Annotated in this window: 113 protein-coding genes and 1 tRNA gene (1 of these 114 cut by a window edge); 58 read left to right on the top strand and 56 right to left on the bottom strand. The window is 57.7% G+C overall.

From position 1 onward, the window contains the following. The 3 genes in view from QQG91_RS00570 to QQG91_RS00560 are tightly spaced (each overlapping or abutting the next) and all read left to right on the top strand, a layout consistent with a single transcriptional unit that may run on beyond the window. A protein-coding gene (locus tag QQG91_RS00570; RefSeq protein ID WP_285771041.1) for an NAD(P)/FAD-dependent oxidoreductase crosses the window boundary here: on the top strand, positions 1-234 show its 3' portion. Its footprint begins 978 nt before the window's first position; 234 of the gene's 1,212 nt are visible here — the last part of the coding sequence; the start codon falls outside the window, past its left edge; its stop codon occupies positions 232-234. Beyond that, on the top strand, positions 234-791 hold the full coding sequence (gene rsmD / locus QQG91_RS00565) for a 16S rRNA (guanine(966)-N(2))-methyltransferase RsmD (RefSeq protein WP_285771040.1): 558 nt from the start codon (positions 234-236) through the stop codon (positions 789-791). Before QQG91_RS00570 ends, rsmD begins: the two co-directional genes overlap by 1 nt. Continuing rightward, a complete protein-coding gene (locus QQG91_RS00560; protein ID WP_285771039.1) occupies positions 788-1,438 on the top strand; it encodes an HAD family hydrolase in 651 nt (216 codons plus the stop codon). The genes rsmD and QQG91_RS00560 overlap by 4 nt, the downstream gene beginning before the upstream one ends. Here QQG91_RS00560 and map read toward each other — a convergent pair whose 3' ends face one another. Both map and sfsA read right to left on the bottom strand, forming a co-directional pair. After that, the gene (gene map / locus QQG91_RS00555; protein ID WP_285771038.1) at positions 1,439-2,248 is read right to left on the bottom strand and encodes a type I methionyl aminopeptidase; all 810 of its coding nucleotides are present in this window, start codon (positions 2,246-2,248) and stop codon (positions 1,439-1,441) included. Between the two features lie 53 nt (positions 2,249-2,301). Next, on the bottom strand, positions 2,302-3,006 hold the full coding sequence (sfsA, locus tag QQG91_RS00550; RefSeq protein ID WP_285771037.1) for a DNA/RNA nuclease SfsA: 705 nt from the start codon (positions 3,004-3,006) through the stop codon (positions 2,302-2,304). 41 nt (positions 3,007-3,047) lie between these two features. On the opposite strand from sfsA, the gene QQG91_RS00545 reads away from it, so the two are divergent. Genes QQG91_RS00545 through QQG91_RS00535 form a run of 3 tightly spaced genes read left to right on the top strand, consistent with a single transcriptional unit; the run spans position 3,048 to position 5,417 of the window. Further along, the gene (locus tag QQG91_RS00545; protein ID WP_285771036.1) at positions 3,048-3,770 is read left to right on the top strand and encodes a competence/damage-inducible protein A; all 723 of its coding nucleotides are present in this window, start codon (positions 3,048-3,050) and stop codon (positions 3,768-3,770) included. Next, a complete protein-coding gene (locus QQG91_RS00540) occupies positions 3,767-4,483 on the top strand; it encodes a GNAT family N-acetyltransferase (RefSeq protein WP_285771035.1) in 717 nt (238 codons plus the stop codon). The genes QQG91_RS00545 and QQG91_RS00540 overlap by 4 nt, the downstream gene beginning before the upstream one ends. A 19-nt stretch (positions 4,484-4,502) precedes the next feature. Continuing rightward, positions 4,503-5,417: an OmpA family protein gene (locus QQG91_RS00535; RefSeq protein WP_285771034.1), complete on the top strand. Its 915-nt coding sequence runs from the start codon at positions 4,503-4,505 to the stop codon at positions 5,415-5,417. A gap of 88 nt (positions 5,418-5,505) precedes the next feature. Here the strand turns inward: QQG91_RS00535 and QQG91_RS00530 are convergent, their stop codons facing one another. From QQG91_RS00530 to QQG91_RS00510, 5 genes are all read right to left on the bottom strand, one after another. Next, entirely contained in the window at positions 5,506-6,411 is a 906-nt protein-coding gene (locus QQG91_RS00530) for a LysR family transcriptional regulator (protein ID WP_285771033.1), read from the bottom strand. A gap of 119 nt (positions 6,412-6,530) precedes the next feature. Beyond that, positions 6,531-8,546: an NADPH-dependent 2,4-dienoyl-CoA reductase gene (locus tag QQG91_RS00525; RefSeq protein ID WP_285771032.1), complete on the bottom strand. Its 2,016-nt coding sequence runs from the start codon at positions 8,544-8,546 to the stop codon at positions 6,531-6,533. A 68-nt stretch (positions 8,547-8,614) separates the two neighbouring features. After that, positions 8,615-8,992, bottom strand: coding sequence for a hypothetical protein (locus tag QQG91_RS00520; RefSeq protein ID WP_285771031.1), 378 nt, complete (start codon positions 8,990-8,992; stop codon positions 8,615-8,617). Between the two features lie 10 nt (positions 8,993-9,002). Then, positions 9,003-9,776, bottom strand: a complete 774-nt coding sequence (locus tag QQG91_RS00515; RefSeq protein WP_285771030.1) for a DUF6478 family protein — start codon at positions 9,774-9,776, stop codon at positions 9,003-9,005. 119 nt (positions 9,777-9,895) lie between these two features. Beyond that, entirely contained in the window at positions 9,896-10,468 is a 573-nt protein-coding gene (locus tag QQG91_RS00510) for a hypothetical protein (protein ID WP_285771029.1), read from the bottom strand. Between the two features lie 150 nt (positions 10,469-10,618). Here QQG91_RS00510 and accD point away from each other — a divergent pair, with 150 nt between their 5' ends. From accD to QQG91_RS00490, 4 genes are all read left to right on the top strand, one after another. Then, positions 10,619-11,572, top strand: a complete 954-nt coding sequence (gene accD / locus QQG91_RS00505; protein WP_285771028.1) for an acetyl-CoA carboxylase, carboxyltransferase subunit beta — start codon at positions 10,619-10,621, stop codon at positions 11,570-11,572. 35 nt (positions 11,573-11,607) lie between these two features. Beyond that, positions 11,608-12,846, top strand: coding sequence for a bifunctional folylpolyglutamate synthase/dihydrofolate synthase (locus QQG91_RS00500; protein WP_285772370.1), 1,239 nt, complete (start codon positions 11,608-11,610; stop codon positions 12,844-12,846). A gap of 322 nt (positions 12,847-13,168) precedes the next feature. After that, entirely contained in the window at positions 13,169-13,804 is a 636-nt protein-coding gene (locus tag QQG91_RS00495; protein ID WP_285771027.1) for a rhodanese-like domain-containing protein, read from the top strand. Between the two features lie 15 nt (positions 13,805-13,819). Further along, complete coding sequence (locus QQG91_RS00490; protein ID WP_285771026.1) at positions 13,820-14,704, top strand: LysM peptidoglycan-binding domain-containing protein; 885 nt, start codon at positions 13,820-13,822, stop codon at positions 14,702-14,704. A 26-nt stretch (positions 14,705-14,730) separates the two neighbouring features. On the opposite strand, the gene zapE is transcribed toward QQG91_RS00490, so the two are convergent. Genes zapE through rsfS form a run of 3 tightly spaced genes read right to left on the bottom strand, consistent with a single transcriptional unit; the run spans position 14,731 to position 16,658 of the window. Next, positions 14,731-15,789, bottom strand: coding sequence for a cell division protein ZapE (gene zapE / locus QQG91_RS00485; RefSeq protein ID WP_285771025.1), 1,059 nt, complete (start codon positions 15,787-15,789; stop codon positions 14,731-14,733). Between the two features lie 36 nt (positions 15,790-15,825). Beyond that, complete coding sequence (rlmH, locus tag QQG91_RS00480; RefSeq protein WP_285771024.1) at positions 15,826-16,296, bottom strand: 23S rRNA (pseudouridine(1915)-N(3))-methyltransferase RlmH; 471 nt, start codon at positions 16,294-16,296, stop codon at positions 15,826-15,828. After that, complete coding sequence (rsfS, locus tag QQG91_RS00475) at positions 16,296-16,658, bottom strand: ribosome silencing factor (RefSeq protein WP_285771023.1); 363 nt, start codon at positions 16,656-16,658, stop codon at positions 16,296-16,298. The genes rlmH and rsfS overlap by 1 nt, the downstream gene beginning before the upstream one ends. Positions 16,659-17,041: 383 nt before the next feature. On the opposite strand from rsfS, the gene QQG91_RS00470 reads away from it, so the two are divergent. The 8 genes from QQG91_RS00470 (at position 17,042) to QQG91_RS00435 (ending at position 24,886) form a co-directional block, all read left to right on the top strand. After that, a complete protein-coding gene (locus tag QQG91_RS00470; protein WP_285771022.1) occupies positions 17,042-18,076 on the top strand; it encodes a calcium-binding protein in 1,035 nt (344 codons plus the stop codon). 195 nt (positions 18,077-18,271) lie between these two features. After that, complete coding sequence (gene leuC, locus QQG91_RS00465) at positions 18,272-19,678, top strand: 3-isopropylmalate dehydratase large subunit (RefSeq protein ID WP_285771021.1); 1,407 nt, start codon at positions 18,272-18,274, stop codon at positions 19,676-19,678. Next, positions 19,678-20,283 carry a 3-isopropylmalate dehydratase small subunit gene (gene leuD / locus QQG91_RS00460; RefSeq protein WP_285771020.1) on the top strand — a complete coding sequence of 202 codons (606 nt, stop codon included), beginning with the start codon at positions 19,678-19,680 and terminating at the stop codon, positions 20,281-20,283. Before leuC ends, leuD begins: the two co-directional genes overlap by 1 nt. A gap of 360 nt (positions 20,284-20,643) precedes the next feature. Further along, on the top strand, positions 20,644-21,456 hold the full coding sequence (locus QQG91_RS00455; RefSeq protein ID WP_285771019.1) for a hypothetical protein: 813 nt from the start codon (positions 20,644-20,646) through the stop codon (positions 21,454-21,456). Next, on the top strand, positions 21,456-22,433 hold the full coding sequence (locus QQG91_RS00450) for an endonuclease/exonuclease/phosphatase family protein (RefSeq protein ID WP_285772369.1): 978 nt from the start codon (positions 21,456-21,458) through the stop codon (positions 22,431-22,433). Before QQG91_RS00455 ends, QQG91_RS00450 begins: the two co-directional genes overlap by 1 nt. Positions 22,434-22,498: 65 nt before the next feature. Further along, positions 22,499-23,608, top strand: coding sequence for a 3-isopropylmalate dehydrogenase (gene leuB, locus QQG91_RS00445; protein ID WP_285771018.1), 1,110 nt, complete (start codon positions 22,499-22,501; stop codon positions 23,606-23,608). A 160-nt stretch (positions 23,609-23,768) separates the two neighbouring features. Continuing rightward, entirely contained in the window at positions 23,769-24,737 is a 969-nt protein-coding gene (locus QQG91_RS00440; RefSeq protein ID WP_502881605.1) for a DMT family transporter, read from the top strand. A gap of 72 nt (positions 24,738-24,809) precedes the next feature. Further along, positions 24,810-24,886 (top strand) — tRNA-Pro (locus QQG91_RS00435). A gap of 72 nt (positions 24,887-24,958) precedes the next feature. Here the strand turns inward: QQG91_RS00435 and ccoS are convergent. From ccoS to ccoN, 8 genes are all read right to left on the bottom strand, one after another. Then, entirely contained in the window at positions 24,959-25,123 is a 165-nt protein-coding gene (ccoS, locus tag QQG91_RS00430) for a cbb3-type cytochrome oxidase assembly protein CcoS (protein WP_285771016.1), read from the bottom strand. Between the two features lie 2 nt (positions 25,124-25,125). Then, entirely contained in the window at positions 25,126-27,315 is a 2,190-nt protein-coding gene (locus QQG91_RS00425) for a heavy metal translocating P-type ATPase (RefSeq protein WP_285771015.1), read from the bottom strand. Between the two features lie 4 nt (positions 27,316-27,319). After that, on the bottom strand, positions 27,320-27,787 hold the full coding sequence (locus tag QQG91_RS00420; protein WP_285771014.1) for a FixH family protein: 468 nt from the start codon (positions 27,785-27,787) through the stop codon (positions 27,320-27,322). A gap of 1 nt (position 27,788) precedes the next feature. Beyond that, on the bottom strand, positions 27,789-29,216 hold the full coding sequence (gene ccoG, locus QQG91_RS00415) for a cytochrome c oxidase accessory protein CcoG (protein ID WP_285771013.1): 1,428 nt from the start codon (positions 29,214-29,216) through the stop codon (positions 27,789-27,791). A gap of 265 nt (positions 29,217-29,481) precedes the next feature. Then, positions 29,482-30,360: a cytochrome-c oxidase, cbb3-type subunit III gene (gene ccoP, locus QQG91_RS00410; RefSeq protein ID WP_285771012.1), complete on the bottom strand. Its 879-nt coding sequence runs from the start codon at positions 30,358-30,360 to the stop codon at positions 29,482-29,484. After that, positions 30,357-30,554 carry a cbb3-type cytochrome oxidase subunit 3 gene (locus tag QQG91_RS00405; protein WP_285771011.1) on the bottom strand — a complete coding sequence of 66 codons (198 nt, stop codon included), beginning with the start codon at positions 30,552-30,554 and terminating at the stop codon, positions 30,357-30,359. The genes ccoP and QQG91_RS00405 overlap by 4 nt, the downstream gene beginning before the upstream one ends. A gap of 11 nt (positions 30,555-30,565) precedes the next feature. Further along, positions 30,566-31,291 carry a cytochrome-c oxidase, cbb3-type subunit II gene (ccoO, locus tag QQG91_RS00400; protein WP_285771010.1) on the bottom strand — a complete coding sequence of 242 codons (726 nt, stop codon included), beginning with the start codon at positions 31,289-31,291 and terminating at the stop codon, positions 30,566-30,568. Between the two features lie 12 nt (positions 31,292-31,303). Further along, on the bottom strand, positions 31,304-32,896 hold the full coding sequence (gene ccoN, locus QQG91_RS00395) for a cytochrome-c oxidase, cbb3-type subunit I (protein ID WP_285771009.1): 1,593 nt from the start codon (positions 32,894-32,896) through the stop codon (positions 31,304-31,306). 191 nt (positions 32,897-33,087) lie between these two features. Between ccoN and QQG91_RS00390 the strand changes: the two genes are divergently transcribed. Next, positions 33,088-33,930, top strand: a complete 843-nt coding sequence (locus QQG91_RS00390) for a universal stress protein (RefSeq protein WP_285771008.1) — start codon at positions 33,088-33,090, stop codon at positions 33,928-33,930. Positions 33,931-33,956: 26 nt separating this feature from the next. Here the strand turns inward: QQG91_RS00390 and fnrL are convergent, their stop codons facing one another. Continuing rightward, positions 33,957-34,697 (bottom strand): transcriptional regulator FnrL, encoded by a 741-nt coding sequence (gene fnrL, locus QQG91_RS00385; RefSeq protein ID WP_285771007.1) that lies wholly within the window; start codon positions 34,695-34,697, stop codon positions 33,957-33,959. A gap of 64 nt (positions 34,698-34,761) precedes the next feature. On the opposite strand from fnrL, the gene hemN reads away from it, so the two are divergent. The 5 genes from hemN to QQG91_RS00360 all read left to right on the top strand — a co-directional run bounded on the left by hemN (position 34,762) and on the right by QQG91_RS00360 (position 40,569). Then, entirely contained in the window at positions 34,762-36,117 is a 1,356-nt protein-coding gene (gene hemN, locus QQG91_RS00380) for an oxygen-independent coproporphyrinogen III oxidase (RefSeq protein ID WP_285771006.1), read from the top strand. A gap of 75 nt (positions 36,118-36,192) precedes the next feature. Then, positions 36,193-37,701, top strand: a complete 1,509-nt coding sequence (locus QQG91_RS00375; protein ID WP_285771005.1) for a malonate--CoA ligase — start codon at positions 36,193-36,195, stop codon at positions 37,699-37,701. Further along, complete coding sequence (locus QQG91_RS00370; protein WP_285771004.1) at positions 37,698-38,249, top strand: GNAT family N-acetyltransferase; 552 nt, start codon at positions 37,698-37,700, stop codon at positions 38,247-38,249. The genes QQG91_RS00375 and QQG91_RS00370 overlap by 4 nt, the downstream gene beginning before the upstream one ends. A gap of 52 nt (positions 38,250-38,301) precedes the next feature. Then, complete coding sequence (locus tag QQG91_RS00365; protein ID WP_285771003.1) at positions 38,302-39,480, top strand: MFS transporter; 1,179 nt, start codon at positions 38,302-38,304, stop codon at positions 39,478-39,480. A 66-nt stretch (positions 39,481-39,546) separates the two neighbouring features. Continuing rightward, positions 39,547-40,569, top strand: coding sequence for an aspartate-semialdehyde dehydrogenase (locus tag QQG91_RS00360; protein ID WP_285771002.1), 1,023 nt, complete (start codon positions 39,547-39,549; stop codon positions 40,567-40,569). 491 nt (positions 40,570-41,060) lie between these two features. On the opposite strand, the gene QQG91_RS00355 is transcribed toward QQG91_RS00360, so the two are convergent. Continuing rightward, positions 41,061-41,708, bottom strand: coding sequence for a carbonic anhydrase (locus QQG91_RS00355; RefSeq protein WP_285771001.1), 648 nt, complete (start codon positions 41,706-41,708; stop codon positions 41,061-41,063). Between the two features lie 115 nt (positions 41,709-41,823). On the opposite strand from QQG91_RS00355, the gene QQG91_RS00350 reads away from it, so the two are divergent. From QQG91_RS00350 to QQG91_RS00340, 3 genes are read left to right on the top strand one after another with little or no spacing between them, the layout of a single operon-like run. Next, positions 41,824-42,246, top strand: a complete 423-nt coding sequence (locus QQG91_RS00350) for a hypothetical protein (protein ID WP_285771000.1) — start codon at positions 41,824-41,826, stop codon at positions 42,244-42,246. 47 nt (positions 42,247-42,293) lie between these two features. Further along, positions 42,294-43,676 (top strand): leucyl aminopeptidase family protein, encoded by a 1,383-nt coding sequence (locus QQG91_RS00345; RefSeq protein WP_285772368.1) that lies wholly within the window; start codon positions 42,294-42,296, stop codon positions 43,674-43,676. Beyond that, entirely contained in the window at positions 43,676-44,488 is an 813-nt protein-coding gene (locus QQG91_RS00340) for a C40 family peptidase (protein WP_285770999.1), read from the top strand. The genes QQG91_RS00345 and QQG91_RS00340 overlap by 1 nt, the downstream gene beginning before the upstream one ends. On the opposite strand, the gene QQG91_RS00335 is transcribed toward QQG91_RS00340, so the two are convergent. Further along, positions 44,489-44,827 (bottom strand): DUF2794 domain-containing protein, encoded by a 339-nt coding sequence (locus QQG91_RS00335; RefSeq protein ID WP_285770998.1) that lies wholly within the window; start codon positions 44,825-44,827, stop codon positions 44,489-44,491. It abuts the gene before it with no gap. 222 nt (positions 44,828-45,049) lie between these two features. After that, complete coding sequence (locus tag QQG91_RS00330; RefSeq protein WP_285770997.1) at positions 45,050-45,343, bottom strand: I78 family peptidase inhibitor; 294 nt, start codon at positions 45,341-45,343, stop codon at positions 45,050-45,052. A gap of 125 nt (positions 45,344-45,468) precedes the next feature. Between QQG91_RS00330 and QQG91_RS00325 the strand changes: the two genes are divergently transcribed. From QQG91_RS00325 to QQG91_RS00295, 7 genes are all read left to right on the top strand, one after another. Continuing rightward, on the top strand, positions 45,469-46,581 hold the full coding sequence (locus tag QQG91_RS00325) for an S-(hydroxymethyl)glutathione dehydrogenase/class III alcohol dehydrogenase (protein WP_285770996.1): 1,113 nt from the start codon (positions 45,469-45,471) through the stop codon (positions 46,579-46,581). A gap of 92 nt (positions 46,582-46,673) precedes the next feature. Continuing rightward, positions 46,674-47,651 carry an iron exporter MbfA gene (gene mbfA, locus QQG91_RS00320; protein ID WP_285770995.1) on the top strand — a complete coding sequence of 326 codons (978 nt, stop codon included), beginning with the start codon at positions 46,674-46,676 and terminating at the stop codon, positions 47,649-47,651. An 87-nt stretch (positions 47,652-47,738) separates the two neighbouring features. Beyond that, the gene (gene gpmI, locus QQG91_RS00315; RefSeq protein WP_285770994.1) at positions 47,739-49,259 is read left to right on the top strand and encodes a 2,3-bisphosphoglycerate-independent phosphoglycerate mutase; all 1,521 of its coding nucleotides are present in this window, start codon (positions 47,739-47,741) and stop codon (positions 49,257-49,259) included. Continuing rightward, complete coding sequence (locus tag QQG91_RS00310; protein WP_285770993.1) at positions 49,256-50,368, top strand: murein hydrolase activator EnvC family protein; 1,113 nt, start codon at positions 49,256-49,258, stop codon at positions 50,366-50,368. The genes gpmI and QQG91_RS00310 overlap by 4 nt, the downstream gene beginning before the upstream one ends. Positions 50,369-50,377: 9 nt before the next feature. Next, positions 50,378-51,709 carry a S41 family peptidase gene (locus tag QQG91_RS00305; protein WP_285770992.1) on the top strand — a complete coding sequence of 444 codons (1,332 nt, stop codon included), beginning with the start codon at positions 50,378-50,380 and terminating at the stop codon, positions 51,707-51,709. A 3-nt stretch (positions 51,710-51,712) separates the two neighbouring features. Next, positions 51,713-52,195 (top strand): RNA pyrophosphohydrolase, encoded by a 483-nt coding sequence (locus tag QQG91_RS00300; protein WP_285770991.1) that lies wholly within the window; start codon positions 51,713-51,715, stop codon positions 52,193-52,195. 32 nt (positions 52,196-52,227) lie between these two features. Further along, positions 52,228-52,653, top strand: a complete 426-nt coding sequence (locus tag QQG91_RS00295; RefSeq protein WP_285770990.1) for a hypothetical protein — start codon at positions 52,228-52,230, stop codon at positions 52,651-52,653. Here QQG91_RS00295 and rnr read toward each other — a convergent pair. The 3 genes from rnr to serB are packed head-to-tail and all read right to left on the bottom strand — an operon-like array spanning position 52,650 to position 56,617. Next, positions 52,650-54,929, bottom strand: a complete 2,280-nt coding sequence (gene rnr / locus QQG91_RS00290; protein WP_285770989.1) for a ribonuclease R — start codon at positions 54,927-54,929, stop codon at positions 52,650-52,652. The genes QQG91_RS00295 and rnr overlap by 4 nt on opposite strands. A 51-nt stretch (positions 54,930-54,980) precedes the next feature. Further along, positions 54,981-55,739: a TSUP family transporter gene (locus QQG91_RS00285; RefSeq protein WP_285770988.1), complete on the bottom strand. Its 759-nt coding sequence runs from the start codon at positions 55,737-55,739 to the stop codon at positions 54,981-54,983. Positions 55,740-55,741: 2 nt separating this feature from the next. Then, complete coding sequence (serB, locus tag QQG91_RS00280) at positions 55,742-56,617, bottom strand: phosphoserine phosphatase SerB (RefSeq protein ID WP_285770987.1); 876 nt, start codon at positions 56,615-56,617, stop codon at positions 55,742-55,744. Positions 56,618-56,718: 101 nt separating this feature from the next. On the opposite strand from serB, the gene QQG91_RS00275 reads away from it, so the two are divergent. From QQG91_RS00275 to mnmH, 5 genes are all read left to right on the top strand, one after another. Next, positions 56,719-57,222 (top strand): hypothetical protein, encoded by a 504-nt coding sequence (locus tag QQG91_RS00275; protein WP_285770986.1) that lies wholly within the window; start codon positions 56,719-56,721, stop codon positions 57,220-57,222. Between the two features lie 165 nt (positions 57,223-57,387). Next, positions 57,388-58,530 carry a phosphoserine transaminase gene (locus QQG91_RS00270; protein ID WP_285770985.1) on the top strand — a complete coding sequence of 381 codons (1,143 nt, stop codon included), beginning with the start codon at positions 57,388-57,390 and terminating at the stop codon, positions 58,528-58,530. 83 nt (positions 58,531-58,613) lie between these two features. Continuing rightward, a complete protein-coding gene (gene serA / locus QQG91_RS00265) occupies positions 58,614-60,209 on the top strand; it encodes a phosphoglycerate dehydrogenase (RefSeq protein ID WP_285770984.1) in 1,596 nt (531 codons plus the stop codon). 94 nt (positions 60,210-60,303) lie between these two features. Further along, positions 60,304-61,053, top strand: a complete 750-nt coding sequence (locus QQG91_RS00260; protein WP_285770983.1) for a metallophosphoesterase family protein — start codon at positions 60,304-60,306, stop codon at positions 61,051-61,053. A gap of 9 nt (positions 61,054-61,062) precedes the next feature. Then, positions 61,063-62,115 (top strand): tRNA 2-selenouridine(34) synthase MnmH, encoded by a 1,053-nt coding sequence (mnmH, locus tag QQG91_RS00255; protein WP_285770982.1) that lies wholly within the window; start codon positions 61,063-61,065, stop codon positions 62,113-62,115. On the opposite strand, the gene selD is transcribed toward mnmH, so the two are convergent. The 5 genes from selD to yaaA are packed head-to-tail and all read right to left on the bottom strand — an operon-like array spanning position 62,102 to position 69,109. Further along, positions 62,102-64,267, bottom strand: coding sequence for a selenide, water dikinase SelD (selD, locus tag QQG91_RS00250; protein ID WP_285770981.1), 2,166 nt, complete (start codon positions 64,265-64,267; stop codon positions 62,102-62,104). The two genes, mnmH and selD, sit on opposite strands and share 14 nt — an antisense overlap. Before the next feature lie 45 nt (positions 64,268-64,312). After that, the gene (locus QQG91_RS00245; protein ID WP_285770980.1) at positions 64,313-65,332 is read right to left on the bottom strand and encodes a lipocalin-like domain-containing protein; all 1,020 of its coding nucleotides are present in this window, start codon (positions 65,330-65,332) and stop codon (positions 64,313-64,315) included. Then, the gene (locus QQG91_RS00240; protein WP_285770979.1) at positions 65,322-67,619 is read right to left on the bottom strand and encodes an ABC transporter permease; all 2,298 of its coding nucleotides are present in this window, start codon (positions 67,617-67,619) and stop codon (positions 65,322-65,324) included. The genes QQG91_RS00245 and QQG91_RS00240 overlap by 11 nt, the downstream gene beginning before the upstream one ends. Positions 67,620-67,666: 47 nt before the next feature. After that, positions 67,667-68,323: an ABC transporter ATP-binding protein gene (locus QQG91_RS00235; protein ID WP_285770978.1), complete on the bottom strand. Its 657-nt coding sequence runs from the start codon at positions 68,321-68,323 to the stop codon at positions 67,667-67,669. 9 nt (positions 68,324-68,332) lie between these two features. Then, positions 68,333-69,109 (bottom strand): peroxide stress protein YaaA, encoded by a 777-nt coding sequence (yaaA, locus tag QQG91_RS00230; RefSeq protein WP_285770977.1) that lies wholly within the window; start codon positions 69,107-69,109, stop codon positions 68,333-68,335. Between the two features lie 258 nt (positions 69,110-69,367). Between yaaA and QQG91_RS00225 the strand changes: the two genes are divergently transcribed. After that, positions 69,368-69,892, top strand: coding sequence for an invasion associated locus B family protein (locus QQG91_RS00225; RefSeq protein ID WP_285770976.1), 525 nt, complete (start codon positions 69,368-69,370; stop codon positions 69,890-69,892). A 117-nt stretch (positions 69,893-70,009) separates the two neighbouring features. Further along, the gene (gene rlmN / locus QQG91_RS00220) at positions 70,010-71,191 is read left to right on the top strand and encodes a dual-specificity RNA methyltransferase RlmN (protein WP_285770975.1); all 1,182 of its coding nucleotides are present in this window, start codon (positions 70,010-70,012) and stop codon (positions 71,189-71,191) included. 53 nt (positions 71,192-71,244) lie between these two features. On the opposite strand, the gene QQG91_RS00215 is transcribed toward rlmN, so the two are convergent. The 6 genes from QQG91_RS00215 to QQG91_RS00190 form a co-directional block, all read right to left on the bottom strand. Continuing rightward, positions 71,245-72,378, bottom strand: a complete 1,134-nt coding sequence (locus QQG91_RS00215; protein WP_285770974.1) for a Gfo/Idh/MocA family protein — start codon at positions 72,376-72,378, stop codon at positions 71,245-71,247. A gap of 12 nt (positions 72,379-72,390) precedes the next feature. Next, positions 72,391-73,134: a sugar phosphate isomerase/epimerase family protein gene (locus QQG91_RS00210; RefSeq protein ID WP_285770973.1), complete on the bottom strand. Its 744-nt coding sequence runs from the start codon at positions 73,132-73,134 to the stop codon at positions 72,391-72,393. Between the two features lie 23 nt (positions 73,135-73,157). After that, positions 73,158-74,246: an ABC transporter ATP-binding protein gene (locus QQG91_RS00205; RefSeq protein ID WP_285770972.1), complete on the bottom strand. Its 1,089-nt coding sequence runs from the start codon at positions 74,244-74,246 to the stop codon at positions 73,158-73,160. 6 nt (positions 74,247-74,252) lie between these two features. Beyond that, on the bottom strand, positions 74,253-75,158 hold the full coding sequence (locus QQG91_RS00200; RefSeq protein ID WP_285770971.1) for a carbohydrate ABC transporter permease: 906 nt from the start codon (positions 75,156-75,158) through the stop codon (positions 74,253-74,255). After that, positions 75,151-76,044 carry a carbohydrate ABC transporter permease gene (locus QQG91_RS00195; RefSeq protein ID WP_285770970.1) on the bottom strand — a complete coding sequence of 298 codons (894 nt, stop codon included), beginning with the start codon at positions 76,042-76,044 and terminating at the stop codon, positions 75,151-75,153. Before QQG91_RS00195 ends, QQG91_RS00200 begins: the two co-directional genes overlap by 8 nt. Positions 76,045-76,126: 82 nt before the next feature. Next, positions 76,127-77,350, bottom strand: a complete 1,224-nt coding sequence (locus tag QQG91_RS00190) for an ABC transporter substrate-binding protein (RefSeq protein ID WP_285770969.1) — start codon at positions 77,348-77,350, stop codon at positions 76,127-76,129. Between the two features lie 208 nt (positions 77,351-77,558). On the opposite strand from QQG91_RS00190, the gene QQG91_RS00185 reads away from it, so the two are divergent. The 3 genes from QQG91_RS00185 to QQG91_RS00175 are packed head-to-tail and all read left to right on the top strand — an operon-like array spanning position 77,559 to position 80,801. Continuing rightward, positions 77,559-78,608 (top strand): LacI family transcriptional regulator, encoded by a 1,050-nt coding sequence (locus QQG91_RS00185; RefSeq protein WP_285770968.1) that lies wholly within the window; start codon positions 77,559-77,561, stop codon positions 78,606-78,608. A gap of 22 nt (positions 78,609-78,630) precedes the next feature. Further along, the gene (locus tag QQG91_RS00180; RefSeq protein WP_285770967.1) at positions 78,631-79,686 is read left to right on the top strand and encodes a sugar phosphate isomerase/epimerase family protein; all 1,056 of its coding nucleotides are present in this window, start codon (positions 78,631-78,633) and stop codon (positions 79,684-79,686) included. Then, on the top strand, positions 79,683-80,801 hold the full coding sequence (locus QQG91_RS00175) for a Gfo/Idh/MocA family protein (protein WP_285770966.1): 1,119 nt from the start codon (positions 79,683-79,685) through the stop codon (positions 80,799-80,801). Before QQG91_RS00180 ends, QQG91_RS00175 begins: the two co-directional genes overlap by 4 nt. On the opposite strand, the gene QQG91_RS00170 is transcribed toward QQG91_RS00175, so the two are convergent. Both QQG91_RS00170 and QQG91_RS00165 read right to left on the bottom strand, forming a co-directional pair. After that, the gene (locus tag QQG91_RS00170; protein ID WP_285770965.1) at positions 80,788-81,294 is read right to left on the bottom strand and encodes a gluconokinase; all 507 of its coding nucleotides are present in this window, start codon (positions 81,292-81,294) and stop codon (positions 80,788-80,790) included. The genes QQG91_RS00175 and QQG91_RS00170 overlap by 14 nt on opposite strands. Continuing rightward, positions 81,294-82,142 (bottom strand): LOG family protein, encoded by an 849-nt coding sequence (locus QQG91_RS00165; protein WP_285770964.1) that lies wholly within the window; start codon positions 82,140-82,142, stop codon positions 81,294-81,296. Before QQG91_RS00165 ends, QQG91_RS00170 begins: the two co-directional genes overlap by 1 nt. A gap of 85 nt (positions 82,143-82,227) precedes the next feature. On the opposite strand from QQG91_RS00165, the gene dapD reads away from it, so the two are divergent. Continuing rightward, entirely contained in the window at positions 82,228-83,055 is an 828-nt protein-coding gene (dapD, locus tag QQG91_RS00160) for a 2,3,4,5-tetrahydropyridine-2,6-dicarboxylate N-succinyltransferase (protein WP_285770963.1), read from the top strand. Between the two features lie 300 nt (positions 83,056-83,355). Here the strand turns inward: dapD and QQG91_RS00155 are convergent, their stop codons facing one another. Further along, entirely contained in the window at positions 83,356-83,934 is a 579-nt protein-coding gene (locus tag QQG91_RS00155) for a Hint domain-containing protein (RefSeq protein ID WP_285770962.1), read from the bottom strand. 119 nt (positions 83,935-84,053) lie between these two features. Between QQG91_RS00155 and QQG91_RS00150 the strand changes: the two genes are divergently transcribed. Then, complete coding sequence (locus QQG91_RS00150; RefSeq protein ID WP_285770961.1) at positions 84,054-84,383, top strand: DUF8846 family protein; 330 nt, start codon at positions 84,054-84,056, stop codon at positions 84,381-84,383. On the opposite strand, the gene QQG91_RS00145 is transcribed toward QQG91_RS00150, so the two are convergent. Both QQG91_RS00145 and QQG91_RS00140 read right to left on the bottom strand, forming a co-directional pair. Next, the gene (locus QQG91_RS00145; protein ID WP_285770960.1) at positions 84,384-85,460 is read right to left on the bottom strand and encodes a Hint domain-containing protein; all 1,077 of its coding nucleotides are present in this window, start codon (positions 85,458-85,460) and stop codon (positions 84,384-84,386) included. 9 nt (positions 85,461-85,469) lie between these two features. Then, complete coding sequence (locus QQG91_RS00140; protein WP_285770959.1) at positions 85,470-87,056, bottom strand: Hint domain-containing protein; 1,587 nt, start codon at positions 87,054-87,056, stop codon at positions 85,470-85,472. A gap of 295 nt (positions 87,057-87,351) precedes the next feature. Between QQG91_RS00140 and dapE the strand changes: the two genes are divergently transcribed. After that, positions 87,352-88,494 carry a succinyl-diaminopimelate desuccinylase gene (gene dapE, locus QQG91_RS00135; RefSeq protein ID WP_285772367.1) on the top strand — a complete coding sequence of 381 codons (1,143 nt, stop codon included), beginning with the start codon at positions 87,352-87,354 and terminating at the stop codon, positions 88,492-88,494. Here the strand turns inward: dapE and recQ are convergent, their stop codons facing one another. Continuing rightward, positions 88,495-90,531 (bottom strand): DNA helicase RecQ, encoded by a 2,037-nt coding sequence (gene recQ / locus QQG91_RS00130; RefSeq protein WP_285770958.1) that lies wholly within the window; start codon positions 90,529-90,531, stop codon positions 88,495-88,497. A 78-nt stretch (positions 90,532-90,609) separates the two neighbouring features. After that, positions 90,610-90,897: a YggT family protein gene (locus QQG91_RS00125; RefSeq protein ID WP_285770957.1), complete on the bottom strand. Its 288-nt coding sequence runs from the start codon at positions 90,895-90,897 to the stop codon at positions 90,610-90,612. A gap of 128 nt (positions 90,898-91,025) precedes the next feature. Between QQG91_RS00125 and QQG91_RS00120 the strand changes: the two genes are divergently transcribed. The 7 genes from QQG91_RS00120 to QQG91_RS00090 all read left to right on the top strand — a co-directional run bounded on the left by QQG91_RS00120 (position 91,026) and on the right by QQG91_RS00090 (position 96,662). Beyond that, on the top strand, positions 91,026-91,562 hold the full coding sequence (locus QQG91_RS00120; protein WP_285770956.1) for an acyl-CoA thioesterase: 537 nt from the start codon (positions 91,026-91,028) through the stop codon (positions 91,560-91,562). 63 nt (positions 91,563-91,625) lie between these two features. Then, positions 91,626-93,050 carry an MFS transporter gene (locus tag QQG91_RS00115; protein ID WP_285770955.1) on the top strand — a complete coding sequence of 475 codons (1,425 nt, stop codon included), beginning with the start codon at positions 91,626-91,628 and terminating at the stop codon, positions 93,048-93,050. Beyond that, on the top strand, positions 93,029-93,928 hold the full coding sequence (gene mepA, locus QQG91_RS00110; protein WP_285770954.1) for a penicillin-insensitive murein endopeptidase: 900 nt from the start codon (positions 93,029-93,031) through the stop codon (positions 93,926-93,928). The genes QQG91_RS00115 and mepA overlap by 22 nt, the downstream gene beginning before the upstream one ends. Before the next feature lie 3 nt (positions 93,929-93,931). Beyond that, positions 93,932-94,774 (top strand): esterase-like activity of phytase family protein, encoded by an 843-nt coding sequence (locus QQG91_RS00105; protein WP_285770953.1) that lies wholly within the window; start codon positions 93,932-93,934, stop codon positions 94,772-94,774. 83 nt (positions 94,775-94,857) lie between these two features. Further along, a complete protein-coding gene (locus tag QQG91_RS00100) occupies positions 94,858-95,502 on the top strand; it encodes a queuosine precursor transporter (RefSeq protein ID WP_285770952.1) in 645 nt (214 codons plus the stop codon). 267 nt (positions 95,503-95,769) lie between these two features. Beyond that, complete coding sequence (gene arfB, locus QQG91_RS00095) at positions 95,770-96,189, top strand: alternative ribosome rescue aminoacyl-tRNA hydrolase ArfB (RefSeq protein ID WP_285770951.1); 420 nt, start codon at positions 95,770-95,772, stop codon at positions 96,187-96,189. A 50-nt stretch (positions 96,190-96,239) separates the two neighbouring features. Next, complete coding sequence (locus QQG91_RS00090) at positions 96,240-96,662, top strand: type II toxin-antitoxin system PemK/MazF family toxin (RefSeq protein ID WP_285770950.1); 423 nt, start codon at positions 96,240-96,242, stop codon at positions 96,660-96,662. A gap of 155 nt (positions 96,663-96,817) precedes the next feature. On the opposite strand, the gene pncB is transcribed toward QQG91_RS00090, so the two are convergent. From pncB to pncA, 3 genes are read right to left on the bottom strand one after another with little or no spacing between them, the layout of a single operon-like run. Beyond that, positions 96,818-98,110: a nicotinate phosphoribosyltransferase gene (gene pncB, locus QQG91_RS00085; RefSeq protein ID WP_285770949.1), complete on the bottom strand. Its 1,293-nt coding sequence runs from the start codon at positions 98,108-98,110 to the stop codon at positions 96,818-96,820. Positions 98,111-98,158: 48 nt separating this feature from the next. Next, complete coding sequence (locus tag QQG91_RS00080; protein ID WP_285770948.1) at positions 98,159-99,196, bottom strand: Gfo/Idh/MocA family protein; 1,038 nt, start codon at positions 99,194-99,196, stop codon at positions 98,159-98,161. A 14-nt stretch (positions 99,197-99,210) separates the two neighbouring features. Continuing rightward, entirely contained in the window at positions 99,211-99,804 is a 594-nt protein-coding gene (gene pncA / locus QQG91_RS00075) for a bifunctional nicotinamidase/pyrazinamidase (RefSeq protein WP_285772366.1), read from the bottom strand. A 111-nt stretch (positions 99,805-99,915) separates the two neighbouring features. Here pncA and trhO point away from each other — a divergent pair, with 111 nt between their 5' ends. Further along, positions 99,916-100,821, top strand: coding sequence for an oxygen-dependent tRNA uridine(34) hydroxylase TrhO (trhO, locus tag QQG91_RS00070; protein ID WP_285770947.1), 906 nt, complete (start codon positions 99,916-99,918; stop codon positions 100,819-100,821). Positions 100,822-100,823: 2 nt separating this feature from the next. Further along, positions 100,824-101,867, top strand: a complete 1,044-nt coding sequence (locus QQG91_RS00065) for an AbrB family transcriptional regulator (protein ID WP_285770946.1) — start codon at positions 100,824-100,826, stop codon at positions 101,865-101,867. Here QQG91_RS00065 and QQG91_RS00060 read toward each other — a convergent pair. The 4 genes from QQG91_RS00060 to QQG91_RS00045 form a co-directional block, all read right to left on the bottom strand. Beyond that, positions 101,859-102,329, bottom strand: a complete 471-nt coding sequence (locus QQG91_RS00060; RefSeq protein ID WP_285770945.1) for a lytic transglycosylase domain-containing protein — start codon at positions 102,327-102,329, stop codon at positions 101,859-101,861. The two genes, QQG91_RS00065 and QQG91_RS00060, sit on opposite strands and share 9 nt — an antisense overlap. 62 nt (positions 102,330-102,391) lie before the next feature. Continuing rightward, positions 102,392-104,128 carry a sensor histidine kinase gene (locus QQG91_RS00055; protein ID WP_285770944.1) on the bottom strand — a complete coding sequence of 579 codons (1,737 nt, stop codon included), beginning with the start codon at positions 104,126-104,128 and terminating at the stop codon, positions 102,392-102,394. Beyond that, entirely contained in the window at positions 104,125-104,700 is a 576-nt protein-coding gene (locus QQG91_RS00050; protein ID WP_285770943.1) for an RNA polymerase sigma factor, read from the bottom strand. The genes QQG91_RS00055 and QQG91_RS00050 overlap by 4 nt, the downstream gene beginning before the upstream one ends. Further along, entirely contained in the window at positions 104,690-104,842 is a 153-nt protein-coding gene (locus QQG91_RS00045; RefSeq protein WP_285770942.1) for a NepR family anti-sigma factor, read from the bottom strand. Before QQG91_RS00045 ends, QQG91_RS00050 begins: the two co-directional genes overlap by 11 nt. A gap of 104 nt (positions 104,843-104,946) precedes the next feature. On the opposite strand from QQG91_RS00045, the gene QQG91_RS00040 reads away from it, so the two are divergent. Continuing rightward, positions 104,947-105,759 carry a response regulator gene (locus QQG91_RS00040; protein WP_285770941.1) on the top strand — a complete coding sequence of 271 codons (813 nt, stop codon included), beginning with the start codon at positions 104,947-104,949 and terminating at the stop codon, positions 105,757-105,759. Between the two features lie 158 nt (positions 105,760-105,917). Continuing rightward, positions 105,918-106,778 carry an urea carboxylase-associated family protein gene (locus tag QQG91_RS00035; RefSeq protein WP_285770940.1) on the top strand — a complete coding sequence of 287 codons (861 nt, stop codon included), beginning with the start codon at positions 105,918-105,920 and terminating at the stop codon, positions 106,776-106,778. Positions 106,779-106,814: 36 nt separating this feature from the next. Here QQG91_RS00035 and gyrB read toward each other — a convergent pair whose 3' ends face one another. From gyrB to dnaA, 6 genes are all read right to left on the bottom strand, one after another. Beyond that, a complete protein-coding gene (gyrB, locus tag QQG91_RS00030) occupies positions 106,815-109,232 on the bottom strand; it encodes a DNA topoisomerase (ATP-hydrolyzing) subunit B (RefSeq protein ID WP_285770939.1) in 2,418 nt (805 codons plus the stop codon). A 79-nt stretch (positions 109,233-109,311) separates the two neighbouring features. Then, complete coding sequence (locus tag QQG91_RS00025; protein WP_285770938.1) at positions 109,312-109,932, bottom strand: LysE family translocator; 621 nt, start codon at positions 109,930-109,932, stop codon at positions 109,312-109,314. Next, complete coding sequence (locus QQG91_RS00020; protein ID WP_285770937.1) at positions 109,929-110,360, bottom strand: VOC family protein; 432 nt, start codon at positions 110,358-110,360, stop codon at positions 109,929-109,931. Before QQG91_RS00020 ends, QQG91_RS00025 begins: the two co-directional genes overlap by 4 nt. Then, positions 110,361-111,461, bottom strand: coding sequence for a DNA replication/repair protein RecF (gene recF, locus QQG91_RS00015; protein ID WP_285770936.1), 1,101 nt, complete (start codon positions 111,459-111,461; stop codon positions 110,361-110,363). Between the two features lie 70 nt (positions 111,462-111,531). Further along, positions 111,532-112,650 (bottom strand): DNA polymerase III subunit beta, encoded by a 1,119-nt coding sequence (gene dnaN / locus QQG91_RS00010; protein ID WP_285770935.1) that lies wholly within the window; start codon positions 112,648-112,650, stop codon positions 111,532-111,534. Between the two features lie 132 nt (positions 112,651-112,782). Continuing rightward, positions 112,783-114,132 (bottom strand): chromosomal replication initiator protein DnaA, encoded by a 1,350-nt coding sequence (dnaA, locus tag QQG91_RS00005; protein WP_285770934.1) that lies wholly within the window; start codon positions 114,130-114,132, stop codon positions 112,783-112,785. Positions 114,133-114,232: the final 100 nt, after the last annotated feature.

Genomic DNA, 114,232 nt, shown 5'->3' with positions numbered 1-114,232 from the left:
AAGCTCCAGATTGCGGGGCTCAATATCGGCTATGACAAGGTCTATGTAAAAACCACAGATGACCCCATGGTCCGCGTGCATTGGTATTTCAAAGGGGACGAGCTTATCGCGGTTGATGCGATGAACAGCGCCAAGGATTACATGGTCGGCAAGCGCCTGATCGAAGCGGGAAAGTCTCCTGCGCCCGAAGTGCTTTGTGACCCCGAAACCAACATGAAGGCTCTGCTGCGCTAGTGCGGATCATCGGGGGCACGCATCGGGGCACAGCCCTTGCCGCTGTCGGCAAAGGGGACATGGGCGCACATCTGCGCCCGACCACCGACCGCACACGCGAAAGTCTCTTCAATGTCTTGAATGGTGGCCGCTTCGGCGATCCGATCCAAGACGCCAAGGTTCTCGATCTCTTTGCGGGCACGGGCGCGCTCGGCCTCGAGGCATTATCGCGCGGCGCTGCCTCGGTCACTTTTGTCGATGACGGCCGCGTTGCGACCAAGCTCATCCGCGAGAATATTGCCAAGCTCCGCCGTCAGGAGGACTGCACCCTTGTGACGCGCGATGCGACCAAACTCGGAGGAGGCGAGCCGCATTCACTTGTGTTTCTCGACCCGCCCTATGGGCGTGACTTGGGCGCCAAGGCGTTGGCCGCGGCGCTGGCAGGCAACTGGATTGCGAAGGATGCCTTAATCGTTTGGGAGGAAAACGCGCCCCAGACCGCGCCGTCGGGCTTTGCGCTTCTGGAGCATCGCCGATATGGAGACACGCACATTTCGTTTATGGAGTTCACAGGATGAAAACCGTCGATCTTGTTATTTTCGACTGCGACGGCGTGATCGTGGACAGCGAAGGTCTTTTGAACGAGATCGTGGCCAAGAGCCTTACGGATCACGGCCTGCCGATTTCTGCTGAAGAGTGTCACGAACGGTTTGTCGGCGGCACGATGTATATCCTTCGGGATCGCGCGATCGAAGCGGGCGCGAAACTTCCCGAGAACTGGGTAAACGAGATCTACGCCGAGATCTTTGAACGCTTGAGACAAGGCGTCGACGTGAGCAAAGGCTTTGTCGAGCTGATCGACACCCTTGAGGAACACGGCGTCAAGATTGCTGTGGCCTCCAATGGCCCGATGGACAAGATGCGGGCCTCTCTCGGCCCTTCGGGTTTGTTCGACCGTCTGGACGGGCGGATCTTCTCGGCCCATGACCATAACACCGCGAAACCCGAACCAAAGCTTCTTGAACTTGCGGCTCAGGCCGCAGGCGTTGCAATCGAGCGCGCGGTGATGGTCGACGATAGCCCCGCCGGTGTCGGCGCGGCGCGCGCGGCGGGAATGCGGTTCATCGGTTATGCCGAACACGGCAACAAGGACAAACTCACCGAAGAAGGTGCCGACATCGTCTATTCGATGCAGGAATTGAAAGAGCGCCTCTCGGCGCTCTGATCATCCATAGGTCGGGTGGAATTTACCCGCAGGCGAAAGCGTGAAAATCTCTGCCCCGTCTGCCCGTATCCCGATCGAATGCTCGAACTGCGCCGAAAGTGATTTGTCACGCGTGACCGCAGTCCAATCATCGGCAAGAACTTTTGTCTCAGGTCGGCCGAGGTTCACCATGGGCTCGATGGTAAAGAACATGCCTTCTTCGAGCACTGGCCCGGTCCCGGGGCGCCCGTAGTGCAGAACATTGGGCGGCGCGTGGAAAACCGTGCCAAGACCGTGGCCGCAGAAATCACGCACGACGCTCATGCGGTTCGCCTCGACATAGGTCTGGATCGCATTGCCGATATCGCCAAAGGTGTTTCCGGGCTTTGCCGCTTCGATCCCGAGCATAAGAGCGTCATGCGTCACCTGAATGAGACGCTCGGATTTACGGCTGAGATTGCCCGCCACATACATGCGGCTTGTATCGCCATACCATCCGTCAAGGATTACGGTCACGTCGATATTGAGGATGTCGCCGTCCTTGAGTGTCTTGGGACCGGGAATTCCATGACACACCACATGGTTCACACTGATGCAGGAGGCATGCTGATAGCCGCGATAACCGATGGTCGCAGAGGTCGTTCCCGAGGCCGTGACCATATCGGTGATGATACGGTCGATTTCGGCCGTGCTTTGACCTGGGAAAACATGCGGCGCGATATCGTCAAGGATTTGAGCCGCTACTTTTCCAGCAGCGTGCATTCCCGCAAAATCGGCATCCTCGTGAATGCGGATACCATCTTTGGTCAAGCGGCCATTGTGTTTCGTCAAAGTCTCGGTCCTTCTAGCTTCTTGCTCCACATAGGGTATCTCAACCCAAGGCGCTAGACCTCGATCACCAAGGAGCGACCCAAAGCCACCCCAAGAGGCGATATGGCAGTGTCGTAGCAGATCACCTCGACACCCGCCTCGCGCGCTTTAAGAAACGCAGCGTGATAGGCAGGATCAATATCCGAGGCGAGCGTAAAACGGTCGCAATCGGTGCGTTGAACCAGATAGAACATCACTGCGCGGTTTCCTTGTTGCACCATCTGCGCAAGCTCGCTCAGGTGCTTCGTGCCACGCGCAGTCACGCTATCGGGAAACTCAGCCAAGCCGCTCTGTCGGGACAAGGTGACGCTCTTGACCTCGACATAGCAGTCGGGGCGACCTTCACCGCTCAGAAGGAAATCGATCCGGCTGTTCTCGCCATATTTCACCTCGGGCCGCACAAGGTCATAACCGCCGAGTTCGCGAACCTCGCCGACACTCAAAGCAGCCTTGAGCGCCTTGTTGGGAACTGCGGTATCGACGCCAGTGAAATGCCCGTTTTCATGATCGACCAAGCGCCAGCCGTATTTCAGCTTTTTCTTGGGATCATCATTGGGTTCGAGCCATACCTTTGTCCCCGCAACCGCAAGCCCCATCATGGACCCCGGATTGGCACAATGGGCTGTCGTTTCGGTCCCGTCCTCAAATCGCACATCGGCAAGGAAGCGTTTGTAGCGACGAATGAGCCTAGCGGGAACAAGAGGTGTGGAAAACTTCATGGCCCAGTCCTATACCCAAAGAAGTTCCAATGGAGAAGAAAATGTCGAACCCCACCGCAGCTATGATCGTGATCGGCGACGAGATCCTGTCAGGGCGCACCCGCGACAGCAACATGCACTTTCTCGCAGGCAAGCTGACCGAAGCGGGCATCAACCTTGTCGAAGCCCGCGTGGTCAGCGACGATCGCGCCGCGATCATTGCAGCCGTCTCAGAGCTGAAAGAGCGGGTCGACTACGTCTTTACCTCGGGCGGGATTGGCCCCACGCATGACGACATCACGGCGGACTGTATCGCCGCCGCCTTCGGGGTTTCGATCGACGTGCGCGACGATGCACGCGCGCTTCTTCAAGCGCATTATGACCGTTCGGGTCAGGAATTGAACGAAGCGCGACTGCGTATGGCGCGCATTCCCGACACTGCGATCCTGATCGAAAATCCCGTAAGCACCGCGCCCGGCTTCAGGATCGGGAATGTCCATGTGATGGCAGGTGTCCCGAGCGTCTTTGAAGCGATGGTCGCCTCTGTGCTGCCGACCTTGACGGGGGGCAAGCCCCTGCTCTCGCAAACACTTCGGATCGATCGGGGCGAGGGCGACATCGCGGGGCCGCTTACCACGCTTGCACAGGAGTTCTCGGATCTTTCCATCGGGTCCTATCCTTTCCAGCGCAACGGCATTTACGGTGCCAACATCGTCATTCGCGGCACCGATGGTGCCCGTGTCGAAAGCGCTATGATCAAGCTCCAGAATTTGTTCGCAGAATGACTCCCGATATCTTTGACCTCTATGACGTGATCGATGCGACCTGGCCCGCAGCGTCCTATCAAACGTTGGGCCATTGGACGATCCGAGAGGGTCAAGGCGGCGGAAGCCGTGTAAGCGCGGCAACCCATGACCGCAGCCAGGACTATGATCCTGATCCGGCGATCCACGCCATGCGCGCGCTAGAGCAAACCCCGATCTTCATGATCCGCAAAGACCAAGAAGCGCTGGACCATATGCTGGAAGAGCGCGGGTTTGTGATCAAGGACCCCGTGAACCTCTATGTGGCTCCGATCGAGCTCATCGCGACCGAACGCCCCAAAGCGGCAACCCAGTTCGTCGCCTTTCCCCCTGTGGCGGTCCAGCGCGAGATCTGGTCCGAGGGGGGCATCGGGCAAGCTCGGCTCGACATTATGGATCGCGCACAATGCCCAAAAGCAACTTTTCTGGGCCGTATCGACGAAAGGGCAGCAGGCACGGCTTATGTCGGCGTGTCGAACGGTGTCGCGATGTTGCATGCCTTGGAGACACGGCAACAGTTCCGCAGACAGGGGCTCGCCCGCAACATGATGCGATCCATGGGGTTCTGGGCGCGCGACAATGGCGCCGAGCATTTCGCGCTTTTGGTCACGCAGGCGAATATTGGCGCAAATGCGCTCTATTCTTCACTAGGAATGGAGATCGTCGGGCAATACCATTATCGCGTGGTTTCCTGATACGAATTGCTCGCATTTGATGTTTCGCTTTGCCCCTTTGTTGTTGATGTTACCGCTTCAGGCCGGAGCGTTGACGCTTGATCTGCCTGCAAACGCCGTTCAATCCGTTGAACCACTTACCGAATTGCGGAGTTACGAACTCCCGCTCGGACCTTGGAGCGACGAAGGATTTCCGACCGAACGGCTCGAGGGGAGCGTAACGCGCCAGATATTCCGCATACCGTCCAACGGCCTCACACCGTTCCAGATCATGACCCCGATCAAAGAACAGCTCTCGTCCCAAGGCTGGGAGATTTTGCTCGACTGCGAAACCGAGGACTGTGGCGGGTATGATTTCCGATTTGCCACCGAAGTCGCGCGTGCACCCGAAATGCAGGTGGCCATCGGCAATTTCCGCTTTCTCTCTGCGCGGCGAGACATTGAAGCTGTCTCGCTTTTTGTGAGCCGCACCGCCCGAGAGGTGTTCGTTCAGTTCACCCATCTTGGCCATGATGACTTCGATGTCGCCACGACGATCCCCGCGCCACAAGCGACGTTCGGTCCCGAGATCGTATCGGGAAGCCTCGCGGATCAATTGGAAAGCCGAGGACATGTCGTGCTTGATGATCTTAGTTTCGAGACAGGCTCGGCCCAACTCGGCCACGGCGACTTTCTCTCCTTGACCGAAATCGCCGCATATCTTGCTGAAAATCCCGGCCGGCGGATTGCTCTGGTCGGTCATACGGACGCGTCCGGATCACTTGAGGGCAATATTTCCCTATCCAAGCGGCGGGCAGGTTCCGTTCTGGAACGTCTCGTCACCGATCACGGAGCCAACCGTGCACAGCTCGATGCGGAAGGAATGGGATATCTCGCGCCACTGACAACCAATCTTACCGAAGACGGACGAACCGCGAACCGCCGCGTCGAAGCGATTTTGCTGAGCACAGAATAAAAAAACGCGGCCCGAAGGCCGCGTAAAGTCGGTGGGGATGAGAGCCCCAGAGGCATAATCAGTAGGCGGATACGGACTGATTATTCTGTCACCAATTGTCCGGTCCTTTGTCGGCAAAGGAATGAACAAGGAAATCTATAAAGGCGCGGACCTTGGGCTGTGTAAAACGCCCGGGAGGATAAACCGCGTATATCCCTTGGGTGTCGATCGGCAGATCGGGGATTGCCTCTTCCACAAGACCCTTTTCCATCGCATCAGCATAAAGGAACGACGGAAGGTAAGCGATCCCGAGGCCGCTGATACAGGCATTCAAAAGCGATTGGCCGTCGTTTACCGTAAGCCAGCCCGCCGTGCGGACCTGACGTTTTTCGCCCGAAGGCGCGGTGATCTTCCAAACGGCAGAATTGGCCTGATTGGAATAATGGAGCAGCTTGTGTTCGTTCAAATCGTCGATCTTCATCGGTCGACCGTGTTTCTGGAAATAGGACGGCGACGCGATCATCCGCCTGTTGGTTTCCGTCAACTTGCGGGCGCGTAGAGTGCTGTCTTCCAGCTCGCCGATCCGTATGGCCATATCAAAGCCTTCGGAGATGAGTTCGACATAGCGGTTATTCAAAACCATGTTCACCGTGATATCGGGGAACTCCTGAAGGAACTCACCCAAGACGGGAGAAAGATGATTGACGCCGAAGTCGGTGGCAACGCTGATCCTCAAAAGTCCCGAAGGCGCAGATTGCATCGAGGTCACCAAAGCATCCGCCTCGCCCGCGTCATTGAGCACGCGGCGCGCACGATCATAATACGCAAGACCGATTTCCGTCGGGCTGACACGCCGTGTGGTTCTGTTGAGCAGACGCGCACCAAGTCGCGCTTCGAGCGCGGACACATGTTTGGAAACGGCGGATTTCGAGATCCCCATTTTCTTTGCTGCGTCGGTAAACCCGCCCTGATCTACGACCGTGGCGAAGGCCTCCATTTCCGTGAGCCGATCCATAATCGTCCCTTCAAAATGACTTCATTGAGGACGGTTATCGGGATCAAATCGGGCGAGACTTGGGCCTCGCCCTGACAATATCGGGGTTTTCTGGGGATTTGATCAGGGCACGGAAACAACTAGAGCGCGTTCGCCACACGAGTGCCTTGATCAATGGCGCGCTTGGCATCGAGCTCGGAAGCAAGGTCTGCGCCGCCGATCACGTGAACCGATTTTCCCTTGTCCAAGAGCGCATCTGCAAGGCTACGCTCGGACACCTGTCCCGAACAAAGGACAATCGTATCGCATGCGATCAACTCGGGACTTCCGTCTCGCGTGATCCAGAGACCCTCGTCGGTGATTTCGTCGTAACTCACGCCGCCGAGCATCCGCACGTTTTTCATTTGAAGCGAAGCGCGGTGAATCCAACCTGTCGTCTTGCCCAAACCACGGCCTGGTTTTTGGGCCTTGCGCTGCAAAAGCGTAACTTCGCGGACCGCCGGCTCCGGTTTTGGCCCCTCGGCAAGAAGGCCGCCACGTTCTTTTTCGGGATCACCGACGCCCCATTCCAAAAGCCATTCGGGCAAGTTCAAAGTCGGACTTTCGCCCGTCACCAGCTTTTCGGCGACATCAAACCCGATGCCGCCCGCGCCAACGATTGCAACCCGATTTCCAACCGGAGCATTATGGCGCAGCACGTCGATATAGGAGAGGACATTCGGCCGATCCTGCCCTTTGATCTCCGGATCGCGCGGAAGGACACCCGTCGCGATAATCACCTCGTCGAAACCGTCCAGATCTTGCTCTCCGACCTCGGTATTCAACTTGATGGAAATGTCGGCTGCGGCCAGAGCGGCTTCGAAATAGGCAACTAGCCCGTGGAACTCTTCCTTACCCGGCACCATTTTGGCCATGTTAAGTTGGCCGCCGATTTGGTGGGCTTTGTCGAACAGCGTGACGGTATGGCCGCGCTCGGCCGCCGTCAAAGCAGCCGCAATGCCCGACGGTCCCGCACCGACCACGGCAACTTTCTTGGCCAAAGCGGCCTTGGCCGTCGCCAGTTCGGTCTCGTGACAAGCGCGCGGATTTACCAGACAGGAGGCCATCTTCAAACTGAACGTATGATCAAGACAGGCTTGGTTGCAGGCGATGCAAGGGGCGATCAGATGGGCCTTTCCGTCCGCTGCCTTTGCAACAAAGTCGGGGTCGGCCAGAAACGGTCTCGCCATGCTGACCATATCTGCACACCCATCAGCGAGCACCTCTTCGGCGACTTCGGGCGTATTGATGCGGTTAGAGGTGATCACCGGGATCGAGACTTTACCCATGATCTTTTGGGTGACCCACGCCCAAGCCTTTCGCGGAACGCTCGTCGCGATTGTCGGGATGCGCGCTTCGTGCCAACCGATCCCCGTATTCAGAATAGTCGCCCCTGCCTCTTCGATCCTTTGGGCGAGCTGGACGACTTCGTCATGGGTTGAGCCGTCGGGGATAAGATCGATCATGGAAAGACGATAGATCACGATGAAATCTTGCCCCACCGCGGCCCGCACCCGCTTTACCGCTTCGATCGCAAAACGCATGCGGTTTTCATAGCTCCCGCCCCAGTCGTCGGTTCTGCGATTGGTATGCGTCACCAGAAACTGATTGATAAGATACCCTTCGGACCCCATCACTTCGACACCGTCATACCCTGCCTCACGGGCGCGGGCCGCCGCTGTGGCAATGTCGTTCAGTTGCTTTTCGATGCCTGCGGCGTCGAGTTCGTGCGGCACAAATGGGCTTATGGGGGATTTCACGGCCGAAGGCGCGACACATGTCTTGCCATAGGCGTATCGTCCCGCATGTAGGATCTGCATCGCGATCTTGCCACCTGCGTCATGGACGCGGTCGGTGACGACCTTGTGGTTGGCGATATCCGCTTGTGTGAAGAGTCCCGACGCACCAGGAAAAACTGCGCCTTCGGCGTTTGGCGCCATGCCCCCCGTCACGATGAGAGCAACACCCCCGCGGGCGCGCGCGGCATAGAACTCGGCGACACGGTTCCAGTCCTTGGTTTCCTCAAGACCTGTATGCATCGAACCCATCAAGACGCGGTTCTTCAGAACCGTGAACCCGAGATCGAGCGGAGCAAAAAGATGCGGATATGCGGTCATGAAAGCCTCCCTTTGCTAGGGAGATAGCGCGATGTTTACGCGCACGTCACCTTGAACGCCACGTCAGGTCACATCGTTTCGACACAATGGCGGCGGAAGGCCCGCTTCAACAGATCGAGTTCGGCCCGCAAAAGACCCACTTCGGTCCGAAGATCGTCGTCGAACACCTCACCAGCCAACAGGGTAAAGTTACCAAGCACCAAATTCGTGACCGGATCGGAAATCAGCACGGTCTGGACCCCGTCCGAGATCGCCGCAAGCGGCACAGGGATGGTCACACGCCATCCGTCGTTTTCAGGATCGGCTTGGACTTTGATACCCTCGACCACAAGATTGTTATGTGTGACCCGCAGATCGGGAACGTCCCCCCCGAGCGCAGGTCCTTTCAAGATGCCGCTCCAAACGCCTTCGATCAGCTGGAGTTTCGTGAGTTGAATGTCTGACATCGGATCCCCCTTAGAGGTCGGCACGCGGGAAGCGGCTAAAGGTCATATCGCGAATTGTGACCTGATTCATTTCGGGTCCCTCGAAGATCAAGTCGAGCCACATGCGTTCCACTCTCTTTTCATTGAGCTTGGTATAGGCAAGGTCGAATTCAACAGCCAGATCGTCCTGATGAAGCGGCAGCTCGCGGACAATCTGTTCGGTGTTCGGCCCGTGACGGATATTGAGACGGGCAAAAATCTCGAGAGGTTTTTCAAGCTCGATAATCGTATCGAGACGGATGAGATGGCGCTTTTTCAATCCCGCGCAGGCATCATCGGGAATATCGACGGCAAGAGACAGGAACGATCCGTCGAAACGGAACACATCCATGCTGAGCCCGAACGGCGCGAGATCCTGTTCACGCTGATTGCGGAGCTGACGCAGATTCAATTCGGAAATGCGGCAATCGTGAAAGAGCGTAACCTCGTCCCCGATCATGGTTTTACTCTGGATGCTAACTACGCCGCGTTCACGCAGCGAACCGCGCCAGATTTGCGGCCGCCAAGACCAGTCGGTACCTTTGGGACGGGTGAACGTATTCGAGCCGATCCGAGGGAGGGCCAGTCGATTGTCGGCAATCTCTACAAGTTGGTCGAGTTCATCACGAAGCTGACGCGCCCGAAACCGGTTTTTCCGAAGCAAATCGAGTTCATCGAACCGAGCGCTGGATCTGGCTTTTTTCCAACGGCGAAGCGCAAAACGATAGGACAATGCGTCCCAAAGACCGAACCCTCTGCGCTTCATGCCTTGCCTGCCATTCCGAATTTCATTGTTTCCAAATTATACCCGCTAAGGCGGTATCTTGGTGATTATTTACAAGAAAGGAAACAGTGAAGGGTTAATATTTTTGCCGTTGGACGCGATCACCCCTCGATCCCCTGCGCGATAGAGGTCAGGATCGCATACCCGCGGTCAGCCCCCACAGGATTGAGATAGGAGCTTCTCAGGCGGATTGTGACAAGTCTGTCGCCTTTGTCTACGAAAACGCGCCATTCGCTGTCCTGAAGACCGACGACCCGAAAATCACCGCCATCCGCGAAATGCGCGCCGACGATGCCGTCATTGCCCCACACTTCATCAGGTGTCGCGCCCATCAGTTTGGCGCCGCCCTCGCTGCTGAGATAGGTCACAAGATCGCTTTCCTGATCTCCGACAATCGCGCTTCCTTTTTCGCCGATCTGCACGGTCGCAATCCCGGGCGGGTTCTTGCGCGACACATCGGCAATCACCGAACCACAGCCTGCAAGAACGGCAAAGCCTTTGGAGGGTTCGCTTGTCTCCAGATCGATGCAATAGCCGCTCGGCGCACTGAGCGTCACGGCATCCTCTAAAAGAGCCAGTGACTGCACGGGTTTCTGTCCACCGGTCTGGACACAGGCGCAAAGCCCCAAAACTCCGACAGCCGCGAAAATGCGCGTCCTGTGCTCAAAGCCCATTGTTCATTCCTCATCCCAACTGGTTTTGGGGGATATTCGGTGCAACTTCGCGGTGCAACCCTGCTTTCGTTTTATCGAATGAAGCTAGGGTTGATTGCATTTCTTCGTGCTGCGGCTTATTTCGGTTCTCGTAACGTCAGAGGCTACGGCATGAACTGGATCACGAACTACGTCCGCCCAAAGATCAACTCGCTCTTCTCGCGCCGTGAGGTGCCCGAGAATCTTTGGACAAAATGCTCTGAATGCGGGACGATGCTCTTTCACCGTGAATTGAGCGAAAACCTCAATGTCTGCACAAATTGCGGACACCACATGCCCATCAGCCCGCGTGCGCGGTTCGAAGCACTCTTCGACGGCGGTGTCTTCAAGGAAATCGCGGTCCCCGAACCCATCGAGGACCCGCTGAAATTCCGCGATCAGAAGAAATACACCGATCGCCACCGCGCGGCCCAGAAAACAACGGGCGAAAAAGAAGCCATGCTTGTTGCCGAGGGCGAGATGGGTCGCACTCCGATCGTCGCTGCGGCTCAGGACTTTTCGTTCATGGGCGGTTCGATGTCGATGTATGTCGGCAACGCGATTATCGCTGCGGCAGAACGCGCCGTCGAAACCAAGCGCCCGCTCGTTCTGTTCTCGGCTGCGGGCGGCGCTCGTATGCAAGAGGGCATTCTCTCGCTCATGCAGATGCCGCGCACGACCATCGCGGTCGACATGCTCAAGGAAGCAGGCTTGCCCTATATCGTCGTTCTGACCCATCCGACCACGGGCGGTGTGACGGCTTCTTATGCCATGCTGGGCGACATCCAGATCGCCGAGCCGAATGCGCTCATCTGTTTTGCGGGCCCCCGCGTGATCGAGCAAACGATCCGCGAAAAGCTCCCCGAAGGCTTTCAGCGGGCCGAATATCTTTTGGACCACGGTATGCTGGATCGCGTGACCCCACGCGGCCAGTTGAAAGACGAGCTTGTCACGATCCTGCGCATGATGCTGGGCCTTGAACCTGCGGTCAAAGGCGATTTGCCCGCCCCCGCACTCGTTCCCACCCAAGAGGACAAGGTTCCCGCTCCTGACGCGAAGGCCAAGGAAGAGGCACCCAAGAAGTGACGAAACCCCAAGCGTCCGACGTAATTCTTGCGCGGATGATGTCGATGCACCCCAAGGTGATCGACCTCACACTCGATCGTATGCTCGGGCTTTTGCCTGCGCTCGGCAATCCGCAAGACCTGCTTCCGCCCATCATCCATCTTGCGGGCACGAACGGGAAAGGCTCGACCCAAGCCATGATCCGTGCGGGCCTCGAAGCCGCAGGGAAAAAGGTGCACGCTTATACTTCGCCGCACCTTGCGCGGTTTCACGAACGCATCAGGCTTGCGGGCGAACTGATCTCAGAAGAGCATCTCACAGAAATACTGGATGAGTGCGAGCGCTCGAACAACGGTGCGAACATCACCTACTTCGAGATCACCACTGCCGCCGCTCTTCTGGCGTTCAGCAGAACCAAAGCGGATTATACACTTCTCGAGGTCGGTCTCGGGGGTGAATTCGACGCGACCAATGTGTTCGAAAAACCTGCCCTGACCGTCATAACGCCTGTCTCGATCGACCATCAGCAATACCTTGGCGAAACGCTTCGCGAGATCGCTGCCGCGAAGGCAGGCATTATCAAGCGCGGTGTGCCTTGTGTCGTCGGCCCCCAGCTTGATGACGCAATGGATGTGATCGAAGCCAAGGCCGCACGGATGGGCGCGCCGCTCATCGCTTTCGGCCAGCACTGGCATGTCGGCGAAGAGCGCGGACGCATGATCTATCAGGACGAGCGTGGTCTGTTGGACCTGCCGCTTCCCAATCTCCCTGGCCCGCACCAGATCCAGAATGCGGGCGCGGCGCTTGCCGCATTACGCCACCTCGGAATGGACGATGCCTCTTGCGAGGCGGGCGTCACCAAGGCCGAGTGGCCCGCACGGATGCAGCGGCTCAAACATGGCCCGCTGGTCGATGCGGCAGGGCGCGCCGAGCTTTGGCTAGATGGTGGGCATAACGCAGCAGGAGGCGAAGCCATCGCCGCAACACTTGCCCGAATGCCCGAAAAGCCGACCCACATGATCTGTGGTATGCTGAACACCAAGGACATTGCGGGCTATCTTCGCCCCCTTGCCAAAGTGACCCAGAGCCTTCACGCCGTTTCGATCCCGGGCGAGATGAACACCCTCCCCGCTCAAGAAACCTGTGACGCGGCACTGGCCGTCGGGATGACGGCAACGACCGCCGATAGCGTTCTGGAGGCGATCAACGACATCACCGCGAAAGATGCGAATTGTCGAATTTTGATCTGCGGTTCCCTTTATCTTGCCGGCGGAGTCCTGCGCGAAAACGGCTAGTTCTTAGGCTATCCGCCATTTCGATACGAAAGAGATCGTCTGATTCGCATTTTGCGAATCGAAGTCTCTTGACCGCGAATCACCCCTATCCTTATGTTTGGATCAAGTTTGCGGTGGCAAATCAGCCTCCGACACCTCTTTGGCAGGGCGGCGGGGCGAGCGAATAAAAATAGTGGCTCGCCTCACTGTCATTTCCCTCAGACGCAGGATTGGGAAATTGACTTGCCGATTCGTTCCATACTACAACCTGTATAAGAAAACCAAAGCACCACTGCCGCCAGCGTTGCAGTCAATATGTGGTGCAATTTGCTTGGGGGAGCAGATGATGGTGCGTATTGGCGCGTTGATCGCAGCCGTGGTGACTTTTGCTTTTGCAACGGGAACGTCGGCCCAGACAGTGAAAATTACAGAGGACAAGGCCAGCGTGAGCTTTGTGCTCAACGGTCAGTCATACACGATCGAACGAAACCAGGATGAAAACGCGACGCTCGAAGCCGAGTTCACAAAAACGTCGCGCAGCTGTCCGCCGTTTTGCGTTCAACCCATTTCCATAGCAGAAGGCGTGGAAACCTATGGCGAACTCGAGATCCTCGGTTTTCTTGAAAACGAGGTCGCAGGCGGCACAGGGCTTCTCGTCGATGCGCGCCTGCCCGAATTTTACGTCAAAGGCACCATTCCGGGAGCGTTGAACATTCCCTTCTCGGCCCTCTCTGCAGATAACCCCTATCTGACCGACATTCTCAAGGCACTTGGCGCCAAGGATGCGGGTGGGTCACTTGATTTCAGCTCTGCCCTACAACTCGCGCTTTTCTGCAATGGTCCGTGGTGTGGGCAATCGCCACGCGCAATCACCGAATTGCTTGATGCGGGCTATCCTGCAGAGCGGATCAAATATTATCGCGGCGGAATGCAAGACTGGCTCGGTCTTGGGCTTTCGACCATTATTCCCAATCAATAAAGCGAGGGATTTGTCATGATCCGTTTAGTCCTTGCCTTTGTCTCCCTCGCCATTGCTGTTTGTGGCTTCATCGTCTTCATGCCGTTCGGCTCTGAGGAAACCCCGACCGACGCTCAGGTCACGCGCGCAGCAACAGATGCGACGATCTCCTCGCTGATGCAGGACGCCAACCCGACAGCGCTCGCGGTGGCGGCGGCACCCGCACCGATGGGCAACAGCACAGCGGCCAAAATTCTGGCCGCTACGGGCGGCGGCGTCCAGCCGGAGCAAAAGATCAAGACCGACAACTCGACATTGGCTGAGACCTCCGCCGCAGTGCTTGCCGCGCTCGGGGTGCAGAATGCCGATACGACCGTCACGGACGGCGGCGAATTCCAGGAGGTCACCGCCTCGATCCTTGCAGGGATCAATGGCGTCACGGGCAAGCCCCAAGAGGTCGCCCGCCCTGCAACGGGTCTTCAATCGCTCGTCGCGCAAGCCCTCAAAGAAGGCCAATCGGATTCCTACATCGACGCTCTTTTGAATGAAGCCGCGGTAGCGGGCGAAGTTGCGGTTCCCGCGATCCTCGTCACCTCGGACGGCAAAGTGGATACGGCAACTCTACTCGCCTCGATCGTCGCGGATGCTCAGACCCTTGCGGGAGGCGCAGCACCAGAGGTCCCCAACGTCCCGATCGGTGATGGCACAGGCGTCGAAGTTCGCGTTGTTCAAACCGCGACCGACACGAAACAGTATCGCTTCTATACTGTCGGCACGGGCGACAGTCTCGGGTCGATCGCCATCAAGTTTTATGGCTCGGTAGCGCATTATCCCCGCATCTTCGAGGCAAATCGCCAGATTCTTTCGAGCCCTGATCGCATCCAGACGGGCCAGCGTCTGATCATCCCCGATATCTCGTGAAATAAAGGCGACCAAAAGGTCGCCTTTTATTCCTCGCGGCCCCAGTCGGCGCCCTGCATCTCGCGCAGTCGGCTGGCTGTGCGCTCGAACTCGAACGCGCCCTCGCCCTCGACATAAAGCCGTTCGGGAATATCCGCAGCAGAACAGATCAACCGAACCTTGGCCTCATAGAGCGCGTCGATCAACGTGACAAACCGCTTGGCCTCGTTGAAGTTGTGACGGCTCAGGCGGGGAATATCTTCCAAAATGAGCACCCGAGCGGCTTCGGCGATTGCGATATAATCAGCGGGCCCAAGCATCTTGCCGCACAAGTCAAAGAACGACGCACGGGCCACGCCGTTATAGAAGCCGGGAAGCTCCACATCGCGGGCTTTGATCCGAAGCACCAAAGGCTTTGCCTTGCCTTGGGTGAAATCGTCCCAAATAGACGCGATCGCGGCGCGCGCTTCGGGTGAGATCGGCGCGAAATAGGTCTTTTCCCCGGCAAGCCGCCCTTGACGGTGGTCGGTTCTACTCGCGAGCTCGCGCACCTCGAGCTTTTCTTTGATCAGCTCGATAAAGGGCAAGAAGAGATTGCGATTCAGTCCATTCTTGTAAAGGTCATCAGGCACACGGTTCGATGTCGTCACAACGGTGACGCCTGCTTCGAAAAGCTTTTCGAACAGACGCCCGACGATCATCGCGTCGGTGATGTCGGTAATCTGCATCTCGTCAAATGCAAGGAAACGGACACGGGCGGCAAGATCGTCCGCGACAGGTTTGATCGCGTCATCGACGCCTCGCTTGCGCGCGAGGTTCATTTCCGAATGGACCCACTGCATAAAGGCGTGGAAATGGCTGCGTTCCTTTGGAACGTCGACGATATTGAACAAAAGGTCCATGAGCATGGACTTGCCACGCCCTACGCCACCCCAAAGATAGAGCCCCTTTACAGGTTCGGGTTTCTTGCGGAAGAGCCCCCTTTTGATCGGGCGAGACAACTCCTCGCGGACACGTTCAAGATCATCGAGCACCGAAAGCTGAGCGGGATCGGACTTGATCGTCCCCGCCGCAACAGCGGCATGATAGGCCTCGTGAATTGTCATCTTTGGGCAATCCCTATCCAAACAGCCATTAGAACATCACTCTCTGTGATAGGGCGATCCCGAGAGGATCGACGCCGCGCGATAAAGTTGCTCGCTCAGCATGACCCGAACAAGCATATGCGGCCAGACCATTTTACCAAAGGAAAGCGCAGCATCTGCTTTGGCACGGAATGCAGGATCGATGCCATCTGCACCGCCGATGACAAAGGCGACATCCTGACGGCCTTGGTCACGCCAGCCGCCAAGCTGCTCGGCAAAGGCGGGGGACGTCATGACTTTGCCGCGTTCATCGAGGATACAAATCAAAGAGCCGCTAGGGATGGCGCGCTCGATCAAGCTCGCCTCGGCAGGCATGCCGCCGCCTTTCTTATCCTCGACCTCGATGATATTCGCTGGCCCGAGCGCAAGCGCCCGACCGGTGCGGTCAAATCGCGTCAGGTAGTCGTTGATCAGGTCGAACTCGGGGCTCGCCCGAAGGCGGCCCACCGCAACGATATGGACGCGCATCAGCCTGCGGTATGCGCTCCGGACGGGAGCCACATCTTCTCGAGCTGATAGAACTCGCGCACTTCGGGACGGAACACGTGAACAATCACGTCACCCGCATCGATCAGCACCCAGTCACCGATTTCGGCGCCTTCGACTTTGCACAGAATACCGAACTCGGCCTTGAGCTTTTCGGCAAGCTTTTGCGAGATCGAGGCAACCTGACGGGTCGAACGACCAGAGGCGATCACCATATGATCGGCGATGGAGGTCTTGCCGCGCAGATCGATCTGCACGATGTCTTCGGCTTTATCATCATCGAGAGATGCAAGGACAGAGGCGAGCGTATTATCGCTTGTCGTCATGGTAGCGTTCGCCGTCATTTACGGCCTCGCAGTTGCGGCGCGTGCCGCAGTATATTCGAGAGACAGGTCATTGTCCTCCGGGGGTTGCGCGTCGCCTCAACTCCCCGACGCTGGGACTATTTTAAAAGTAGCAGTGAAAGCTCCCGTTTTCAACAAAACGCGTCCTTTCACTTAAGCAGAGCGGCATTTGGCGCAGATTGCGGCAAAGCTCAACAGCTAAAAGTCATAAACGCTGTGCCGTAGTTCAATCAACTCGGCATTTTCCGGGTGGTTATCGCATGAATTGATTTTGGCACGGTCTTTGCAAGGAAACATCATAATATTTCAATGATACCCTAAAATGCTTTCAACCAAAGTCGTTACTACGCTCAACACGCGCGTAGTGTGGAGTGGATATTGTCATGTTGGCTTTTATTTTTTTCTTACCCCTGTTTGCTCTGGCCGGCCTTGTGACCGGACAGCCGACCGAGGACTCGGATGAAGACCAGCTCCCTCAAGCCGATGATTCCCTTGATACCGATGGGCTGTTGAATAACGACATCATCAACGCCCCCGACACCGTAAGCGCAGACGACAACCTGATCAGGGTCGCCACAAACCAAAGATTTTGGGGCTCCGACGATGGCGAAGAAATCACCGGCCACGAAGGCAACGACATCATCGGCGGTATGGGCGGCAACGATTTCATTGACGCAGGCCGCGGCGAAGACCTCGTTTATGGCGGCAACGGCAATGACGTGATCAACGGCGGAGCAGATGACGACCGACTTCTCGGCGGGGATGGCGACGATCAGATCTTCGGTGGCCTCGGAAACGATATGCTTTACGGCGGCAGAGGCACCGACACCTTGTTCGGTGATCTTGGCGATGACGTCCTCTCGGGCGATGCAGATGACCTTCTCTATGGCGAGGACGGTTCGGATGTGCTGCGCTTCAACGAAGGCGGCACAGGCGGTGTTGCATATGGCGGCTCGGGTGACGATGTTCTCTTCTCTGGCGGCGGCGGCGTCATCCTGTCGGGCGGCGCAGGAAGTGATCTTTTCTGGTCCTCGTCCCAAGACGATCCCATTTCCGCGAACGGCGATCTGAACGATGTGATCGTGTCGGACTATGATCCGAACGAAGACATCCTTGTTCTTCAACTCACCAATGGTCCGGATGACAATCCCGCACATCTGGAGCAGATCACCCCCGATATGTTCAGCTTCACCGTCACCAATGTGACGACGGAGCTTGGAACCGCTGCGCGCGTCGATCTCTATTTCAATGACGGCGGTCTCGATCTTTCGAGCGTAACCAAAGGCGGGAGCCTCACTCTCGTGGGGATCGACGCCTCGGAAGTGAACACCGACGAGATCTACGTTGTCATTCGCGACGAAAATGCCGCACTCGAAGCGCAGGTGACCGCGCCGATAATCAGAGCCGCGCACGCCTGACACTTGCGAGACTCAGGCGCAGGGTGTATCTGGCCCCTATGAATATGGTATTCGACATGGCCGATCGGTCGCGCCTGCCCTGGAGGTTCTTCGGCGCAACCCACACCATTCTCGCCCGACTTTGATCGCGGCGTGCGCTTTTGCGCGACCAATTCCTACTGTCAAAATCCACGATACATTGAACGGGAGAGGACCATGTCCCCCAAGACCCTCTATGATAAAATCTGGGACGCACACGTCGCCCACGAAGCAGAAGACGGCACCTGCCTTCTCTACATCGACCGCCACCTCGTCCACGAAGTGACCTCGCCGCAGGCCTTCGAAGGTCTGCGTATGGCTGGCCGCAAGGTGCGCGCACCTGAAAAAACCATTGCCGTGCCGGACCACAACGTTCCGACCACGCTCGACCGTGCCAACGCGTCGACGATGACCGAAGAGTCCCGCATCCAGGTCGAGGCCCTCGACAAGAACGCCAAGGACTTCGGCATCAACTACTATCCCGTCTCCGACGTCCGTCAGGGCATCGTGCACATCGTCGGACCCGAGCAGGGCTGGACCCTTCCGGGCATGACCGTTGTCTGTGGCGACAGCCACACCGCGACCCACGGCGCATTCGGCGCATTGGCCCATGGTATCGGCACTTCGGAAGTGGAACACGTTCTGGCCACCCAGACCCTGATCCAGAAGAAGTCCAAGAACATGAAGGTCGAGATCACCGGCAAGCTCAAGCCGGGCGTAACCGCCAAGGACATCACCCTTGCCGTGATCGGCGCAACCGGCACCGCCGGCGGCACCGGCTATGTCATCGAATACTGCGGTGAAGCCATCCGCGACCTTTCGATGGAAGGCCGTATGACCGTCTGCAACATGGCCATCGAAGGTGGCGCACGTGCAGGTCTCATTGCTCCCGATGAAAAGACCTTTGCCTACTGCAAAGGCCGTCCCCACGCCCCCAAAGGCGCCGATTGGGACAAGGCCGTAGAATACTGGAAAACTCTCTTCACCGACGAAGGCGCGCACTTCGACAAGGTCGTCACGCTCAAAGGCGAAGAGATCGAGCCCGTTGTAACCTGGGGCACCTCGCCCGAGGACGTTCTGCCGATCTCGGCCGTCGTTCCCGCGCCCGAGTCCTTCAAAGGCGGCAAGGTCGAAGCCGCCAAGCGCGCCCTTGACTACATGGGTCTGACCGCAGGTCAGAAGCTCACCGATATCAAGATCGACACCGTGTTCATCGGCTCCTGCACCAACGGTCGTATCGAAGACCTTCGCGCTGCTGCCGAGATCCTCAAAGGCAAAAAGATCAAGGACGGCCTGCGTGCTATGGTCGTTCCGGGTTCGGGCCTCGTCCGCGCTCAAGCCGAAGAAGAAGGCATCGCCCAGATCTTTATCGATGCGGGTTTCGAATGGCGTATGGCCGGTTGCTCGATGTGCCTTGCGATGAACCCCGACCAGCTGGCCGAGGGTGAGCGCTGCGCTTCGACGTCGAACCGCAACTTCGAGGGCCGTCAGGGCTACAAGGGTCGCACCCACCTCGTTTCGCCCGCAATGGCTGCTGCCGCTGCAATCACTGGCCACCTGACCGACGTTCGGGAGATGATGTAATGGAAAAGTATCAGAAACTCACTGGCATTGCGGCCCCGATGCCGCTCGTCAACATCGACACCGACATGATCATCCCCAAGATCTTTCTCAAGACGATCAAGCGGTCCGGTCTCGGTGTGAACCTCTTTGACGAGATGCGCTATGACCGTCAGGGCAACGAGATCCCCGATTTCGTCCTGAACAAGCCCCAGTATCGCGATGCAGAAATCCTGATCGCAGGCGACAACTTCGGCTGTGGCTCGTCGCGTGAACACGCGCCTTGGGCGATCGCTGACTTCGGGATCAAGGCCATCGTTTCGACCTCGTTCGCAGACATCTTCTTCAACAACTGCTTCAAGAACGGCATTCTGCCGATCGTTCTTCCGCAGGACGTTGTGGATGTTCTGATGAAGGACGCCGAAAAGGGCTCGAACGCCCGTATGACCGTCGATCTTGAAAACCAGACCATCACCACTTCGGACGGTCAGGAATTCAAGTTCGAAGTCGACGCGTTCAAGAAGCACTGCCTTCTCAACGGTCTCGACGACATCGGCCTGACGATGGAGCATGTTTCCGCCATCGACGCCTTTGAAGCCAAGAATAAAGAGGCGTTCCCCTGGGCCTAAGCCCTTGGCGATATAACCGACACAAAGGCCCGCTCTTTCGAGCGGGCCTTTTGCGTTAGGGCTCCGTAGTCGTCTCGGACTCCACACCTACTAAATACGGTATTTCAATAGATTATCGCCGAACAGAGGCCGCCAAATGGTTGCATTCTCGCACCACCTTTGCCCCAAAACCGCCCAATAGATTTCGTCCTGTTAACCCACGAGTTGCGAAGGTTGGGAAAAATGGGCAACATTATGACAAATATGAGGCAGTCCGTCACAATTGGGCGGAATCAAACTGGGAAAAGGTCACGGCAACGTATCGCGACCGACCGGATTGAGGAAAAGAGAGCAGTGATCAAGCGAATTGCAGGAGCAATTGTGCGTACTATTCTTGTGGTGTTGCTGGTTGCAACGCCCTCGATTGTCCTGCCCGAAACGCATTCTGACACAGCACTTCTTATTGCGCTCATCGCAGTTGTCGCAGCGATATTCACCTTTGCCGAATACAATTCCGAGTATCCGAGCCTTGTCGAATTCCGCGATGCCCCGCCCTTTAACCGCATCCGCTTTGTCGCATTGGGGATCACGGTTTTTGCCCTTTCGCTCATCTGCCTTGGAACCGAGAACCCGACGACCCTCACCCAACTTCTCGGCTCGACGGGCGCACGACTTGGCGAGCTGATCGACTTCCCCTATTCGCCCGTGCGTCTCGTGCTTCTGGTTCTGCCGACCGATGCCCCCGCCGAATCCGTTACGACGCTGCGCACGGCTGCGGGCGTGGCCTATTTCTTCTCGATTGTCTCGCTTGCCTTCTTCGTTCTGATGGTGCGGTTCAACGGATGGCCCACCAAACCCGGCGGCTTCAATGTCTGGACCAATCTTCCGACCTTCGACCCCACAGCAGGGGGCGATATCGTCGAACGACTGAACCGTGACGGTCAGATTAACATTATCTTAGGCTTCCTTCTGCCATTCATCATTCCGGCTCTGGTCAAATTCGCGTCTGACACCTTCAGCCCGATCAGCCTTGAGAGCCAGCACACGATGATTTGGACCGTTACGGCATGGGCTTTCCTTCCTTCCTCTTTGATCATGCGCGGCACCGCGATGGGCCGTATCGCACAGATGGTCGAAGAAAAGCGCAAACGCTCGCACGAAGCCGAAGAAGCCGAGAACTACTTGCCTGCTTAATCTCGGTCTGGCTGGGCTCCCCCCTCGCGTCCGAGAGCATCAAAGTCGCAACCTTCGCCGCCCCTCTAAGCCGCGAAGGTCCCGGACTTCTGCTTCGCGATCTAGTCGAAGCGTCGGATGACCAGATCACCGCCATCGAACTTGTGATTGCCCAAGCCGACGCTGATGTCCTCGTCCTGACCGACTTCGACTTTGATACGAACAGCCACGCTGCCGATGCGTTGATCGCCAATCTGGAACATCACGGCGCGTCCTATCCACATTCTTTCGCGCTCGAACCCAATGCAGGACAGGCAACGGGTCTCGACCTTGATGCAAACGGCAAAAAGGGGGAGCCACGCGATGCCCAAGGCTATGGCCGATTTCTTGGGGATGGGGGGCTCCTTGTTCTTTCGCGCTGCCCTCTTGCTCTTGCCGAGGACCACTCTGCACGTCTCTGGCAGGACCTACCGCAAACCCGAATGCCGCCCGAGACGCCCGATGCGATCAAAGCGGTTCAACGCTTGCCCTCTTCTGGGCATTGGGTCTTGGATGTCGACTGCGGTCCCACCTTCCAACTCGCCGTTTTTGCTGCGACTCCACCCGTTTTCGATGGCGAAGAAGAACGCAACGACAGACGCAATGCCGACGAGATCACACTTTGGACCACTTGGGCATCACTCAGGCCCACGCCCTTTGTCATCGCAGGAAACGCCAACCTCGACCCTCAAAAGGGCGAGGGTTATCATGAGGCGATTATCTCGCTACTCGAGCTGCCGACACTCCAAGATCCCCTGCCCGACCTCGACACCGCCTTTTGGCCTCCCGAAAAAGGCGGAAACCTGAGGGTGTCTTATGTGCTCCCCTCAAAGCATTTCGATATCTTCGACGCGGGAATAATACATAACGCGCAAATCGGAGCGCACGCACTGGTCTGGATCGAAATCTCGGCAGAGACGTCAGAAAACAAGAGAGCCGAGACGACTCTTTCACCTTGATTTCTTGACCATTCGAGACGTTCGGTTTAGGCGAGTGCAACCTCGTTCAGACAAGGAAAGACCAGATGTCCAACCCCTCGATCCTGATCCTCGCCGGCGACGGCATCGGCCCCGAAGTTATGGCCGAGGTCAAGAAGATCATTAACTGGTACGGCGACAAGCGCTCTATCAAATTCGACGTTTCCGAAGACCTCGTCGGTGGCTGCGCCTATGACAAGCACGGCACCCCGCTTCACGACGATACCATGGCCAAGGCTCAGGAAGTCGACGCTGTTCTTCTCGGTGCCGTTGGTGGCCCGAAGTACGACGATCTCGACTTCTCGGTGAAACCCGAGCGCGGTCTTCTCCGTCTTCGCAAAGAAATGGACCTCTACTCCAACCTCCGTCCGGCACAGTGCTTTGATGCTCTTGCCGACTTCTCGTCGCTCAAGCGTGACGTGGTTGCAGGTCTTGATATCGTTATCGTCCGCGAACTGACCTCGGGCATCTACTTCGGTGAGCCGCGCGGCATCATCACCGAAGGCAACGAGCGCGTCGGTATCAACACCCAGCGCTACACCGAGTCGGAAATCGCGCGCGTTGCCCGTTCGGCCTTTGAACTCGCTCGCCGCCGCAACAACAAGGTCTGCTCGATGGAGAAGGCCAACGTTATGGAATCGGGTATCTTGTGGCGTCAGGTCGTGACCGAGATCCACCAGAAAGAATATTCGGACGTCGAGCTGTCGCACATGTATGCAGACGCAGGCGCTATGCAGCTTTGCCGCTGGCCCAAGCAGTTCGACGTGATCGTCACCGACAACCTCTTCGGTGACCTCCTTTCGGACGCTGCTGCCATGCTCACCGGTTCGCTCGGCATGCTGCCTTCGGCTTCGCTCGGCGCTCCCATGGCCAATGGTCGCCCCAAAGCGCTCTACGAGCCCGTACACGGCTCGGCTCCCGATATCGCAGGTCAGGGCAAAGCGAATCCGATTGCGTGTGTTCTCTCCTTTGCAATGGCGCTCCGCTATTCGTTCGATCTCGGCGACGAAGCCGACCGTCTGGAAAAGGCCGTGGAAAAGGTTCTCGCCGATGGCGTGCGCACTGCCGACCTCCTCGGAGAAGAGGGCGTCACGCCCGTCAGCACCTCCGAGATGGGCGACAAGATCGTCGAGGCATTGGACGCATCGCTCGCGTAACTCTTGCGACAAAACATGGGAAAAGGGCGCTCTCGGGCGCCCTTTTTTTGCGGGCATGCAACTTTTGGCAAGTCATAGCGTTGACCAATTTCAAACAAGCGCCCAAGGTGCATTTGCACGAATATGTTTGCGCTACCAGAGGACCCAAATGGTTGAAGTCGTGAAAAACAACGTCGTAGGCGCGCTTTATGCACTCTTGGCGATGGGGATATATGCGACCCATGACGTGGTCGTAAAGCTGCTTGGCGGGACCTACTCTGCGGTGCAAATCGTATTCTTCGCTGCGCTCTTCAGCTTTCCCATCGTGACGGTCATTCTGATGAGCGACCGCGAGCGGGACAATCTGATGCCGCGCCACCCCTATTGGATTGCACTGCGCACCGTTTGCACGGTGATCACGGGCGTATCGGCTTTTTACGCGTTCTCGACGCTTCCTTTGGCGCAAACCTATGCCATCCTCTTTGCCTCTCCGCTTCTGATCACGATCCTTGCCATCCCGATGCTTGGCGAAAAAGTCCGGATTCGTCGCGGTCTTGCCGTTGTCGTCGGTCTTGCTGGGGTGATGGTCGTCCTCAACCCATCAGTGACAGAGTTCAGTCTTGGGCACCTTGCCGCGCTTGTGGCAGCCGTGTGCAGCGCCTTTGTCGCCGTGATTGTCCGCAAAATCGGCAATGAAGAACGCAGCGTCGTTCTGATGCTTTATCCCATGATTGGCAACTTTGTCGCCATGGGCGCAGCGCTCCCGTTCTTTTACGTGCCGATGCAGATCGAACATATCGGGCTTTTGCTGATCATTTCGGTATTCGGGATCATGGGCGGCTTTTTGGTGATCAAAGCCTATCGCGCGGGCGAAGCGATGATGGTCGCGCCCATGCAATACAGCCAGATCCTCTGGGCCACTGCCTATGGCTATCTGTTCTTCGGCGAGTCGCTCGAACTCAACACCGTGATCGGTGCAACAATCATTATCGCTTCGGGCGTCTATATCGTCCTGCGCGAAGGCAACAGCGATGCCTCTTCAACGCAACCTGTGCTGCAAAGCCGCCTTCGCAACGAGACCGTCACCTCGCCTCGCGCAAGCATCCTGAGCCGCGTCTGGTTCGGTAAAACCGTTCGGTCGAAGTCCTAGCGAAAAAGCAGTGCCGAGGCCCTTTCCGGCCTTGCCAAACACCGCGATAGCTAGTAACTCGCGGACCACGGTCGGAGCGTAGCGCAGCCTGGTAGCGCACCTGCTTCGGGAGCAGGGGGTCGGAGGTTCGAATCCTCTCGCTCCGACCAAATTCCCGATTTTCGGAAAAACAAAGGCGCGGAAATATCCCGCGCCTTGTTTCGTTTCAAAGGTTGCGAATTCTAGCGATCTTCTGCAGGCAATTCATCGAAATCGCGTCGCAGAATGCGCTCGGCATCGCCATCTGGATCATCATACTGGCTGTTGTGCATGGTCCAATAGAACCCAAGCAACCCGAGAATCCCGAGCCCGATCGAAACGGGTATCAAAATGACTAGCACATCCATCGTTATCGAACCCTTAATGCATTAAGGGAAACTATAATCGAAGACGTCGACATCGCAATTGCCGCAGCAAGCGGAGTTGCAAAACCCATGAACGCAATGGGCACCGCTATCAAATTGTAGACAGCCGCGACGGCAAAATTCTCCAGAATACGCGTTCTTGCAGACTTCGAGAGGCGCATGGCACGCCCGATATTCGACAAATCTTGGGACACCAGAACAAAATCCGAAGCGACTCGGGTGGCTTCGAGCGCCGAGGCAGGCGCCGCCGACACATGTGCCGAAGCAAGCGCAGCGGTGTCATTGAGGCCGTCCCCGATCATCAAAACCTTGGCACCCTTGGCCTGAAGCGACTGCACAGCCGCAACCTTTTCATCGGGCATCATGTCCGCCTGATAGGCGGGAATCCCAAGATCACGGGCAAGATCGGCAACAACGGCCTCGGTGTCACCGGACAATAGGGTCATCGGAATCCCGCGCTCGCGAAGCGTTTGGACAAGTTCCCGCGCACCGGGTCGTAGCGCATCTTCAAAAGAAAGCTGCACGGGTTCATGGCCTTCAACCATGAACATCGTGCCCTTGCTCTGGGGAGTATTCGTCACCCAGCTTGCCCGGCCAAGTCGGACAGTCAGCTCCTCCCACTGACCCTCAACGCCTTGTCCGGGCAATTCGGTGATATCCGACAAGTTTACCCAAGGTAAAGACATGTCTTTCGTCACTTCTACGATCGCTTTGGATCGCGGATGCGCCGAACTTTGGGCCAAGGCGTGCATTATCGCAAGAGATTCTTTGCTCAATTGATGTGCGCTATGAAAACTCGGCCGTCCGAGGGTCAAAGTGCCCGTTTTGTCAAAGACCACGTGGTCCACTTCGGCAAGCCTTTCGAGCGCGCTCGCGTGTTTGACCAAGAGCCCCGCTTTGAACAAACGTCCCGAGGCAACGGTCGAAACCGCAGGCACAGCGAGCCCAAGCGCACAGGGACAGGTGATGATGAGAACCGCAACCGCAATATTCAGAGCGAGCCGCACGTCACCATGGCTGAGCCAGAGCCAAAGCCCGAAAGCGACCAATGCCAGCAAATGCACCAAAGGCGCGTAAATGCGGGCGGCGCGATCCGCGAGCGAGTTATATCGTGACTTGGCCTGCTCGGCGACCGAAACCAGATCGGCCAAGCCGTGAAGCAATGTATCTTCACCGACGGCATCAGCACGGACTTCGATAGCACCGGTAAGGTTCACCTCGCCTGCACGGATGAAATCACCTACACCAGCAGGAACAAGGTCCGTCTCACCCGTGAGAAACGCGCGATCAAGCTCGGTTGCGCCTTTGATGATGGTGCCGTCTACGGGCACACGCGAGCCGGGTTGAACAAGGAGAATATCTCCAACGACCACATGTTTGAGGGCAATCGTCTCGGCATGACCATTCCTCAACCGAAGCGCCATCGGCGCCTCCATAGCGGCAAGTTCGGTCGCCGCTGACCGAGCCACACCGCGCATTCTCTGATCCAGATAACGTCCGGCAAGCAAGAAGAACGTCAGCGACAAAGCAGCATCGAAATAGGCGTGCGCACCACCCGACATGGTTTCGAACACCGACATGACCGAAGCCAAGAAAATGGCGAGCGAGATCGGAACGTCCATGTTCAGGCGTCCGACTTTCAGAACAGACCAAGCGCTTTTGAAAAAGGGTTGCGCCGCGAACACGATTGTCGGAAGCGCGATCCCGGCGGAAATCCAGTGAAAGAGATCCCGCGTCGCATCGGTAGCGCCCGACCAGACAGCGACCGAAAGCAGCATGACGTTCATCATCGCAAAGCCCGAGACGCCGAGCCGCATGGCCAGATCCCGAGACGCGCGGTCGGATTCCCCCGCGGTCAGCGTGGCCATATCCAGCGGCGAGGCCTGATAGCCGAAAGAGGCGATGCGCTCCACGATGTCTTCGACCGAAATCCCCGCAGAGACTTTGACGGTCGCGCGTTTGCGTGTGAGGTTGACGCGCACATCTGCAACGCCGTCAGTGGCCATCAAGCCATTCTCGATGGCCGAGATACAGGCCGCACAATGAACCGTCGGCAACGAGAGTTGAAACTCCTGATCCGCAGTTGCCGCTGTGCCCTTGGCCCGCTCGATGGCCAGAGGGGTCGCGATACAAGCCGGACAAGCGGCGACTGAGGGCACTTCGGAAACGCTCATGATCTCAGCTTTCTACGATCACAACCACGCGCTGTTTGAACAGGGTCCCGTCCTGGGCCAGCGCTTCGAAACGAAGGTTCCAGTTTCCCGGAGCGGTGGTCACAGGCGCACGATACATCGTTCCGTCAAAGACAAATGCGGGCGCTTGGTCGTCCCGCACACTCGTGGCACGGCCAAAGGTTCCGTTGACAGACTTTACCTCGACAGGCTTGCCGTCCGCATCGGTGATCATCAGATGAAGCTCGCCGTGCTGCACCCGCGCGTCGATGGTCCAGCCAAGCGCTTCCTGCGCTTGGCGATCTTTGTCGAAGGTTTGGCTCGCCACATAAGAATTTTTCACCTCGAGACCCGGAAAGGTTTTTACCGCGCTATAGGCCAGCACGAGATTGACCGAGATGATGACGACAAAGAACGAAGCGAAGATGGCGAAAAACTTGGGGCCGGTGATCGGGCCGCGGAAAAATGCAGTCATCCTAGTTCTCCCGTCCGTTGAAGATGGTTTCTTTGTAGGCGCGGTCATTGTTGGTCAGATCGGTGATCCAGAAGGTAAAGGGCGTGCGCTCTGCATGGGCAGCGTCGGAAGTCGCAGGGGCGTCGACATAGACGCGCACCTGATAGGTTTCGTCAGCAGGCACGGTAACCAGCGTGCCGTCAACACCTTCGACGTCGATGCTCAAATCGGACCCATTACTTACCGAGAGACCGAAAGGCCTTGCCTCACCATGCTTGTTCTGGAGACGGATGTCATAGACATTACGGATGGTGCCGTCGGATTGCACGATAAAGGTCGGGTTGCGGACAGGGGCCACGGTCATATTGATCTCGGGGCGGATAAAGAGCGCAAAGACAAGAGCAACACCGATAGCCGACCAGAGAGAGGTGTAGAGGATCGTGCGCGGACGCAGGATGTGCTGTAGGATCGGTGTCGGGGCCTGACCTGCACGCTCTGCCGCTTCGTCCTTGAGTGCGAGATAGTCGATCAAACCACGCGGCTTGCCGATCTTCTCCATCATGTCGTCGCAAGCGTCGATACACAGGCCGCAGGTGATGCACTCCATCTGTTGCCCATCGCGGATGTCGATGCCCATCGGGCAAACGTTCACACAGGCCATGCAGTCGATGCAATCGCCCTGCTCGCCCGTTTCCTGACCCTTCTTGAGCTTGCCACGCGGCTCTCCGCGCCATTCGCGATAGCCGATGGTGATGGTGTCTTCGTCCATCATCGCAGCCTGAATACGCGGCCAAGGGCAGGCATAGATACAAATCTGCTCGCGCGCGATCCCGCCAAAGGCAAAGGTCGTCGCAGTCAGGATCGCCATCGTCGTATAAGCGACGGGGTGCGCCGTACCATTCAGGAGAGCGGTGAAAAGCGTCGGCGCATCAGTGAAATAAAAGACCCAAGCACCACCCGTTGCGAGAGCGATCAGAACCCAGATGACCCATTTCGTGATGCGAAGACGGAACTTGCGTAGGTCCCATTTGGCATTCCACAAACGGACCCGTGCATTGCGGTCGCCCTCGACCCAACGCTCGACGAGGATGAACAAATCGGTCCAGACCGTCTGGGGGCAAGCATAACCGCACCAGACGCGACCAAGCGCCGAGGTAAACAGAAACAGCCCCAGACCCGCCATGATAAGAAGGCCTGCGACGAAATAGAACTCCTGAGGCCAAATCTCGATCCAGAAGAAAAAGAACCGCCGACCTGCAAGGTCGACCAGAACCGCTTGATCGGGCAATTCCGGCCCACGGTCCCACCTGATCCAGGGGGTGAGGTAATAGATGCCCAAAGTGACGGCCATGATGACCCACTTCATCGAGCGGAAAAAACCCGAGACACGGCGCGGGAAAACAGGTTCCCGAGCGGCGTAAAGGGACGGCGGTGTATCGGAGGAGGACATAAAGGAATCCTAAAATTTCAGATCTGTTCGCATGGTCCTTTTTGCACGGCTCCGAGTCACCTTCTTTGACCCAGATCAAGATTGTGCCAACTGTGAACAAAGGCCGCTGGAATGCGAAAACCTCCGGTGCGGGGAAAATTCCCGACCGGAGGTTCCGCCCTCTCGCCAGAGGGAGCCATCAGTCCTGCGTCATGCGCGAACAGGGGCTGGACCGATGGAACCGGGCGGCGTGGCTGCAACACGCCGCCGGGTATTCTGCTTGTGGTTACTCGCCGCCGCCGAGCTGATGGACGTAAGCCGCAACAGCGTTGATTTCGGCAGCCGTGAGGCCGACACCGGGGCGGAATTCTTCGCTCCATGCGGGCATCACGCCAAAGCGTGCTTTGGTGACGGTTTCCTTGAGCGTGTCGAAGTCACCGCCATAAAGCCAGATCGCATCGTTGAGCGTCGGTGCACCGAAGTCACGATTGCCTTCGCCTGCATCACCGTGGCACGAGGCACAGTTGTCGAGGAAAAGGGGCTCGCCTGCCGCTGCGAGGGTCGCATCGGCTTCTTGACCCGAAATCGAAAGGACATGGTTCACAACCGCGTCGATCTCGCCTTCTTCGAGGATGTCGCCAAAGGCGGGCATCTCGACCCAGCGGGCATCGCCCGACTGTTCGTTGCGGATACCGTGCGTGACCGTGAAAGCGATGTCTTCGATGCTGCCACCCCAGAGCCAGTCGTTATCCAGAAGGTTCGGATAACCCTTGGCACCTGCGGCACCCGAGCCGTGGCACTGCGAACAGTTGGCACGGAACACGGCGGCACCACCGTTGATGGCGAACTGATGAAGCTCGGCATTATCCGCAAGCGTCGTCAGATCGATCGAGGCAAGCTCGGTGGTCAGAGCGGCGTTCTGCTCTTCGACGGCTGCGATATCGGCGGCAACGTCCGCGCGGGTCGAGAAGCCGAGATAGCCTGCCGTCGCGCCCTTGAGCATCGGCCAAGCAGGATAGGCGATCGTGTACCAGATCCCCCAAACGATGGTCGCATAGAAGACCCAAACCCACCAACGCGGGAGAGGATTGTTGTATTCTTCGATACCGTCCCAGCTGTGGCCGGTCGTCTCGACTTCGTGTTTATCTTGCGTCTTCTTGCTCATACCCGAGCCTCCGCACCTTCGATGTTGCTGTCTTGGGCAGGCGCGTCCTCGTTGCGGAAAACAACCGCAGCGGCGTCATCGTGGGTGGCGCGGCTTCCCGGGCGCCAAGCCCAGAAAAACACGCCCACGAAGAAGAGGAACAGCGCCAGAAGAACCCAGCTGTCTGCGATTTCACGTAGGATGTGATAGTTCATCACGCCCTCCCTTACCGGCTTGCGTCGGGGGTAAAGGTCGAGAAGTCGACCAAAGTGCCAAGCATCTGGAGATAGGCGATCAACGCGTCCATTTCGGTCACGGCGTCTTGGCCATCAAAGTTGCTTACCACTGCACCCGGATAACGCTCGACAAGACCATCGTAGTCGCCGTCGGGATCGACTTGCACAAGGAAGTCGGCCTGGGCTTCTGCGATCATCTCTTCGGTGTAGGGAACGCCCACAATCGCATGCGTTTCCATCAGGTCTGTGATGTAGGTCGGCTCGATGACGGCATTCGCAAGGAAGCCATACTTCGGCATGACCGACTCGGGCACGACCGATTGCGGGTTTGTGAGGTGGTCGACATGCCATTCGTCGGAATAGCGACCACCGACACGTGCAAGGTCGGGACCCGTCCGCTTCGACCCCCACTGGAAGGGGTGGTCGTATTTGGACTCGGCTGCGAGGCTATAGTGACCATAGCGCTCGACCTCGTCGCGCATCGGACGGATCATCTGGCTGTGACAGACGTAGCACCCCTCACGGATGTAGATCTCGCGACCTGCCAGCTCCAGCGGGGAGTAGGGGCGAACGCCCTCTACATCCTCGATGGTGTTTTCCAGATAGAACAGCGGAGCGATTTCAACGATCCCGCCGATAGTGACCACTGCAAGGCTACCGATAAGCAGCAGAGTGGCGTTTTTCTCAAGAACCTTATGGCGATCAAGGATACCCATAATCAGTTCTCCTTATTCTGCGGGGGTGGCGACTGCAGCAGGCACGCGCTTGCTGAAGGCAGTCATCCAGAGGTTGTAGCACATGATGATCGCGCCGGTGAGATAGAGCACCCCGCCCATGCCGCGAACGACATACATCGGGAATTTCGCACTTACCGTGTCGGCGAAGGAGTTCACGAGGAAGCCCTGCGCATCGACTTCACGCCACATCAGACCTTCCATGATGCCCGTGACCCACATGGAGCCGGCGTAGAGCACGATACCGATGGTGGCGAGCCAGAAGTGCCAGCTCACAAGCTTGAGGCTATAGAGCGACTGGCGACCCCAAAGGCGCGGCGTCAGGAAGTAGAGCGCTGCGAAGGTGATCATACCGTTCCAGCCAAGAGCGCCGGAGTGGACGTGACCGATGGTCCAGTCGGTATAGTGCGACAGCGAGTTCACCGCGCGGATCGACATCATCGGGCCTTCGAAGGTGGACATACCATAGAAGCCCAGCGAGAAGACCATCATACGGATGATCGGGTCGGTGCGGATCTTGTCCCATGCGCCCGAAAGCGTCATCAGACCGTTGATCATACCACCCCAGGACGGCATCCAGAGGATGATCGAGAACACCATACCGAGGGTCGAAGCCCAGTCGGGAAGCGCGGTGTAGTGGAGGTGGTGCGGACCTGCCCAGATATAGAGGAAGATCAGTGCCCAGAAGTGGATGATCGACAGCTTGTACGAAAAGACGGGGCGTTCGGCCTGTTTGGGCACGAAGTAGTACATCATTCCGAGGAAGCCTGCGGTCAGGAAGAAGCCCACAGCGTTGTGGCCATACCACCACTGGGTCATCGCATCCTGAACACCTGCCATCACCTGAACCGAGCGCGAACCGAAGATCGATACCGGAACAACGAGGTTGTTCACGACGTGGAGCATGGCCACGGTCACGATGAACGATAGGAAGAACCAGTTCGCAACATAGATGTGCGGCTCTTTGCGCTTGATAATCGTGCCGAGGAAGACGGCAAGATAGGCAACCCAAACAACGGTCAGCCAGAGGTCGACATACCATTCGGGCTCTGCATATTCTTTCGACTGGGTCGCACCGAGCAGATAGCCCGTCGCTGCCAGAACGATAAAGAGGTTGTAGCCCCAGAACACAAACCAACCAAGGTTGCCGCCCCAAAGGCGCGTCGCCGAGGTGCGCTGCACGATATAGAACGACGTCGCGATCAGCGCGTTACCACCGAACGCAAAGATCACCGCCGAAGTGTGCAGCGGGCGAAGGCGACCGAAGTTGCCGAAGCCTTGAAGAAATTCAAAGTTCAGCGCCGGAAAGGCCAACTGAAAAGCGATAAAGGTGCCAACCAGAAAACCGGCAAGGCCCCAAAAAGCAGTTGCGATAACACCATAACGAATGACGCCATCATTATAACCGGTCGGTGCAGGCACCGAAGGTTCTCCTGTGCGGCGGACAGTCCAGATGAACATGCCAGCAGCGACGGCCATCACGATCAACGCGTGGACCTGATACGCCAGGTCGCGCGCGAAGTTCGCGGCGAGTGCGGCCAGCAAGGCAATAATGCCAAAGACCGCGATCTTGATCCAATCCCACATAACAAGCGTTCCCTTATTTCGCCCACGCAGAATCGTGCGCAGGCTGTTCAGCTCTGGTTAGGGGTTTCACATTCGCGAGAGATCGCCGCCTTGATCCATGTCAAGTTTTCAGACGCCAAGCTCTGATAGTCCTTTTTCTAGTGAACGGAGGGGATTCCCCCATCCAATTCGTCGACTTGGGAGAGCAACCGATGGCTTACAAAACGATTTCGGTCGTAGTTACCGATCAAGAAGCCGACCATGATGCCCTGATGAGCGCCTTCAATCTCGCCGTTGCAGGCGGTGCGCATCTTGACGTGCACTGCATCGGAATCGATCCCGCCCGTTTCGAAGCCGTTCCCATCGGGAGCGCGGCAAGTCTTGCGGTGAACGCACTTGAAGACGCCCGCCAGAGCGCCGAAGAGCTTGCCGCTTGGGTGACTGCGCTTCTGCCCAAAGACTATGGTCCCTTGGCGGTCATTCCTTCGGTGGTGCCGCAAATGGGGATCGAGGCCATGGTTGCGCGGCTTGCGAGCTATTGCGACATCGTCGTTGCCGCCAAACCCTATGGCCCCCAAAAGAACCCGCTACACGTAACGGTTCTGGAAGCAGAACTCTTCGGGTCTGGCGCGCCCGTTCTGGTCATTCCGCACGGTGAGGTTCTTTCAGGAGAGCCCTTCCGTCAGGTTCTGGTCGCGTGGAATGAAAGCAGTGAATCCTTTGCCGCCATCCGTGCCGCCCTGCCCGTGCTCAAACAGGCGCACCGCGTCCATATCGTGATGGTCGACCCGCCTGCGCATTCTCCCGAACGCTCTGATCCCGGAGGGGCGATTTGCTTGATGCTTGCGCGCCACGGGGTCAAAGCCGAAGTCTCGATCCTTGCCAGAACGATGCCGCGCATTTCCGAGGTTCTGACCCGTTTCGCAATCGATCACGCTATCGATGCCATCGTGATGGGCGCCTATGGCCACTCGCGCTTCCGCGAGTCGATCCTTGGCGGCGCGACGCGGGATTTGCTCGAATATACAAAAATACCGCTCGTTATGGCGCACTAATGCGCCACAACGCGATAAAATTCGGATCAGGCGATCAGACCACCGTCCATATCGTCACCGGTCTCGGCGAGCAGCGCTTCAAAGTCCTCGACAAGGATTTTGCGCTTGCCGTCGAGCGTGATGATCCCCTCTCGCTTGAGCGCCGAAATCTGACGGCTCACCGTTTCGAGCGTGAGGCCAAGATAATCGGCCATCGCTTCACGCGTGAGGGGCAAGTTGATTTCGATACGCCCCTTGAGATTACCCATCGTCAAAGTGGATTCGCGTCGCGCGATGATGGCCAAAAGGCTCGCGATTTTTTCCCGCGCCGTTTTGCGCCCGAGGATCAGCATCCATTCGCGCGCTGCATCGAGCTCGTCCAGCGTCATGTCCAAAAGCCGTTCGGCAACATGCGGGGTAACGGCCATCAACTGTTCGAACGGACGCCGACGAAAACAGCAAAGCGTCACTTCGCTCACGGCTGTCACGTCATAAGCCGAGGCGCTGCGACCCGGTCGGCCGATAAAATCCGAGGGGAGCAAAAGCCCCAACATTTGCGTGCGACCGTCTTCGAGCGTTTGGCTCAGGGTCGCAACACCGCGAACCACGGAGCCGAGAAAGCTCATCTCGTCGCCCGCCCAGGCAATGGTCTGGCCCGCTTCATAGGTTCGATAATACTTGATCGCTTCAAGCCGTTCGAGCTCGTCGCTGTCACACTTCGCACAGACCGCCCGATGGCGGATCGGACACTCGCCGCAGTGGATTTCATTGGTCAGTGGTATCGTCAAACTTTGACCCTCGGTTCGCGCGTGCAGTGCCTTTACCTTAATCCATTTTGCCCGAGGATATGCAATGGTTTCTCATGAAAGACTTCGCGAATTGGGACTATTTGACGCCCGTGCGCCAAGATACACAAGCTATCCGCCTGCAAACCATTTTTCGAATGATGTCGCTCCAACGACAACCACAGAGTGGATCAGCGCCATTCCTTCGGGCGCAAGAGTGTCTTTGTATTTCCATATCCCCTATTGTCGGCGGCTCTGCTGGTTCTGTGCTTGCCGCACGCAAGGCACCTCGACGGATCGGCCGCTTGTGCCCTACCTTGCGCTCCTCAAGAAGGAACTCGAGCTTGTGGGAAGAAACCTTCGCAAGGATGTGATCATCAGCCAGATCCATTTCGGCGGGGGCACTCCGACTTTGTTGCCGCCCTATATGATCCGCGAGCTTGGGGCTGCGGTTCGGGCGTTCCGGCCACTAGCCGAGGATCTCCAGTTTTCGGTCGAGATCGACCCGACAGAAGTGGACCAAGCCCGCATCGACGCTCTGGCAGAGATCGGTATGACGCGCGCATCGATCGGGGTTCAGGACTTTGACCCGATCGTCCAGCAATCCATCGGTCGCGATCAAAGTTTCGAAGACACGCGCCGCGTTGTCGACATGCTCCGCGCCGCAGGGATCACCTCGCTCAACATGGACATTCTCTACGGCTTGCCGTTCCAAACCAAAGAACGGATGGCGGACAGTGTGCAGCGCGTTCTTTCGCTCAGCCCCGACCGTGTTGCGCTCTATGGGTATGCCCATGTGCCGTGGATGGCGAAACGTCAGGTCATGATCCCTGCAGACGAGCTGCCCAGCGCCGAACAACGGCTCGAGCTTTTCGATACCGCGCGCGAATTGTTCCTCTGGGACGGCTACGAAGAAATCGGGATCGACCACTATGCCCGCCCCGACGACAGTCTGGCGCTCGCCAACCGCAACAACACCATGCGCCGCAACTTCCAAGGCTATACGGACGACACATCGGATGTTCTGATCGGGATGGGAGCCTCGGCCATCTCGCGCTATCCCCAAGGCTTTGCGCAGAACGTCTCCGCCTCGTCTAAATATGCAACCCATATCGAAGAGGGCCATCTTGCGACCGAACGTGGCCATACGATGTCAGACGATGATCTTTTGCGTTCGGATATGATCGAAAGCCTGATGTGCAATTTTGCCGTCGACTGCAAAGCGCTTGCCGCGCGGCATCACAAGACGGAAAGCGAAATCTTTGCCATGACCGCACGGATGAGAGAGCGTTTTCACGACCAGCTTGTGATCGAGAATGGCGTCATCCAACTCAACGGAAGCGCGCGCCTTATCGCTCGGCTTTGCGCTCAGGAAGTCGATGCCTACGCGATGCCCGAAGGACGCCATAGTAGGGCTCTTTGACGCCCTCTCCGCAAAGAGCCTTGTTTTGGTCGAAATGTTGGGGATAGTCGCGCTCGAACGAGTTTTGAGGGCACAATGGGTAATCCGCTTTTTGATCGGCTTTTCGGACGCCATATCGGCAAGACTTCTACCTTTCTCATCCTTCCCGATGGTTCGAGGTTGAGCCATGGCCGGTTTCTGAAACTTGCCGCACGTTATGCCCATGCTCTCGCGGAACTGGGTTTGAAAACGGGGGACCGCGTCGCCCTTCAGGTCGAAAAATCGCCCAACGCCTTGGCCGTCTATGCGGCCTGCGCCCAGTCGGGTCTCGTGTTTCTGCCTTTGAACACGGCCTATACGGCACATGAAGTGGACTATTTCGTCTCCAATTCGGGGGCAGGTCTTCTAATCGGAGACCCCGAAAAAGCGGGAAACCTTTCGGATGTCGCGTCCCGCTATGGTGCAAAATTTCTTACCATGGACGAAAGCGGCAACGGGTCTCTGGCGGCAAAGGCTGCCGGCAAACCCGAAGAGTTCGAGACGGTCGAGCGATCACAGGACGATCTCGCTGCGATCCTTTACACTTCGGGGACGACAGGGCGCTCCAAAGGCGCGATGCTCTCGCAGCGCAATCTTTTGTCGAATGCCGAAGTGCTCTGTTCCGAATGGCGATTTGACGAAAACGACGTGCTGCTGCACGCGCTCCCGATTTTTCACACGCACGGGCTTTTCGTCGGAACCAACATCTCGCTTCTTGCGGGCGGCGCGATGATCTTTTTGCCCAAGCTCGATGTGGATGCGCTTATCAAATGGATGCCGACCGCAACGACGATGATGGGCGTTCCGACGTTTTACACCCGCCTTCTCGGCGATGCGCGTTTCACCAAAGAACTGACCAAGACCATGCGTCTTTTCGTGTCGGGGTCCGCGCCTCTGCTGGCGGAAACGCATCGGCGCTTTTTCGACCGCACGGGTCACAAAATCCTTGAACGCTACGGAATGACCGAAACCAACATGAATACCTCGAACCCCTATGACGGCGAACGTCGACCGGGGACGGTCGGGCTCCCACTCCCCGGCGTCGAGGTCAAAGTCTGCGACAGCGAAGGAAATGACCTTCCTCGCGGGGAAATAGGCACCCTCGAAGTGCGCGGCGAGAACGTGTTCCAAGGCTACTGGCAAATGCCCGAGAAGACGCGTGAAGAGCTCCGCGAGAACGGGTTCTTCATCACAGGCGATCTCGCCCAGCAGAGCGAAGACGGCTATGTGACCATCGTCGGCCGCGCCAAGGATCTCGTGATTTCGGGGGGGTTCAACATCTATCCCAAAGAGGTCGAAGAAGCGCTCGACACCCAAGAAGGCGTGCTTGAAAGTGCGGTGATCGGTGTGCCGCACCCCGACCTCGGCGAGGCGACCGTAGGGATCATCGTCGCCAGATCAGGTGCCACGCCCGACCTCGACTCGATCCAGCTCAACCTCGGGAACCGTCTTGCAAGGTTCAAACAGCCGCGCAAATTGATCCTGATCGACGCGCTTCCCAGAAACACGATGGGCAAAGTGCAAAAAGCCGCTTTGCGCGAAACCTATAAGGACCTCTTTGCATGACCGGCTTTGATCCTCAGCCTTCGATCTCGGGTTACGGCATTGCTATCGCACCGCTTTGCGAGGCGGACCGCGAGGGGCTTTTTGCGGCGGCGGCCCATCCCGAAGTTTGGGCAGGCCATCCCGCCAAAGACCGCTACAAACCCGAAGTGTTTCATCCCTATTTCGATTTTCTGCTCGAAACAGGACATGCGCTTGCCATTCGTGACGGCGCATCGGGCGAAATTATCGGAACATCAAGTTTCTACCCCGCGCCTGATCATGAAAACAGCATTTCCATCGGGTTCACATTCCTGACCAACAGCCGTTGGGGCGGGACCACGAACTTTGCGGTAAAGCGGCTCATGCACGAACACGCCTTTGCCCATTTCGATGAAATCTGGTTCCACATCGCGCCCGACAACATCAGGTCGCAAAAGGCCACGTCCAAGCTTGGCGCGCGGTTCCGATACGACGCCGCGCTCGAGATCGGGGGGCCTGCAAAGGATTGGAAATGCTACGCCCTGTCGCAAAAAGATTGGGAAGCCGTCGTGAAAGAACGTGCGTTCTGAGGAACTTGCGTTATCTAGACATGACTACGAAGTCTCGGGGAGGAGCTTTCGCATGCGTCTTGGCCTTATTGTTTTGATCGTCGGATACGGGCTGAGCCAGTTCTATCGCGCGTTTCTTGCTGTGTTCTCGGGGGTTCTGTCCTCTGATATCGGCGTTACGCCCGAAAGCCTCTCCACCGCGCTCGGGACGTGGTTCGTGATCTTTGCCCTGATGCAGATTCCCGTGGGGGAAGCCCTCGACCGGATCGGGCCGAGGATCACGACTTCCGTTCTTCTCGGTGTTGCTGCGGGCGGCGGGGCAATTGTCTTCAGCTTCGCGAGCACGCCTTGGCATGTGAACCTTGCGATGGCTCTGATCGGCATCGGGTGTTCGCCCGTGCTCATGGCCTCCTACTTCATTTTTGCCCGCGTCTTTCCGCCGGCAATGTTCGCAACCCTCGCAGGGGCAACGCTCGGTTTCGGCTCTTTGGGCAATATTGCAAGTTCGGCACCAACGGCTTGGGCCGTGGAAGTGATCGGCTGGCGCGAAACGATGCTGATCGTGGGCGTCCTGACCTTTGTCGTCGCAATCGTGCTCTTTTTCACCATCAAAGACCCCGAAAAGGTCGAAACCGCGCACCGCGGTTCGCTGCTCGATCTGTTGAAGATGCCCGTCCTGTGGCCGATCTTTGTCATGGTCGCCGTGAACTATATCCCTGCCGCAGGTATTCGCGGGCTTTGGTCGGGCCCCTATGCCGCCTCGGTGCTTGGGGCGGACACCGCTACAATCGGGAACATTACCCTTGTCATGGGTCTTGCGATGATTGCGGGGAACTTTGCCTATGGTCCGATGGATCGGCTCTTCGGGACCCGCAAATGGGTGATCTGGGGTGGAAACCTGATCGGTATGTTCGGGCTCATCGGTCTTGCACTCTTTCCCGCCAGCGGGATCGTTGCAGCCACCGTTATGCTTGCGATCGTCGGTTTCTTCGGCGCGTCGTTCCCGATGATCGTGGCGCATGCACGCGGTTTCTTCCCCGCCCATCTCACGGGTCGCGGGGTGACTTTGGTGAACCTCTTCTCCATCGGATCGGTCGGCCTGAGCCAATTCGCAACGCGTCCGTTGTTCGAGTCGTTTCAAGCCTCAACATCCTCTCCCGCCGAGGCCTATAGCCTTCTGTTTTGGTGCTTTGCGGGGCTGATCGGCTTTGGATTGGTCATTTATCTTTTCGCCAAGGACCGAACAGACTGACAAGGCACTTTTACTTGGTGCGCTTTGCCAGTATACGGCCCCCGTTTAAACCAAGGAGCAAGGCCAATGGGCTACAAAGTCGTCGTCGTTGGCGCCACGGGTAACGTGGGCCGCGAAATGCTGAACATCCTCGCCGAGCGCGAGTTTCCGGTCGATGAGATCGCCGCACTTGCAAGCCGCAAGTCGCTGGGGACCGAAGTCAGCTTTGGCGAGCGAACTTTGAAGACCCAGGATCTTGATGCCTTTGACTTCACCGGCTGGGACATTGCTCTTTTCGCCATCGGGTCGGACGCAACCAAGACCTATGCTCCGAAAGCCGCTGCTTCGGGCTGCGTTGTGATCGACAACTCGTCGCTCTATCGCTACGACCCCGACGTGCCGCTGATCGTTCCCGAAGTGAACGCGGACGCTGTTGTCGGCTACACCAAAAAGAACATCATCGCGAACCCGAATTGCTCGACCGCGCAGATGGTCGTTGCCCTCAAGCCGCTGCATGACCGCGCCAAGATCAAGCGCGTCGTCGTCTCGACCTATCAGTCGGTTTCTGGCACGGGCAAAGAGGCCATCGACGAGCTTTGGAACCAGACCAAGGGCATGTATGTCCCCGGTCAGGAAGTCGCACCCAGCGTCTATCCCAAGCAGATCGCCTTTAACGTGATCCCGCACATCGACGTGTTCCTCGACTCGGGCGACACGAAAGAAGAGTGGAAGATGGTCACCGAGACCAAGAAGATCCTCGACAAGAACATCAAGCTCACGGCCACTTGCGTGCGCGTTCCCGTGTTCGTCGGTCACTCGGAATCGATCAACGTGGAATTCGAAGACTTCCTCGACTGGGAAGAAGCAACCGACATTCTGCGCGAAGCTCCGGGCATCATGGTGATCGACAAGCGTGAAGCGGGTGGCTACGTCACTCCGATCGAATGCGTCGGCGACTATGCGACCTTTATCAGCCGCATCCGTCAGGACGTGACCGTTGAAAACGGCATCAACTTCTGGTGCGTTTCGGACAACCTCCGCAAAGGCGCGGCGCTCAATGCCGTCCAGATCGCAGAAGTCCTCGGTCAGCGTTGCCTGAAAAAGGGCTAATCGCCCAGATAGAATCAGACGGAAAAGCCTCACCTTAAGGTGGGGCTTTTTTGTTTTTGGAACGCATTGAACCCCACAACTCGTCTTATTGGGGAAAAATTTCTACAAATTTCCATCCTATAGGATAGGGGCAACCGCCGTTTGCGCTCTCCTATAATACAATGGCGATAGAGATAATTTCCACCTTTGCGGGTAGATTAAAGGTGTGGCGGGGCTGTCCCAATCCAGACCCGTCGCTTACCAACCTTCCTCGGTCCGGCGGCGGCTTCCCCCAATCCATCCGTCGCCGGCAACCGGAAGGGAATTCAAGTAAGACTTTAGGAAACTGAAATGGACCTTGCCTCCAAAGCACGCCTCGGCCGCATTACAGCTCTCAAGATCAAGGCTGCACGCGACGCTTCGGCAGACACTGGTCCGGACGCATAGTTAAAGCATTTTGAGCCTTTCGGGGTCGACTCCTCTCCTCCCTCGTGGTTGGCCCCGAAAATTCATCAAATCGCGTCAAAGGTTCCCGAAGCGGGGTGATAGCACTCGAGCGTGCCGTCTCCGATATCGTTCCAAAGACCGTGCAACGTCAGATCGCCGTTCTCGACAGCCTTCGAGACAAAGGGAAAGCTCATCAGGTTTTCAAGCGAAACGAGCACAGCCTCTTTTTCAAGATCGCGCGTGCGGGTTTCCTCGTCACCGTCTTTGAGGCGCTCGAAACCGGGGCGCAGGATGTCCATCCAACGGCCGATAAAGCTCGATTCCTCTTCAAGCTCGGGCGCATGACCCGTGCACATGTCGTAGCACCCTTTGACACCACCACAGCCCGAATGCCCAAGCACGATAAGATGCGCGACTTTGAGCGCCGTCACTGCGTATTCGACCGCAGCCGAGGTGCCGTGCTGAAGCCCGTCGGGCTTATAAGGGGGAACAAGGTTCGCGATATTGCGGTGGATAAAGAACTCGCCCTGATCCGCCCCGAAAATCGACGTGACATGGACACGGCTGTCGCAACAAGAAATCACCATCGCGCGCGGTCGTTGGCCTTCGTCTGCCAGACGGCGATACCAAGCTTTGTTTTCGGCGTGCGTCGTAGCCTTCCAGCCGGCATAGCGGCGAACCAGATACTCAGGCAGCGGTTTGGCAAATTGCATGGCATGTCCCCTGTCGCAGTTTCATTGTTAATATTGCGGATTTTCAGGAAATTCGAGGGATAAAATGCCCCACCGATAAAGAGGTTGGGAACCAAGTTCGGCGTATGACCGATCCATGCAAAAACTTGACCTGAAAACCAATCCTGCCCCCTCTTCGCCCAGCACAGTCGTGCAGCTGCGGTTCCACGAGCATATCGAATTCGATCCCAACCCCGTGCGCAGGCTCTATACCGACCTCGGCCACAAAGATGCAGAGGAACAGATTTGCGATGCCCTCGAAAACATCGCGCGACTGCTGGATCGCCTGCAAAGAGCGATCGGCAAAGATCAGTTCGAGCTGACCTCTGCGCTGGCGATGGATCTTGGCTCTTTGGCCGACGGGATCGGGCTGCGCTCGGTCGCCAAAGTCTCAAGCGCGCTGCGCACCGCCGCCATCTGCGGAGAGGCCCGTTCGCTCACCTCTATCTTTGCGCGGCTTAAACGCGTCGCTGAACCGTCGATGGTCGAGGTATGGTCGGGCCATGGCGGAGCCACTTGAAGGCAGGTTCAAGTCAGATACTGTAGGGCCAACACATCCCGAGGAGCCTGATCTTGAAATTCGCCCCTGCCGATACCGCCGCAACGCCCGTCTCGATCGTCACCCCCGACACCCTTGATGCGGTGCTGGATCAACTCGGCGAAACGGCACGCAATTGGGCACGGGCAAACGACTTCAAGGCCGCGGCAGGGTCGGTGATCGCTCTTCCCAATGCCCATGGCACGGTAGAGCACGCCCTCGTCGGCATCGGTTCGGCCCAAGCACAAAAGGCGGGGCGTTTCTGGGTTGCAAACGGGGCAAGCAAATTGCCCGAGGGCACCTATGCGATTGAGACCCCGCTCGCGCCGCGTGACATGGAAGAGGCTGCTCTTGGGTGGCTTCTCGAAAGTTATGTGTTCGACGCCTATAAATCGCAGCCGCAGACCAAAGCGCGCCTTGTCGCTCCGACAGGCATTGATCGCCACAAGATCGAATCCATCGCCAAAGGCGAATTCCTCACGCGGGATCTGATCAATACATCCTCAGCACAAATGGGGCCCGATGAGTTGGAGAGTGCGGCGCGTGCTCTTGCAAATGAGCATGGCGCTGCGATCCATGTCATAACAGGTGATGCCCTCATCCAAGAGAATTTCCCGCTCATTCACACTGTTGGCCGCGCCTCTGTTCGACAGCCGCGCCTGATCGATATGACATGGGGCAGCAAAGGGCCAAAGCTCACTCTGGTCGGAAAGGGTGTGTGCTTCGATACGGGCGGCCTCAACATCAAACCGTCAAGTTCGATGGGCCTGATGAAGAAGGATATGGGCGGGGCAGCGACCGTGCTGGGCCTTGCGCATATGATCATGGCGCTTGGCCTTGAGGTGCGTCTTCGCGTCTTGATCCCTGCCGTTGAAAACTCGATTTCCGGCAACGCCTTTCGTCCAGGTGACGTGCTGACTGCGCGCAACGGCAAAACCGTGGAAATCAACAACACCGATGCCGAAGGGCGGCTTGTTCTGGCAGATGCTCTGACCTTGGGGGCCGAGGACGCTCCCGATCTGATGGTGTCCATGGCGACCCTCACGGGGGCGGCGCGTGTTGCCGTCGGGCCCGATCTGGCGCCCTTTTACACCGACGCTGAACACCATGCCGAAGCACTCGCCAAAGGAGCCGCGCTCGTCAAGGATCCGGTCTGGCGGATGCCGTTCTACGCCCCCTATGAAAAGATGATCGAACCCGCGATTGCCGACCTGGACAATGCGCCTTCGGGCGGATTTGCGGGGTCCATCACGGCCGCCTTGTTCCTGCGCCGGTTCGCGGGCGAAAGCCCCTATATGCACTTCGACATCTACGGCTGGAATCCGTCATCTTCACCGGCTCGCCCCAAGGGCGGTGTCGGCCAAGGCGCCCGCGCGCTTCTCGAGGCATTGCCAGAATTGTTGAACCTCTGATGGACCGCCGAACGACAGCGTCAAACGGAAGGGTCGCGGCGCTCGATCTTCAGGGTTTGGTCAAAGCGGACCGCTTTGTCGAAGGCGAAGTCCTGAATGTCACGCGTCCTCTCGTCGACCTCCGCGCCGCCCCCGACGGTGCACGCGACAGACAGCTGTTGCTCGGTGCCTCTGTTCGGGTCTTTGAAGACCACGCGGGATGGAGTTTTGTGCGAGCAGAGCGCGACGGCTATGTCGGCTATGTCGAAAGCGGGGCATTGGCCCGAACCGCTGCACCGACCCATTTCGTGCAAAGCCTTGCGACGCATGCCTATCCCCAGCCCGATTTCAGAACCCGCGAGGTCGCATTCCTTACCTTCGGGGCGCGGGTCACGGTTCTCTTCGAACATCGCAAGTTCTGGGAAACCACGATCGGATTTATCCCCAAAAGCCATCTCAGACCGCTCGACATGCCGCTGGGGGATCCTGCGACCGTGGCGTCGCTCCATTTCGGAGTGCCGTATCTCTGGGGCGGCAACTCGACCTTGGGGATCGATTGTTCGGGCCTTGTTCAGGCGTCTTTGCTTGCCTGCGGTATCGATTGTCCTGCCGACAGCGATATGCAGTTAACGCTCGGCACCGATGCGAATGGCCTCGCCAAGCGGGGTGATCTGGTTTTCTGGAAAGGTCACGTCGCAATGATGGTCGACGATGAAACGCTGATCCATGCAAATGCCCATCACATGGCAGTGAAATACGAACCGTTCCAAAACGCCCGTCTCAGGATAGCGGCTCAGGGAGGCGGAGAGGTTCTTGCCATTCGGCGGCTTTGATCAGTCGACGGCGCGGATCAGCTTCCGTTCCAGAACACTCAGAACCTGTTTGAGGTCATTACCCCGCTTGAGGATCTGTCCTTCCATGCTCACGACGCTGTATTGACCTTGACGGTTGCGCAGCTTGGGGCGCTTTTCGATACGGTAGAGCGGGTTCTCGGCGGTGCGCCGAAAGACAGCAAAAACAGCCAGATCCTTGAGTGTCGATATCCCGTAATCCCGCCATTCGCCTGCCGCGACCATCCGTCCATAAAGCCCAAGGATGATCCCAAGCTCGGTCCTGTGGAACGCGACCTGCTCGTTCGGATCGGGAAAAGGTATCGGCGGCTGTATGGTCATTCTTGGTAGAGTTGCGCCTTTTGTTTCTCAAATCAAGAAGATGCAAAGCCCCTGAACACAAAAATGACACAAACTTTCCTTGCAAAGTTCATGTTTCGCACTCGCAATGGCCGCAATGAACCCTCAAAACACAACCATACGAAGTAAGTCCTGGCGCGGCGTACCAAGCCCCCACCCAGAGCGCGGCGTCAGGATTACTTCGTTGGTTCAACCAAAGTTGGTTCAACCACAATAGATCCGTTCGATGGTTTCTTCCCCAGACACCTCGAAGTTGATCCGCTCGGCGCGCATGTCCATCGTGACTGCGTCGCCAGGCCGGATCACCCGAACCATTCTCATGATCAAAACCTTTTCCAGTTCGGTCGCTGGCTGACCGACGAGCCCCGCATAATTCGCGGCTTCGCAGGTGTCGACGGCGGGCATGGACGCCGGTTGCGGCGAGGCAGGCGCCTCAGGCGGGACATAACCGCCCGAACAGGCCGCGAGAAAAACGGGAAGAACCAAAAACTTGCGCACAACGCATCCTTTCAATGAATTATTTTGAGAGATTTTAGCGCGATTCACGCAAAACAACAGAGACTAGAGATTGAGCTTTCCAGCGTGGACGCTACCCTAGCGCCAACCTAAACGAGGAGAGAGTCATGAGAACGCGCGCAGCAGTCGCACTTGGGGCGGGCAAACCGCTCGAGATCATGGAGGTGAACCTAGAGGGGCCGAAAGCCGGCGAGGTTCTGGTCGAAATCAAAGCAACAGGCATTTGCCATACAGACGAATTCACTCTGTCCGGTGCAGACCCCGAGGGGCTTTTCCCTGCCATTCTCGGCCATGAGGGGGCAGGTGTCGTGCTCGAAGTGGGTCCCGGCGTGACATCGCTCCAACCCGGCGATCACGTGATCCCGCTTTATACCCCTGAGTGCCGCGAGTGCGAGTATTGCCTCAACCCCAAGACCAACCTTTGCCAGTCGATCCGCTCGACCCAAGGTAAGGGACTCATGCCTGACGGCACCAGCCGCTTTTCCATGCTCGATGGCACCCCCATCCTTCACTATATGGGCTGCTCGACCTTCTCGAACCACACGGTTCTTCCCGAAATCGCACTCGCCAAAGTGCGTAAGGACGCGCCCTTTGAAAAAATCTGCTACATCGGCTGCGGCGTCACGACAGGCATCGGCGCAGTGATCAACACCGCCAAGGTCGAACTGGGGAGCCGCGCGATCGTCTTCGGTCTGGGCGGGATCGGTCTGAACGTTATTCAGGGTCTTCGCCTTGCCGGAGCGGACCAGATTGTCGGCGTGGATCTCAACCCAGGCAAAGTCGAGATGGCCAAGCGTTTCGGCATGACCGACTTTGTCAACCCGAGTGAAGTCAAAGGCGACCTTGTGGGTCATCTGGTCGAGCTGACCCGCGGCGGGGCGGACTACACCTTTGATGCGACGGGCAATGTCAACGTCATGCGCACCGCGCTCGAGTCGGCCCACAAAGGCTGGGGCGAGTCGATCATCATCGGCGTTGCTCCTGCAGGTGCGGAAATCAGCACCCGCCCCTTCCAGCTCGTCACGGGTCGCAGCTGGCGCGGAACCGCTTTCGGCGGGGCGCGCGGCCGCACCGACGTTCCGAAGATTGTAGATTGGTATATGGACGGCAAGATCGAGATCGATCCGATGATCACCCACACCATGCCGCTCGAAGACATCAACAAGGGCTTCGATCTCATGCACGCAGGCGAGTCGATCCGCTCTGTCGTGATCTACTGACAAAGTCGGGCGGGGATTTCCCCGCCCTTTTCATTCCGCTTGCAACCAAACCTCAAGGGTCTATTTTAGAATCATTCTAAAAGGAGCCAGTCATGATCCCCGGCATTCAGTCACGCCGCCGTTTCAAAGACCTCAGTGAACAAGAAATCCTCGCTCTCGCCATTTCTTCGGAAGAGGACGACGCACGCATCTATCGGATGTATGCCGAGCGACTGCGCGGGGAATTCCCTGCCTCTGCCGCTGTTTTTGACGGAATGGCCGAAGAAGAGGATGAGCACCGTCGCCGCCTGATCGACCTTCATACGCGGCGTTTCGGCAACGTTATCCCACTGCTCCGCCGTGAACATGTTTCGGGCTTTTACGCGCGCCGTCCGGTTTGGCTCATCGAGAATCTCGGTCTTGAACGCATGCGCGAAGAAGCCGAGAAAATGGAGCAGGACGCCGAGCGCTTTTACCGCACAGCCGCCGCGAACACCCAAGATGCCGCCACACGCAAACTCCTTGGTGATCTTGCGGCTGCAGAGGCGGGGCACAGCTACACCGCCAACAAGCTTGAAAACACGCATCTCGACACCGAGACCCGCGATACCGAGAAAGACACGGCTCACCGCCAGTTCGTTCTGACATGGGTTCAGCCCGGTCTTGCGGGCCTTATGGATGGCTCGGTCTCCACCCTCGCGCCGATTTTCGCAACTGCCTTTGCGACCCAGGACACCTGGACGACCTTCCTTGTCGGGGCTGCCGCATCGGTCGGTGCGGGCATTTCGATGGGCTTTACCGAGGCGGCCTCGGATGACGGTCAAATCTCGGGCCGTGGATCACCGATCAAGCGCGGCATCTCGGCAGGCGTTATGACGGCTGTGGGCGGCTTCGGCCACGCGCTCCCCTATCTGATCCCGCACTTCTGGACCGCGACGTTCATCGCGTTTGTCGTTGTCTTCATCGAGCTTTGGGCCATTGCATGGATCCAGAACCGCTACATGGACACCCCGTTCTTGCGCGCGGCTTTCCAGGTGGTGCTCGGCGGCGCTCTCGTCTTTGCAGCAGGTGCCCTTATCGGATCGGGCTAACGGCCATTTTTGGCCAAAACACACTTTGGACTGTTCCAAGCCTTACCCCCTTGCGCTATGAGAGGCGCGAGCAGAAGGAGCGTTGTTATGAGCCGACCCAAACCCGTAGTTCTTTGCATTCTTGATGGCTGGGGCAAGCGAGATGATCGCACCGGCAATGCGCCGCTCCTTGCGAACACGCCGACCTTTGACAGGATCATGTCGACTTGCCCCACGGCAGAAGTCATTACGCATGGCCCCGATGTCGGTCTTCCCACGGGACAGATGGGCAACTCCGAAGTCGGCCACACCAATATCGGTGCAGGCCGTGTCGTTGCGATGGACCTTGGCCAGATCGACCTTGCCATCGAAGACGGCTCGTTTGCCAAGACCCCCGCGCTGATCGATTTTGTAGGCAAGGTGAAAGCCGCAGGTGGCGCGGCCCATCTTATGGGCGTCGTGTCGGACGGGGGCGTTCACGGACACATCAACCACATTGTCGCCGCGGCAGAAGCGCTGACCGCTCAGGGCGTTAAGGTCATCCTTCACGCGATCACCGATGGCCGAGACGTTGCTCCCTCGTCTGCCAAAGACTTCATGGAAGAGTTGGTCGCTCGTCTGCCTCAGGGCGTGACCATCGCAACCGTCATCGGCCGCTATTTTGCGATGGACCGCGACAACCGCTGGGAACGCGTAAGCACCGCCTATGACGCGATGATCAACGGCAAGGGCGAAGAGGCCGCCGACGCCGTGGCAGCGGTCGCCCAATCCTACGCCAACGGGAAAACCGATGAATTCATCCCCGCAACCGTGATCGGCGGATATGCAGGCGTTGGGGAGGGGGACGGGTTCTTCTGCCTCAATTTCCGTGCGGACCGCGCGCGTGAAATCCTTGCTGCTATCGCTGACCCCGATTTCAGCGGCTATGACCGTGGAGCGCTTGCCCCCTTCTCGGCGCTCCTTGGAATGGTCGAATATTCGGCGGCCCACAACGCATGGCTCGAAACCGTTTTCCCCAAGCGCGAGATCGTGAACACGCTTGGCGAATGGGTGGCAAAGCACGGTCTCACCCAGTTCCGTCTGGCCGAGACCGAGAAGTATCCGCATGTCACGTTCTTCTTGAACGGCGGCAAGGAAACCCCCGAGGTGGGCGAAGACAGGCATATGCCGAAGTCGCCCAATGTCGCGACATACGATCTTCAACCCGAGATGTCGGCGCCCGAAGTGACCAAGGCTTTCGTCGAGGCGATCGAAAAAGGCTACGACCTCATCGTCACCAACTATGCGAACCCCGATATGGTCGGTCACACCGGTGATATCGATGCCGCGATCAAGGCTTGTGAAGCCGTGGATCAGGGGCTGGCACAGGTGGTCGCCGCGCTTGAAAAGGCGGGAGGCGCGATGGTGCTCACGGCGGATCACGGCAACTGTGAAACCATGATCGACCCCGAAACGGGTGGACCGCACACCGCGCATACCCTCAACCTCGTCAATGTGGCGGTCTTTGGTGCGCCTGCCGGTTCCAAACTTCGCAACGGTCGCCTCGCGGATCTCGCACCTACGGTTCTCGACTTGATGGGGCTAGAGCTTCCGCCCGAGATGACCGGTCGGAGCCTGATCGAAAAATGATGCGTTCGGCGGCCTTCGCCCTTGCCTTGCTTGCTACGCCTGTTGTCGCTCAAGATGGGGCGGCACAGGCTGCGCTCGCGGCGGCCAAACGGCTCGAAAGCGCTTCTGTCATGCTCGAAGGTGCGGGGTCCTCGCGTGACCGTGTTGCCGCATTGACCGAAACCATTCAGGCCTATGAAGATGGGCTTGTCGCAATGCGCGAAGGGTTGCGGAGTGCCGCGATCCGCCAGCAGGCTCTCGAACTCGAACTGAACGCCAAGCGCGATGAAGTGGCGCGTTTGCTCGGTGTGCTGCAAACGATGGAGCGAAGCCCCGGACCGCTCCTGTTGCTCCATCCAAGCGGTCCAACGGGCACCGCCCGAAGCGGCATGATCATCAGCGATGTGACCCCCGCGATCCAATCCGAAGTCGATAGGCTCAAGGCGCAATTCGAAGAAGTCACTCTCTTGCGCCAACTTCAGGCAGGGGCCTCCGAGACGCTCGAGAAGGGCCTGCAAGGCGCACAAAGCGCACGGGCAGAATTGAGCGCCGCCATCAGTGATCGCACCGATCTTCCGATGAAATACATCGAAGACCCCGTGCAAACCGCCTTGATCATCGCATCCGCTGAAACGCTTGATGCCTTTGCCTCGAGCCTTGTCGCGACAGAAGGCACCGAAGCGGGCAGCAATGCGACAGCCCAAAAAGGCGCCCTTGCGCTCCCCGTTCAAGGCAGGCTCCTGCGTCGCTTCAACGAAGAGGATCTTGCAGGCGTGAGCCGTCCGGGTCTTCTTATTGCGACGCGGCCTCGCGCTTTGGTCACGACGCCGATCGCCGCGACCCTGCGTTTCAAAGGCGACCTTCTGGATTATGGCAATGTGGTCGTGCTTGAACCCGCTGCGGATGTTCTTTTCATCATCACAGGGCTGACCGAGTCCTTTGGGACGGTCGGCGAAGTTCTTCCTGCGGGGGCGCCTTTGGGACTCATGGGCGGTGTTGCAGAGGCTGTTGACGATATTTTGAGCGATACTGGCGAAGGTATGACAGTAAAAGCAACGGAAACGCTTTATCTCGAAGTAAGAGAAGGGCAAAGTCCCGTTGACCCCGCGACGTGGTTCGCGGTCGAATGAGGTAGAAGAATGAAGAAATTCGCAATTGCAGCCGCAACCGGCACCATCCTTGGGCTTGTTCTGACCACTCAGGTTGCCGGACCGCTCCTTGCACAAGAGTCTGCGCGTAACACCACGGTGTACGAACAGCTTGATCTTTTCGGCGACATCTTCGAACGCATTCGCTCGCAATACGTCGAGGACGTCAACGAAGCCGATCTCATCGAAGCCGCCATCAACGGGATGCTCACGTCGCTTGATCCGCATTCGAGCTATCTTTCGCCGGATGATGCGCAGGATATGCGCGTGCAGACCCGCGGTGAATTCGGCGGTCTCGGCATCGAAGTGACGCAAGAAGAAGGCTGGGTCAAAGTCGTCTCGCCCATGGACGGCACCCCCGCCGATGCTGCAGGCATTCTTGCCGGCGATTATATCACCGCCGTTGACGGGGAAAGCGTCCTTGGTCTGACGCTTGACGAAGCCGTCGAGATGATGCGTGGCCCGATCGGGTCGGAAATCATCATCACCGTTGTGCGCGAAGGCACGTCCGAGCCGTTCGACGTCTCGATCATTCGCGATACGATCAAGCTCACCGCCGTGCGCGCCCGCACCGAAGGGGAATCGGTCGTGCTTCGGATCACCACCTTCAACGATCAGACCTTCCCCAATCTTTCTGACGGGATTGCAAAGCAGATCGAAGAAGCGGGTGGCATCGACAATATCAACGGTGTCGTTCTCGATCTTCGCAATAACCCCGGCGGTCTTTTGAACCAGGCGATCTTTGTTGCCGACGCCTTCCTTGATGCAGGCGAAATCGTGTCGACCCGTGGCCGCAACCCCGAGGACGGCGAGCGTTTCAACGCAACGCCGGGTGATCTAGCCGAAGGCAAACCGATTGTCGTGCTGATCAATGGCGGCTCGGCCTCGGCGTCCGAAATCGTATCGGGTGCGTTGCAGGATCATCGCCGCGCGATCGTCATCGGGACGAAATCATTCGGCAAAGGATCGGTTCAAACCGTCATGCCGTTGCGCGGTGACGGAGCGATGCGTTTGACAACTGCGCGGTATTACACACCTTCGGGCCGCTCGATCCAATCGCTCGGCATCCAGCCCGACATCATCGTCGAGCAACCCCTTCCGAAGCCGGCAACCGATGAGGAAGAAGAAGCACCGAAGTTCCGCTCCGAAGCCGATCTTCGCGGAGCACTGAACAACGATAGTTTGAGCGAGGATGAAATCCGCCAGATCGAAGAGGATGCCGCCAAGGCCGAGGCTACGGCAGCACTTCGCGAACAGGATTACCAACTTGCCTATGCGATCGACATCCTCAAAGGCCTGAGCGCCCTCGGCCCCAAGGAATAACCCGTGACGCCCGAAGAAATCGGCAAGCTCCCCTATCGTCCTTGCGTCGGCGTCATGCTCGCCAACGCCAAGGGCGAGGTTTTCGTCGGTCAACGCAAGGACTGGAAAGACCCTGCATGGCAGATGCCCCAAGGCGGGATCGACGAAGGCGAAACCCCGCTCGAAGCTGCAAAGCGCGAGCTTTGGGAAGAGACAGGCGTCACGACCGATCTCGTTACCATCGAGGCCGAGACAGGCGACTGGGTGAACTATGATCTGCCTTTCGATATCGTGCCCAAAATGTGGGGCGGCAAATATCGCGGACAGATGCAAAAATGGGTCCTGATGCGCTTTATCGGCACAGATGACCAGATCGACATCGCCACCGACCATCCCGAATTTTCCGAGTGGCGCTGGCTCCCTGCCGATCAGCTTCTTGATACGATTGTCCCGTTCAAACGCGCCGTCTACGAGGCGGTGCTGGCCGAGTTCAGGGACCTGCTTTGATACGGGCATGGGCTTTGGTGGCATTGGCGACAATGCTTGCCACCGAGGCCTCTGCCTTGAGCTGTCTTCGTCCCGATCCCGCGCGCAGCTTCAACGCTGCGGCGCATGCGACCGAGGTTTATCATGTATACTTAGGTGAGCTGACACTTACCGAGACCTTGCCGAATGGGGGATCGACCAAGGCTACGTTCCATGGCCAAGGTCTTCTCAAGCACGGCTTTTCCCCGATCTCGGATCGCGAATTCACGCTCGTCTCTCGCTGCGCAGCGGAATGGTGCGGAAGTATCGCGCCCCGAACCACTGCCCTCTTCTTTGCACGGGTGACGGACAGCGGCACGGTGGTGGACGTAGCACCCTGCGAGAACTGGATCTTTGTCGACCCGACAGTCGAGACCGTAAAAACGATTGAGTCCTGTATGCGCGGCGAGCCTTGTGAAGAAGGCCCGCTCTTTCGCTAGGACCTGCGGGTCCGTTTGACCTTGCGCTCGATCTTGGCGGCTTTGGCCTTTGCGGCGCCCACCTTCTTGCGCGGCGCTTTGCCTTTGGGTTTGCCCTTGAGACCGCGTTTGAAACGCCCCGATTGGGGAAGAACCGCTCCGTCGATCTCGACGATTTCGAGGATGAGACCGCCCGTCACGGGTGCCGCTTCGACGAGCTTTGCAATCACGCGCTGGCCCAAACCGATAACGCGGCCCGAGCTCGATCCGACAAGGCACTGCGCCTCGGCGTCATGGTTGAAATACTCTGCCCCCAGGTTCCGCATAGGCACAAGACCGTCGGCCCCCGTCTCGTCGAGCTTTACGAAAACACCGAATTTCGCAATCCCACTGATCCGACCGCTCAGTTCAGCACCGATCCGCTCGGACAGGAACGCCGCGAGATAGCGATCCGTCGTATCGCGCTCGGCCATCATCGACCGCCGTTCCGTATCGCTGATCTGTTGCGCGGTTTCGTCGAGCCGATCGATGTCCGCATCCGTAAGGCCACCGTCGCCAAAGTTGTTTGCGGTGATCAAGGCGCGATGCACGATAAGATCGGAATAGCGACGGATGGGCGATGTGAAATGCGCGTAATTCTTGAGCGCCAGACCAAAGTGCCCGAAGTTTTCGGGACTGTAATAGGCCTGAGTCATCGAGCGCAGAGTCGAGAGGTTGATCAACTCGTCGTGCGGGCTTCCCTCGGCCTGCGAAAGAAGCTGGTTAAGATGACGGGTCTGAAGCAACTGACCTTTGGCAAGATTGAACCCCGATGACTGCGCAACTTCGCGAAGCGTATCGATTTTGTCGGGGTTCGGTTCTTCGTGAACGCGGAAAAGCAATGGCGTGCGTTTGGCGATCAATTCCTCGGCCGCGGCGACGTTTGCCAGAACCATGAATTCCTCGATCAAACGGTGGGCATCGAGCCTGTCCTTGAAATTGATCGAAGCCACATTGCCGTCCTCGTCCAGCACGATCCGACGCTCGGGAAGATCAAGTTCGAGCGGCTGACGCGCATCACGGGCACGCAAGAGCGCTTGGAATGCGGCATAAAGCGGACGAATGACATCCTCGAGAAGGGGCGCAACCTTGTCCGAAGGATTGCCATCAAGCGCGGCCTGAACATCCTCGTAGGCCAGTGAGGCGACCGACTGCATCAAGCCGCGCGTAAAGCGATGCGAGAGCTTGTTGCCGTTCTTGTCGATCCGCATACGAACGGCCATACAGGCTCGCGGGACGCCTTCGTGCAGAGAGCAAAGATCACCCGACAGCCGATCAGGCAGCATCGGCACGACACGGTCGGGGAAATAGGTGGAGTTGCCGCGCTTGCGGGCTTCACGGTCCAAAGCAGAGCCGGTGCGCACATAATGGGCCACATCGGCAATAGCGACCCAGATGTAAAAGCCGCCTTCGTTCTTGGGATCATCGTCGATTTCGACGTAAACCGCATCGTCGCGGTCCCGCGCATCGGCGGGATCGATCGTCAAGAGCGGCAGCGTGCGGAGATCCTCTCGGCCTTTGAGACCTGCAGGTTTGGCGGCATCCGCCTCTTCGACCACTTCGTCAGGGAAATGATCGGGAATCCCGTGCTGATGGATGGCGATCAGCGACACAGCGCGCGGCGCGGTCGGATCACCAAGACGGTTCACAATCCGCGCCTTGGGAAGCCCGAGACGCCCCTTGGGCCCTGCCTGTTCGGCTTCGACCAGCTCGCCGTCGCGTGCCCCGCCCTCGCCGCCGCGCACGATCACCCATTGCTTGTCCGAGCCCTTGTCGACAGGGAGCAAACGCCCACCCTCGCTGTCGGCACGATAGATACCGACGATACGCTCGGGGTTGGTACCGATGCGACGGATAAGGCGAGCGGTATAGTCATGCTCTTCAGTCTTGGACTCGACCATCTTGCCGAGAATACGTTCCCCCACGCCCAGTGCGGGATCACCGTCCTTGAGCACCATCAGAATGCGCGGCTCTTTGGCCTTGCTGTGCCATTCAAGCGGCCGCGCCCAGAGCTCTCCGAACTCATCCTGCTCGATGATCTGGAGCACGGCGACAGGAGGAAGCTTGTCCGCTTCGCGATAGGACGAGCGCCGCTTGGTCAGCTTGCCCTCTTCTTCAAGCTCTTTGAGAATACGCTTGAGATCGATACGGGCAGCCCCTTTGATCCCGAACGCCTTGGCAATATCGCGCTTGGCAGAGAGGGCAGGGTTATCGGTGATCCATTGAAGGATCTCGGCTTTGGATGGGATACGTTGCATAAATCCCGCCTAGCACGGCACGCGGGAAACGTCATGCGGGAAAGTGAGCCGCTAGATCATGTCCCAAAGGAGTTTGAGCGCAAGCGAGGTCGAGGCGATAACAAGAACGGGCTTGATCATCCTTGAACCGACCCGCATCGCAAGTTTGGAACCGACCCAAGCGCCCGCCATCTGTGCAAGACCCATCAAAAGGCCAGTGATCCACCACGGCTTCGCGACAAAGGCAAAAGCGAGCATTCCACCGACGTTCGACGCGAAATTGAGCAGCTTGGTATGCGCAGTCGCCTTGAGCACGCCAAAACCCGCCAGCGCGACAAACCCGAGCATGAAAAACGCGCCCGTGCCCGGACCGACCAATCCATCGTAAAAGCCGATGACAGGAACAAAGGTCACCATAAAAATCGTCGGGGAAATACGGCGGACACGGTCAATATCGTCAAGACCGGGTTTAAAGGCGAAGAAGAGGGCGATCCCGATAAGCAAAACAGGAAGCCCGAGGCGGATGACCTCGGTCGGAAGATGACTTGCCAGCAATGCACCGATCACGGCCGCCGCAAAGGAAACGAGCGCGGGCCAGATTTGCTCTGAGAGCTTCACATGCCCTGCGCGGGAATAATTGATCGCAGCCATCCCTGCGCCGAAAAGGCCTTGAACCTTGTTCGTCGCAAGCGCTGTGACGGGGGGCGCCCCTGCGATGATCAATGTGGGAAGGGTGATCAATCCACCGCCCCCCGCAATCGAGTCGACAAAACCGGCAGCGAATGCCGCGACAAGCAGGAGAGAAAGAAGCTCGATCGAAACCTCGAGCAAGATCAGCTCGCGAATTCAGAGCGCTGATAGCCCTGAATGAAAAGAAGCGCCGTAAGGTCGCCGTGATTGATCCGCACCTTGCATTCCTTCTGCACGCTCGGTTTGGCGTGGAGCGCAACACCTGTTCCTGCACGGCCAAGCATACCAAGGTCATTTGCACCGTCACCGACGGCAATCACATCCGCTTCGGAAATACCGAGACGCGCGGTAATTTCCTCGAGTGCTTGCACCTTTGCCTCGCGGCCGAGGATCGGGCGGGCAACCTTGCCCGTCAGCTTGCCGTTCTCTTGCAAAAGCGTGTTGGCGCGGTTTTCGTCAAAACCGATCATTTCGGCCACTTTGGCGGTAAAAGCCGTGAAGCCGCCCGAGACCAACGCAGCATAAGCCCCATTGGCTTTCATGGTGGAGACAAGTTCTTTGCCGCCCGGCATGAGGGTGATGCGCTCGGAAAGGACCTTCTGGATCACCGCCGCATCAAGTCCTTCAAGAAGACCGACACGTTCATCGAGCGCGCCTTCGAAATCAAGTTCGCCGTTCATTGCACGCGCCGTGATTTCAGCGACGCGGGCACCCACCCCCGCTTCGGCGGCAAGCTCGTCGATACATTCCTGCTCGATCATCGTGCTGTCCATGTCGGCAAGAACCATTTTCTTGCGGCGACCGAACGTGGGCTGGATCACAAGATCCAGACCCTGTGCCTGAAGGCTATCCCACACCTGCCAGAAATTATCGGGCTCTTGCCCGACCGCGAATTCCGCAGCTTCTCCGACCGAAAGCCAAACCGCCTCGCCGCCGCCCCACGCATTGCGAAGATTCTCGACAAGAGTGGCTTCGACGGTTTTGGATGAAGGGGCGCAGAGCACGGTGACGGTGAACATCTCGGTAATCCTTTTGGTTTACCGCCCTATCGCATTTCTCGCCTGCTCTGCCAAGTGATCCACCGCAGCGCCGTGGCCGTATCATGGAAAAGGAAACCGGAATGCGTATCTTCTATCCCCTCGCCATTATCCTTGGCCTGATCGGCACAACTGTTGCCGCACAGGGCACCTTTCCGACTGTTACATCCAAGGATTTGAACGGGGCGGAACATACGCTTCCGCGTGATCTTCCGGGTGATCCGACGATTGTTTTCGTGGCCTACAAGCAGGGGCAGCAGGACGATGTGAATTCATGGGTCTACGCACTCGGGCTTGATCCCGCGCGCGGCGCGGCCTTTGTCGAATTGCCAGTGGTCGGTCGCGGCGCCTCGCTCATGCGGGGGATCATCGACAACGGCATGCGCAAGGGAATCCCCGATGTGAACATGCGTGCACGGACGATCACGCTTTATGAAAGTCCGTCCTTGATCAATTCTCCGCTCGGCTTTTCAGGAACCGATACGATCCGCGTTCTGGTCGTGCGCCGGAACGGGGACGTGCTCTGGTCCACTTCGGGTCCTGCAACCCCCGAAGGCGTCTCTGCGCTCAAAGTAGCGTTCAAGTGATCGACACCGATAGAGTTTCCGATCCGCTACAGTCCTGACGCAAACGGCACATAAATATTCGCAACTGCGCTATTTTGGCTCTTGCTGCTCTCTCGGGTGCCGCGTATCTGCATCAGCGGGACACTCCTCCCCAACGAGGAGCGCTTATCTGAGAGGGTACCAGAAATGGTCACGACGACTCCGGCAACGCGGCCGGCAAACCCGCGTTTTTCTTCCGGCCCCTGCGCCAAAATCCCCGCATTTGATTTGAATATGCTGGCTGACGCCCCGCTCGGTCGTTCGCACCGTGCCGCTGTCGGCAAAGCCAAGCTGAAAGAGGCGATCGACCTCACCCGCGAAATTCTCGGGGTTCCTGCTGACTATCGCATCGGTATCGTTCCGGCATCCGACACGGGCGCTGTTGAAATGGCGATGTGGTCGATGCTCGGCGCACGCGGCGTTGATATGGTCGCTTGGGAATCCTTTGGTGAAGGCTGGGTCACGGACGTTGTGAAGCAGCTCAAGCTCGATGCCAACATCCACAAAGCAGGCTATGGCGAGATCGTCGACTTCGCGAATGTGAACTTCGACAACGACGTCGTCTTTACATGGAACGGCACCACCTCGGGCGTGCGTCTCCCCAATGGTGACGCGATCCCCGCGGATCGTGCGGGCCTGACCATTTGTGACGCGACTTCGGCCGCCTTCGCGATGGATCTCGCTTGGGACAAGCTCGACGTCGTGACCTTCTCTTGGCAAAAAGTGATGGGCGGCGAAGGCGCGCACGGGATGCTGATCCTCAGCCCGCGCGCCGTCGAACGCCTTGAGAGCTACACGCCTGCTTGGCCGCTCCCCAAGATTTTCCGTCTGACTTCCAAGGGCAAGCTGATCGAAGGTATCTTCGTCGGCGAGACCATCAACACCCCGTCCATGCTCGCGGTCGAGGATTACCTCGTCGGCCTCAAGTGGGCCCAGCAGATCGGCGGCCTTGAGGCTCTCATCGCCCGTTCGACAGCCAACGCTAAGGCGATTTGGGACTTCTGCGAAACCCGCGACTGGATCGCAAACCTTGCAGTTTCGGACGAGATTCGCTCGAACACTTCGGTCTGCCTCAAGTTCACCGACGCGCGCATCAAGGACGGCGCTGCCTTTGCAAAGGCCGTTGCCAAGAGGCTCGAGAAAGAGGGCGTCGCCCTCGATGTCGGCGCATATCGCGATGCACCTGCAGGTCTTCGGATCTGGTGTGGCGCTACGGTCGAAACCGCAGACATCGAAGCTCTGCTTCCGTGGCTCGAGTGGGCGTTCAACGCCGAGATCGAAGCCCAATAACTGCATTCAGGGCAGCTCCTCTGCCCTGACTTCCCCCCTTCACGGCAGAGCCTCTGCCCCCGCATATGAAAAGGAGCCCAGACATGGCCCCCAAAGTTCTTATTTCCGACAAGCTTTCGGACGCAGCCGTCCAGATTTTCAAAGACCGCGGTATCGAAGTCGACTTCCGCCCCGAACTCGGCAAAGACAAGGACGCGCTTCTTGCTGTGATCGGCAACTATGACGGTCTGGCGATCCGTTCGGCAACCAAAGCCACAGACAAGCTGATCGAAGCTGCGACCAACCTCAAGGTGATTGGCCGCGCAGGTATCGGGGTGGACAACGTAGACCGCGAAGCGGCCTCGAAGAAGGGTATCATCGTGATGAATACCCCCTTCGGCAACATGATCACCACGGCCGAGCACGCCATCGCGATGATGTTTGCGGTTGCCCGTCAGATCCCCGAAGCCTCGGCTTCGACCCATGCAGGCAAGTGGGAAAAGTCCAAATTCATGGGCGTCGAGCTTACGGGCAAGACACTTGGCGTTATCGGTGCGGGCAACATCGGCGGCATCGTCTGCGACCGCGCACGCGGCCTCAAGATGAAGGTCATCGCGTTTGACCCCTTCCTCTCGGAAGAAAAGGCCGACTCGATGGGCGTTGAAAAGGTCGAACTCGAAGACCTGCTCAAGCGCGCCGACTTCATCACGCTGCACGTTCCGCTGACCGACAGCACCCGCAACATCCTGAGCCGCGAAAACCTCGCCAAGACCAAAAAGGGCGTTCGCATCATCAACTGTGCACGCGGCGGTCTGGTCGACGAAGAAGCGCTCGCCGACGCTCTCAAGTCGGGCCATGTTGCAGGCGCCGCCTTCGACGTGTTCTCGGAAGAGCCCGCTGTCGAAAATCCGCTCTTCAACCTTCCCAACGTTGTCTGCACCCCGCACCTCGGCGCAGCAACCACCGAAGCCCAAGAGAACGTGGCGCTTCAGGTTGCCGAGCAGATGGCCGATTATCTGCTTACCGGCGCTGTGACCAACGCGCTCAACATGCCGTCCGTGACCGCAGAAGAAGCCAAGGTCATGGGTCCGTGGATTGAGCTTGCAGGTCACCTCGGGAACTTCTCGGGCCAGATGACTGACGAGCCGATCAAAGCGATCAACGTTCTGTATGACGGCACCGTTTCGTCGATGAACCTTGCGGCTCTGAACTGCGCCGTCATCGCTGGCATCATGAAAAAGGCCAACCCTGACGTGAACATGGTTTCGGCCCCCGTGATCGCCAAAGAGCGCGGCATCCAGATCTCGACCACCAAGCAAGAGCAGTCGGGCGCCTTCGAAGGCTATGTCAAAGTGACCATCGTCACCGACAAGCGCGAGCGTTCGGTCGCGGGCACTGTGTTCTCGGATGGCAAGCCGCGCTTCATCCAGATCAAAGGCATCAACGTCGACGCCGAAATCGGTGCGAACATGCTCTACACCACCAACGAAGACGTTCCCGGCATCATCGGTACGCTTGGTCAGACCCTTGGCGCGAATGGCGTGAACATCGCGAACTTTACCCTTGGCCGTGCGGCACGTGGCGGTGAAGCGATCGCGCTTTTGTATGTCGACGAACCCGTCAAGACCGATGTGCTCGACAAGCTGAATGCAACGGGTCTGTTCCGCCAGATCAAACCGCTGAGCTTCGACGTAAAGTAAGCCTTTCGCACAAGTGAGAGTGACACAGGGGACGGAACCTTCCGTCCCCTGATTTATTTGGTAAACAGCTTCTGCAGAACCTCGGGGGACCAAGATGATTTACGCTGTCGGCGACATTCACGGTTTTACGGACCAACTCGACCAAGCTCTTGCCCGTATCGAAAAAGATGGTGGCGCAGATGCCCGTATCGTTTTCCTCGGGGATTACACTGACCGCGGCCCCGACTCTTGTGGTGTTGTCACACGACTTCTCGACGGGGTGAACAGCGACAGGAACTGGACCGTCTTGCGCGGAAATCATGACCGCATGTTCTGCCGTTTCGTGACCGATGGGACGGTCCAAGACAAAAGGATCAAAACGCCGGGTCTCGATTGGCTGCATTCGCGCCTTGGAGGCACCGACACCCTAAGATCATATGGCGTCGATACAGAAGCGGCTGATCTCTTGGCCCAAGCGCAGGCCAAGGTTCCACCCGAGCACCTTGCGTTTCTTGAAACAAGACCGCTCTACCTTGAAACCGAGGACTTGATCTTTGTTCACGCGGGCATTCGCCCCGGCCTCGCGCTCAAAGACCAAACCGAAGACGATCTGATCTGGATCCGCGACGGATTTCTGGACCACCAAGGCCCGCAAGAAAAGCTTGTCATCCATGGGCACACCGCGCTCGAGACCCCAGAGCATTTCGGCAATCGTATCGATCTGGACGGAGGCTGCGGTTATGGGCGTGAGCTTGTTCCTGCAGTATTCGAAGGGTCGGAGTGTTGGCTCTTGACCAAAGACGGTCGCGTTCCTTTGACCCCGCCTGCCGAGACGGCGCTTTCCCTCGCCCCGCGCGAGGCGTAGAGACCTTTCATGCCTATCGCGTTTGAAACTTTGCAATCTCTCTATGACCACGGCTTCGACACCGTGATCGACGTGCGTTCGCCCGCCGAATTCGCCGAGGATCATATCCCCGGCGCGATCAGTTTGCCTGCAATGTCGAACGAAGAACGTGCCGAAGTCGGGACGATCTATAAACAGGTAAGCCCGTTCGATGCCCGCAAGATCGGCGCAGCGATCCTCGCGCGCAATGTTGCAACGCACCTCGACGGACCGCTTGCAGACAAAGACGGAAGCTGGCGGCCTTTGGTCTATTGCTGGCGGGGCGGTCAGCGTTCGGGGTCCGTGACGATCATCCTGCAACAGGTCGGCTGGCGCGCAGACACGATCAAGGGCGGGTATCAGACCTATCGCCGCTTGGTTTTCGGGGCGCTGTACGAACAGCCCCTGCCCTATCGCTTTGTGCTGATCGACGGGAACACGGGGACGGGCAAGACAGACCTTCTGCGTCATATCAAGGACCTCGGGGGGCAGGTGATCGACCTCGAAGGGCTTGCCAACCATCGCGGCTCGTTACTCGGCAGCATGCAGGGCGGACAACCAAGTCAAAAGTGGTTCGAGAGCCTTCTATGCCTCGAGCTTTCCAAATGTGATCCCGCGCGGCCCATCGTTGTCGAGGCCGAAAGCAGCAAAATCGGGCGCATCGTTCTTCCTCCGAGCCTTTGGGAAGCGATGTGCAAAGCACCGCGGATCGAAGTCACCGCCGATGTCGAAGCGCGCGGCCGATATCTGACACGCGCCTACGGCGATCTGACCGCCGAGCGCGACACGCTCAAGAGCTGTCTTGCGCCCTTGCGGCGGATCAGAGGCAACGAGCAGGTGGACACTTGGAACGCGCTGATCGACCAGTCGGATTTTGTCGCCTTGGCGCGGTCGCTTATCGTCGACCACTATGACCCGACCTATTCCAAGTCGCGGGCCGCGCATGAACCCGTTTTCGCAGCCCGCATCGACGCGGGTGCACTCGACGAGGAAAGCCTGAAGCACGCAGCAGCACGCGCGACCGAGGTCCTCAGAGAACTCTGACGCTCGGCTCGCCAGCGACGATCCGCCCGATGCGCTTCGCGGGATAGCCGCAGAGCCAGAGCTTTCGGACCAGTTCGTCGGCGACATCCGCCCGCACCGAGGCCAAAAGCCCGCCCGCCGTTTGCGGGTCGAACAAAAGCTCTCCCTTCGGTCCACCTGCGCCAAACACAGGTCCCGCACCGCTGCGGTTGTCATCGAACAAGGTCGACCGCATTCCGCCATCGGCAAGCTCGATCGCTCCTTCCATGAACGGGACATCCCCAAGATCGATCTCGGCGGCCACGCTGGACGCTTCGCAAATGCCTCCGAGATGTCCGGCAAGCCCGAAGCCCGTGACATCCGTCATTGCGTGGGCAAAGGGTGCAAGAACGCGGCTTGCCACGCCTTGAGGCTGTTGCATCAGACGCAGGGCATCCACAACGTCCTGTCCCCGCGCCTTACCCTGCATTTCCGCCGCCATGAGGACCCCCGACCCGATCGGCTTGGTGAGGATCAGCGCATCGCCTTCCTTCGCGCCTGAAAGAAGGATCGGAGCTTTGTCACAAAGGCCTGTCACGGCAAAACCCACCGTGAATTCATCACCGAGCGAGCTGTGACCGCCGACGATGGCTGCACCAGCAGAGCCAATGACATCATGCGCCGCGCTCAGAATCTCGGCCATGGTTCGTTCCTGAAGCTCGGCGGACATGCGCGGCAAGACGACCGAAAGCGTTGCAGCTTGCGGCTCGGCACCCATCGCCCAAACATCGCCCAGCGCATGAATGGCCGCGATCTTGGTCATGACAAAAGGATCGGCGTTGAACGCCCTGAGATGGTCGGTGGTAAAGACCTGTCGCTGGCCGCCCGTCACCATGACGGCCGCATCATCACCGGGCAGCGTTTCGATATCCGCTCGCGCAGGGGCAGGCAGTCCCTTGAGGGCGTTTCGCAAGGCACCACGGCCGACCTTGGCGCCGCAACCGCCGCACATCGGTTTGGAGCCGAGCGCCTCGCGCAGTCCAGAGGCGTGCTCTTTGGGAAGTTCGGGACCTGCCATCGTTGGCAGATCGCGGAATTTGTTCATAAAAGTAACGTCGATATGGTTCTTCCAGCGCCACAGGAGCGAACCCGAAAACGCGGTCCCGAGTTTCTCGGCAAGTGCAGACTTTTTCCCCAGTGAAATCAGCTTGAGATAGTCTTTTTGCGGCTCATATTCGATGAACTTTCCAGCCCCAAGTGCGGCACGCACATTGGCGAGAAGAACAGGCGCTTGACGCACCGCATAAACCCCCGCCTTGGGTCTTGGTGCGAACCCCATATGCGCACAGTCGCCCGCGGCAAAGATATCGGGATGGCTGGATTGTAGGGTGGGACTGATCGCGATGAACCCTTGGACAAGCTCGAGACCGCTTTGCGCAATCCAATCATGCGGACGCGCACCCGCGGCTCCCGTTACGAAGTCCGCTTTGATCATACGGCTATCGGTGAGCGTCACACCCTCGGCGCCCACACTGGCGACTTGGGCGTTCTCGACGATCGAAACCCCGTTGGAACGAAGTGCCTTGAGGAGCTTGCCTCTTGCTGCTGTATTGAAACCGCCAAGCACTTCCCGCTGATCGATCAGAGAAATCCGGGCCTCACGCCCTTTCGACCGAAGGGCGTGCGCCATCGCCATCGCCAACTCTGCGCCCGCAACGCCGCCGCCGATCACCGCGACCGAAGCAGGTCCTTCGCCGTTGCGATAGGCATCCCAGCGACTCGCGAAAACACCGAGCGGCTTTGCGGGCACACCATACTCTGCAAAGCCATCAAGAAGCGGCATTTCCGAGGTAATACCGATATCCACCGAAGCAACATCGAAACGGATATCGGGATAGCCTTCGACGCTGACCGTCTTGGTTTCGGCATCAAGCGATGTTGCCTTGGCGTTGATCACACGCGCGCCCGCAAATCGGGAAAGCCGGATCAGGTCGATATCAAGCTCGTCCCGTTGATAGTGGCCTGCGACAAAACCGGGGAGCATCCCCGAATAGGGTGCGGTCGGTCCCGGATTGATGACGGTCACGCGCACCCCTGCGAGCGGGTTCATCCCCCACATCCTGAGGAAAAGTGCATGGGTATGCCCGCCGCCGACGAGCACGAGATCACGGGAAAAGGGGAAGCTCTGTTTCATTCCTTCAATCTAGTGAGTGGAACAAAACTTCACCAGTGCGACATATCAGTAGCCCGTCATTTCAAGATAGCCGCGCCCCGATTTCGAACCCGATACGGATACGGGTCCCTCCCAATAGGGGATCGAAAGCGGGAGCCACGCATCGGGGTTCAGCGCCTCGACAACAATGTCGACCCCTTTTTGCGGGAGCATTACGGCCCATCGGGTGGGCACCTCGGGCCCCGAAGTTTCAGACCATTCCAGAGGCGTCGCCTGAAATGCGCCGATGCCGAGCGACTCGGTCGAACCATCGGCGTTGATCCATGTGGCTTGGGTATAGTCAGTCTCGCCGCGCAGAACGAACCCCATCAACTTTTCCCCTCCGTCAAAGGAGAGCGAAAACCAATCCCATCCCGTCTGATCCGAAGCCAAGGGCTGCGACGACCATTCGCGGTCGAGCCAAGCCGTGCCCGAGACTTCAACCTCGCCCGAAGGCAACTGAAGCGTGCCGTCCACTTTCATGAAAGGCGCGGAATAATAGTGCGAGGCCTGGCCCTCTGCGGATTTGACTGAGTAGCCCTGATCCCCGTGGAACACCAGCGGGCCAAGACCATCAACCCGTAGATCAAAGGCAAAATCGGGACCTGCCGCGGAAATCGTGTTCTGCGTCAAAGTCCAATCGTCGATCCAAGCCGTCAACTCTGATGCAAGCGCCCCCGCTTGTCCTGTGCCACCTCTTGCATAGCGCTCGGTGGCAAAATGGGCTTTGGGTGTCGTGAGGGCGGCATGGCCCATATAGACCTGTTCAAGCCCCCAGCCCTCTGCCGCCACCGGTTCGAGTGCATTTCGAAACAGCGTCCACTGAATACCATAGGCGGTTCCGTCCTTGGCCGTCAAATTCGCAGTGACATACCACCACTCGATACGAAAATCGTTGTGCGGTCCGTGATCCTTCGGGAACTCGAATTGATACCCTTGTTCAGGGAGGGCAAAGTCATCGGCCTTGGTCCCAAGCCCTGCAAAACCCTGAGCCAGAGCCAAGGTCGGAAGCAAGAGGCACAGAAACGCAATGATCCTAGCGTTCATTGGCAAAGACCTTGAGCATTTGCGAGGGAGACGTTTTGCCGAGCCGCATCGCAGGAATAAGCGAGGCGATGACCGCCGCGATGAGCGCTTCGATCACCAGTTTGAGGTAATCGAGCGGGAAGAAATAGAGTGGGAGCTTCCAACCGAAGGCTTCGACGTTCACGACGGCAAGAAGCACCCAAGCCAACACAAGCCCGAGCGGAATGGCAGCTGCACTCGTGATCAACGCGAAAATAAGCGCGCGTAAGATTTCAAATCGTGCAAGCCTCTTCCGCGTCAGCCCAAGCGCCCAAATCGGTGCAAGCTGTGGAAGCCGCATCGTGGCCAAGGTAAGCAAGCTCATCAAAATGGCGAAGCCCGCCACTGCGAGCGTCAGAATATTCAGCGCATCCGTCACCACAAAGGTTTGTTCAAAGATACCCTTGGATAGGCTCTTGATCGCGGCTTGGTTGATGATCTGGTCGTCGGACAAACCAAAGTCGCGTAGCGCATCCGATACGTCTTGCACTTTGTCGGGATCGACGCGCAAACCAAAACGCAACGCACGATTATCGGGATAGACTTCACTGAACACGGTTTGGGTCATCACGATTTGGCCAACCGGATTTCCGTAATCGCCATAGACCCCCGCGACCGTAAAAGTTCGTCCCTCGATCTCGATCTCTGCGCCTGTCCATTGATCGGTCCGTCTTGCGAATTGTTCATTCACGAGCACAGAACCGCCCGCAACCTGCCCCCAAGGGTCTTGCGACGCCTCGATAAGCCGCCAGTTGTCGGGATAGGTCGAATGGTTTTTTGCGCCGTAAATTTCGGTCGGAACGCCGCTCACAACGGTATCTTGATAAACAAGCGGCAAGACCACATCGACAAGCGGCTCTACAAAGCGCTCGATCCTCTCGGCCTCGTCTTCGGTTTCGGCATAGGTATAAAGCTCGGGCGCAAGCCTTTGGTCGAGAAACTGGACAAAGGTCACGCGGAAAGAAGACACCATCGTCGCCACGCCCACATTCGCCGCCATGGCCAGAAGAAGCGCTGACAGCGCGAGCGAAAGCCCCGAAGCCTGTTGCCGAGTATCCGCCCAGAACCACTGGGTCAGGACGCCACTGGCCGTCCGTTGACCCAGAGACAGCACCAGAGCAAGGACGCTGGGAAGCAAAAGCGCCGCCCCGATCAGAAGAGCGCCCAAAAGGACAAAACCCGCAACAAGTCCTTTGCCGAAGAGAAGAATGCCAAGGCCAAGACAAGCACAAAGGATCACCGCCCCGAGGCGAAAACGGCGCAGCGGTCCGTTTGTCTGCCAGTTGCGGGCTTGGGCCGCAGCCAAAAGAGGCATCTGCCAGAGTTTGAGAAAAACGCCGAGCGAGGCGATCAAGGCTCCGACGATAGACACGACGACTCCACCGAGCCACCAGATCGGCGAAAGGCTTAGCGTGCCCTCGATACTTGCTCCGTAAAGTCCCCTCAGGGTTGCCGCCACATCAGGCAAAAGGGCAGCCGCGACGAGATAGCCGAGGCACACACCGATCCCGCCCGCCACCGTCGCAAGACCCACCAACTCGGTCACCATAAGACCGATCAGCGTTTGCAACGGCACGCCGACGGCGCGCAGCGTCCGTATCATCGGCTTGCGCTGTTCAAAGGCAAGTCCGATGGCGCTGTGAACGATGAATATCCCGACCGCAAAGGACAAGAGTCCGAAAGCCGTCAAATTGAGATGAAAGCTATCGGTCAATTTGGCCAGATCGGTGCCCGCTTGGGCGGGCGTTACCTTGTAGCCAAGTTTTTCAGGGGATGCTGCTCCAACGGGCTGATCCTTGAGAAGAATCAAACGGTCGATCTCGGTGCCTCGGTCCAAAAGATCGGCAACGAGCGAGATATCCGCATAAACCGTATTCGGAGCGGCTCCTTCAACTGTGACCTTGCCGATATCGGGTGCGAGGTCGACCAAAGCCAATGCCTCGGCGGTTCCATAGAACGCCGGCCCCTCGATCTCGCCAAGGTTTTCGGTCGGAAAGGCTGTCAGCGTAGGCGAGGTCAGAACATCGACACCGATGATCCGGACACCGTTCAAGCGCCCCTCTATAATGGGCGAGACAAGAACACCCGCGCGGCGCAAAGCGACGAAATCCGAGAGCGTCAGGGCTCCGCGGATCTGGGCATAGTCGCCTTCGGATACGGTCGCAGCGGCGAGGGCATAACTTTGGCGCGCTTCGGCGTTGATCGCCTGAACGCCGCTCCAAAGCGCGGTCGCAAGTGCAAGACCCCCCAAAAGGGCGAGGGCCTGCAATGGACTTTTCAGCCAATGCGACAAGAGAGCTGAAAAGACCGCGCGTATCACAGAATTCGACCGGAACTGAGCTTGATACTTTGATCGAGTTGATCGGCGATTTTTTGGGAGTGCGTCACCATAAGGAGCGTCGTGCCCGCATCACGCACCAAGCCGAGCAAAAGCGCCAGAACTTCGCCTGCGGTCCCTTCATCGAGATTTCCCGTCGGCTCGTCTGCAAGCACGAGTTTGGGTTTTGCCGCAAGTGTGCGCGCAATTGCAACCCTTTGCTGTTGTCCACCCGAGAGTTGGTCGGGGAATTTATCCAGATGGCCTTCGATACCCAGTCGCGAAGCGAGAAATTTCGCGAAATCAGGATCATAGCTCCCGTTCAAACGAGCCTGAAATACAAGGTTGGCCCCGACGGTGAGCGAGGGAATAAGATTGAATTGTTGGAACACAACGCCGACGGTTTCGCGCCTGAGCTTGGCGCGTGCTTTGTCGTTCAACCCCGTCACATCGAGACCATCGAGCAAAATCGTGCCCGCGTCCGCAACATCCAGCCCGCCGATGAGATGCAGTAGCGTGCTTTTCCCGCAGCCGCTTTCACCCGTCAGCGCAAGGCTTTTGCCCTGTTCGAGCCCAAAGCTGACATCCCGAAGCACATCCGTTCTGATCTGCGCCGTGACATAGGATTTGGCGAGATTTGAGACCTCGAGAAACATGGTCCGGTCCTATTTGGTTTCAGGATAGTCCCGCACAAAGGCCCAAGCGTCGCCCTCTGACAGATCTGGGTCAAAAGCATAGCCGCCCGAGGAAAAACCCTTGATCTCCTCGGGTTCGGTTAAACGGTTTTCAATGATAAAACGCGCCATCGCGCCCCGTGCCCGTTTGGCGAAGAAGCTTACGATGCGCGGCTTGCCGTCCTTCACCTCGTAGAAATTGGGCGTGATCACCCGAAGCTTGAGTGCCTTGCGGTCTGCAGCCGAGAAATATTCCTGCGATGCGCAGTTGATCAGGACCTCGGTGCCGATGGCTGCGGCCTCGGCATTCAGGGTCTTGGCGATCTGGTCCCCCCAATAGTCATAGAGCGACTTGCCGCGACGGGTCTTGAGCCTGCTTCCCATTTCAAGACGGTAGGGCTGCATCGCATCGAGTGGACGCAAAAGCCCGTAAAGCCCCGAAAGAATGCGAAGGTGATCCTGAGCCCAGCGAAGATCGTCTTCGGAAAGTGTCTTGGCCTCGAGCCCCTTGTAGGTGTCACCGTCAAATGCCAGAACCGCGGGCTTGACGCGATCGGCGTCGGGGGTCTCTTGGAACGCTTTGAACCTGTCGCGGTTGAGCCGCGCAAGATCGTCCGAAATATCCATAAGCTCTTTGAGCTGGGTAAGCGTGAGATTGCGAGAGGTTTTGGCGAGACGCACTGCATCCTCTTGGAACATCGGCTCCGTCGGCTCAATCGACACAGGTTCCATATCCAGCGACTTTGCAGGGGATACAACGATCAGCAAGTGACCCTCTCCTTCTTCTGACGATCCAAACACTCTCAAGGGTTATAGCTCTTGGATTCCAAAGGTCGAGTATTTGGGGAAATGCCGCCGATGGCAGAGATCCGCGCAGAATTGTGACTGCAGAGGGCTTTCCCAATGCGTGTTTTTATTGTTATTCCTCTTACAATCGAGACCAATCCAACCCGCTTCGTGACAGGCATCACAAGAAAAGCCGCGCGGCGCGGGATCTGAGGCTAGGACAGCTTGGAGGCTGCAGTAATGAAAATACGTATCCTGACCGCACTCGGCTTTGCTGCCGCAGTTGGCATGACCACCCCCGCCATCGCGCAACAGTCGAACAACCGCGTTGCGGCCAACACCGACTGGAGCGTGTTTGTCGAAAGCAACCCGAAAGAGTGCTGGGGCGTTTCCGCGCCCAAAGAAACGGTGAACACCCGCGACGGTAATGTGGTCTCGGCTCGCCGTGGCGACATTCTTCTTTTTGTCTTCTATCGCCCCGAGCAGAACGTAAAAGGCCAAGTCGCCTTTACAGGCGGTTATCCCTTTGCGAACGGCTCGACCGTGTCGCTTGATATCGGTGGCACAACGTTCGAGCTCTTTACCGAGGGCGAATGGGCTTGGCCTGCAAGCGCGGAAGACGACGCAAAGATCATCGCGGCGATGAAGCGTGGCTCTGATGCTGTTGCAACCGCGCGTTCGGGACGCGGCACCGTGACCAAAGACACCTTCTCTCTGCTCGGCTTTACCGCCACCGTCGAAGAAGCTGAAAAGCGCTGTAACTAAGCGTTTTCCACCGTTCACGGTGAAGTTTTGAAATTAGACCTCGTTTTCGGGCGGAATCTTTTTGATTCTGCCCGTCAATGTTATATGAGGCCGCCTTGATCAAAGGGATCTGCTGCCATGACCGCCACTGCACCGATTACACAAGACGTTCTGACCATTCCGCGTAAACTGGCGGAGGGTCTGCCCAATCTGGTCGGCATGACCCGTGACGAGATGCGCGATGCGCTGGTCGCCATCGGCACGCCCGAGAAACAGGCCAAGATGCGCGTCAACCAGATCTGGCAATGGATTTACCATTGGGGCGTGCGCGATTTCGCGTCCATGACCAACCTTGCCAAAGATTACCGCGCGCTTCTGGCCGAAAGCTTTGTGATCGAGCTTCCCGAGATGGTGACACGTCAGGTCAGCGCGGACGGCACGCGCAAATACCTTGTTCGGATCGCGGGCGGTCACGAGGTCGAGATCGTCTATATCCCCGAGGAAGATCGCGGCACGCTCTGCGTATCGTCTCAGGTGGGCTGCACGCTGACCTGTTCGTTCTGCCATACGGGCACACAAAAGCTTGTGCGCAACCTCACCGCAGGCGAGATCATCGGTCAGGTCATGCTGGCCCGCGACGATCTTGGCGAATGGCCCGAGCAAGGCGCACCCAAGAACGAACAGCGACTTCTCTCGAACATCGTTCTGATGGGCATGGGCGAGCCGCTCTATAACTTCGAGAACGTGCGCAACGCGATGAAGATCGCGATGGACCCCGAGGGTATTTCTCTCTCGCGTCGCCGCATAACTCTTTCGACGTCGGGCGTTGTGCCCGAGATTGCCCGCACCGCCGAAGAGATCGGTTGTCAGCTTGCCGTGTCGTTCCATGCGACCACCGACGAAATCCGCGACAAGCTTGTTCCCGTGAACAAGAAATGGAACATCGCGACACTTATGCAGGCGCTCAAAGAATATCCCAAGGCTTCGAACTCGGAGCGGATCACCTTTGAATATGTCATGCTCAAGGACGTCAACGACAGCGACGAAGACGCCCGCCGTCTGGTAAAGCTGATCAAGGGCGTTCCGGCCAAGATCAATCTCATTCCGTTCAACGAATGGCCCGGCGCACCGTATCAACGCAGCGACTGGGAGCGGATCGAGGCCTTTGCCGACATCATCTACAAGGCGGGCTATGCCTCTCCCATCCGCACTCCGCGCGGCGAGGATATCATGGCGGCTTGCGGGCAGCTCAAATCTGCGACCGAGCGGGAGCGCAAATCCAAACGCCAGATCGAGGCCGAAGCCGGCCTTGGTCACTAAGACAAAGGGCCGCTCCTTCGAGCGGCCCTTTCGCTTTTCCGATATCGGAAAACTTAGTTCATCATCGCCTTGGCTTCGTCCGGTCCGATGTAATCGGGACGCTCGCAAGTCGTGGTCATTTCCACCCAAGTGCGTTCTGCACCTGCCTTGAGAACCGAGGTCATCACTTCGGTCACATGCACGGCGAGATCGATGTTGCAGCGGTGCTGACGGTTTTCCTCGATCGCGGTAACCATGTCGGCAAGACCTGCACAGCGATAGTTCGAGATCGGCTCGCCAAGATGGTTTTCCTGATTGTGGACCGACCACGGATGACCTTTGTGGTCGAGGATATGCTTCTCACCCTTGGAATCCGTGAGGGTCACATCGCCGCCAAAGAAGTTCGGGTCAGGCACATAGAGCGAAGCCAGCTCGCCATAGAGGTCCATGTTCGGGTGACGGTGCGCCCACACATCCCAGGATACACCCACCGTCACAACGGCACCGTTATGGAACTCGAGAAGCGCGTGGATATTGGTCGGAGTTTCGACCGTGATCTCTTCGCCGTCACGCGGACCATTGGCAATCGTCCGTGTCGAGAACGCGGCCGAAGTCATGGCCGTGACCGACTTTACAGGCCCGATCAGCTGAACAAGGTTGGTGATATAGTACGGACCCATATCAAGGATCGGGCCACCACCGGGCTTGAAGAAGAAGTCGGGGTTCGGGTGCCATGCTTCCATGCCGTGACCCATAAAGTGACAGGTGCCGCCGACGATCTTGCCGGTTTTGCCGTTGTCGATCGCTTCGCGTGCTGCCTGATGCGCACCGCCGAGGAAGGTGTCAGGCGCGGAACCGACGCGAAGACCCTTTTCATTGGCGATACGGCGGAGCTCTTCACCCTCTTCGAGGGTCAGAACCAGCGGCTTTTCCGAATAGGCGTGCTTGCCCGATTCAAGAATGCGCTTGGTGATCGGGAAGTGCGCGGCAGGGATCGTCAGGTTGACGACAACCTGAATGTCGTCGGACGCGAGAAGTTCGTCCACAGTCATTGCCTTGACGCCGAATTCGGCGGCACGGGCGTTGGCGGACTCCATATTGATGTCCGCAACAGCTTTGAGATCCAGCGCTTTGAACGCGGGAGCATATTTGAGGTATGTGGTCGAAATATTGCCACACCCGATGATACCTACGCCAAGTTTGGCCATGGGTCTAAGTCCTTAGAATTTGGAGACAGTGGCGTAAGACCGTGTGATCAAACGCTCTTGGTTGTTCGGATTGTCGTGCTCGATGACGTAACGCGGAACGCCTGCGTCCTTGAGAGCGGCAACGATGGGCGGCCATTCGATGACACCATGACCAACATCGGCCCAGCCGCTTTCGTCGGTGGCTTCGCCTTCGGGTGCGCGGTCCTTGACGTGCACCGAGATCAAACGATCGGCAAGCTTGTTGATCCATGCGACGGGATCATGCTTGGCCACGAATACCCAGCACAGGTCGAGCTCGATCTTGATATGCTCGGAGGCGTTCACGATGTGATCAATGGGAAGCGAACCGTCTTCGAGAGCAAAGAATTCGAAGTCGTGGTTGTGATAGCCGAACTGGAGCCCTGCTGCGCGGATCGGTTCGCTGATTTTTGCCAGACGCTCGCCAAAGGCTTTCCATTCGGCAGCATTTTTCGGACGGTCGTCGGGCATGATATAGGGGACGATCACGGCTTCGACGCCGATGGTTTTGGCAACCTCGATCGTGCGCGCAGGCTCTTTTTCAACCATATCGAGGCTGAAATGACCTGTCGGCATCGAAAGCCCGTGGGCGTCAAGCTTGGCTTTGGTCGCGGCAGGATCATCATAGTAGGGGCCGAAGCCCTCTACTTCCTTGATACCCGTCTTTTGCAAGAGACCGAGTGTTTCATCGACCGGAAATTCGCGGGTCGAGAACAGTTGGAACGAAATGTTCGGCATAGCCGAGTCCTTTCTGGATTGTCTTATAGACGTTGTTCAGATGTTTTATCAAAGAGCGACGCGCGCGAGGCATCGACACCGATCTTGAGCTCATCACCCGGGCTTACGCGGGCCTGGCCGTCCATACGGATGCGGACCGAGCTCGAACCGACCTTGGCATAGACAAGCGTATCGGCGCCCATGGGTTCGACGATTTCGACCACGCTATCGAGCTGGATCGGCGCAGAGTTCACAAGCTCGCCCGTGACGATATGCTCGGGGCGAATACCCAGAACAGCAGTGCAAGCGGCAGTGTTGGCCGACACATAGTCATAGCCGGTCATCGGAACCGTAAGATCGGCATTCGTGAACACGCCGTTCTCGAACTGACCGTCGAAGAAGTTCATCGAGGGCGAGCCGATAAAGTCGGCCACATAGATGCACTGCGGACGGTTGTAGATCTCGTCGGGCGAGCCAAGCTGCATGATCAGACCGCCTTTCATGATCGCGATGCGGTCAGCAAGCGTCATGGCTTCGATCTGGTCGTGCGTCACATAGATCATCGTGTTCTTGAGCTGCTGGTGCAGACGCTTGATCTCGACGCGCAGGTCGGTGCGCAACTTGGCATCAAGGTTCGAGAGCGGTTCGTCGAAGAGGAACACGTCCACGTCACGCACAAGCGCACGACCGATGGCCACACGCTGACGCTGACCACCCGAAAGAGCAGCAGGTTTACGCTTCAACAGGGGTTCGATCTGAAGGATCTCGGCTGCACGGGCAACGCGCCGCTTGATCTCGTCGGCGGGGATTTTGGCGTTCTTGAGACCGAACGACAGGTTCCCTTCTACGGTCATCTGCGGATAGAGCGCATAGGACTGGAACACCATGCCGATGCCCCGATCACTGGGTTCTGCCCAAGTGACGTTTTTGCCCTGAATGTGGATCTGGCCCGCAGAGACTTCGAGAAGACCTGCGATACAGTTCAGAAGCGTGGATTTACCGCACCCCGAAGAGCCGAGCAGAACGACGAACTCGCCCTGTTCGATATCGAGGTTGAGACCCTTGAGAACCTTTACGGCGCCAAAGTTGAGATCGAGGTCCTTGATCTGGACGGAGTAGTTTTCAGTGTTCATTTCAGATCAGCCTTTCACTGCGCCGGCGGCAATGCCGCGCACGAAGAGTTTGCCGGAGACAAAGTAGACGAAGAGGGGGACAAGACCGGTCAGCATGGTTGCAGCCATGTTGACGTTGTATTCCTTCACACCCTGTACGGAGTTCACGATGTTATTGAGCTGCACGGTCATCGGATAGAGATCGGGCTTGGTAAAGACGACACCAAAGAGGAAGTCGTTCCAGATACCCGTCACCTGAAGGATGATCGCCACAACGAAGATCGGCAGAGACATCGGAAGCATGATACGGAAGTAAATGCCCCAGAACCCCGCGCCGTCGACACGCGCCGCTTTGAACAGCTCCTCGGGAACCGAGGTGAAGTAGTTGCGGAACAGGAGCGTCAGGATCGGCATCCCGAAGATCGAGTGCACAAGGACAAGCCCCCAGAGTGTGCCGTAAATCCCCATTTCGCGAAGCAGGATAACGATCGGGTAAAGCATGATCTGATAGGGGATAAAGCTCCCGAAGATCAGGATGGTAAAGAAGACTTCCGAGCCTTTGAACTTCCAGTTCACAAGCGCGTAGCCGTTTACCGATGCGATTGCGATCGAGATGATGACCGAAGGCACCATGATCTGGACCGAGTTCCAGAAGCCACGGCTCAGACCGTCACAGTTGAGTCCCGTGCAGGCCTCTGCCCATGCTTTTACCCAAGGCTGGAAGGTCACCTCAACGGGCGGAGCAAAGATATTGCCCATGCGGATTTCAGGCATCCCCTTGAGCGAGGTCATAACCATCACCCAAAGCGGCACCACATAATAGATGCAGACCATGGCAAGAATGCCGTAGAGCATGATGTTGCGGCGCGAAAACTTGCGGCGCGGCTTGGGACCGCTCGGGCCGTCCAAAAGGTTTGTGGTCGCGTCAGCCATGTTTCTTGCCTCCGAATTCGAGATAGGCCCAAGGAATTAGGACAATGAGAACGCTCAGGAGCATCATGGTCGACGCCGCGAGGCCCTGACCGAGGTTCTGAGCCTGGAACATGTAGTCATAGACATACATGGCGGGCACTTGGCTTGCGTTACCCGGACCACCCGAGGTCATAGCAACCACGAGATCGTAGAGTTTGATGATGCCCGAAGCCACGATCACGAGTGTAGTGATGAACACGGGGCGCATCATCGGAATGACGACGAAGAGATAGGTCTTCCATTTGGCGATGCCGTCGACGCGCGATGCTTTCCAGATGTCTTCGTCGATGCCGCGCAGACCCGCCAACATGATGCACATCACAAAGCCCGTGCTCTGCCAAAGACCGGCCATGAGAAGCCCGACCAGAACAAGTTCAGGCGTGTAAAGGGGGTCGAAGGTAAAGCTCTCCCAACCCATGCCGCGCACGATGCCTTGGATGCCGAGCTCGGGGTTCAGAAGCCACTGCCAAACAAGACCCGTCACGATGAAAGAAAGTGCGAAAGGATAAAGCAGAATGGTGCGGAAAGCGCTCTCGAAGCGGATCTTTTGATCCAAGAGAACAGCAAGCAGAAAGCCGATCGAAATCGTGAAGACCAGCGCAAAGAAACCATACCAGAAGAGGTTCTCGATCGAGATCACCCAGCGGCTGTTGCCCCAGAGACGCTCGTATTGCTGAAGTCCGACAAATTTGAATTTCGGAAGAAGTTTTGATCCGGTGAAAGAATAGACCACCGACCAGATCGTCCCGCCGAGGAACACAACAATTGCCGTGGCAATCATCGGCAGTGCTGCGATCTTGGCGTTTAAGTTGCGCAGCATACGTGCGCCCATAGGTTTTGTAGACATCCCGTGCCCCTCGTCATTCGGAACATTTTTGACAAAAAGGGCCACCCTTATGGAAAGGATGGCCCAATTTCAGTCCCTAGACTTAGTTGTTGCTGATGATGTCGACCCAACGCTCGTGAGCGACTTCCGGAGCCAGATCGGTCATCCAGAATTCAACCATGAGGTCTTCTACCTGCTTCTGGGTGTCCGGGGTCCAGAGCATGTCGCCCGACGGCATCACGTTACCTGCAGCGAGGAGCTCGAGGCCCTTCTTCATGCAGTCGTTTGCAGCCGAAAGGTCAACGTCGCCACGGATCGGGAGCGAACCCTTCTTGAGGTTGAAGGCAACCTGGGTTTCCGGCGCTACGAGCAGGGCGGCAAGACGCTTCTGAGCGGCTTCCTTGTCTGCATCGTCAAGCTTCGGGAAGTAGAATGCGTCACCGCCGGTGGAGAGGTAAGCATTCAGACCGAGACCCGGAAGACAGGTGTAGTCGGTGCCTGCAACTTCGCCAGCAACCTGGAATTCACCCTGTGCCCAGTCACCCATGATCTGGCCGCCGGCCTGATCGGTGATGACGAGGTTGGTTGCCTGGTTCCAGTCCTGAACGTTCGAGCCGACTGCGAGCGCGCGAGCGTCGGCAGCAGCCTTGAACACGGCGGCGTATTCAGCACCGGCTGCTACGTCCATGTTCTTGTCCATGTTGACGGCTTTCCAGTTGTCGAGACCGGCAACTGCAACCTGCATTGCACCGAATGCGAGGTTCGACTGCCAGGGCTGGTTGCCGAGTGCGAGCGGAACTTTACCAGCTGCGCGAACAGCGTCAGCCGAAGCTACGAATTCGTTCCAGTTGGTCGGAACGGGAAGACCGAGATCTTCGTAGACCTTGTTCGAGAGCCAGAGCCACTCGGGCGAGTGGATGTTTACGGGCGCACAGTAGATGCGGCCGTCGATGGTGCAGGCGTCGAGCAGCGACGACGGGAAAATCACGTCTTTCCAGTTGTTGGCTTCTGCGACATCGGTGAGGTCGAGCATCAGACCGGCTTCGACGAGTTCAAGGGCCTGCTGGCCGTGGTTGAACTGGGTCGCACCCATCGGGTCACCGCCGGTGATACGGCTGATCATGATCGGACGAGCGGTGCCGCCCGAACCGGCGATTGCGCCGTCGATCCACTTGTCGCCCGAAGCGTCGAACGCCTTTGCGAGTTCGGCAACAGCAGCGGCTTCACCACCCGAAGTCCACCAATGGGTTACTTCGAGTTCGGTTGCACCGACGGTGGTTGCGCTAACAATTGCGGACGCAGCGAGCAGTTTGGTTGTCAGTTTCACGATTTTTACCTCCCTAAGCTAAATCGTTGTAGAAATTTCTATAACGTTATAGAAAGATGGTGCAAGAAATATTTGAAAAGAAAGTGAGGATAATCCAGAACTATCGTTCGCCGCAGCGCAGAAAGGATTGAAAATCCTGTGTTTAAAAAATAGGCACCGACACAGCGGCAAGCTAAAAAATGCCAGAAGACAAAGGGGAGAAGTGGACTTGGCAATACGGCGCGAAATTGATCCCGAAGAACTCGCTCTTGCAGCATCAGGAGACAAGCCGACGCTCAAAACAATCTCGCGACTCAGCGGATTGGCCGTCCCTACTGTATCCCGCGCATTGAACGATGCGCCCGACATCGGATTCGATACCAAGCAATTTATCCGCTCTATTGCAGATGCAATCGGCTATGTGCCGAATCGCGCTGGAGTGAGGCTCCGGACGGGGCGAACCAACGTCATCAGCCTTGTTTTGTCGACCGACCACGACATGATGAACCACACGGCAAGATTGATCTCGTCTCTTGCGGCAGAGCTTCGGAACACCCCCTACCATCTCATCGTGACGCCCTTCTTTCCCGACGAAGATATCCTCAAGCCGATTCGTTACATCGTCGAGACAAAGTCGGCGGACGCTTTGATCATGAATCAGGTTCGCCCGAATGATCCGCGGGTAAAATACCTGATGGAACATAACTTTCCCTTTGCGACACACGGTCGGAGCCAATGGTGCGCAGAGCATCCCTATGTCGATTTCGACAACACGGCCTATGGCGATCTTGCGATCCAAAAACTTGTCCAGAATGGCCGTAAATCGATTGCCATGCTGGCGCCTCCGCTCGAGCATAACTATGCCCGCGAGATGGTGCTTGGTGGGGCCAACCGCGCGCGCGAAGCAGGTATAGACTTTTTTGTGATCCAAGAGATCACGAGCGACGAGCCTATGGTTCGCATGCAGAACTATCTGGTGGACCTATTCCGCAAGCGACCTGACATCGATGGTATCGTATGTGGTTCCACCAACGGCACATTGGCTGCCGCCGCTGCCGTAGAAGCAGATGGACGGACCGTCGGTAAGGAAATCGATCTTGTCGGAAAAGAATCGGTTCCGGTACTCAAGCTGTTCCGAGACAAGATTATCGTCCTTCCGGAGAATGTGGATGCCGTCGGGCAACGGCTGGCGCATGCCGCGATCCGCGCGATCAGGGAGCCCGATAAGAAACCCTTGCAGCATCTCGATGTCCCGACGTTGGCCGACTTCGGGGAATAACTTCAAAATCTAGGAGAGACTTATGGCTACGCAAATTAAGGGCCCAGCGCTCTTTTTGGCGCAATTCGCAGGGGATAAAGCCCCATTCAATACGTTGGAAGGCATCACCAAATGGGCCGCAGGGCTTGGCTACAAAGGTGTCCAGATCCCGACCTTTGTCGGTCATCTCTTCGATCTCGACAAAGCAGCAAGCAGCGATACCTATTGTGATGAAATCAAAGGCATTTGCGCCGATGCAGGCGTAGAGATCACCGAGCTTTCGACACACCTTCAGGGTCAGCTTGTCGCGGTGAATCCCGCCTATGACAGCGCCTTTGACGCTTTTGCGCCCAAAGAAGTGCACGGCAACCCCAAGGCCCGCACCGAATGGGCCATCGACCAGATGAAAAAGGCCGCCGTTGCATCGCGCAAATTGGGCCTCAAGCACACAGTGTCCTTTACAGGCTCCCTCGCCTTCCCGTTCCTTTATCCGTGGCCGCAGCGCCCCGCGGGTCTCATCGAAGAGGCCTTTGCCGAGCTTGGTCGCCGCTGGACCCCGATCCTGAACCACTACAAGGACAACGGTCAGGACATCGGATTCGAAATTCACCCCGGTGAAGACGTGTTCGACGGCGCAACCTTCGAGATGTTCGTCGATGCCTGCGGCGGTCACGAAGCCGCAATGATCAATTATGACCCTTCGCACTTCGTGCTCCAGCAGCTCGACTATCTGGCGTTCATCGACATCTATCACGACCGCATCAATGCCTTCCATGTGAAGGATGCCGAATTCAATCCGACAGGCCGCCAGGGCGTCTATTCGGGCTATCAGAACTGGACCAACCGTGCGGGCCGCTTCCGCAGCCTTGGCGACGGTCAGGTGGATTTCGGCGGCATTTTCTCGAAGCTAACCCAATATGGATATGACAGCTGGGCCGTGCTTGAGTGGGAATGCTGCATCAAATCACCCGAGCAAGGTGCAGCAGAAGGCGCACCCTTTATCTCCAAGCATCTGATCGAAGTCACAGGCAAAGCCTTTGACGACTTCGCGGGCGCAGAGCGGGATGAAGCACAGATCAAAGGAATGTTGGGACTATGAGCAAAGTCAGACTTGGAATGGTAGGCGGCGGACAAGGTGCATTCATCGGCGCCGTCCACCGCATTGCAGCGCGCATCGACGGCAAATTCGAGCTTGTCGCAGGTGCGCTTTCTTCGAACCCCGAACGCGCGGCGGCAAGTGCGGTAGAGCTCGGGATTGCTGCGGATCGGTCCTATGCCTCGTATGAGGAGATGGCCAAAGCCGAGGCCGCACGACCCGACGGGATCGAAGCCGTTGCCATCGTCACCCCGAACCACATGCACGCAGGCCCCGCGATTGCCTTTCTCAACGCAGGCATCAATGTGATCTGCGACAAGCCCTTGGCCGCAACGGCCGAGGATGCGGCGGCGATCAAGGATGCCGTGGCAAAGTCCAAGGCGCGGTTCATCCTGACCCACAACTACACCGGCTATCCGCTGATCCGTCAGGCCCGCGAGATGGTTGCCCGTGGCGATTTGGGCAAGATCCGCATCGTTCAGGCCGAATATGCACAAGACTGGCTCACCGAGGCGGCTGACCCTTCGAACAAACAGGCCGAATGGCGCACCGATCCCGCCAAGGCGGGAGGCGGCGCAATCGGTGACATCGGCACCCATGCCTTCAACCTTTTGTCCTTTGTGACGGGGCTCAAGACCGAGGCGCTTCTTGCCGAACTTCACTCGATGGTGGACGGTCGCCGCGTCGATGATAACGCGCATATCATGCTGCGTTTCGAAGGCGGCGCGCGCGGAATGCTCTGGGCCTCTCAGGTTGCCGTGGGCAAAGAGAACGGCCTCTCCCTCCGCATCTATGGCGACAAGGGCGGGATCGAGTGGAACCAAGAGAACCCCAACGTCATGACCTTTGCCAAGTTTGGTGAGCCGAAACAGCTCATCACACGCGGCGGCGCGGGACTTGGTGGCGGTGCAGGCAACTGGACCCGCATTCCTCCGGGTCACCCCGAAGGCTATCTCGAAGGCTTTGCCAACATCTATAATGATGCTGCTGACCTTATCCGCGGTTCGGGTGACGGCGCTCTGCTTCCCGATATCACCTCGGGCCTTGACGGGATGTGGTTCATCTCCGCCTGTCAGGAAAGCAGCAAAGCGGACGGCGCTTGGATCAAGAAGCCTTGATCAAAAGCTGGTGGAGGGCGTTCTTGGCGATGTCCTCCACTGCCCCATCAATTCCGACAAAGACCACGCTTTCTTGCACGTTCGGCACTTCGAGTGTCGCGAATTGGCTATCGAGAAGCGAAACGGGCATATAGTGCCCCTCGCGCTTCGACATGCGCTCCAGCACAAGATCACGGTCCGCATCCAGATAGACGACTGCAAGTCCTTCGATCCCTTGCCGCAGGTGGTCGCGATAGGTCTTTTTGAGCGCCGAACAGGCAAGCACGGTCGGCGTCGTTTTGCGTAGCCTGTTCACCTCGTCCACGCAGCGATCAAGCCAAGGCCAGCGCATCTCGTCGGTGAGCGCCTTGCCCGCCGCCATATGCGCCACGTTTTCGGGACCATGTAGATCGTCCGCGTCGACGTAAACACCGCCAAGCTGCGTCGCAATCGCGGCTCCGACCGAAGATTTGCCGCAGCCCGACACGCCCATAACTACAATTGCCTTATGCATCACCGCCCCGGAATTACGCCGCGCTTCTGACCTTTTCCTTGCCAGGTCGCGATCGCTTCGATTGCTTCTTCTGCCGTTTCGACAAATCGGAACAGCTTGAGGTCTTCTTCGGAAATCGTGCCCGCTTCGGCAAGAGCTTTCCAGTTGATGATGCTTTCCCAGAACGAACGCCCGAAGAGCAGGAACGGCACCTGTTCCATCCGCCCCGTCTGGATCAGTGTGAGGGCCTCGAACATCTCGTCGAGTGTCCCGAAGCCCCCAGGAAAGACGCAGATCGCCCGCGCACGCATCAGGAAATGCATTTTGCGGATCGCAAAGTAATGGAAGTTGAAGCAAAGCTCGGGCGTCACATATTTGTTCGGCGCCTGTTCATGGGGAAGAACAATGTTCAGACCAATGGATTGGCCTCCCGCCTCATGTGCGCCGCGATTACCGGCCTCCATGACACCGGGGCCGCCACCCGTCACGATCACATTCTCGCGCCCGCCATCGGCCATGGATTGTTCAGTCATAAGGCGGGCAAATCGGCGCGCCTCCTCGTAATAGACCGACAAGTCGGCAAGCGTCTTGGTGCGGGCCTTTGACTTGTTCGCGGGCTCGGGGATACGGGCGCCACCGAACAACACAATGGTGGACTCGATCCCTTCTTCGTCCATGCCGAGCTGCGGCTTGAGAAGTTCGAGCTGGAGCCGCACAGGCCGGAGGTCATCACGGCACATGAAGTCCGTGTCGTTGAAGGCAAGTCGATACGTGGGCGAACGTGTTTGGGGCGTATCGGGAAGATGCTCGACCGCTGCGCTGTCTTCGTTGCTGTGCCGCAGAGGGTGCCGTCTGTCTTTCGTTGCCATTGCTTATGCCTTGCATTGCTCAAGTGGTGTTTTTCGGTCTATAGCCTTTTCAAATTCAGGACCAAAGGTAAACCGGAGAGCTTTCATGTCGAATGCCCAACTCGAAGCCGCAATCGAAGCCGCGTGGGACGCACGCGATACGATTACCCCCGCAACCACGGGTGAAACCCGTGAAGCAATCGAAGAAACACTGAATGCTCTCGACAGCGGGTCGCTTCGCGTGGCCGAGAAACAGGCAAACGGCGATTGGCACGTGAACCAATGGGCCAAGAAGGCCGTGCTTCTCGGCTTTCGCATCAAGGATATGGAACTCCACGAAGGTGGCCCGCAGGGTCATAACTGGTGGGACAAGGTCGACAGCAAGTTCAAAGGCTGGGGCGAGAACGAATTCCGCGGCGCAGGGTTCCGCGCTGTTCCGAACGCCGTTGTCCGCAAGTCCGCATTCATCGCCAAAGGCGTTGTGCTCATGCCGTCGTTCGTGAATCTCGGCGCCTATGTCGACGAAGGCACGATGGTCGATACATGGGCAACGGTTGGCTCTTGCGCCCAGATCGGCAAAAACGTGCACCTCTCGGGTGGCGTCGGCATCGGCGGCGTTCTGGAGCCGATGCAGGCAGGCCCGACGATCATCGAAGACAACTGCTTTATCGGTGCCCGCTCCGAGGTCGTCGAAGGCTGTATCGTTCGTGAGGGTTCGGTGCTCGGTATGGGCGTCTTCATCGGCAAGTCGACCAAGATCGTCGACCGCGAGACAGGCGAAGTCATGTATGGCGAAGTGCCGCCCTATTCCGTCGTGGTCGCAGGATCGATGCCCTCCAAGAACGGGATCAACCTCTATTGCGCGGTGATCGTAAAGCGCGTCGATGAAAAGACCCGCTCCAAGACGGGCATCAACGAACTTCTCCGCGACTGATTTTACGCACCACCGACATTTTGAAGCCCGATCGTTTGAAACGGTCGGGCTTTTTGTTTGCTCGGGTCACAAAGAAAAAAAAACCCGCAGTTAGAAACTGCGGGTTGGGGAAGTGATGTTGGCAACCGGGACGGAGATCCGGCCACCAGCGTTGAAAGACTGAAGCGACTTACCCGTTGACCTTGGCGGACCAAGGTCGGAATGGGGCGAGTAAGCGTCTCAAGAATTAGGCTACAAAGTGGAGGGTCACTCTACCAGAAAGCGAAGGTAGTATTCGGCTCTCTTTCGGATAGGTCCACCTTAGGCGTAGGCTTCGATCCCGTGCACGAGAACATCGGCTTCGTGATGACGAAGCACCAAACGGGCGCTCTCTTCACGATCGCGGTTCTCGCCTTCAACGGCGACACGCGGCACATCGGCTGCAACACAGCTTTCAATGACAAGCCCGTTCGCTTCAATCAATTCGGGATGGGCGCAGACGAGCTGCACATAGGTGACCATCGGCGCAGAAGGAAGCTGGCGCACATAGGCCGAACCCAAAAGGTGGTTACCTTCGACCAGAACCTCGAGCTCGCCAAAGAACAACTCGGCAGCGCCCGACTCGACGAGGATGCGCTGGCCGGGTGCAACGGTGATGTCGTCATGATCGCCGAAAGCGCCGGCGTTGATCAGGATCGGCGCAGCCATGTCGACCGCAGGGCGGCGATTGAGCACGGCCGAAGTCAGGGGAAGCGCGCCATGGTCGCGGGTCATAACAAGATCACCCGCCGAAAGACGCTCGGCGCGGACGAGACCATTCGGCGTATCGATCAGGGTGCAGCCAAGCACGCCCGGAGCCTTGATGGTGAGGTCAGTGGTGATTTGAAGATCGAAAGCCATAACATCTTTTCCCTAGTATCCTTTTAAGATAACCCATTTGGTCGATGCATGCCCTGACCCGTGCGGTCATGTGGCTATGTAATGCGGCTAGTTTATATACCTCTAAAGGATACCAAGAGATGACCAAGGCCCCCAAAAAGCAGCAGGTCTACACATTGCTCGTCGAAGTCGGCCGTAAAGAGGGCGACGGTCTTCCTGATGGGGCAACGGGTGCGGCTTTGATGTGCTACTCGAGCGGCGTCGACGAGGCCGAGGCCGTGCGCGAGACAGTGGCCATCCTCAAGCAGGCAGACCTCGCGCCTCTCGATGTCTCGGGCTACGGCACCCTCGAAGAGCGACTTGCCGAAGGGCATGACATTGACGAAGAAGAACAAGAGCTTATGCAAAGAGCCTTGGACGAGAATTCCGTCATCATTGCCCAGATGACACCCTTCTTCGACAAAGAGTGATCAGCGGTTCAACGACGCCGATTCAAACGGCTTGAGCTGATACATCTCCATCGGTTCAAAGGCGGGAATCAGCTCGTGAGGCAGGTCACGGATCAGCGAATGTCGAAGAGTTGTCGGATCGCTCGTGTGTATCCAAGTATCAAGTCCGCTTACATTCACCCCGCTGACGGAAAAGATGGCGGGGCGATCAAGCAAAAGTTGGTGGTATTCGACTGTAGGCACGCCTTTGACAGGTAGGATCGAACGCGTGTTTTGCATTTGCGACACGCGGACACCCACTTTTTCCAGACCGAAAACATATTCGATTTCAGAGCCTTGCAAGCAAAGTCCTTGCTCTGCGGACATCACGATGTCATGTTCCGCCCCAAAATAGGGAGCGCGAATGAGATGCGGGGTAAAACGGCCACGTGCCGGCAGAACCTGACTTCCGATCCAGCGTATTTGCGCAAGATCCCCGTCGATGGTTTTGATGAATTGGCCGGGGCGCAAATCGGCAACGGCGGTCCGTCCACGCGGAGTTTCAACCCAGCAATTCGCGCCGAAGGTTGCCGAGATACCGAACGGCTCGACCACGTCCGAAACAGCCCAGAAATTCACCGAAGGATCGACTTGGGTATGATGATGCGACTCGATCACGCGGCGCCAATCGCGCGTGGTCAACGGCACGATCCCGCGCAGCTCTGCGTGATGGAAATGTCCCGTATCGGGTGAAAACATTGCGAGATTGATCGTTCGGGTTCCAAGGCACCACGAAATGCCCAACAGAACGCTGTTCTCGCGGCCATCAAGATCCGTCGGCAGGCAGAAAGACTCGTAGCGCTCGCCCTTGCCGATCATGACGGTGATGGTGGCATCGGGTTCAAGACTGATGGTCAGACCGCTGACATCGGGGTCTCGTGCGCCATACTTCAAAATATTGTGCCGCGTCTGATCGACATGGGCATTGAACTCGATCCAGAAAGACCCGTTCGCCAGCATCTGATCGACAGGCGCGCCGATCGTCGGCGTTGCGCTCTCTTGAAGCCCGCCACGACGAAAAACAGCAGAATGACAATCGCTTAACCCAATCCAGCCCATCTTTACCCCCTATGCCGCAACTGCCAGAAGGGTGCGCGCTTCGTATTCCTTGAGTGTCAGACGCGCAGAAGGGCCATACCCCGCCCCCGTCATGGGATCGAGTTCAGGAAAGATCGAAACGATTTCTTCCACGATCTCTTTTTCAAAGAGCGATGTGGTCTGCGGACCAGGCAAAAAGCTCTCGGTCGCAAGCCCTTCGGAAAAGATCACTTGATGGGTGTCGAACAGAAGATGGATGTATTCGACTTCTCCGCCCTCCATGATCTTGACGGAACCGCCGTTGACCAGATCACGCGCTTTTACGAGGACATCGCGCTCTGCGAACATGAGTTCAGCAAGAACATCACGGACCAAGATGCGGTGCTGGGGCGAAACGAGCAAAGTCCCGTGTTTGCCGAAGGTTCCGCGGCGGATCTTGATCGGAGCGAGTTTGCCCTCGGCGGGAACCACCCGTCGACCGATCCAGCGGAGAGGCTGGGGACCGTCGTCATAGGTCATCACTAGATCACCGGGCTTGAGACTTTCCACAGGTCGATCGCCCTCTGGGGTGCGGATCAATGTTCCGGCCACGAAACAAGGGATCGACGTGATCGTGACGATACCCGTATCACTTTGGGTATTGCCCGAACCTCCGGTGGTGCCGCTGCCGGTATAGGTAAAGGAGAAATCCTCGATATCGGCGTCATTGACCACGGTGATGGTGCCGTCGGCATTGAGCGTGAGGACTTGGCCCGTGCTGAGCGTGACCGTGCTGCCTGCGGTGACCGCGATACCGTTGATATGGGTGATCGTCAGCGACCCGCCCGACTGGTTCACGTCGTTGGCCAGAACGTCGAACGTCTTGGTCTGGTTCGGCGCAATGGTGAAATCGTCATCGTTGACGAGCACCGCACCCTGAACCGAGTTGGCGGCAATCAAAAGGTTCGAGTCGTAGCCAGAGTCGCCGACATCGGCGATACCGATCTTGAGCGTGTTCACCTGACCCGGAATCACAGGGATTTCGAGCGTCATCGTGACGGTGAAACCGTCCATCTCGGTGTTATAGGCATCCCCTGTGTTGTCGATATAGAGGTTGCTTGTGTTCGTCTGGTTGATACCGCCGATAGAGGCATTCCCCACCGAAAGCGGGACATAAACACCGTTCGACCACACGCCGACGATATCGTTGAAAATCGAACTGACGTATTCGGGGTATTCTTCCGAGGCAAAGACGAATTGCATCGAAAGGTAATTCGTCGTCGGAATGAAATCGACTTCGAGGATCGCGGCGTCATAGGTCTGGGTGCCTGCAAGCGCGTTGAAGTCCGCGTCGCCACCCGTTCCGAAAGGGTTCATATCCGAAGAGGTGCTCGCGCTCCTGTTCGGATCACCGCTCGACTGGGTGAAATCGCGAACGTCACCCGTCGAAAGGATTAGACCCGTGTCCGAGGGCGTGGCATCAGGTGAAATCGTGTCGCCGCCTGAATAAATGGCGGAACTGTTGCGCGCACCCGAGTAAGTGGCCCCGACAATCTGGACGTCGTTGCCGAAAATGGTTTCGGCCATCTGCGTCGCAGACGCACCTCGATTGTAGTTAAGCTCAGCACCTGTCGCCATTTAACTGCCTCAGTCTTTTTGACCGAGTGCACACACTGTCCCGAACGGATCTTTGCCCGTTTTCTAATTACTGTGACTGACTGCTCAATCACGACCACATTTTGGGTCAGCGCCTGCCTCGGCATTTTATTTATAAATAGGATATACTAACTATCCTTTCGGGGTAAACGTTTTTTAAAGGTCCGTCGCAAAGTGGAAAACTGTGTCCCTGTGGGAACAGTAGGAAAATGCTCTCGACCGTTGAATTTCGCCCCCGCTGGGATTAGCCAGTGATCCAAAGGAGCCCGCCATGACCATGCCCATCGATCCTGTCGACCTCACCGCACGCCTTGTCCGTTGTCCTTCTGTCACTCCCGACGAGGGCGGAGCACTTGTGCTTCTCGAGGAGCTACTCACCGAGGCAGGCTTCGACTGCACGCGGGTCGACCGAAACGGAACATCGAACCTTTATGCGCGTTGGGGCCGAAAAGGCGCCAATCGCACCTTCGGGTTCAACGGCCACACCGATGTGGTGCCGATCGGGGATGCTGCCGCTTGGACCGTCGATCCCTTTGGCGCAGAAATCAAAGACGGCTTTCTCTATGGCCGCGGTTCAACCGACATGAAATCGGGTGTCGCGGCATTCGTAGCGGCAGCCATTGATTTTGTGCAGCAAACACCACCCGATGGTGCCATAGCCATTTCGATCACAGGTGATGAAGAGGGGGACGCGACGGACGGAACAGTCGCCCTTCTCGACTATATGAAAGAAGCGGGCGAACAAATGAGCGTTTGCCTCGTCGGTGAACCGACAAGCCCCAACGAGATGGGCGAAATGATGAAAGTAGGACGCCGCGGATCGCTCACTGCCTTTTTCACGGTGACGGGCACGCAAGGCCATTCCGCCTATCCCCATCGCGCCAACAATCCGATCCCCGCGTTGATGCGATTGATGGATCGGCTTGCCTCGCACGAGCTCGACCAAGGCTCGGATCATTTCGATCCCTCTACCCTTGCGATCGTGACCGTGGATACGGGCAACCCTGCAACAAACGTGATACCTGCACAAACCCGCGCCACTGTGAACATCCGTTTTAACGATCTTCATAGCGGTGCATCGCTTATCGACTGGCTCCAGTCAGAGGTCGATGACGTCGCAAAAAGCTTCGGCGTCAAGATCGCTCTCTCCGTCAAAGTCTCGGGCGAAAGTTTTCTCACCCCGCCGGGCGAGCTCTCGGACTTGGTCGCCAAAGCGGTCAAAGCCGAATTGGGACGAACCCCCGAGCTATCGACCTCGGGCGGAACTTCGGATGCGCGGTTTATGAAAGACCATTGCCCTGTGGTCGAATTCGGGCTCGTTGGCAAAACCATGCACTCGGTCGACGAACGGGTCGAAGTGGCACAGATCGGGCAGCTCAAGTCGATCTATACCCGCATCCTCTCAGACTATTTCGCCTGATCAGGACGCCTCCTTGAGGACTTCGAGAAAAGCGGGGCCGAACCGCTCGGCATAACGCGCGCCCAAGAGCCGCTCCAAAGTCCCGAGATCGCGCGGCTTGACCTGTGCGACCTTGGCGAGCATCGAGGCGGTGCAGGACATCGGCTTGCCCGAGCCATCCTCGCCACGGCTCAAATCCGCTTGAACCGCAAGCAGCCGGTCATAAAGCGACCCTTCTCCCCGCCCCGCAAGTTTGCGGCGCGCAGGATGGAGTTCTGCGACATCGCCCGCGATGACTTCGAGAAAGTCTTTGCCGTATCGCTCGAGCTTCTTTGACCCGACACCGCCCACCTTTGCAAAATCATCCAAGGTTTTCGGTCTCGCCTGTGCCATCTCGATCAGGGTTTTGTCGGTGAAGATGATATAGGCGGGGACGTCCGCGGCCTCGGCCAATGCACGTCGCTTGGCTTTGAGCGCCGACAAAAGCGGCGCATCCTCTTCGCTCACCAAGGTGCGGACGACGTTCCCGTTCTTGGCCGCGCGGATCGTATCACGGCGCAGGTGAACGCTTTCTTCTCCACGCAAAATCGGGCGTGCCCGTTCGGTCATCCGCAAGCCGCCATGGCGCTCGGGATCGGGCCTGAGCAAATCGTGCCCCATCATCTGACGAAAGATCGCCTGCCATTGTTTGCGGTCGAATTCCTTGCCGACACCAAACGTCGGGAGACTGTCGTGCCCGCGCTCCAGAATTCGGTCGTTGGTTGCACCAAGGAGGATTTCGATTAGATGACCAGCGCCAAAGCTCTCGCCCGTGCGAAGCGCTGCGGAAAGCGCCATGCGCACTGGGGTCGTCGCATCGAAAATCTCGGCGGGCTTGTCGCAAAGATCACAGTTCCCACAAGGCACGGCCTCTTCGCCGAAATACCCAAGGAGCGTTTTGCGGCGACACTCCAAAGCCTCGGCCAAACCCAAAAGTGCATTGAGCCGTGCGTGATCCGCCATTTTCCGATCCTGTGGCGCAAGGCTCTCGTCGATCTGCTGACGGCGGTAACGGATATCTTCGGGGCCAAAGAGCGTGAACGCCTCGGCAGGTGCGCCATCACGGCCCGCGCGGCCGACCTCTTGGTAATAACTCTCGATAGATTTCGGCAAATCGGCGTGGGCAACCCAACGGATATCGGGCTTGTCGATACCCATACCAAAGGCGACTGTGGCGACAACGATGAGTCCCTCTTCCTTCTGGAACCGTGCTTCGACGCTACGCCGATCCTCGGCCTCCATCCCGCCGTGATAAAAACACGCGCTATGACCTGCTTCGTTCAAGGCGGCGGAAATGCCTTCGGTCTTGGCGCGGGTTCCGCAATAGACGATCCCGCTCTGGCCTTTGCGTGCCGCGGCATAGCCGAGGATCTGTTTGCGCGGGCTATCTTTGACCGCGAATGAAAAATGGATGTTCGGGCGATCAAAACCGCGAAGGAACGTCTCGGGCGCTTTGCCGTCGAAAAGCTTTTCAACGATTTCGGCCTGTGTTTCGGCATCCGCAGTGGCGGTAAAGGCAGCAAGAGGTGCGCCCAGCGCACGGCGCAATTCCCCGATCCTGAGGTAATCCGGACGGAAATCATGGCCCCATTGGCTCACACAGTGGGCCTCGTCCACCGCAATGAGATTGACACCGATCCGCGTGAGAAGCTGTGGCACCCCACCGGCGGCAAGCCGTTCGGGCGCCATATAAAGCAGCTTGAGCGTTCCCGCCTCGAGACCGGCCCAAACCGCGTCTGTTTCCTCTTGGGTGTTGCCCGAAGTCAAAGCCCCCGCTTCGACGCCCGCCTCACGTAGGCCGCGCACCTGATCGCGCATCAACGCGATAAGCGGCGAGATGACCACCGTCACACCGGGACGCACCAAAGCAGGGAGCTGATAGCAGAGCGATTTGCCGCCGCCCGTGGGCATAATGGCGAGCGTGTTCTTTCCCGCAATCACGGCTTCGACGATTTCCTGCTGACCCGGCCGAAAGGCATCGAATCCGAATACATCGCGAAGAAGCGTATCAGCGCTCATCGTGGGAGACCTGTCAGTTTAGTTGGCTGCTCTTTGCCCTGACAGTCTCACACTAAGAATCCATGAACAAGAGGCGGCTCAGTAGAAAGCCGCCACGTTGTTGACCAAAACGATGCGGATGATCTCGAGACCGAGCAAAAGCACGATGGGCGAGAGGTCCACGCCGCCAAGATTGGGAAGCATATTGCGGATGGGTCGATAGACAGGCTCGAGCACGCGGTTCAAACCATACCAAATCTGCGCGACAAGAGGCTGACGGGTGTTGAGCACTTGAAAGTTGATGAGCCAGCTCATGATCACATGCGCAAAGACGAAAAAGCGCGCGACGCTGAGAAGAAGCATCAAAATCTGAAAGATCGAATACATCGTGGCGTGTCCCTAGAAGTTTCCAATCAAGTAATGGCCGATTTCCTCTGGTGCAATCCCCTGCCCCAACGTTTCACTTGACCTCGATGTCTGGGCGCGTATCCGAGTGCGGTCGAAAGGAAATTTCCATGTATCCCTTTATCCGTTTTTTCTGGCAGCTTCATAAGCACCGCAACGATCCCAAACTGGGGTTTTTGGACACCCACATCAGCGAACATTACTGCATGCCGTGGGACATCGATTTCTGGATGGAATTGAACAACGGACGCACGCTCACGCTTTTCGATCTGGGGCGCATTCCGCTTGGTCGTCGGACGGGCCTTTTCGATGCACTCAAGCGACGCGGATGGGGGCTGACCGTCGCGGGGTCGACTGTGCGCTATCGCCGCCGCGTGCGCGCTTTCGACAAAGTGACCATGCGGTCCCGATGCATCGGCTTCGACGAGAGGTTCTGCTATCTTGAGCAGGCGATGTTCCACAAGAACGGCGAATGTGCCAACCACGTGATCATCCGTTCGGCAGTGACGAGCAAGTCGGGTATCGTGCCGTCGTCCGAAGTGGCCGCCGAAATGGGCATCACAGGCAAGATGCCCGAACTCCCCGACTGGATCAAAACCTGGATCGAAGCCGAGGCAAATCGTCCTTGGCCGCCGATGCAGGACTAAACCAATTCTTGCGCGACGACCTTGCTTGCTGTCATACCGATCACAAAGGATCGGGAGGGCAAAATGGCAAGTGTATCGCGCAAGAGAATTTGGGGCTGGATGGTCTTTGACTGGGCGCAGCAGCCTTTTTACACGCTTGGCCTCACCTTCATTTTCGGCCCCTATTTCGCCGCGGTGGCGACCGAATTCTTTCTAAGCCAAGGGGCGGACAGCAGCGCCGCCAAAGCACACTCGCAAGAGCTTTGGTCGCTCGGCCAAACGGTTGCAGGCATCATCATTGCACTTTCCGCGCCGCTTTTGGGAACATGGGCCGATGCATCGGGACGCAAGATTCCGTGGATCTATGCCTTTTCCATTGTCTTCGTGATCGCATCGGCTGCGATCTGGTGGCTCAAACCCGATGGAACGGGTCTCTATCTTGTTTTGACCATCTTTTTTGCTGGGTTCATCGCCTCGGAAATCTTGTTGTCCTTTATCAACGCCTTTCTGCCCTCGCTGGGCACCGACAAAGAGATCGGGCGCATCTCTGGATCGGGCGCGGCCTTTGGCTATTGGGGCGGGGTTCTATCGCTCATCATCATGCTTTTGTTCTTTGCCGATGACGGGGGCAAAACGCTCTTTGGGGGGCAGCCGCTTTTGGGGCTCGATTCAAGCGAACGCGAAGGCACACGTTTTGTCGGTCCGCTGATCGCGGTCTGGTATATCGTCTTTATGATCCCGTTCTTCGCTTGGGTGAAAGACGATCCCGCCACCATCAAACGCAGCACTCAAATCGGCGACGTCCTGCGCGAGCTTTTCGCCTCGATCAAAGGTCTCAAGCAAAGGCCAAGCCTCACCGCGCTCCTTGTCGGGTCCATGTTCTATCGCGATGCCCTCAACGCGCTTTATGCCTATGGCGGAGTCTATGCCGTGCTTGTGCTCGACTGGACCACCAATCAGGTCGGCGTTTTCGGGATCATCAGCGCGATTGCGGCCTCGATTTTCACCTGGATCGCGGGTTTGAGTGACAAGAAGTTCGGACCCAAGCCCGTGATCTATGTGGTCATCACCCTTTTGATCGGCGTCTGTATCGTGATCATCACAATGGAGCGGAACGACATCCTCGGCATCGCTCTTGCGGACGGCTTGCCCACCAAATCCGCGCTCGCGGGCCTCATCGGGGCAACTTACGGCACGGCCGATCTGATCTTTTACGTTTGCGGCGCAGTGATCGGCGGTTGCGGGGGCGGCCTTTATGCCTCGTCGCGCTCGCTGATCGTGCGACATACGGACGTGTCACATGCGACCGAAACCTTCGGGCTCTTTGCCTTGACGGGCAAAGCGACCGCCTTTCTTGCGCCTGCGCTCATTCTGATCACCACACGTATGACGGGCGACAACCAACTCGGCTTTGTTCCGCTTATCGGCCTTTTCTTGGTCGGCCTCATAATGCTACGCTGGGTCAACAAGGACGGAGATCGAGCGCAATGGTCCGCATCATCACAGTAATCGCCCTATTTCTCGGTCTGGCCGCCTGCCAGAGCGACGATGACACGCCGCGCAGGTCAAGCGTCTCGACCCAGTCCTCAAACGACACGCGGGTGGCCAAGTCGGTGTTCGGCTATATTCCGACCGCCTCGGCACAGGAGTCGGAGTCAATCGGAGGTTACGCCAAAGGCTGTCAGGCAGGTGCGGTGCAACTGGCCGAAACGGGACCGACATGGCAAGCCATGCGCCTCAGCCGCAACCGCAACTGGGCGCAGCCGACAACCGTTGCGTTTGTCCAGGACCTGAGCCGCTATGCTGCTACCCTAAAGGGTTGGGACGGCCTCTATGTCGGCGACATGAGCCAACCTCGCGGTGGGCCGATGCTCACGGGCCACGCGAGCCACCAGACGGGCCTTGATATCGACGTTTGGATGTTGCCGCCCGCGCGGCTCAACCTGAGCGCGGCCGAGCGTGAAAACATTTCGTCCATTTCGATGCAGAGGGCCAATGGCGCCTATGTGAACTCTTCTTGGACCCCCGAACACGAAGCGCTCATCAAACGCGCAGCAGAGGACCCGCGCGTCGCACGGATTTTCGTCTTTGCAGGGGCAAAGGTCGAGATGTGCAAGAACGCGACGGGTGATCGCAGCTGGCTCCGCAAAGTTCGGCCTTGGTTCGGGCATCACTACCACTTCCATGTGCGCCTCAATTGCACTGCAGGGGATGCGAACTGTGAAGATCAGGCCCCACCGCCCGCAGGAGACGGTTGCGAGGACGCGCAGGTCTGGGTCAACAACATCTTGAACCCGCCCCCCGCACAGCCGAGCACCGCCGAGCCGCGCGGCCCGCTCCTGATGGCCGAGCTTCCAAACCAATGCGGCGCAGTGGCGGCCAACTGATTCATGCTTCGCGCTCTTGCTCTGTTATTTGCCCTCACGTTTGCGAACCTCGGGCATGCCCAAGGCATGCTCCTTTCGAACATCATGCCCAATTTCGGCAAAGGTTCGGGCGGCTTTTCCGCAATCGAGATCACCGATAACGGCACGCGCTTCATCACCGTTTCCGATAAGGGACAGATCGCAATCGGCTCTGTTTTGCGCGAAAACGGGATCATGATCGACCTTTCGATCGAACAGTCCTTCATGCTCAAGGACCCGCAAGGTCGACCGAGCTCAGGCCGCAACTTTGACGCCGAAGGGCTGGCGGTGGACGGTAAGGGCGGGTTTTACCTGAGCCTCGAAGGTCCGGCGCGCGTCTGGCACTATGCCTCGCCCACAGCGACCCCGACCCAACTCTCCGTCCCCGCAGAATTCGCAAATTACGGGGACAACTCAAGCCTTGAAGCGCTCGCGATCAACACCAAGGGAGAGGTATTCACACTCCCCGAACGCTCGGGTCGCCATAGCACCCCGTTTCCCGTTTACGGATGGGATGAACGGAACTGGTCGGTGCGATTCCAGCTCGACCGCATTCTCCCCTTTCTCCCCGTCGGCGCCGATTTCGATGACCGCGGCGCGCTCTACATCCTTGAGCGCGACTTTCAGGGCCTCCTCTTTCGGTCCCGCGTCCGCAAAATCACGCCTGACCTGACCTCCAGCACGATCCTGAACATCAGCCACGATAATCTCGAAGGCATAAGCCTCTGGCGCGACGACCAAGGCAAGCTCCGCGTGACCATGATCTCGGACAACAATATGTATGACTGGCTCCCCACCCGCGTGGTCGAGTATCGTCTGGACGATTGACGCAACCGTTTTTCAAGGCTAGAGAGCTGCGTCCTCAGTCTGAGGGCCAAGTCACCGCACCCTTGTAAAAACGGAAACCGGACATGACCCGTATCCTTCCCGGCGTAATCGCCATGGCCCTCATTGTTGTGGCCTCCAATATCCTCGTTCAATTCCTCATCCTTGATGGTCTTTTGACCTGGGGCGCTTTCACCTATCCGCTTGCGTTCCTTGTCACCGACATCACCAACCGCGTCTATGGCGCCTCCGATGCCCGCCGCGTGATCTTTGTCGGCTTTATCGTCGGCATCGTCTGCTCTCTCATCGGCAGCCAGATCATACTTCAGGGCGACGGCTACACCTATCCCGCCGTGGCGCTTCGCGTTGCGATCGGATCGCTCACCGCCTTCCTTCTGGCCCAGCTCCTCGACGTTGCCGTCTTCAACCGTCTGCGCGACGCAGGCTGGTGGAAGGCCCCTCTGGTCTCGAGCGTGCTCTCTTCGGCTGTCGACACGGCACTCTTCTTCTCGATCGCTTTTTCGGGCTTCATCTCGCTCGGTGAAAGCGCCGATGCCGAAGTCTCTTGGGCGCTCGAAGCCGTGCCGCTCCTCAACGTCGGTCCCGAAGCCCCGCTCTGGGTCACCCTCGCTCTGGCCGACGGCGGAGTGAAACTTGCCGTTGCGTTCATCGCTTTGGTGCCCTTCCGCGTAATCGTTGGGCAGATCATGGCGAAAAAGGCCGTCGCATAAACTTCACGCAAGCACTGGTGGATTTTGTTTTGACAAATACGAAATCTGTGCCACCTTTTCCTTAGGCGAAACCCATTGAAAGGAGGTGATCCAGTGTCGAGAAAGGTATTGGAGAAAGGTGTCGGGACAGCTTGGGGGACGATCGACTAGGGCAGCCCTTAGTCAACTCCGAACTCAGGTGGGTCAGACCTAACCGATCCCACCTCCTGGACTTTCGAAGGGTCGCTTCCTCGCCGAGGCGGCCCTTTTCCATGTCGGACTTACACCATGCTTTATTGCACCGATGACATCAGCCTTCAGGATTGGGAGCTTACCGAGCAATTCGTGCGCGCCTCGGGTCCGGGTGGGCAGAACGTGAACAAAGTCTCGACCGCGGTCGAGCTGCGCTTCGAAGCCGCGCGAAGCCCCTCTCTCCCCGATCCCGTCAAGCGGCGGCTCCAGCGCATTGCGGGCTCCAAATGGACGACCGAAGGGGCGATTGTGATCTTTGTGCAGGACACCCGCTCTCAGGCCTCGAACCGCGAAATCGCCCGCCAGCGCCTCGCCGAGATGATCCGCAAAGCCACCATCGTCCCCAAACGCCGCATCGCGACCAAACCGACCAAGGGGTCCGTACGGCGGCGGCTCGAAGAAAAGAAGATGAGGGGGGAGGTTAAGGCGCTCAGGGGGAAATCTGAAACCTACTAGCGCCAACTACCGTTAGCCGATACTTCTACAAAACCGAATCCACCTAGAGTATGAAGAGCGTTCGTTTGCCACTAAGTTATGCACCCAAGAAAGGTACAATTGTTACTGCTGACTTTTATCCGGGCTTCAAGACACCTGAGATGGTCAAAAAGAGGTTAGCAGTTATTGTCTCTCCGCCGATCCGCCAACGACAGGGTTTGTGCACAATTGTGCCCTTAAGTCTGTCAGAGCCGACCCCTGTTATGCCGTATCATATGTCGCTCGATATTCCATTTGAGCTGCCTGTGGGATGGGGAAATCAACCACGCTGGTTAAAGGGCGATATGATTTGCGCAGTTGGCTGGCACCGATTGGACCTTTTACGAATTGGTAGGGCCGAGCATGGTAAAAGGGTTTATCAAACCTCGATCTTGGATGACGATACGATGAAATCGATTCACAATTGTGTTCTCAAAGGGCTGGGTTTGGCCTAACAATGTTGACAAAGTCGCTGGCAGCGATATTTATGAAGTCGTGGCGGCTCTGGGAACATCCGCATTAAGACCCCTAGGGGCCACTGACGTCTCAGCGATAACAAGCTTCTCGTCAGTGCTGGCAAGGCCTCGTACCGGGTACGGGGCCTTTGTTTTTAAACCCTAACCTCCAGCGTCTCCTGCTCCCCCACCCCGAACACCCGCTTATAGCGTGCAACTTCCCCTTCGGGGCCCATGGCCTTCAAGGGGTTGTCGCTGAGTTTGACGGTGGGGTGGCCGTCGGCGCTGACGGCTTTGCAGACGAGGCTGAACGGGGCAAGGGTGTCGCCCGCTGTCAGGCCGATGAAATCATTGGTGAGCATCGTGCCCCAACCGAAGGAGGCCCGCACCCGCCCTCGGAACTGATCCGCGAGCTCGTGGATTTTGGCCACATCCAGCCCGTCCGAAAAGATCACGAGCTTTTGCGTCGGGTCCTCGCCCCTGTCCTTCCACCACTGGATCGCGGTTTCGGCACCGCGCGCGGGATCGCCTGAATCGATGCGGATACCCGTCCACCCTGCAAGCCAGTCGGGCGCATTCCTGAGGAAGCCTTCGGTCCCATAGGTGTCGGGCAAGATGATCCGCAGGTTGCCGTCGTGCTCCTCGTGCCAATCGGCCAGCACGTCATAGGGGGCGCGGCGCAGGTCCTCGTCCGTCTTGGCCAGCGCGGCATAGACCATGGGCAGTTCATGCGCATTGGTCCCGATCGCCTCGATGTCGCGCTTCATCGCGATACGGCAATTCGAGGTGCCGATGAATTTGTCGCCCAGCCCTTCGATGAGGGCCTGCACGCACCAGTCCTGCCACAAGAACCCGTGACGGCGGCGCGTGCCAAAGTCTGCAAGTCGCAAGTCGGGGATCGTCCGAAGGCTTTCGACCTTTTCCCAAAGCTTGGTCATGGCGCGGGCATAGAGCACCTGAAGCTCGAATTTGCCCATCTGGTTGAGCACCGCACGGGAGCGCAGTTCCATCAGGATCGCAAGCGCGGGAATTTCCCAGAGCATGACCTCGGGCCATGATCCCTCGAAGGTGAGTTCGTATTGGCCGTCGCGCTTTTCAAGGTGATAGGGCGGAAGGCGCAGGTTCTCGAACCACTCCATGAAATCGGAGCGGAACATCTGGCGCTTGCCGTAAAAGGTGTTGCCGCGCAGCCAAGTGGACTCTCCGCGCGAAAGCGAAAGCGACCGCACGTGGTCAAGCTGTTCGCGCAGCTCGCCTTCGTCGATCATGTCGGCAAGACGGATGTGTTTGGCGCGGTTGATCAGGCTAAAGGTCACCTTGGTGTCGGGGTTGTTGCGGAACACCGATTGGCACATCAAAAGCTTGTAGAAGTCGGTGTCGATCAGGGACCGAATGATCGGATCGATCTTCCATTTGTGGTTATAGACGCGTGTGGCGAGATCGACCATCTTGGGCTCCTTGATTTGGTGCCAATAAAGAACGTGAGGCGAGACGGATCAAGCGAGCCGCACCCGCTGACCCGAGGCAGCAGAGGTTTTCACCGCCTCGATCACTCGCAGGGTTTCAAGTCCATCGCGCCCCGAAACAAGCGGAGCCTCCTCGCCGCGGATCACCTTGGCGAAATGGGTAATCTGACGGGCAAGGGGGTCTTCGTTCGGGGTCGCGGGACGCGAGAGTTCAAAGGGTTCATACCAGCTTTGCAGGCCGTTGTTGCGGCGCAGATCGAGTTGCGGCAGGGCGAGCGATCCATCCGTGCCCCCGATAAGATAGCAGTGCTCGCCGTCCGCTTTGGGATAGGCGGGGTTTTCGCCTGTCGTCATCTCCCAGCTCCATGGCGAAACAGTCGCGTCACAAACGGAAGCAGTGGCAAGCGCACCAGACGCAAATTCAAGAAGGATCACAGCAGTTTCTTCGACAGCGTTCCCTCGCACGGCGTTTGACTCGGTGGCCGTAACCGCAGCCACCTCGCCAAGGAGATACCGAAGGTTATCGACATCATGGATAAGGTTCAGAAACACCGGCCCCGCCCCCTTCTCGCGTCGCCAATCCACGTCGAAATAATCATCCGGCTTTTTGATCCAGAACATCGCATTGGCGACCAGTGGGCGCCCGATGTCGCCACGCTCGATCATTTCTTTTGCCTTTTGCATCAGAAGATTATGCCGGCGGTGGTGGCCCGTCAAAAGCGGCACGCCTGCGGCCTCGGCAGCCTCGACGAGTTCGGCCGCGTCCTCGAGTTTGTCACAAAGCGGCTTTTCGATAAGAGCGGGAAGACCTGCCGCGATGCACTCAAGCCCGTTCAGTTTATGAAGCTGGTTTGGCGTGGCGACCAAAACCCCATGAGGCCGATCCACAGCAAGCATCTCGGCAAGACTTGCATAGCAGGGCGCGCCGAACTCTTGCGCGACGACGGCACCTACCGGACTTGGATCAATCACAGCGGCGATCTCTGCGTACTGGCTTTGAGTGATATGCATCACATGTCGCCGCCCGATAAGACCGGCGCCCATGACTGCTATGCGGACTTTAGACATTTGTTTTCCCGATCTTAAACAACGTTCACGCCGACTGATGTCATCGCGTCAGCCGCAGCGGCAAGAGAGCCGTCGAAGTCGATGGCGCGGCATAGGTCGGTTCTAACGGTAACGTCGAATCCGAGCTTGGCCGCATCGACGGCAGAGTAGTGAACGCAAAAATCCGTGGCGAGCCCGACAAGCGTCAGCGCCTCGATGCCTCGGGTCCGAAGATAGCCTTCGAGCCCTGTCGGCGTTTTGCGGTCGTTCTCGAAAAAGGCTGAATAGCTGTCGATCGCGGGATTGAAGCCTTTGCGCAGGATAAGATCCGCATCCGTCCTCAGATCGCTATGGAACTCGGCCCCTTTTGTCATCTGGATACAATGATCGGGCCAAAGAACCTGAGCGCCATAGGGCATGTCGACCATGCTCATCGGAGCTTTGCCCGGATGGGACGAGGCAAAAGACGAATGTCCGGCGGGATGCCAATCTTGGGTCAGGACCACACAAGCGAAATCGTCCATCAGAGCGTTGATCGGAGCGACAATCTCGTCTCCACCCGCAACAGCAAGCGCTCCGCTGGGGCAAAAGTCATTTTGAACATCGATAACGATCAACGCGTGGCTCAATGGTTTCATGATATCGTCCCTCTGTTTGCTCGAACCCTAACGCAGCAAGTTCTGGGGTCAATTGTGCGTTGTCCTCTTGCTCGGAAATTCAGAGAGGCGTAAGCCGAACACATGTTTACAGTTGCTGCACTCTACCATTTCACCGCTTTCGATAACCCCGCTGCGCTCCAAGGACCGCTCGAGGCGCTCTGTGTTGAAAAGGGGATCACCGGAACGCTTCTTCTGGCCAAAGAAGGCATCAACGGCACCATTGCAGGCGACCGAAACGGAATCGACGCGGTGATTGCCCACATCAAAGCAATGCCGGGATGTGCCGACTTCGAATGGAAGGAGAGCACTGCGTCCGAGCAACCCTTTGCCCGTATGAAAGTCCGTCTCAAGAAAGAGATCGTGACGATGGGCCAACCCGATGTCGATCCTCGCGCAGTTGTCGGGCAGTATGTCTCGCCCCAGGACTGGAACGAGCTTATCTCGTCGCCGGACGTTGCCATCATCGACACCCGCAACGACTACGAGGTTGCAATCGGCACCTTTGAAGGCGCGATCGACCCAAAGACAAAGAGCTTCCGCGAGTTTCCCCAATGGTGGGAAGAGAACAAGGATCGCTTTCACAACAAGCGCATCGCGATGTTCTGCACGGGCGGCATTCGCTGCGAAAAATCGACCAACTTCTTGCGCCAGCAAGGCGTCGAAGAGGTGTATCACCTCAAGGGCGGTATTCTGAAATACCTCGAAGAAATGCCGCAGGAAAACAGTCTCTGGAACGGCGAATGCTTTGTCTTTGACCGCCGCGTTTCCGTGGGCCATGGGCTTGCCGAAGGTCCCTATGACCTCTGCCACGCGTGCCGCCGCCCCATTCTTGCCGAAGACACGAAGCGGCCCGAATTCGAAGAAGGCGTCTCCTGCCACCACTGTGCGCACGAAACCACCGAGGACGATAAGACCCGCTTCCGCGAGCGCCAAAAACAGATCAGACTTGCAAAGAAACGAGGCGAAAAGCACCTCGGAGGTTTGTAAAAATGCCTTTGCGCAAGCCCATGTCGATCGGCTTGTCGCTCACGATCGGTCTGGTCTCGGGCTTTGCGTTTTTCAAACTGGGGCTGCCGCTTCCTTGGATGCTTGGGCCGCTGATCTGCAATACGATCGCGGCACTTGCGGGACTTCCCGTCGCGGCGCCCAAGCGTCTCCGCCCCTATGTCATCCCGATCATCGGCGTGATGCTAGGCGCCTCTGTCACATCAGAGGTTCTGGGCCAGCTTGTCCAATGGTCCGTTGCCGCTGTGATCATGGCCGTGTTTCTTGCGGTGGCGGCAACGGTTTCCTTTGTCTTGTATCGACGTATCGGCGGGTATGACCGCGTTACCGCGTTTTTCTCGGCTATGCCCGGCGGTTTGAACGATATGATCCTGATCGGCGGGAGCTGGGGCGGCGACGAACGCAAGATCGCTTTGGCCCATGCCTCTCGTGTGTTGATGACCATCGTGATCGTCGGTCTGGTGTTCGGGCTTGTCTTCGGGGTTCGCTCGAACAGCGGCGCAGCGACGAACTGGATCGCTGTCGATGCTCTTTCCGCAAGTGATTGGGCCATTCTGATCGGGTGCGCCGCGATCGGAAGCCCACTGGGCAAAATGCTTCGGCTCCCGACGGGCATCCTCCTTGGACCCATGCTCCTAAGCGCGATTGCGCATGTCACCCATATGGTCGAGATCGCACCGCCGAGCCTTTTGGTGGTGGCGGCCCAGATCGTGCTCGGCTCAAATATCGGGTGCCAGTTCGTCGGTTCCAAACTGCGTGACATCGCGCAGGATCTCGTGCTCGGGCTTGGGTCTTGTGTTTCGATGCTTTTGTGCGCAACCGCCTTTACCTTGGCGAGCGCTGCGCTCATCGAAGCACCTCTTCCGAACGTATTCCTAGCGTTCTCGCCGGGTGGCCTAACGGAAATGTCGCTGCTGGCACTGGCGATGCACCTTGACGTGGCCTTTGTGTCGGTGATGCACATTCTGCGCATTTTGCTCGTCGTCGCCGCCGCGCCCTTGGTTTTCAGATTTACGGGTTCACGCTGAGCGCAAACCCGTTTCAACCAAAAGCCCGCGCCGCTTGGCCTCGTAGTAATAGCCGCGCGCATACCAACCGACAGCGGTCTTTTCATCGCCATCGGACACAAGCCATGCCCCCCGCAGGTATTTGCCCGCATACTGCAAATTGACATCCGCCTTGAGGAGATCTTCTGCGCTCCCTGTGTGACCCATCGTTCGGGCCGTCTGCGGAAGGATTTGCATCAACCCGTAATAGGGCCCGTTACGGGCTTCGGGACGATAACCGCTTTCACGCTGGATCACGCGATGCACCAAGGTGCGGGGGATTTGATAGTAATCCGCCCAATAGTTGATCCGAGCGCGCAATTCTTTGGTTTCATTGGGGAAAAGCGGTGGATCATAGGTATCATCGACAAAAGAATTCACCTTGGACCCACAGGCCGAAAGCCCCAGCAAGGCCATACCAACAAACAACCGACGCGTGATCATATCCAAACGCTCCAATCAAGATCGGGACGCTGATACAATGGAGATGAAGCGGCTCAAACCCCTTAATAATCACTCGGCGGTTGTTTGCTTTGGCCAAGATCGAAGTCCTGGATCGAAAATTCGATGGTGATCTTATAGGCTGTATCGGTCTCTTCGACCTCGACACGGCCGCCGATTTGCGCAGCAAAGGCTTCGATGAGCGACGTGCCGAGACCGCTTCCTTCGGTCTGGACATCGGACAGGGGAACACCGGTGGTGTTCGACAGTGAAAACTGCGCCCTCTCTCCTGAAAGCCGCTTGAGCTGGACCAGAACGCGCGCGTGGCTGTCGGTCGGCTTGCCCAGATATTTGACGGCGTTTGTCGCGGCTTCAGCCGCTAGCAAGGACAGGGGTAGCGCCTGATCGGGATAAAGCGCGACCTCTTCCACCTCATAATCGAGGATCACACCCGACGTTTTCTCAAGCCCGTTTTCATAGGACATCTGCACGATATAGCGAATGAGCTGATCAGCCCGAACCTGCCCTCGCGCCTCGGCCTCATAGAGCGAGCGGTGGACGGAAGCGATCGACATCACGCGAAGCTGAAGGTCCTTGAGTGCGCGACGGGCTTCTGGCGCGGAAAGTTTGCGCATCTTCATGTTGATGATCGACGAGATCAGTTGAAGGTTGTTCTTGACCCGATGATGCACTTCTTTGAGTAACACCGTTTTGTCGTGGATGGTGCCTTCAAGCTCTGCTTCATCCCGAAGAACCGTCTCGGCCAAGTCGCGCCAAACCTCACCGATGCGGCGTATTTCAAACGGCATAGAGGGGTTCGGCACATAGGTCGGCAACTGCCTGCTTAGGGCAAAGTGCTTCATCTCGAGCTTGAACCGCCGAACGGGACGAATGACCATTCGGTGAACCGCAAGATAAGCAACGCCAAGCGAGGCAGCCCACATCAACGCTGGGATCAAAAGCGGACTCATCCAGCGCCAACGATCGTCGACCATGAAATGTTCGCGCGGCCAGCTCCCGATCGCATAGATCGTATCCTCGACGATTGGCGTGACGGCAAAAACCCGTTCTTCGCCCGTCAGTGTTGTGGCGGTAAAGGCAATGCGCTGGCTCTGGGCCAATTCGGCAAGCGGGATATCGGCGGGAATACGTTGCCACACAGTGGCGAGCCCGTTCTGGGCGCTCATGATTTTGCCCTCTGCATTGAACGTGGCAAGTTCAAGCGGGCGATCCGAAAGAAGATTTATGTCCTCAAAAATATTGCTGTGCGGCAGGGATACCGCGATATAGCCGATGAATTCTCCCTCTTTGAAAACCGCCGTCGACATGATGACAACAGAGGTCTGGCTCACCCGTCCATTGCTTGTGATCGTCGTATAGAGGCCGGGGGATTGGGACTGCTTCACGAAGCTTTCCGTCTCGGAGACGTCAAGCCCGGTTCCCCCGCTGGCACATCGAAGAACGCCATCCCTGCTCACAAAGCCTGCAAATGAATATTGAGCGTTTTCAGCCACAAAGACTTGAAACGGCACCGAACAGGTCATGGGGTCATTCGGGTCAACCACCTGAACCACGCCGGCCAAAGCAGAGGCAGCGCCAAAGCCGCCCCTGATCAATCCGATTTCATTGGCTGCGGCTTGCGCAGTGAGGGATTCGAGTGTGACCTCGGAGCGCCTGTCGATCGCTTCCGAGACATAGAACATCTGGTAAACCGAAATGAGTCCGAGAGGAAAAAGGGCCACAGCAAGAAGCGCCGCGATCCGGAAGGCCAATCCATCAAAGAACTCAGACAGTTGTTTCACCGCGCGATCACCTGATTGGCCCCTTGGGATATGACACTCATGGTCGCACTATCAGTCAACTCGAGCGCTTCGTCATCTACAAGCTCGAGAAGCTCTATCAACCGTTTTCGCCCACGGTTCACGCGGCTCTTGATCGTGCCGATAGCAACGCCGCAAGCCTCCGCGGCTTCTTCATAGGAAAATCCCGAAGCTCCGACGAGAACCAACGCCTCGCGCTGTTCATCGGGAAGCATTTCGAAAGCGGCGTGAAAATCCTTGAGCGCAAGGCGTCCGTCATGGTCGGGCTTACTTGCCAATTTCGAGGAAAAAGCCCCGTCCACATCGGCCACTTCGCGTTTGGCTTTGCGACGTTCGGAATAGAATGTGTTGCGCAGAATGGTAAAAAGCCAAGCCCGAAGGTTGGTGCCCTGCTTGAAGCTGTCGAACCCTTTCCAAGCTTTGACGATAGCATCCTGCACCAAATCATCGGCCCGCGTCGCGTTTCGGGTCAAGCTCAGCGCAAAGGCCCGCATAGCAGGCAGATGCTCGATAATTTCATCACGAGGATCAGTCGAAGGAACTCTATTTGGCATCTTGTGTTGCCTGCTCCTTGAGTTGTCTGATCAGATCCAGAAACTTGTCGGGGACAGGTTCGATGACCCGCTCCTGATAGACGCGCTTCAGGTTCTCTTCGATTTGCTCTTCGAGCTTGGATTTGTTTGTTTTTATGGTCATCGGTTTCCCGGCACTGCCACTATCAAAATACTGGTCACTTGTTGGAACCTAACTCGGGTTCAGGAGTTTTGTTCCCAAGAATTTAAAAAGAAGGGATATTTAAGATGGCTTCGACCAACACTTCCGAGCATCTCTCTTTGGTGGTCGCAGAGAACCTCCCGTTCCTGCGCCGATATGCGCGAGCCCTCACAGGGAACCAGACAACAGGCGACCGTTATGCCGCCGCCACTCTCGAAGCGCTCTTGGTCGACCGTTCTGTGTTCGACCTGGGGCTTGATCCAAAGACCGCTTTGTTCCTCGCCTTCCATAAGATCTGGGAGAGCAGCTCGATCGGGACCGGTTCGGAAGTGAGCCAGCTCGCCCGCAAGGCCCAAGACCGTCTCGCGGCTCTCACACCCAACACCCGCGAGGTTTTGCTCCTTCGGACCTTGGAGAATTTTTCGCTGGCCCAGGTTGCGCAAATCCTCGAAACCGCCCCCGAAGATGTGGCCGAGTTGCATAAAATCGCCCTGTGCGAGATGGAGGACAACCTCTCGGGCAAGATCATGATCATCGAGGACGAAGCGATCATTGCACTCGATCTTCAAACGATCGTTGCTGATATGGGCCACAAGATCACAGGGGTCGCCCGCACCGAAAGCGAGGCAATCAGGCTTTTCGGCGCTGAACGCCCCGACCTGATCATGTCCGACATCCAGCTTGCCGATGGCTCGTCGGGGATCGACGCGGTCAACCAAATCCTCAAAACCGCAGGTGACACCCCTGTCATCTTTATCACGGCCTTCCCCGAACGTCTTTTGACGGGGGATCGGCCCGAGCCTGCTTTTGTCATCACCAAGCCCTACACCGAAGAACAGGTCGCATCTGCGGTCTCTCAAGCGATGTTCTTTGCTTCCACCGAGACGCTCTTTGCTTGAAGACACCGACAAGGGCGGCCATTTGGCCGCTCTTTCAATCTTGAGTGACCACAAGGGGTCAACTCAGTGCTCCCGATTTGGTTCCAAGTCTATACGACACGGCGCTTTTCGTCGCGCTCTCGAATATGCATGGTGAAGCGACCGAACAGGAGCCAACCATGAAGCCCAAGACCCCATCCATTCCTCCCAGCGATGCAGCGGCGCGCAAAGCCATCGCTCCGGTGATTTGCTACCCGACCGATACACTCCCGCGGCCCGACCTTGATAGCTATCGCGCTGTGCGCGATGCGCTTTCGCTTGTTTCGACGACGCATGTCCCGCCCCGCGATGCTGCAAGTTTCCACGTCCCGCAGGGTCATTTCTTCCGCATCATTTGCCCTCAGGGTCCACAGGTGGGTGACCTTAACCTCTTCAATGAAAATGATATTTCAGAGCGGTTTTACAGCGGAAAGACGCGCGCACTGAATGGAACGCATGTCGGCCTCGGCGATCAACTGTTTTCGAATTTTCCCAACATGCGTCCGATTGCGACCATCACCCATGACACACTCGACTGGTATGGCTTTGACGAGTTCGGCGGGTCGGTGCACGATGTGATCGGAACGCGCTGTGATCCTTATACCCACAATCTGTTGAGCCATGGCGGTCAGTATCACGCCTGCTGCCACTCGAATCTGACCCGCGCGCTTGCCGATGCGGCGGGAACCACTCTGCACGAGGCGGAGCCGCACGTTCACGATGTCCTGAACGTCTTTATGTGCACGGGTTTCACGCGCGACACGGGGCAGTATTTCATGAAAGCAAGCCCCGTAAGACAGGGTGACTATCTCGAATTCTTTGCCGAAATCGATCTTCTCGGCGTGCTTTCCGCCTGTCCGGGTGGAGATTGTTCGTCCGAGCATTCTTCCGACGCTGCGGCCTGCTACCCTTTGCTCGTCGAAGTCTATAGGCCCGAAGGCCTCCCCAAGGGGTGGGTTCCACCACAGCCCAATGGATACGACGGCACCCACGGCAGATAGAAAAACGCCCGCGAGATCAGTCGCGGGCGTTTCCGTTCAAAAGTCGAGGTTCTCGACCGAGAGCGCGTTCTGTTGAATAAAGTTCCGACGCGGTTCGACGTCGTCCCCCATCAACTTGGTAAAGATGTCGTCCGCTTCTGCAACGTCTTCAACCTTGACCTGAAGCAGCGTCCGCGCATTCGGATCGAGCGTGGTTTCCCAGAGCTGATCGGGGTTCATCTCGCCCAGACCCTTATAGCGCTGGATCGAAAGGCCCTTTTCGCCTTCTTGCAAAACCGCCTTGAGAAGATCGAGCGGGCCATAAATCCACTGGACACGGTCCTTGCGGATCAGCTTGGCAGGTTGGTCATATACCTCTTGAAGCGACTTGGTGAACGACCCCGTTTTGCGGGCCTCGCCAGAGCGGAGCATCGGACCATCGAGCGTGCGCACCTCTTCGACGCCGCGGAGAATACGGGCCAGACGGATGCCGTGATCCTGTGTAATGCGTCCACTCCAACCGCGTTCATATTCCAAAGCGATCAAATCAAGCCGCTTTGCCACGAGATCGGCAGTGCCCTGAAGATCGGCATCCACCACACCCGGAACAAAAGCGCCGGCGATGGCAGCCTGTTCGAGGATATGGCGGGGATAATGGGTCGGGAACGCCTCGAGCACGCGCTTGAGTTGGCGCGCCTCTTCGACCACGCGCATAAGATCCTGCCCTGCCATCTCGGCACCATTGGCAAGCCGCAGAACCGCGCCGTCGGTGCCCTGCTGGACAAGGTATTCATCCATCGCGCTCTGGTCCTTGAGGTAAACCTCGGACTTGCCGCGCGAGACCTTATAGAGCGGGGGTTGGGCGATGTAGAGGTGCCCGTTTTCGATCAACTGGGGCATCTGGCGGAAGAAGAACGTCAGCAAAAGGGTGCGAATGTGCGCGCCGTCGACGTCTGCGTCGGTCATGATGACGATCTTATGATACCGCAGCTTCGAAATGTTGAACTCGTCACGTCCGATGCCGGTGCCAAGCGCCATCACAAGGTTCCCGATCTCCTGCGACGAGAGCATACGGTCAAAACGAGCACGCTCCACGTTGAGGATCTTACCCTTGAGCGGGAGGATCGCTTGGGTCATGCGGTCGCGTCCCGTCTGGGCGGACCCGCCTGCCGAGTCACCCTCGACGAGGAAGACTTCGGTCTTGGACGGGTCTTTCTCGGAACAGTCCTTGAGCTTGCCTGCAAGGAAGTTCACATCCATCGCGGTCTTGCGGCGGGTGAGTTCGCGCGCCTTGCGGGCCGCCTCGCGGGCAAGAGCAGCCTCGACAATCTTGCTCACGATCACCTTCGCCTCATTGGGGTTCTCTTCGAACCACTCGGCCAGCTTTTCGTTCATGAGGTTTTCGACCGCGGGACGCACCTCGGAGGACACGAGCTTGTCCTTGGTCTGCGAGCTGAACTTGGGATCAGGCACTTTGACCGAAAGAACACAGGTCAGACCCTCGCGGGCATCGTCGCCCGTAAAGTTGATCTTCTCTTTCTTGGCGATCCCCGAGGTCTGGGCATAGTTGTTGATCGTGCGGGTCAGAGCCGCACGGAAACCCGCCATATGGGTGCCGCCGTCACGCTGCGGAATGTTGTTGGTAAAGGGCAGAACGTTCTCGTGATAGCTGTCGTTCCACCACATCGCGACTTCGACGCCGATATCGTCACGCTCGCCCGTCACATAAATCGGCTCGGCCATCATCGGGTGCTTGGACCGGTCAAGGTATTTGACGAATTCCTTGACGCCACCATCATAGAAAAGCTCGGTGCGGAGCGGCTCAGCGGGGCGTTCGTCCTCGAGGATGATGCGAACACCCGAGTTGAGGAACGCCAATTCGCGAAGGCGCTTTTCAAGCGTCTCGTAAACGTAGTCGAGGTTCGAGAAAGTCGCGGTCGAAGCAAGGAACCGCACCTCAGTCCCCGTGTCTCCGTCGCTCTCGCCGACAACCCGAAGATGTTCGGTGGTTTCACCATGCTCGAACTTGGCAAAGTGCTCTTTCCCGTTGCGCCAGACGCGCAGCTCTAGCCAAACGGAAAGAGCGTTCACAACAGAAACCCCCACCCCGTGCAGACCGCCCGAAACTTTGTAGGAGTTGCTGTCGAACTTACCGCCCGCGTGAAGCTGGGTCATGATCACTTCGGCGGCGGAAACACCCTCTTCGGCGTGCATGTCCACGGGAATACCGCGACCGTTGTCGCGGACGGAAACACTCGAATCCGCGTGGATTTTGACGTGAACATAGTCCGCGTGACCGGCCAAAGCCTCGTCGATGCCGTTATCGACGACTTCGTAAACCATATGATGGAGACCCGAGCCATCATCCGTATCACCGATATACATACCAGGACGCTTGCGAACAGCCTCCAAGCCCTTGAGAACTTTGATAGAATCGGCGCCGTATTCTGCTGGCTTCTGCTCGTTTTCGGACATGCGGACTTTCCCCGTTTATTGTCAGCAAAATATAGAGAATTCTGCCAGCAATGTCACGCAGTTAGCACCACATTTTGTGTCAGATAAACGGGATCACGATCCCCACAAGAACGAGCAAGACCCCCGCTACCAAATTCGTCCTGCGAAGTGCCGCCGGCGAAGAGAGAAGCGCGCGCGCTTTACCGATGAACAGGCCAAGCGTGAGGTTCCCGATGAGCGGAATGACGGCCGACAAAACCGCGATGGCAACCATGTCGGGCCATCTCAAAGTGGTCAGATCAAAGAAACCCGGAAGCACGCCCATGTAGAACAGGATCGCCTTGGGGTTGCCGAGAATGACGGCGACCCCCGCGATGAACCCCGCCCAGGCCCCCGGTCGCGTCAGCCTGCTGTCGGTGCTGATCTTGTGGTCTGCATTCTTGATGATCAAAGCGCCCATCACCAGAAAGGTGATCGAAGCGACCCACCGCAGAACCGTCATAAAGCCCGCAAATTCGTTGACGATCCATGTCACTCCGAGAATGGCCAGAAACGGCCAGAGGATGTCCCCGATCACAACCCCCAAAGCAAGCGGCCAAGCCCCTGCAAACCCCGAAGTCAACGCACGCGCGGTCAAAGCCACCCAAACAGGACCGGGCGTCATAAAGAGGATCAAAAGCGCGCCCGCATAGAGCAACAGGTCGTAAAAGGTGATTGTCATTCTGTTGTCGGAAGCGTCAGGCTTCCGTCCTCCTTCAGTGGCCAGAACGGGTTCATGGCAAGCTCCCAAACATGGCCATCGGGATCGGCATAATAGCCTGAGTAACCGCCCCAAAAGACCTTTTCAGGGGACTTGAGCAATGTGGCACCCGCAGCCAAGGCACGGGCAAAGGCCTCATCCACTTCGGCTTCGGTCGGGAAATTGATCGCAAGCGTGCTGCCCCCGACCCCAAGCTTTTCGCCCGCGCGCCCCTGATCTTCGGCCAGAGCATCAAACGGGAAGAGCCCGAGCGCGAGCCCATTCAGTTGATAAAAGATCACGCTTGGCTGTTCTTCTGCGATGGTCCAGCCGAGCGCACCGTAAAAATCCTTGGAGCGATCAAGATCGGAAACACCAAGGGTGATAAGGGTAACTCTTTGATTATTCATTCACATTTCAACCTTGGATATTCCATCAATCTCGGTCACTTCGACGAATTGTGCCCGTGCACCGAGTTCTTGGAAAAGTTCGGGTCCCGTGCCCGTCATAAACGCCTGAGCGCCCAATGCGCATATTTCGTCATAAAGCGCCGCGCGCCGACTTGCGTCAAGATGAGCCGCAACCTCATCAAGCAAAAGGATCGGCGGCGCTCCGAAATCGCGGGCAAGACCGCGTGCATTCGCCAAAATGAGCGAGACGAGAAGCGCCTTTTGCTCGCCCGTCGAACAGACCGACGCATTGACGCCTTTGGCGGCATAAATGCCGACAAGATCGGTGCGGTGGGGCCCCGCCAAAGTGCGACCTGCCGCCATGTCACGCGCCCGCCCCTCGGCAAAAGCTCTGGCCAGAGCGTCTTCGCCCATCGGCTCCTGATCATCGGGCGTCTCTAGGCTGAGTTCGGCAACGGGAAAGGCGGTTTCCGCCTCGCGTTGCGCCTCTTCGAGGAGGGTCAGGGCACTCGCGCGGTTTACCTGAATCGCAGCGCCCGCTCGGGCCATTTGGGCTTCGACCGCCGCGTACCAGTGGGCGTCACGCACCATATCCTTGAGGAGCCTGTTCCTCTCGCGCATGGCTTTTTCATAGGTGAGAACGACCTCGGCGTGGCTCGGCTCGAAACTCATGGTCATGCGGTCCAGAAACCGCCGCCGCCCCTCGGCGCCTTCGATCCAGAGACGATCCATCGACGGAACAAGCCAGAGCACGCGGGCAATGCGTCCAAGAGCAACCTGCGCCGCCGTTTTTCCGTCGATCCTGACCGTGCGGCTTGAACCCTGTTCTGAAAAGGTTTCGACCTCGTGCATCTGATGCAAGGACCGCAGAACCGCTCCGATCTTCCAGCCGAGCGCTTCGGGCCGACGGGCGATTTCGTCCATGCTTGCCCGCCGAAGACCCCTGCCGGGGGACAGCATCGAAATCGCCTCGAGGATATTGGTCTTGCCCGCACCGTTGGGACCGTGGATCGCAACGGGTCGACCGTCAAAGTCGAACGCAGCCCGTTTGTGCGAGCGGAAATGCGAAAGCGTCAACTCGGCAACAGAAAGGCCGCTCATGCGCGGCCCCCTGCTTTAGTCTGTTCGAAGCGCCATTTCCGGCGTTCGGATTTCCGATGGAAATCAAAAATCATACGCGCATCGGCATTACGACATAGACAGCCGAAGTGTCATTACCTTCGCGCATCAGGGTCGGATCACCCGAAGAATTGAAGAGGAAAACCGCGTTCTCACGATCGACTTGGCTTGCAATTTCAAGAAGATATTTGGCGTTAAAGCCGATCTCCAAACGCTCGTCGCCATAGGCAACTGCAAGCTCTTCTTCTGCGGCACCACTGTCGGGGGCATTCACAGACAGAACGAGTCGATCCTCATCAAGGCTGAGCTTGACTGCGCGGCTGCGCTCGGACGAAACGGTTGCCACACGGTCAACAGCCTTGGCAAATTCGCTCGCATCGACTTCAAGCTTGCGGGTGTTGCCGCTCGGGATCACGCGGGTGTAATCGGGGAAGGTTCCGTCAATCACCTTGGACGTCAGGGTGATCGAGGGCGTTGCAAAACGGATCTTGGTTTCGGACACCGAAACGGCAATCTGCATATCGTCATCATCAAGAAGCTTGCGAAGCTCGCCCACGGTCTTGCGTGGGACAATGACGCCCGCCATGCCTTCTGCGTTTTCGGGAAGATCGGCATCGATACGGGCAAGACGGTGGCCGTCGGTCGCTACGCAGCGAAGCACTTTGCCGCCTTCACGCTCTGCCACATGCATGTAGACGCCGTTGAGGTAATAACGGGTCTCTTCAGTGGAAATCGCAAACTTCGACTTGTCGAAGAGGCGGCGCAGCACGGGGGCGGGAGCCGAGAAATTCGACGCGTAGTCCGAGGACGCCATCACGGGGAAATCTTCTTTTGGAAGCGTCGCAAGGCTAAAGTTCGAACGTCCCGCTTCGATCGTCAGACGCCCCTTGGTCCCGTCTTCGGTCAACGTCACAAGCGCCCCATCAGGAAGCTTGCGCACGATCTCGTTCAGGGTGACAGCCGAAACCGTGGTCGCACCAGCGCGCTCGACCATTGCGGGGGCCTTGTCCACAACCTCTATATCGAGGTCGGTCGCACGGAACTGAACGGTGTTCCCTTCGGCTTCAATCAAGACGTTGGCAAGGATCGGAATCGTGTTCCGACGCTCGACGACCGATTGTGCCTGTGCGACGGCTTTAAGCAGCTCGCCGCGTTCAATACTGAATTTCATGTCCCATGCTCCGCTTCTTGTCGGGCCTCAGCCGTCGGGAGGGAAAAACTACCTGTTTATCCCACCGGCTCAAGTGTTTTTTACACATTCTTAGACTGAACGAGTGGCGTCAAGCGCCCGAGACCAAAGTCCTCAGGCTTCGAGGGCGCGGCGCAACATTTCCAGATCATCCGCGATCTGGCTGTCTTTGTTCCGCAGCTCTTCGATACGCTTCACACCGTGCATGACCGTCGTGTGGTCACGCCCACCGAAACGGCGCCCGATTTCAGGGAGCGAACGGCTCGTCATCGACTTTGCCAAATACATCGCGATCTGACGCGGACGGGCATAGGTGCGCACGCGCTTGGGTCCAATGAGATCCGACAGGCGGATGTTGTAATGCTCGGACACTTTACGCTGAATCTCTTCGACCGTGACCTTGCGGTCCGAAGCCTTGAGAACATCGGCGAGGCAATCCTGAACAAGTTCAAGCGTGATTTCACGGCCGACAAGCGAGGCAAAAGCAAACAAACGGGTCAAAGCACCTTCAAGCACACGCACGTTGGTCGAAATGCGATGCGCAAGGAATTCAAGAACGCCGCCTGCAATTTCGAGGTCGGGATACTGCGCCTTGTAAAGCTCGGCCTTGGTTTGAAGAATGCCAAGGCGGAGTTCGTAATCAGTCGGGTGAAGATCGACGACAAGCCCGCACTGGAGACGCGATTTGATCCGCTCCTCAAGGTCTTTGATCTCGCCGGGCGCACGGTCTGCCGAGATGACGATCTGTTTGCCGCTATCCACCAGCGCATTGAACGTGTGGAAAAACTCTTCCTGGGTGGAATCCTTGCCTGCGATGAACTGCACATCATCGACCATCAGGACATCCACCGAACGGAACAGCGACTTGAAGTCCATCATCTTGCGTTCGCGCAGCGCCGAGATGAAGCGATACATGAATTGCTCGGCCGAGAGATAGAGCACATTCAAATGCGGCTGGCGCAAACGCAACTCGTGGGCAATCGCGTGCATGAGGTGGGTCTTACCAAGACCGACGCCACCATAAAGGAACAGCGGGTTAAAGGTGACGGGGCCGCCTTCTGCAACACGGCGCGCGGCGGCATGAGCCAATTCGTTCGGCTTGCCGACGACAAAGGTATCAAAGGTAAAACGAGCGTCGAGAGACGCACCCGAGACTTCGGCAGTCTGGGTCGGAACCGCAGCATCGACACGCGCGACAGTCGCAGGCGCAGCAGGACGCTGGGAATTGGCCGCCACAAACGACAAACGCGAAACGTCGCATTTGCGTTGGCGGAACATGTAAATGATCTGGTCCGCATAATTCTGCGAGACATAGTTGCCGATAAAATTCGTCGGCACTTCAAAGGTAGCAACCCCTTCCGAGAGTTGCGTAAAGACGAGCGGCTCGATCCAGTTCTTGTAGTTATTCTTCCCGACCGACCCACGTAGCATATCGCGGATCGCACCCCAGCTTTCGCTCGTCATTCTTCTTTGTCCCGTTGCTGTCCGTCATGCGCCGGACGATTATTCTTGCGCTTCACCCACAGCGGAAAAGGCCTAACAACAGCCTTCGTCGGTCCGAACC

The sequence above is a fragment of the Marivivens sp. LCG002 genome, assembly GCF_030264275.1.
Lineage (GTDB): Bacteria > Pseudomonadota > Alphaproteobacteria > Rhodobacterales > Rhodobacteraceae > Marivivens.
This window is presented reverse-complemented; position numbering and strand designations above follow the sequence as displayed.

Bases quoted from the DNA above. Each gene is read 5' to 3' on its own strand.
- gpmI (WP_285770994.1), top strand. From the start codon at position 47,739: ATGAGCCGACCCAAACCCGTAGTTCTTTGCATTCTTGATGGCTGGGGC.
- accD (WP_285771028.1), top strand. From the start codon at position 10,619: ATGAACTGGATCACGAACTACGTCCGCCCAAAGATCAACTCGCTCTTC.
- QQG91_RS00515 (WP_285771030.1), bottom strand. From the start codon at position 9,776: ATGAAGCGCAGAGGGTTCGGTCTTTGGGACGCATTGTCCTATCGTTTT.
- QQG91_RS00405 (WP_285771011.1), bottom strand. From the start codon at position 30,554: ATGAACTATCACATCCTACGTGAAATCGCAGACAGCTGGGTTCTTCTG.
- QQG91_RS00325 (WP_285770996.1), top strand. From the start codon at position 45,469: ATGAGAACGCGCGCAGCAGTCGCACTTGGGGCGGGCAAACCGCTCGAG.
- ccoS (WP_285771016.1), bottom strand. From the start codon at position 25,123: ATGGATGTGCTAGTCATTTTGATACCCGTTTCGATCGGGCTCGGGATT.
- ccoG (WP_285771013.1), bottom strand. From the start codon at position 29,216: ATGTCCTCCTCCGATACACCGCCGTCCCTTTACGCCGCTCGGGAACCT.
- QQG91_RS00500 (WP_285772370.1), top strand. From the start codon at position 11,608: ATGATGTCGATGCACCCCAAGGTGATCGACCTCACACTCGATCGTATG.
- QQG91_RS00115 (WP_285770955.1), top strand. From the start codon at position 91,626: ATGGCAAGTGTATCGCGCAAGAGAATTTGGGGCTGGATGGTCTTTGAC.
- QQG91_RS00495 (WP_285771027.1), top strand. From the start codon at position 13,169: ATGATGGTGCGTATTGGCGCGTTGATCGCAGCCGTGGTGACTTTTGCT.
- QQG91_RS00375 (WP_285771005.1), top strand. From the start codon at position 36,193: ATGGGTAATCCGCTTTTTGATCGGCTTTTCGGACGCCATATCGGCAAG.
- dapE (WP_285772367.1), top strand. From the start codon at position 87,352: ATGCCCATCGATCCTGTCGACCTCACCGCACGCCTTGTCCGTTGTCCT.
- QQG91_RS00040 (WP_285770941.1), top strand. From the start codon at position 104,947: ATGGCTTCGACCAACACTTCCGAGCATCTCTCTTTGGTGGTCGCAGAG.
- QQG91_RS00180 (WP_285770967.1), top strand. From the start codon at position 78,631: ATGGCTACGCAAATTAAGGGCCCAGCGCTCTTTTTGGCGCAATTCGCA.
- QQG91_RS00490 (WP_285771026.1), top strand. From the start codon at position 13,820: ATGATCCGTTTAGTCCTTGCCTTTGTCTCCCTCGCCATTGCTGTTTGT.
- QQG91_RS00125 (WP_285770957.1), bottom strand. From the start codon at position 90,897: ATGTATTCGATCTTTCAGATTTTGATGCTTCTTCTCAGCGTCGCGCGC.
- rsfS (WP_285771023.1), bottom strand. From the start codon at position 16,658: ATGACGGCGAACGCTACCATGACGACAAGCGATAATACGCTCGCCTCT.
- QQG91_RS00025 (WP_285770938.1), bottom strand. From the start codon at position 109,932: ATGACAATCACCTTTTACGACCTGTTGCTCTATGCGGGCGCGCTTTTG.
- QQG91_RS00050 (WP_285770943.1), bottom strand. From the start codon at position 104,700: ATGCCAAATAGAGTTCCTTCGACTGATCCTCGTGATGAAATTATCGAG.
- QQG91_RS00145 (WP_285770960.1), bottom strand. From the start codon at position 85,460: ATGGGCTGGATTGGGTTAAGCGATTGTCATTCTGCTGTTTTTCGTCGT.
- leuC (WP_285771021.1), top strand. From the start codon at position 18,272: ATGTCCCCCAAGACCCTCTATGATAAAATCTGGGACGCACACGTCGCC.
- rlmH (WP_285771024.1), bottom strand. From the start codon at position 16,296: ATGCGCGTCCATATCGTTGCGGTGGGCCGCCTTCGGGCGAGCCCCGAG.
- QQG91_RS00175 (WP_285770966.1), top strand. From the start codon at position 79,683: ATGAGCAAAGTCAGACTTGGAATGGTAGGCGGCGGACAAGGTGCATTC.
- hemN (WP_285771006.1), top strand. From the start codon at position 34,762: ATGGTTTCTCATGAAAGACTTCGCGAATTGGGACTATTTGACGCCCGT.
- gyrB (WP_285770939.1), bottom strand. From the start codon at position 109,232: ATGTCCGAAAACGAGCAGAAGCCAGCAGAATACGGCGCCGATTCTATC.
- leuB (WP_285771018.1), top strand. From the start codon at position 22,499: ATGTCCAACCCCTCGATCCTGATCCTCGCCGGCGACGGCATCGGCCCC.
- QQG91_RS00530 (WP_285771033.1), bottom strand. From the start codon at position 6,411: ATGGATCGGCTCACGGAAATGGAGGCCTTCGCCACGGTCGTAGATCAG.
- QQG91_RS00090 (WP_285770950.1), top strand. From the start codon at position 96,240: ATGAAGAGCGTTCGTTTGCCACTAAGTTATGCACCCAAGAAAGGTACA.
- QQG91_RS00100 (WP_285770952.1), top strand. From the start codon at position 94,858: ATGACCCGTATCCTTCCCGGCGTAATCGCCATGGCCCTCATTGTTGTG.
- QQG91_RS00535 (WP_285771034.1), top strand. From the start codon at position 4,503: ATGTTTCGCTTTGCCCCTTTGTTGTTGATGTTACCGCTTCAGGCCGGA.
- QQG91_RS00305 (WP_285770992.1), top strand. From the start codon at position 50,378: ATGAAGAAATTCGCAATTGCAGCCGCAACCGGCACCATCCTTGGGCTT.
- arfB (WP_285770951.1), top strand. From the start codon at position 95,770: ATGCTTTATTGCACCGATGACATCAGCCTTCAGGATTGGGAGCTTACC.
- serA (WP_285770984.1), top strand. From the start codon at position 58,614: ATGGCCCCCAAAGTTCTTATTTCCGACAAGCTTTCGGACGCAGCCGTC.
- rnr (WP_285770989.1), bottom strand. From the start codon at position 54,929: ATGCAACGTATCCCATCCAAAGCCGAGATCCTTCAATGGATCACCGAT.
- mnmH (WP_285770982.1), top strand. From the start codon at position 61,063: ATGCCTATCGCGTTTGAAACTTTGCAATCTCTCTATGACCACGGCTTC.
- mepA (WP_285770954.1), top strand. From the start codon at position 93,029: ATGGTCCGCATCATCACAGTAATCGCCCTATTTCTCGGTCTGGCCGCC.
- QQG91_RS00060 (WP_285770945.1), bottom strand. From the start codon at position 102,329: ATGATCACGCGTCGGTTGTTTGTTGGTATGGCCTTGCTGGGGCTTTCG.
- QQG91_RS00540 (WP_285771035.1), top strand. From the start codon at position 3,767: ATGACTCCCGATATCTTTGACCTCTATGACGTGATCGATGCGACCTGG.
- QQG91_RS00205 (WP_285770972.1), bottom strand. From the start codon at position 74,246: ATGAACACTGAAAACTACTCCGTCCAGATCAAGGACCTCGATCTCAAC.
- QQG91_RS00150 (WP_285770961.1), top strand. From the start codon at position 84,054: ATGACCAAGGCCCCCAAAAAGCAGCAGGTCTACACATTGCTCGTCGAA.
- QQG91_RS00080 (WP_285770948.1), bottom strand. From the start codon at position 99,196: ATGTCTAAAGTCCGCATAGCAGTCATGGGCGCCGGTCTTATCGGGCGG.
- QQG91_RS00155 (WP_285770962.1), bottom strand. From the start codon at position 83,934: ATGGCTTTCGATCTTCAAATCACCACTGACCTCACCATCAAGGCTCCG.
- QQG91_RS00390 (WP_285771008.1), top strand. From the start codon at position 33,088: ATGGCTTACAAAACGATTTCGGTCGTAGTTACCGATCAAGAAGCCGAC.
- QQG91_RS00335 (WP_285770998.1), bottom strand. From the start codon at position 44,827: ATGACCATACAGCCGCCGATACCTTTTCCCGATCCGAACGAGCAGGTC.
- QQG91_RS00340 (WP_285770999.1), top strand. From the start codon at position 43,676: ATGGACCGCCGAACGACAGCGTCAAACGGAAGGGTCGCGGCGCTCGAT.
- rlmN (WP_285770975.1), top strand. From the start codon at position 70,010: ATGACCGCCACTGCACCGATTACACAAGACGTTCTGACCATTCCGCGT.
- ccoP (WP_285771012.1), bottom strand. From the start codon at position 30,360: ATGAGCAAGAAGACGCAAGATAAACACGAAGTCGAGACGACCGGCCAC.
- QQG91_RS00225 (WP_285770976.1), top strand. From the start codon at position 69,368: ATGAAAATACGTATCCTGACCGCACTCGGCTTTGCTGCCGCAGTTGGC.
- dnaA (WP_285770934.1), bottom strand. From the start codon at position 114,132: ATGACGAGCGAAAGCTGGGGTGCGATCCGCGATATGCTACGTGGGTCG.
- QQG91_RS00035 (WP_285770940.1), top strand. From the start codon at position 105,918: ATGAAGCCCAAGACCCCATCCATTCCTCCCAGCGATGCAGCGGCGCGC.
- QQG91_RS00350 (WP_285771000.1), top strand. From the start codon at position 41,824: ATGCAAAAACTTGACCTGAAAACCAATCCTGCCCCCTCTTCGCCCAGC.
- pncB (WP_285770949.1), bottom strand. From the start codon at position 98,110: ATGGTCGATCTCGCCACACGCGTCTATAACCACAAATGGAAGATCGAT.
- sfsA (WP_285771037.1), bottom strand. From the start codon at position 3,006: ATGAAGTTTTCCACACCTCTTGTTCCCGCTAGGCTCATTCGTCGCTAC.
- QQG91_RS00470 (WP_285771022.1), top strand. From the start codon at position 17,042: ATGTTGGCTTTTATTTTTTTCTTACCCCTGTTTGCTCTGGCCGGCCTT.
- QQG91_RS00420 (WP_285771014.1), bottom strand. From the start codon at position 27,787: ATGACTGCATTTTTCCGCGGCCCGATCACCGGCCCCAAGTTTTTCGCC.
- trhO (WP_285770947.1), top strand. From the start codon at position 99,916: ATGTTTACAGTTGCTGCACTCTACCATTTCACCGCTTTCGATAACCCC.
- zapE (WP_285771025.1), bottom strand. From the start codon at position 15,789: ATGACAATTCACGAGGCCTATCATGCCGCTGTTGCGGCGGGGACGATC.
- QQG91_RS00245 (WP_285770980.1), bottom strand. From the start codon at position 65,332: ATGAACGCTAGGATCATTGCGTTTCTGTGCCTCTTGCTTCCGACCTTG.
- QQG91_RS00370 (WP_285771004.1), top strand. From the start codon at position 37,698: ATGACCGGCTTTGATCCTCAGCCTTCGATCTCGGGTTACGGCATTGCT.
- QQG91_RS00365 (WP_285771003.1), top strand. From the start codon at position 38,302: ATGCGTCTTGGCCTTATTGTTTTGATCGTCGGATACGGGCTGAGCCAG.
- recQ (WP_285770958.1), bottom strand. From the start codon at position 90,531: ATGAGCGCTGATACGCTTCTTCGCGATGTATTCGGATTCGATGCCTTT.
- QQG91_RS00510 (WP_285771029.1), bottom strand. From the start codon at position 10,468: ATGGGCTTTGAGCACAGGACGCGCATTTTCGCGGCTGTCGGAGTTTTG.
- QQG91_RS00140 (WP_285770959.1), bottom strand. From the start codon at position 87,056: ATGGCGACAGGTGCTGAGCTTAACTACAATCGAGGTGCGTCTGCGACG.
- QQG91_RS00120 (WP_285770956.1), top strand. From the start codon at position 91,026: ATGTATCCCTTTATCCGTTTTTTCTGGCAGCTTCATAAGCACCGCAAC.
- ccoN (WP_285771009.1), bottom strand. From the start codon at position 32,896: ATGTGGGATTGGATCAAGATCGCGGTCTTTGGCATTATTGCCTTGCTG.
- QQG91_RS00105 (WP_285770953.1), top strand. From the start codon at position 93,932: ATGCTTCGCGCTCTTGCTCTGTTATTTGCCCTCACGTTTGCGAACCTC.
- QQG91_RS00045 (WP_285770942.1), bottom strand. From the start codon at position 104,842: ATGACCATAAAAACAAACAAATCCAAGCTCGAAGAGCAAATCGAAGAG.
- QQG91_RS00270 (WP_285770985.1), top strand. From the start codon at position 57,388: ATGGTCACGACGACTCCGGCAACGCGGCCGGCAAACCCGCGTTTTTCT.
- QQG91_RS00195 (WP_285770970.1), bottom strand. From the start codon at position 76,044: ATGTCTACAAAACCTATGGGCGCACGTATGCTGCGCAACTTAAACGCC.
- QQG91_RS00425 (WP_285771015.1), bottom strand. From the start codon at position 27,315: ATGAGCGTTTCCGAAGTGCCCTCAGTCGCCGCTTGTCCGGCTTGTATC.
- QQG91_RS00560 (WP_285771039.1), top strand. From the start codon at position 788: ATGAAAACCGTCGATCTTGTTATTTTCGACTGCGACGGCGTGATCGTG.
- QQG91_RS00545 (WP_285771036.1), top strand. From the start codon at position 3,048: ATGTCGAACCCCACCGCAGCTATGATCGTGATCGGCGACGAGATCCTG.
- QQG91_RS00065 (WP_285770946.1), top strand. From the start codon at position 100,824: ATGCCTTTGCGCAAGCCCATGTCGATCGGCTTGTCGCTCACGATCGGT.
- selD (WP_285770981.1), bottom strand. From the start codon at position 64,267: ATGAAACAGAGCTTCCCCTTTTCCCGTGATCTCGTGCTCGTCGGCGGC.
- leuD (WP_285771020.1), top strand. From the start codon at position 19,678: ATGGAAAAGTATCAGAAACTCACTGGCATTGCGGCCCCGATGCCGCTC.
- QQG91_RS00165 (WP_285770964.1), bottom strand. From the start codon at position 82,142: ATGGCAACGAAAGACAGACGGCACCCTCTGCGGCACAGCAACGAAGAC.
- QQG91_RS00360 (WP_285771002.1), top strand. From the start codon at position 39,547: ATGGGCTACAAAGTCGTCGTCGTTGGCGCCACGGGTAACGTGGGCCGC.
- dnaN (WP_285770935.1), bottom strand. From the start codon at position 112,650: ATGAAATTCAGTATTGAACGCGGCGAGCTGCTTAAAGCCGTCGCACAG.
- dapD (WP_285770963.1), top strand. From the start codon at position 82,228: ATGTCGAATGCCCAACTCGAAGCCGCAATCGAAGCCGCGTGGGACGCA.
- mbfA (WP_285770995.1), top strand. From the start codon at position 46,674: ATGATCCCCGGCATTCAGTCACGCCGCCGTTTCAAAGACCTCAGTGAA.
- QQG91_RS00210 (WP_285770973.1), bottom strand. From the start codon at position 73,134: ATGCCGAACATTTCGTTCCAACTGTTCTCGACCCGCGAATTTCCGGTC.
- ccoO (WP_285771010.1), bottom strand. From the start codon at position 31,291: ATGGGTATCCTTGATCGCCATAAGGTTCTTGAGAAAAACGCCACTCTG.
- serB (WP_285770987.1), bottom strand. From the start codon at position 56,617: ATGTTCACCGTCACCGTGCTCTGCGCCCCTTCATCCAAAACCGTCGAA.
- QQG91_RS00520 (WP_285771031.1), bottom strand. From the start codon at position 8,992: ATGTCAGACATTCAACTCACGAAACTCCAGCTGATCGAAGGCGTTTGG.
- QQG91_RS00235 (WP_285770978.1), bottom strand. From the start codon at position 68,323: ATGTTTCTCGAGGTCTCAAATCTCGCCAAATCCTATGTCACGGCGCAG.
- QQG91_RS00355 (WP_285771001.1), bottom strand. From the start codon at position 41,708: ATGCAATTTGCCAAACCGCTGCCTGAGTATCTGGTTCGCCGCTATGCC.
- QQG91_RS00525 (WP_285771032.1), bottom strand. From the start codon at position 8,546: ATGACCGCATATCCGCATCTTTTTGCTCCGCTCGATCTCGGGTTCACG.
- QQG91_RS00310 (WP_285770993.1), top strand. From the start codon at position 49,256: ATGATGCGTTCGGCGGCCTTCGCCCTTGCCTTGCTTGCTACGCCTGTT.
- QQG91_RS00260 (WP_285770983.1), top strand. From the start codon at position 60,304: ATGATTTACGCTGTCGGCGACATTCACGGTTTTACGGACCAACTCGAC.
- recF (WP_285770936.1), bottom strand. From the start codon at position 111,461: ATGAGCGGCCTTTCTGTTGCCGAGTTGACGCTTTCGCATTTCCGCTCG.
- QQG91_RS00020 (WP_285770937.1), bottom strand. From the start codon at position 110,360: ATGAATAATCAAAGAGTTACCCTTATCACCCTTGGTGTTTCCGATCTT.
- QQG91_RS00215 (WP_285770974.1), bottom strand. From the start codon at position 72,378: ATGGCCAAACTTGGCGTAGGTATCATCGGGTGTGGCAATATTTCGACC.
- QQG91_RS00295 (WP_285770990.1), top strand. From the start codon at position 52,228: ATGCTTGCCACCGAGGCCTCTGCCTTGAGCTGTCTTCGTCCCGATCCC.
- QQG91_RS00275 (WP_285770986.1), top strand. From the start codon at position 56,719: ATGCGTATCTTCTATCCCCTCGCCATTATCCTTGGCCTGATCGGCACA.
- QQG91_RS00170 (WP_285770965.1), bottom strand. From the start codon at position 81,294: ATGCATAAGGCAATTGTAGTTATGGGCGTGTCGGGCTGCGGCAAATCT.
- QQG91_RS00200 (WP_285770971.1), bottom strand. From the start codon at position 75,158: ATGGCTGACGCGACCACAAACCTTTTGGACGGCCCGAGCGGTCCCAAG.